Source organism: Gordonia sp. VNK21, assembly GCF_046098115.1.
In the GTDB taxonomy this organism is placed as follows: domain Bacteria; phylum Actinomycetota; class Actinomycetes; order Mycobacteriales; family Mycobacteriaceae; genus Gordonia.
Map to the genome: position 1 here is coordinate 53,521 of NZ_JBJURU010000011.1, position 93,005 is coordinate 146,525.

Sequence of the window (93,005 nt, forward strand, 5' to 3'; positions counted from 1 at the left end):
AGAAGCTCAGCATGCTAGACGGGCCTGTCAAGGTCCACTAGCCGGTGCAGCGGCGTGTGTGGCGCCAGGGCGACGGGCTCGACGACACCACGCTCGGCCTGTGGCCTGGCGACCCGCGCGGCAAGAAGCACTACAGGGCCCACCTGCCGGCGTAGGGCGGCCTGCACTACGGGATGTGGAAGCTGAGGACCCACTGGCGCCGGAGGCTACGCGTCGCGCGGCTCGAGTGGGCGTTGAGCCAGCGGCACGAGCGCGTCCACGTAAGGCGGGGCTAGCTGCCGCGCCCGGACCTCGTCGGAGTCGGGCCACTCTGCGGCGAGTGGCGCGTGCAGGCCTCCGACGCGCGGAAGATGCTGACCCGGTCGTGGCCGGCCCGGCCCCGGGGCGACTAGCTTGCGCCGAAGCCGACCTAGGAGCTCTTAGACGGCCTCCTCTGGCTAGGCCACGACACGACCCCGCTGCGGGCCTAGCCGTTGTAGTAGATGCCGCTCTTGCTAAAGCGCGGAGCCCGCCAGGAGCTGACCCTCTACCGCCGCTAGCCGGGCGCCCTCGACCTGCACCGCACCTACTAGAAGTAGGTGGCGAAGAAGGTCCTAGACTGCCACCGGCGGCCAGACCGGCCCGACGGCATGACACGGCAGCTCCGTCCAGTAGGTTCCGGCCAGCATCGCCTCGAGGGTCGCGCGGTGCATGATCATGTCGTCCGGGTCGTCGGGTTCGACGGCCTGCCCGAAGTGGATGGTACGGGTGGTGACCCGGTACATGACCACGGCGTGGATGAGCGCGGCGTAGAGGGTGTAGAAGTCCATGTGCTGCGGCCGGTAGCCGGTCCGCTCCGCATAGTGGTCGACGACGTCGGCGCGGCGCAGGAAGTACGGCAGCCCGGCCAGACCGGCGGCCACCGTCAGATCCTGGAAGAAGCGGTGGATGAAGATCATCCACGCCACGTCCAGCTCCCGCGGGCCGATCGCCGCCATCTCCCAGTCGAGGACCGCCCGAGGCGCGAAATCGTTCTCGCCGTAGATGATGTTGCCGATCCGGGCGTCGCCCCAGCACAGCACCGGATCGGTCTCCTCCGGCAGATTCTCGAGGATCCAGCCGAAGCCGCGTTCGATCAGCGGGGCCCCGGCCCGGCCGGTGCTGGCCCAGTCGTAGAAGGCGCGCAGCCTCCGGACGTGCGCGGTGAGCGGCGTCTCACCGGGCTGAGGCTGCTCCAGGCCCGCGCCGTCGATCGGGGCGGAATGCACCTGCGCGAGCACGGCGACCGAGTTGCGGGTGAGCTCGGCGCGCTGCGCATCGGAGGCCGCGGTCACCCAGGAGTCGAAGGTGTAGGGCATCACGTCCGGCGGGATGCGGCCGTCCACCCGGGACATCACGAAGAACGGCGCGCCCAGCGGTCCGGTGTCCGGCTCGCACCACAGCAGCTCGGGCAGCGGGACCGCGGTGTGTGCGGCGACGTGGCCGATCACCTGGAACTGTCCGGGCAGATCGTACGACTCGAAGACCGGATCGCTCTGCGCGGACGGTGCGATCCGCACGGCCAGGGCGTGCTCGCTGCCGTCCCAGCGGGCGTCGGCCAGCAGGGTCTCGGACGACATGCCGTTGGCCGACGGCACCTCGACCCGGGTGACGGCGGCGTCCGGGCCGGCCTTGCCGCGGATCCAGGTCTCCAGCCGGGTGCGGAGGAGTTCGGGGTCGCTGCGTGATTCCGCGGGCCGGGCGAGTTCGCCGCCTTCATCGGATGAGAGTTGGGTCACACGGCCATGGAAACACGGTGGACGGGCCGGTGGGGCGGTCCCGGCCGGAATCGCCGGTCTTCCACCGCTGACTTACTCCTGATAACTTATCGCCGATAACGGATGGATCGGAGGGCCTGACCATGCTCGAGCGACTGACCCGGCGGGTGATCGCCGCACCCCGGCTCGTGCTGACGCTGACCGTCGTGCTGCTGGCGCTGGCCGGGATCTACGGCATCGGCGCCGCCGAACGCATGCTCTCCGGCGGCTTCGAGGACCCCGGTTCCGAATCCACCCGCGCCGCCCGGGTCATCGACCAGACCTTCGGTCAGGGCGGACCGGAGGTGGTGATCAAACTCGACGCCCCGGCCGGAACCGACATCTCCACCGACCCGGCCGGCGCCGCCGTCGGCACCCGGATCACCGAGGAACTGGCCGCGCTGCCGTACGTGCAGCAGCCCATCCTGTCGATCTGGACCGCACCCGATCTGGCGGGCGAGCTGCTCAGCCGCGACAAGAGTTCCACCCAGATCGTCGCCGGCGTCTCCGGCGGCGACGAGTTCGCGCCCGGCCACGCCGAACACATCGCGTCGACGTTCACCGGCGAGCGTGACGGGATCAGCGTGCGGGTCGGCGGCCAGGCGCTGGTCTTCCAGCAGATCAACGACCAGACCTCCAGAGACCTCGCGGTGGCCGAGGCCATCGCCATCCCGATCAGCTTCCTGCTGCTGATCGTCGTCTTCGGCGGCGTCGTCGCTGCCGCCCTGCCGGTCCTGGTGGGCATCGTCGCGATCGTCGGCACCCTGGCGCTGCTGCGACTGATCACGCTGTTCGCCGACGTCTCGATCTTCGCCCTGAACCTGACCACCGCCATGGGTCTGGCCCTGGCCATCGACTACACGCTGCTCATCGTCACCCGCTACCGCGAGGAGGTGGCCGCCGGCCGCGACCGGCCCGAGGCGATCGTGCGGACGATCAACACCGCCGGCCGCACCGTCGTCTTCTCGGCGATCACGGTGGGCCTGGCGCTGGCCGCACTCGCCATCTTCCCGATGTACTTCCTGCGCTCGTTCGCCTACGCAGGCATCGGGGTGGTGATCGTGGCGGTGGCCGCGGCCGTGATCGTCACCCCGGCACTGCTGATGGTCCTCGGCGACCGGGTCGACGCACTCGACCTGCGCCGGCCCGTGCGCCGGCTGCTCCGGCGCGGCGAGCCGGTGGCCAAACCGATCGAGGAGACCGGCTGGTACCGGGTCGCGCAGTGGGTGCTGCGCCGGGCGGTGCCGGCGGGCCTGGCCGTCGTCGTGCTGCTGGTAGTGCTCGGCCTGCCGTTCGGCGGCATCAAGTTCGGCTTCCCCGACGACCGGGTGCTGCCGGCCTCGGCCAGCTCGCATGCCATCCAGCAGGAGATCCGCGCCGACTACGACCAGAGCAGCGCCGGCACAGTGCCGCTGGTGGTCGAAGGCGGCATCGCCGAGCAGCCGCTCGCCGACTACGCGGCCGCCCTCTCACAGGTGCCGGGCGTGACCATGGTGACCGGTCCGGTGGGCGGCTTCGCCGACGGCGCCCGGGTGGCGCCGGCCACCGACGGCACCAGCAAAGACGGGATCGCGCTGCTGAGCGTGCTCAGCGACACCGAACCGCTCAGCGATGCCGGTGAAGACCAGCTGCGCGCCCTGCGCGCCGTCCCGCAGCCGACCGATGCGAGGGTCAGCTTCAGCGGGCTGGCCGCGGCCAACGCCGACACCGTCGACTCGCTGTTCCACTATCTGCCGTGGGTGCTGCTGACGATCGCGGTGGCCACCTATCTGCTGCTGTTCCTGTTCACCGGCAGCGTCGTCCTGCCGTTCAAGGCGCTCGTGCTCAACGTGCTGTCGTTGACGGCCACCTTCGGCGCGATGGTCTGGATCTTCCAGGACGGACACCTCGACGGACTCGGCACCACCTCCACCGGCATGCTGGTGGCCACCATGCCGGTGCTGATGTTCTGCATCGCCTTCGGACTGTCCATGGACTACGAGGTCTTCCTGCTCGGCCGGATCCGGGAGGAATGGCTCGCCTCCGGGCGCACCCGGGCCGACAACGATCACGCGGTGGCCGTCGGCCTGGCCCGCACCGGCAGGGTGGTCACCGCAGCCGCGTTGCTGATGGCCATCGTCTTCGCCGGGATCGCCGCCTCCGAGGTGTCATTCATGCGAATGTTCGGTGTGGGACTGGCGCTGGCGGTGCTGATGGATGCCACCCTGATCCGGATGGTGCTGGTGCCGGCCTTCATGCGCCTGGCCGGCCGGTGGAACTGGTGGGCGCCTGGGCCGCTGCGCCGGCTGCACGACCGGATCGGGCTGACCGAGGAATGACGGAGGTGTGCGGTGCCGGGCAGTGACAGTCGCTGTTTCGTGCGGAAGCGTTCGCCGCGCGGATCCGGCGAGATCCTCGCCGACGAGATCCTGCAGGCGGCCACCGAGCTGCTGATCGAGCAGGGCAGCGAGGCCAGGGTCTCGATCCGGGCCGTCGCCGGCCGCGTCGGCGTCACGCCGCCGGCCATCTACCTGCACTTCGCCGACAAGGAAGCGCTGATCGAGGCGGTGTGCGGACGGTTCTTCGAGCAGTTCGACGCCGTAATGGTCGCGGCCGCCGAGGGGATCGACGACCTCGTCGAACGCGGTGTGGCGCAGGGGATGGCCTACGTGCAGTTCGCCATCGACAACCCGGTGGTCTTTCAGACCGCGTTCTCGCATCCGTCCGACAGACCCACCCAGACCGATCAGGTGCTGATGGCCTCGGCCTTCCAGCACCTCGGCGAGACGGTCCGCGAGGCGATGGCGGCCGGCCTGCTGCCGGCCGGCGACGTCACCTCGACCGTGCTGGGACTGTGGTCCGCCGCGCACGGCGTCGCCGACCTGATGACCGCCAGGCCGGGGCTGCCGTGGGGCGACGATCTGTCGATCGCCGAGAACGTTGTGCGGGCGGTGATCAGCGGCCTTAGTCAAGAAACGGTAAAGTCGGAACCACAACGGCCGCCCGTGCGTTGAGTACAGTGAGCTGTTCGCTACGAGAGACGTTCGGCACCACCCCTGTGAAGGAGCAAGAGAGTGCGCGAAAGCAGTAATCCGGTTATGCGCGGCGTGGTCCGCGATAACCAGCCGGCCCCCTACGCGGGCTTCGGCGCCGGTATGGCCGGCGCCGGCCAGATGGCCTCGACCTACGGCCAGCAGCAGGCCAACCCGTACACCGAGCCCGGCTACGTGCCCAGCACCACCAGCCGGCAGATCACCATCGACGACGTCGTCACCAAGACCGCGGCGACCCTCGGCGTGCTGATCGCCTTCGCGGTGGCGGCCTACGCCATCATCGCGACCGGCGGCGACACCGACGCCGAGCGGATGAAGCTGGCCGTGCCGCTGGTCGCCGTCGGCGGTATCGGCGGCTTCGTTCTGGTGATGATCGCCAGCTTCGGCCGCAAGCAGGACAACCCGGCGATCGTCCTCTCGTACGCCGCCTTCGAGGGCCTCTTCGTGGGCGCCATCTCGTTCCTGTTCGCCAACATGTCGGTGAGCACGGCGTCGGCGTCGTCGCTCATCGGGCAGGCGGTGCTCGGCACCATCGGCGTCTTCGTCGGCATGCTGGTCGTCTACAAGACCGGCGCCATCCGGGTCACCCCGCGATTCACCCGGGCTCTGACCGCCGCCATCATCGGCGTGCTGGTGCTGATGGTCGGCAACCTGATCATGGCCGCCTTCGGCGCCGTCTCCCCGCTGCGCGACGGCGGCACCATCGCGATCATCTTCTCGCTGGTGTGCATCGGCCTGGCCGCGTTCTCGTTCCTGGTGGACTTCGACGCCGCCGACCAGCTGATCCGCGCCGGCGCGCCGGCCAAGGCCGCGTGGGGCGTCGCCCTGGGCCTGACCGTCACCCTGGTCTGGCTGTACGTGGAGATCCTGCGGCTGCTCAGCTACCTGAACAGCGACTAGATCGCCCGCTGATCGTCGTACTGCCGCCTCCCCGGTCTGCCGGGGAGGCGGCAGTCGTCTGCGGGCGGTCAGGCGATCCGCTGGTTCAGTGCTGAGCACAGCTGCGCCACGCACCGCTCCGGATCGCCGGTCAGGTGATGCCAGGTGAACGGCAGCTCCAGCCAGCCGGCGGCGGCGAGAGCGGCGGCCTTGGCCGTATCGGCCTGGAAGCGCCGCGCATCCCGGTGATAGGCCCAGCCCTGGATCTCCACGGCCACCTTCAGCGCGGGCCAGGCGAAGTCGAGCGTCCAGTGGCCGAACGGATACTGCTGCACCCAGCCGTCGATCCGGTGCAGAGTCAGCAGGTCCACCCACCGGCGCTCGGCCTCGGATTGGCTGCCCACGGTGAGCACCCGGACCAGCTCGCGCGCCACCGCCAGACCGTGCTTGCCGGTGTTGCGGTCGAGTGATCGGCAGAGTGCTTCGACGCTCACCGCGCCGGTCTGCAGGCTGCGGTCGATCAGCGCCGCGCCGTCGTCGAGTTCGCCCGCGGCGGCGAGCACCGTCAGCGGCCGGCGCGTGACGGCCAGCCCGCCGAGCATTTCGACGTCCTCGTCGGGGAAGGTCCGGCGTCTCACCGAGACCGCGAGCGGCCCCTGTGCGCTGCCGCGGGTGCTGCGCGGCGCACTCAGGGTGACCCGCGGCGGGAGGTCGTCGAGCAGTCCGTGCCAGAAGGCGGCGGCGGTGCGATCGGCGACGCCGTGGTGGGCCGCGACGGCGGCGCGCAGCCGGGCCCGGTCGGTGAAGTGGTGTTGCGCCGACAGATAGACCCCGCGGGCCAGCCGTTGCCAGCGTCCGGTGGTGGCCAGCCGCCGCACCTGGCGTTCGCTCAGGCCCAGGGCGTAAGCCTGCTCGGTGGTGATGATGCCGTCATGGTCGGCCAGATGGGCCTCCACGGCGGGGACTCCGGTGGTGTTCATCTAGATTGGACGCGCCGAAGCGGCGTCCGGTTCCATCGCCAGCGGCGATGTCACAGAACTTGGGCGACTCAACCGACCTCAGAGGTCGGTTGAGTCGCCCAAGTTTGTGCAGATACGCAGAGGCCGGAGGATCAGCTCAGGCGTTCGAGCACCATCGCCATACCCTGGCCGCCGCCGACGCACATGGTCTCGATGCCGAAGGTCTTGTCGTGGGTCTGCAGGTTGTTCAGCAGGGTGGTGGTGATGCGGGCACCGGTCATGCCGAACGGGTGGCCCAGCGCGATGGCGCCGCCCGAGACGTTCAGCCGGTCGTGGTCCATGCCCAGGGCGTCGGCCGAACCGAGCACCTGCACGGCGAAGGCCTCGTTGATCTCGTAGAGGTCGATGTCCTTGATGGACATGCCCGCGATGCGCAGCACCTTGCGCACGGCCTCGATCGGGCCCAGGCCCATGATCTCCGGGCTCAGGCCGGTGGCCGCGGTCGCGACGACCCGGGCGAGCGGGGTCAGCCCCAGCTCCTTGGCCTTGGTGTCGCTCATGATCACCAGGGCGGCGGCGCCGTCGTTGAGCGGGCAGGCGTTGCCGGCGGTGATGGTGCCGTCCGGGCGGAAGACCGGGTTGAGCTGGCTGATCTTCTCGTAGGTGGTGCCGGCGCGCGGGCCGTCGTCGGTGGAGACCACGGTGCCGTCGGGGAGGGTGACCGGATCGATCTCGCGGGCGAAGAAGCCGTCGGCGATGGCCTGCTCGGCGCGGTTCTGGCTGCGCACGCCCCAGCGGTCCTGGTCCTCACGGGAGATGCCGGTGTAGCTGGCGACGTTCTCCGCGGTCTGGCCCATCGCGATGTAGACGTCCGGCAGCAGGCCGTCCTCGCGCGGGTCGTGCCACACGCCGGCACCGCCCTCGGCGGCCTTGGCGGTGCGGGCCTGGGCCTCGTCGAACTCCGGGTTGTACGAGTTCGGCAGGCCGTCGGCGGCGCCGGAGACACCGAACGAGGAGACGCTCTCCACGCCACCGGAGATAATCACGTCGGCCTCGCCCGCGCGGATGGCGTGCATGGCCATCCGGGTGGTCTGCAGCGACGACGAACAGTAGCGGTTCACGGTCACGCCGGGCACGTGGTCGAGGCCGAGCTCGACGGCGATCACGCGGCCGATGTTGAATCCGCCCTGGCCGGCCGGCTGGCCGATGCCCCAGTGGATGTCCTCGATGTCGGCGACGTCGAGCTGCGGCACCTTGGCGAGTGCGGCGGCCACCATCTGGCGGGAGAGTTCGTCGGGACGGATGTCCTTGAGGGATCCCTTACCGGCGCGGCCGATGGGGGAACGGGCATGGGCAACGATGACAGCTTCAGGCATGACTGACACGCTACTCGGGCGGTGTGAACTGCGGGGCCGATAGGGGTGGCTAGCGTCCGGTCGCCAGGGGGAGGAAGACCTCGTCGACGACCGTGACCAGGAACGCATCGCTTGCCGGACGCAGGGTCATCAGCAGTTCGTGTCGGTGAAGGGTGAACGGAAGGGTCCTGATCATCGGGCTGAGACGTGCCGGATCCAGCTCGCCGCGCGCCGCGGCCCGCTCGAGGATCGTGTCCATGGTGCGCCGGTTGCCGAGGATGAGCCGGCGGAGCTCCTCGGGCGACGATCCGGTCTCGGCGTAGTAGTCGCTGAGCGCCGTGCCGAGCACGATCACCACGTCGGCCCGGTGACGGTTCAGGTCGCGCAGTGCGGCGAGGACGTCCCCGCGCAGTGAGCCGGTGTCCGGTACCGCGGTGACGTGCTGGGCGCGATGGTGTTCGATGGCCGCGCGCAGAAGGTCGGCACGGGTGGGCCAGCGGCGGTAGAGCACCGGACGGCTGGTCTGGGCGCGTTCGGCGACGGCCTCGATGGTCAGACGCGCATATCCGCGTTCGGTCAGCACATCCCAGGCGGCGTCGAGGATGGCGGCTTCGAGTTCCGCGCCACGACGGCGAGTGGTCCGCGCCCCTTCGTCAAGATCCACTTGCGTATCTTAACTCCGGGTCCTACTCTTCGCATAGAGATACACAAGTGGATCTTATCCGGGAGGTGGGTGGATGCTGAGGGCGTCAGAGAAGGCCTCGCCGGAGGCGCGGCGGGTGGTCTGGGCGGTGATCGCCGGGCTGCTCGGGCCGTTGATGGACACCACCATGCTGAACATCGCCGTCGACGACCTCGGACGCGATCTTCAGGCCGGCGTCGGCGCCGTGCAATGGGTGGTCACGGCCTACCTGCTCGCGTTCTCGCTCACCGTCCCGATCTGCGGCTGGGCGGCGCGCCGATGGGGATCTCGGAGGGTGTGGCTGGCCGGGCTCGCGGTGTTCCTGCTCGGCTCGGTGCTGTGCGCCGCAGCGTGGAATGTGGGTTCGCTGATCGCCTTCCGCGCCGTGCAGGGCATCGGCGCGGGCCTGCTCTTCCCGCTGATGACCTCGATCCTGATCGCCGCCAGCCGCGGCCGGGCCGCCGGACAACTGGTGGCGATGGTGGCCACGCCCACCGCGCTGGCGCCGATCGTCGGCCCCATCGTGGGCGGACTGCTGCTGCACTGGCTCGACTGGCGCTGGCTCTTCCTGGTCAACATCCCGCTGGTGCTCGTCGCGATATGGCTGGCCCGGCGCATTCCCGACGATCGGGACACCGGTGACCGGGCCGGTGCCAGGCTCGACGTCGTCGGTCTGCTGCTCGCGGCTCCCGGACTGGCCGGGGTGCTGCTTGCGCTGACCTACGCCGAATACGGGCTGACCCGGCCGGCCTGCTACGTCCCGCTGATCGCCGGGCTGACACTGCTCGTCGCCTTCGCCGTTCGCGGGATGCGCGGACCGGGCACACGGGTCCTGGTGGACGTGCAGGTGCTGCGGCGCCGGACGGTGGCGGCGTCGTCGGCCGGCCTCTTCTTCTTCAGCGTGGGCACCTTCGCCGCGCTGCTGGTGCTGCCGCTGTACTTCCAGCAACTGCGCGGTCAATCGGTGCTCGCCGCCGCGCTGCTGCTGATCCCGCAGGGCATCGGAACGTTCGCGACCCGCGGGGCGGCCGGACGGCTGACGGATTCGATCGGGCCGCGGTGGGTCGCGGTCGCCGGTTTCGTGGCGGTGGCGCTCACTACCGTCCCGTTCGCGTTCGCCGGGCCGTCGACGAACCTCGTCTGGCTCTCGGTGATGCTGCTGTTGCGCGGCATGGGTCTGGGCATGCTGCTCTCGCCGCTGATGGCGGCCGGCTTCTACGACCTGCCGATGGATCAGCGGCACGACGTGAGCATCGTGACCCGGACCTTTCAGCAACTCGGCGGATCCTTCGGCACCGCGGTGATGGCGGCGGTGCTGGCATCGGCGGCCACCTCGGAGAGCGGATTCCACACGGCCTTCGCGCTGGCGGCCGTCCTGGCGGCGGTGGGTGCGCTGCTGGCCCTGCGGCTTCCGGCCCACGCCACCGCCTCCGGATAGACCCCGGCGAGCCGAGTTTTGTGCACGGCGGCCGATCGGCGGCTCCAGATTTCGGTGCACCGGGTGCGTCTGGGACGATGGAGGCATGCGCATCGCCAATCACATCGTCGATCTGGTGGGTGACACCCCGCTGGTCAAGTTGAACTCTGTGGTCAAGCCGGGCTCGGGTCTGGTCGCGGCCAAGATCGAGTACCTCAATCCCGGCGGCAGCTCCAAGGACCGGATCGCCACCCGCATGATCGATGCGGCCGAGGAGTCCGGCGAGCTCAAGCCCGGCGGCACCATCGTCGAGCCGACCTCCGGCAACACCGGCGTCGGGCTGGCCCTGGTGGCCCAGCAGCGCGGCTACAAGTGCATCTTCGTGTGCCCGGACAAGGTGGCCGAGGACAAGCGCAATGTGCTGCGCGCCTACGGCGCCGAGGTCGTGGTGTGTCCCACGTCGGTGCCGCCCGAGCACCCGGACAGCTACTACAGCGTCTCCGACCGGCTGGCCCGCGAGGTCCCCGGGGCGTGGAAGCCCAACCAGTACGCCAATCCGAACGGCCCGCGCAGCCACTACGAGACCACCGGTCCGGAGATCTGGCGCGACACCGAGGGGCGGGTGACGCACTTCGTGGCCGGCGTCGGCACAGGTGGCACCATCACCGGAACCGGGCGCTACCTCAAGGAGGCGTCCGAGGGCCGCGTCAAGGTGGTCGGCGTGGATCCGGAGGGCTCGGTGTACTCCGGCGGCTCCGGACGGCCGTATCTGGTCGAGGGCGTCGGCGAGGACTTCTGGCCGGACGCCTACGACCCGACCATCCCGGACGAGATCATCGCCGTCTCGGACGCCGACTCCTTCGAGATGACCCGGCGGCTGGCCCGCGAGGAGGGCCTGCTGGTCGGCGGCTCGTGCGGCATGGCCGTCGTCGCCGCGCTGGAGGTGGCCGAACGCGAAGGGCCCGACGCGGTGGTCGTGGTGCTGCTGCCCGACGGCGGCCGCGGCTACCTGTCGAAGATCTTCAACGACGACTGGATGAGCAGCTACGGGTTCCTGCGGACCCCGCTCGACCCCACGCGTGCCGAATCGCTGGTCGGCGACGTGCTGCGGGGCAAGGGCGGTTCGCTGCCCGATCTGGTGCACACCCACCCGCAGGAGACGATCCGCGACGCGATCGAGATCCTGCGCGAGTACGGGGTCTCCCAGATGCCGGTCGTCGGTGCCGAACCGCCGATCATGGCCGGCGAGATCGCCGGTGCGGTGACCGAGCGCGACCTGCTCAGCGCGGTCTTCGAGGGGCGGGCGAGCCTGGCCGATCCGGTGTCGGCGCATATGGGCCCGGCCTTCCCGCTGATCGGCTCGGGTGAGCCGGTCTCGGCCGCCATGGAAGCACTGAGCACCTCCGATGCGTTGATGGTGGTGGAGGACGGTAAGCCGATCGGCGTGATCACCCGCCACGACCTGCTGTCCTTCGCCAGCAGTCACCCGATCGTCACGCAGCAGCAGGAGAAGTAGACAGTGAGCAACGATTCAGGATTTTCCACCCAGGCGATCCACGCGGGTTGGGACCCGGACCCGCGAACCGGCGCGGTGAACGTGCCGATCTTCGCGAGCTCCACGTTCGCTCAGGACGGCGTCGGCGGCATGCGCGACGGCTTCGAGTACGCGCGGACCGGCAACCCGACCCGACGGGCGCTCGAGGCCAACATCGCGGCCATCGAGAGCGGCACCTACGGGCGCGGCTTCGCCTCCGGAATGGCGGCGACCGACGCGATGCTCCGGGCCGGACTGCGGCCCGGCGATCACCTGGTGATCCCGAACGACGCCTACGGCGGCACCTTCCGGCTGATCGACAAGGTCTTCTCGCAGTGGGGCATCGAGTACTCGGTGGCGCCGGTGATCGATCCGGAGGCGGTGGCCGCGGCGATGACCGACAAGACCAAGCTCGTGTGGGTGGAGACGCCCACCAACCCGCTGCTGAACATCGGCGACATCGCCGCGCTCGCCGACGTCGCGCATGCCGGTGGCGCGAAGCTGGTGGTGGACAACACCTTTGCCACCCCGTATCTGCAGCAGCCGCTCACGCTGGGGGCGGACGTGGTGCTGCATTCGACCACCAAGTACCTGGGCGGTCACTCCGACGTGGTCGGCGGTGCGATCGTCACCGACGACGAGCAGCTCGACGCCGACATCGCCTTCCTGCAGAACGGTGCGGGCGCGGTGCCGGGCCCGTTCGACGCCTACCTGACGCTGCGCGGCATCAAGACTCTGGCCGTGCGGATGGACCGGCACTGCGACAACGCGGAGAAGCTGGTCGAGTTCTTCGGCGCGCACAGCAAGATCGACACCGTCCTGTACCCGGGGCTGGCCGAGCATCCCGGCCATGACGCGGCCGCTACGCAGATGCGCCGCTACGGCGGCATGATCTCGGTGCGGCTGTCCGGCGGCAAGGAAGCGGCACTCGACTTCTGTGCTCGCACCAAGGTGTTCACGCTGGCCGAGTCGCTCGGCGGTATCGAGTCGCTGATCGAGCATCCGGGGGCCATGACGCACGCGTCGACGGCCGGCTCGCTGCTCGAGGTCCCGGACGATCTGGTGCGGCTGTCGGTGGGCATCGAGGACATCGACGATCTGATCGCCGACGTCGATCAGGCGTTGTCCTGAGCCGACCTCACCGCAGAGCCGAGAACCCCGGCGCCGCCGCAACTGCGGAAGGCGCCGGGGTTCTCGCGTAGTCGGTGCTCGCCCAGTCGGTTCTCGCCGAGTCGGTTCTCGCCCCGTCGGGTCTCAGCCGCGCCCGAAGGTGGCGAAATGCTTGATGGTGTCGGTGCGCACGGTGCCGAACGCCGCATTGGCGACCGGCGCGGACAGGAATCCGGGCAGGCGCGGGCCGGCGAAGTCCAATGCGAAGCGCCAAACCAGCCGGGATCCGTTGCTGCTGGGGGAGACCTCGGTGAACTCCCCGAAGCGCTGCAGGCCCGGCACATTCACCTCCACACCGTGGAAGGCGTGCTTGAAGGTCGATGCGGCCGGATCCTCGTCCCAGAGGAAGAACTTCTCCTGCAGCTTGAGAAAGCCCGGTGCAAGCACTGCCGTGCGGGTGGTGCCGGCGCCGTAGGGCTGGGGCGAGGTGTATTCGATCGAGCTGAGCGCACGGCACCAGTCGAGGGTGTTCTGCCGGGTGAATTCGGCCCAGGCGACCTCGGGCGCGACCGGGATGTCCACGTCGATGGTGTAGGAGAGGGGCGCCGAGTCGAAGAAGGACTCGTCGAAGGACTCGAGCTGATACGACATGGTGGCCGAGTGTAACCGGTGGTGACCTGGCCGACAATGCCGAATGTCGCCGGCGCACCGGGGTGGCCGGAAAGAAGTTTCGGAAAAGATGGAACCGAACCGGGCTCCGCTGCGTCTAATCTGCATAACGACGAAAAGCGCGATAGTCGGGGGAGGTCCGCTGATCGTCGTTGTGTTGGGGGGAGTTGTGGCGGAGCCCGGCTGCGGGGGAGTCGGGTTCCGCCACAACTGGATCCACGGCGCCGGCCGCCGGGGATGCAGGCAGGCCGGTGTCGCCGGCCGAGGACGAAGGGGAGCGGGCAATGGCGTGGTTGGTTTCCGACGAAGCCGTCTGGCAGTACCGCGCGCAGGTCGCGCGAGAAGCGGCCGACGAGTTGGGGGATTTGGGCGAGGCGCTAACCAAGGTTGTTCTGCGCAATACTTTTGGGTCCGGTTGTCTTGAAGGCGAAAGCCTCTACGGTCTGCTTCGGATGTGTCTTGAGCAGGCAGCAGTTGGCCTTTTAGTTGAGGCCAAGGACGTCCGCGGGCTTGCTAGGTCCTGTGAGGCCGCCGGCCAGCAGATCAGCCTTGCTGACGAATGTGGATGCGCGTCCGAATGAGGCGTATCGAGCGGCCTAGGCAATGCGGCTTGCTGTTGCTGTTGCTGGTGGTCATTGCGATGGCTGCCGCCGTTGCCTGTGGGTCAAAAGGGGGAATGGCAGTCAAGGCATCTGAGAACCCTGCTCAGTCGGTACCGAGTGCCGAGAACACTGAGATTCGCCAGGTGGATGACCTCGGCCGCCGGTTACCGTTTGAGACGCGTCATGCGCACCGCTGGAATCCTGCGAACAATGGCACCGTCTATGAGCCGTGCACAGCGTTGACGGTCCGAGAGCTTGAGAGTCTGGGAGTTGCGGCATCAACTGTTCGAGACGCCGCCGGTACGGACGGGCAGACTCTTCGTGGGTGTACATGGGACTACCGTGCGGGTTCGCTAGCAGACTGGAGAATTAGTCAGTTCGTCGGCAACTCGGCGAGCCTGAGCGCCGAGAAAGAGCGTGCGTCAACTGCCGTTGATATCTGGCTTCCAGATGTGCTGATAGGAGAACGGGCTGTCGGGGTGCACCACTTTTCAGACGGGTCCTCGTGTGACACCTACGTCCAGTCAGGGCGTGCGGCGGTGACGACGCTTGTCACTCATGTCTCGCTGCCGCACCCTCCGTCGGACGAGATCTGCGCTCGCGCAATCGCATTCACCCGCGCGACGATCGCTGAGATGCCTCGCTGATGCGCCGCTGCCATGACGGCGGCGGGGTCAATCGCTGTGGGAGGCAAGAAGATTCACAACACGGTGGGCAGACATTTTGATGTGCAACGGTCACATTGGATAGGTGCCTGCCAGAGAACGTGGATCCCTCGACTGGGAGAGCTACGCGTTCTCGTTCGGCCGCCGGCTGGTGATACTGCGCAAGGCGCGCGGCTTCTCGCAGGAGGAGCTGGCCCATCGCAGCGGTATGCACCGCAATGCGGTCTCGAACCTCGAGCGGGGCACCAGCAATCGGGATCCGTATCTGAGTGATCCGCAGCTCTCGACCGTCTACCGGCTGGCCCATGCCCTGAACATCCCGGCCGTCTACCTCATGCCCGATGCGAGCGTGGTGCCGCCGCACGAGTCCACCGAGAACGTCTCGACGCGGGCGATCTCCCGCGTCGAACACGATCTGCACCTGCTCCTCAACAAGGGCAAGCCGCCGGCGGACGACTGACCGCGACGACTGATCACGACGACTGATCACGACGACCGACCACCCGGATCCGGACGCCGGGCAGGACCGATGCCGAAGGCCGGACCGCCTCGTTGCGGTCCGGCCTTCGGTGTCCGGTCGTCGGCAGCGCCGGCGCCTCCCGGGCGATCAGCCCGGCGGCGTCGCTCAGGGCTGGTACGGCTCGGCACTCGCCAGGGTCACGGTGATCTCCGCGCCGCTGGGAACGGTGTAGGTCCGGCTCTCGCCGACCTTCGCGTCGATGATCGCGGCACCGAGCGGCGAGTTCGGCGAGTACACCTCGATATCGGCGGCGATGCTCTCCTCGCGGGTGGCGATCAGGAAGGTCTCGGTGTCCTTCTCGTCGGACCCGAAGTACACGGTCACCACCGAACCGGGCAGTGCCACACCCGACTGGGTGGGGGCCTCGCCGATCTTGGCGTTGCTCAGCAGATCCTGCAGCTGGCGGATCCGGGCCTCCTGCTGGCCCTGCTCCTCGCGGGCCGCGTGATAGCCGCCGTTCTCCTTCAGGTCGCCCTCTTCGCGACGCTCGTTGATCTCGGCAGCGATGACCTCACGGTTCGCGATCAGCGAATCAAGTTCCGACTTCAGACGCTGCGCCGACTCGGGGGTCAGCCACGTCACGTTGGCCTCGGTCATGGTGGGTCTCCTTTGCTGTCCGCCATTGGACTGCGCTCTAAATACAGCAACACGACCCCTTCCGGGGCCGTGCGCTGTCCAGGGTACCAGCCGATGTGGCTCACTGCACACGCGTGGTGTGCGGCCGGCGCCGTCGACCGACGTCGGCGACCTGGCGATTCATCGGCCGATCGGGGGAATATCAGGCCTGTGGCGCCGGGTTGCGTTGCAGCTCTTCGGCGTAGCTCGGCTCGGCGCGTTTGAGATACCTCACCACGGCATAGGTGCCGGGCATGACGATGATCTCCACGGCCGTCTTCCACACGAAGCCGGCGACCACATAACTGACGTAGGAACCGAAACTGGTCGCGCCGATGACCGGTGCGGCGATCGAGCAGAAGACCAGAGTGTCGAAGAACTCGCCGACCACGGTCGAGCCGATGAGTCGCGCCCACAGCCGGCGTTCGCCGGTGCGCGCCTTCATCTTGACCAGCACATAGGAGTTGAGGAATTCGCCCACCAGGTAGCCGGCCAGGCTGGCGGCGACGAGCTGCGGCACCGCACCGACCACGGATTCGAGGGCTTCCTGATTCTCGTAGTCGTCGAGTGGGGGCAGTTCGATGGTCGCGGTGAACGCGAGGGAGGCGAGCAGGAGGATGCCGAAGCCGGTGAGGATGGTCCTGCGCATCGCCTTGAAGCCGTAGACCTCGCTGATGACGTCGCCGATGACGTAGCTCAGCGGGAAGAGGAAGAATGCGCCGTCGGTCACCAGCCAGCCGCCGAAGAGGCCGACGCCTTTGGTGGCGGCGATATTGCTGATCAGCATGATGCCGACGAACAGCGACATCAGGACCGGATAGTAGGGGGTGGACACACGTGCAAAGACCGCTCGCGAGGTGCGCGCTTCAGGCGCTGCCGCGGCGGTCTGCCCAGACTTCATGGGTGGGTTACTCCTCGGGTTTCAGATACGGCGGAACATCGGTGGTGCACCCGAAGACCTCGCCGATGACGGCCCGTCGGGAGGTGTGAACGTAGCTGCGCATGCCGACCTGCTGCTGATCGCCGGCCGGCACCAGGACCTCACGGCGGCCCACCTCCGCCCCGTCCTGGGCGCGGGCGCGCACCACACAGGCCACCGGATTGCCCGGGGACTTGCGGTTGACGGTGTACTGCACGGCGACGGTGTCGGCGGCCAGGATCTCGTGGCCGGTGGCCTCGCCGGAGACGTCCGGGTCGCCGTAGTTGCGGAATCCGAGATAGGCGACGCCGATACCGGCCAGCACCACGGCGATCGACGCGACGATGAACCAGCGCCGCCGGCTCGACGGGGATCGCTCCACCGGATATGTGGCCCGCGGACCACTCTGTGGTTTGGGCTGGTCGGAGACCCCGTCTGAACTGCTCACGCGTCAATACCTACCATGAAGGGGAACAGCTAGCGAAGGTGAGGAAGCGTGAGCGTTAGCACGGAGCGTCTGCGGCTGATGGCGGTGCACGCCCATCCCGATGACGAGTCGAGTAAGGCTGCCGCGACCCTGGCCAAATACGCAGACCAGGGTCACGAAGTGCTGGTGGTCACCCTCACCGGTGGGGAGCGCGGCGACATCCTGAACCCGGCGATGGACCGGCCCGGGGTCAAGGAGAACCTGAGCGAGATCCGCAAGTCCGAGATGGCGGCGGCGGCCGCGGCGCTCGGCGTGCAGCAGACCTGGCTCGGCTATGTGGACTCGGGGCTGCCGGAGGGCGATCCGCTGCCGCCGCTGCCCGAGGGCTGCTTCGCGCTGGTGCCGCTCGAGGAGTCCACCGGCAAGCTCGTCGAGGTGGTCCGCGACTTCCGGCCGCACGTGATCATCACCTACGACGAGAACGGCGGTTACCCGCACCCCGATCACATCCGCTGCCACGAGGTCTCCGTCGCCGCCTTCGAGCAGGCCGGCGACCCGGACGCCTATCCGGAGGCGGGGGAGCCGTGGACGCCGCTGAAGCTGTACTACACGCACGGTTTCATCCGCGACCGCATCCATCGCTTCTCGGACGAGTTCGAGAAACACGGCCAGGAGAGCCCTTTTAAGGATTGGCTGGCAAAGTGGAAGCGTGAGCAAGGTGATCTCATGGCCCGTGTGACCACTCAGGTGGAGTGCGCCGAGTACTTCCCGCAGCGTGACGACGCGCTGCGCGCGCACGCGACCCAGATCGATCCGAACGGCTTCTTCTTCGCGGTTCCGCTGGAATGGCAGCAGCGGCTGTGGCCGACCGAGGAGTTCGAGCTGGCGCAGACCCGCGTGCAGACGGTGCTCCCCGAGAACGACCTCTTCGCCGGAATCGAGCAACCATGACCACCTCCCTTCTCGCCCTCGCCACCGACGCGGTCTATCTGGCCGCCGACGAGGACACCAAGGGCCCGGAGTTCGGCAAGGCCTCCCCGGTGGGGCTGCTGGTGATCGTCGTCCTGCTGGTGGCGGTCTTCCTGCTCATCCGGTCGATGAACCGGCAGTTGCGCAAGCTGCCCGACAGCTTCGACGCGGACCATCCGGAAGCCGATCAGGCTTTCGACGAGGGCACCGACACCGTCGACGGTGCCGCCGAGACCGGGACGGAGCCGGACACGGACTCCGACGAGGTGCAGCGGGGCGATCCGGCGCACACCAGCCGCTCCGAGCGCAGTGATGACTCCGGTGCCGCCGGCTGACGCCGGAACCCCCGGACACAATCGGCTCGGCGACGCGTCGAGCCCGTATCTCCGCCAGCACGCGGACAATCCCGTGCACTGGTTCCCCTGGTGCGACGAGGCCTTCGAGCAGGCCCGCACGCGGGATGTGCCGGTGCTGTTGTCGGTGGGCTACGCCGCCTGTCACTGGTGCCATGTGATGGCGCACGAGAGCTTCGAGAACGCGGCGATCGCCGAGCAGATGAACCGCGACTTCGTGTGCATCAAGGTCGACCGCGAGGAGCGGCCCGACATCGACGCGATCTACATGGCTGCGACGGTGGCCACCACCGGTCAGGGCGGCTGGCCGATGACCTGCTTCCTCACCCCGGAAGGCCGGCCGTTCTACTGCGGCACCTACTACCCGCCGGTCGGCAGGCCCGGCATGCCCGGCTTCCCCGACGTTCTGACCGCGATCAGCCGCACCTGGACCGACAAACGCGACGAGGTGCGCACCGCCGGGGAGCGGATCACCGAACACCTGCAGGCCGCCGGCACCGCGCTGCCGGCCGGTCCGGCGCTCGACGCGGCGGCCCTGTCCACGGCGATCGGGCAGGTGCTCGCCGACGAGGATCCGGTGCACGGCGGCTTCGGCGGCGCACCCAAGTTCCCGCCGTCGGCGCTGCTCGAGGCGCTGGTGCGGGCCGGGGAGTATCTCGGTGCCGACGGCGAGGCCGCGCTGGCCGCGGCGGTGCGGACGGCGCAGGTCATGGCGCGCGGCGGCCTCTACGACCAGCTGGACGGAGGCTTCGCCCGGTACACCGTCGACGGGGCGTGGGTGGTCCCGCACTTCGAGAAGATGCTCTACGACAACGCGCTGCTGCTGCGCGGTTACGCGCATCTGGCCCGGCGCACCGGCGATCCGCTGGCGCGGCGCATCGCCGGCGAGACCGTCGGCTTCCTCGACGAGCAGCTGTGGACCGGCACCGGCTTCGCGTCGTCGCTCGACGCGGACACCGACGGCGTCGAAGGGCTCACCTACGTGTGGACGCCCGCCCAGCTGCGCGAGGTTCTCGGCGACGACGACGGCGATTGGGCGGCCGGACTGTTCGCGGTCACCGACGCCGGCACCTTCGAGCACGGCACGTCGACGCTGCAACTGCCGGCCGATCCCGGCGACGCCGGACGGTTCGACTCGGTGCGCAGCCGGCTGCGTGCGGCCCGCGCGCAGCGCCCGCAGCCGGACCGCGACGACAAGGTCGTGGTGGTCTGGAATGCCCTGGCGATCACCGCGCTCGCCGAAGCCGGGGCCGGCCTCGGGGAGCCGTCGTGGATCGACCGCGCCGCGGACTGCGCCGAACAGCTCTGGTCGCGGCACCGCGTCGACGGCGTTCTGCGCCGGGTCTCGCTGGGCGGCCGGGCGGGTGCGCCGCTGGCCGCACTCGACGACCACGCGGCCTTCGTCACCGCGCTGCTGGCCCTGCACCAGGTGACCGGGCAGCGGAGCTGGCGCGACCGGGCCCTGGAACTGCTCGACACCGCGATCGCGGTCTTCGCCGACGATGCCGAACCCGGCGCCTGGTATGACGCTCCGCCCGGCGATCTGCTCACCCGGCCGCGCGACCCGGTGGACGGGGCCACCCCGTCGGGTGCCTCGCTGCTCGCCGAGGCACTGCTCACCGCCTCGCTGCTCGCCGACGACGAGGCGGCCCCGCGCTACCGGGAGCTGGCCGATCGGACACTGGCCCGCGCGGGTCTGATCGTGGCGCAGGCGCCGCGCTCGGCCGGGCACTGGATGGCTGTGGCGCTGACCGTTGTCGGCGGACCGCTGCAGGTGGCGGTCGCCGAGACCGGCGGCGGCGCAGGCGACCTCGCCGATGCCGCCCATCGGTTGGCCCCGGGCGGGGCGGTGGTGGTCAGCGGGGCACGGGATGCACTGCCGCTGCTCGACGGACGCGGCCCGGTCGACGGCGCCGACGCCGCCTACGTCTGCCGCGGGCAGGTGTGCGGGCTGCCGGTGACCGACGAGGACGGCCTCGCCGCACTGCTGCGCTGAGTGGTCTGGCTCACCTGCTGTGGCCGCACCCGGACCGTGGTGCTAATCTCGAACGCGTGAACATCGTCGCGCGCACCTATTGGCGCTTTATCGAGGCTCCGGGTGGGGCCGCGATGAAGCGCTAGATTCTGCGCGCACGCCACAACCCGGAGCCGAAGCAGTGACCTGTCTGGTCGCTGCCTTCGTCGTTTCCGGGCCCGGCGACAGCCGAATCGGGGGACGGCGGAACAGATTCCACACCCAAGCCGCACACCTGAAAGGCACACCAGCGTGACTCTCGCAGCCGAGACCGCAACCGAATCCACTTCCAACCGGCGGGTCACCTCCTTCTCCGAGATCCCCTCGCCGAACTCCCTGCACCGCGAACTGCCGCTCACCGAGCGCCGCGCCGCGGCCGTCGCCCGCGACCGCGAAGAGATCGCCGCCATCCTGGCCGGCCGCGACGACCGGCTGATCGTCGTCGTGGGCCCGTGCTCGGTGCACGACCCGGTGGCCGCCCTCGACTACGCGCGCCGGCTGGCGCCGCTGGCCCAGCAGTACGCGGACCGGCTCAAGATCGTCATGCGCGTCTACTTCGAGAAGCCGCGCACCACCATCGGCTGGAAGGGCCTGATCAACGATCCCGGCCTGGACGGCAGCTACGACGTCGAGCGCGGCCTGCGCACCGCCCGCGCCCTGCTGCTCGACGTGATCGATCTGGGGCTGCCGGTGGGCTGCGAGTTCCTCGAACCGACCAGCCCCCAGTACATCGCCGACGCCGTCGCCTGGGGTGCGATCGGCGCCCGCACCACCGAATCGCAGGTCCACCGGCAGTTGGCCTCGGGACTGTCGATGCCGGTCGGCTTCAAGAACGGCACCGACGGCAATGTGCAGGTGGCGGTCGACGGCGTGCACGCCGCCGCCGCCGGGCACACCTTCTTCGGCGTCGACGAGCACGGCCGCGGCGCGCTGGTGCACACCTCCGGCAACGAGGACTGCCATCTGATCCTGCGCGGCGGCACCGGTGGGCCGAACCACGACGAGGGCTCGGTGACCGCGGCGATCGACAAGCTCGCCGGCTCGGGGCTGTCGCCCAAGGTGATGGTCGACTGCTCGCACGCCAACTCCGGCAAGGACCACGAGCGCCAGGCACAGGTGGCCGGTGAGGTCGCCGACCTGATCGCCGCCGCCCGCACGCAGGGGCGGACTCCGATCAGCGGCGTCATGCTCGAGAGCTTCCTGGTGCCCGGTGCGCAGTCCATCGACACCGCCGCCCCCGGCGGCGGCGAGCTGGTCTACGGCCAGTCGGTGACCGACAAGTGCATGGGCTGGGAGGCCAGCGTCGACGTGCTCGCCACCCTGGCGCGCGCCGCGGGCTGACCCGTACCGACCGGTTCCGGCGCCGCACCGCGGCGCCGGAACCGGAGGCGTTCAGTGGGCCGGTCGGCGCCGCTGCCACAGACCGGCGGCCACGTCCACCGCCAGGAAGGCCAGCAGCGGCCAGCCCAGCAGCGGCACGAACCAGCCGACGGCCACCGCGACCGCGGCGATCACCGCGATCGCCGGCCACGGCAGCTCCCGAAGCGCACCACGGGCCGGGGCGCGGCCAGGCCGGTGGGTTCCCCGCCGCCGTCGCTGCCACCACATCCGGTAGCCGAACACGATCATCACCGTCAGGATCACGGCGACCAGCGCCAGGACGATCTGGTTGAGCAGACCGAACAGGATCCCCATGTGCAGGGCGATCCCCAGGTTCGCGGCGCGGGCCATCAGCGGCCAGTCCGCGAACCGGTTGACGTCGACGACGGTGCCCGTGCGCGGATCGACCGCCGCCGAATCCGGCGAGAACTGCCAGGCGTCGCGGACCTCGGTCACCGTGAACGCGGTCTGCGCATCTTCCGGGATGGAGATCTGCACGGCGGTACTGCGGCCCACCCCCGCCGAGCGGGCCAGGGCCAGTGCGGTGTCGGCGTAGCCGGCCTCGGCGGCGGCCGTCGCGGCGGCCGAGGCGTCCTGCGGCAGGCTCGCCCCACCGTGATCGCCGTGCCCCTCGTGGCCGCCGGCGGCGGCCGGTGCGCCGGCCAGGGAGGTGCTCACCGACGGCTGAGTCCAGCCCAGCGACTGCCTCAGCTCGGTGATGTTCGCACCGGCCAGCCGCGACCAGGTGAGTCCGGTGGCCGACAGGAACAGCAACACCACCACGATCCACATCCCCAGCACCGCGTGCCGGTTCAGGGTGCGCTCGCGCACCGACCGGCTGCGATCGATGATCAGCAGGTGCCCGGTGCCGGTGGCGCGGCGCCGCTTGCGCCGGCCGATCACCCACAGTGCCACCCCGGCCAGCGCGATCACCCACAGCCAGGACGCGGCGAACTCGCTGTAGAGCCTGCCGGTCTCGCCGAGCTGCAGATTGCGGTGCACTCCGTCGATCCAGGTGCGCACCGGCAGCGAACCGGAACTGCCGTAGGTGGGGAGTTCGCCCTGTACCTTCAGCGTCGCCGGGTCGACGAAGACCGCCAGGCTGGTCGAGTCCGGCAGGCCCGGGTCGGCGAACAGTACGCGGGTGGTGTCGCCCGGTGCCGGGGCCGGACGTACCGCGGTCACCGTCAGATCCGGACGGGCGGCGCGGGCGGCGTCGATCTGGGCGGCGATGGACTGCGCCGGACCAGTGCCCTCGGCGTGCAGCTGGGCGCGGTAGATCACCTTCTCGGCGGTCGGTGCGAGCGCATAGAGGCCACCGCTGATCGTGGCGATCAGCAGGAACGGGGCCACCAGGATCCCGGCGTAGAAGTGCAGTCGCCGCAGCAGCCGGGTGGTGCCGACGGAGACCGGTGGTCGGGGAGCGGGGCCGGCCGGCGCGGGACGCGCGGGATCGGCCGGTTGAACGGGTGTTGTGGACACGCGGGGGTGCCTTTCGTCTCAGCGAGGGGTCGCCGGGATCGCCGCAGCGGGATCCGGCGGCAGGGAACAGCCCGGCCCGTGGCGGCCGGTGGCCGGTGCGACTGGTCGGGTGATGAGGTGCTCAGACGAGATGCGGCGGACCGCGGGTGCCGACGGTGCCCAGGAAGAGCAGCGTCGACGGCGCCGCCGCCGGAACCCCGGTGACGGGGACGACGGGTCGCCGGTGCGGCCGCCCGGTGACGGTCAGGGCCACCACCCGGCGGGCCAATGCGGCCACGGCGCCGATCAGCAGTTCGGCGGCGGTGATCAGGGCCAGTGCCAGCAGGGTGCCGCCGGCGTGCATCACGGTCATCGGCCCGGTCACCAGCTGGTGGTGGGCGCCGGTCAGTGCGATCAGCAGCAGGTGGATGAGGAGCTGTCCGGCCAGCAGTGCGGGCAGCAGCCGCCACGGCGTGCGCCCGGCCGCCCGGCTCTGGCCTGCAGGGCGGCGGCCGGCGAGCAGTCCGAGCAGGGCCGCGGTCCCGGTCACCGCCAGCAGGGCGGGTGCGCCGGGGAGCTGCCCGTGCGCCTGCGCGTGGGCCGCGACAGCGGTCACGCCGCACACGCCGCCGGCTGCGGCGGCGCGCAGCCGGGGCAGTTCGACGGACAGCGACACGGATGAAGCCTATCCCGGAAAACTTTGGCGACTTGACCGACGCCAGGGGTCGGTCGAGTCGCCAAAGTTTTCGCGGATCAGTTCAGGACGAGCAGCCACACCGCGATGTAGTGCAGCATGGCCGCCAGCGCGGTGAGGGCGTGGAAGACCTCGTGGTGACCGAAGACCCCCGGCCAGGGGTCTGGCCAGCGCAGTGCGAACAGGACGGCGCCGAGGCTGTAGCAGACCCCGCCCACGGCGAGCAGCACGATCACCGCCACACCCTCGCTGTGCAGCAGCTGCGGCAGCACCGCCACCACAACCCAGCCCAGCGCGATGTACAGGACCACGCCCAGCCAGCGCGGCGACCCGGGCCAGATGATCTTGAGCGCCACTCCGCCCAGAGCGCCCGCCCACACCAGACCGAGAATCCACCAGCGGGTCGGCGAACTCAGGCCCATCACGCAGAACGGGGTGTAGGTGCCGGCGATGAACACGAAGATCATCGAATGGTCGGCGCGTTTCATCGCCACCCGCGCGGCCGGGCTCACCCAGTTGATCCGGTGATACACGGTGCTCGTGGTGAACAGTCCGGTGATGGTGACCACATAGACACACACCGCCACCACGGCGGCGGCCGGCTGCTTCATCGCGGTGCCGACGATCAGGATCACGCCGATGGAGAAGGCGATGAACGCCGAGTACTTGTGAATCACGCCGCGCAGGGTCGGTTTGCCGGTGTCCGGTTCGGCGACCGGCTCGGTGGGGATCAGCACGTCGGGCATGAACCTACGGTACCGTAACCTGGCGCTGGCACTCAGACTGTCAGCGTATTCTTTCGGTGTGAAACTCCTTCCTGATCGTCTCCGCAGCGGGATGTATCACGTCTACGAGAAGCGCCTCGTCCAGCTGATGGATACCGAGGCCGTGCCTCGGCATGTGGCGATCATCTGCGACGGCAACCGGCGCTGGGCCCGGGAGGCCGGCTTCGAGGACGTCAGTCACGGCCACCGGGCCGGCGCCCGACGCATCGCCGACATGGTCGGCTGGTGCTCGGAGCTGGGCATCGGGACCGTGACCGTCTATCTGCTGTCCACCGAGAACCTCGCCCGCGCCTCCGACGAGCTCGACGCGTTGATGGAGATCGTGCCGGACATCGTCGACGAGATCGCCGATGCGCCCGGCGACTGGCGGCTGCGCATCGTCGGCAACCTCAACGTCCTGCCCGGGCCGGTCGCCCAGCGCCTGCGGGAGGCGGCGGCGCGCACCGACGGACGGACCGGCATGAGCGTGAATGTGGCGGTGGGCTACGGAGGTCGCCAGGAGATCGTCGACGCGGTCCGCGACCTGCTGCGCGAGAAGATGTCGGCCGGGGCCGCGGGGGAGGAACTGATCGAGGCGGTGACCGTCGACGGGATCGACGCGAACCTGTACACCAAGGGCCAGCCCGATCCTGACCTGGTGATCCGGACATCGGGGGAGCAGCGGCTGTCGGGGTTCCTGCTGTGGCAGAGCGCCTATTCGGAGATCTGGTTCACCGACGCGTACTGGCCGGAGTTCCGGCGCGTCGACTTCCTGCGGGCGCTGCGCGACTTCGAGGCGCGGAACCGGCGCTACGGCAAATGAGTGCGACACCGGCGACCGCCGCACTGCAGGCGGCCGGTGTGCCGTTCGAGGTCCACCAGTACCGGCACGACCGGCGCAGCACCGATTACGGCGCCGAGGCGATCGCGCAGATGGGCACGGCCCTCGGCGTGGCGCCCGAGCAGATCTTCAAGACGCTCGTGCTCGACCTGGGCGAGCGCCGCCTGGGCGTGGCGGTGATCCCGGTGCCGGCCCGGCTCTCACTCAAGGCGGCGGCCAAGGCCCTGGGGGTGCGCCGGGCGGAGCTGGCCCAGCCCGCCGCCGTCACCCGCGCCACCGGCTACGTCCTGGGCGGGGTGTCGCCGGTGGGGCAGCGCACGGCTCTGCCGACGGTGCTCGACGATTCGTCGCGGCAGTACGAACTGATCTGGTGCAGCGCCGGCCGGCGCGGGATGGAGATCGGGCTCGCCCCGGACGATCTGGTCGCGGTGACCGGCGCGGCGATCGCCGCGATCACCGCCGACGGGTGAACACTCCGGCACGACTGAATGACAACCCCGTCCGGTGGCGGCTCCGGCCCGGTAGCGTTTCGGCACGAGGCGATACAGGAGGCCGACGTGGGCATGTTCGATTTCATCACCGGTTCCAAATCCGCACCGAAGGACGTGCCCCGGCAGCCGCGTGAGGTCCTGCGCGGGCAGCTGCTCGGACTCAACCGGCCGGGCCGGCCGTGGGGAGTGCGGGACGGCGCCCGGGACGGAGTGGACCTGATCGCCGAATGGAAGATCGTCGACGCCCAGTGGTACGAGATCTTCGCCAAGGCCGGCCTGCAGAGCGTCTTCCGGATCCTGATGAAGTTCGACGACGAGGCCGGCGAGATCCGCGCCGTGGACCAGGAGTGGACGGTGGCGTGGGAGGCCGGGGTGCCGCGGCTGTCGATGGCCGCGGAGGCCTTCCGCGGGCAGAAGAAGGAGATCAGCTTCGGTAAGGCGGTGGCCTTCCGCGAGGAGGATCTGCAGCTCGGCGTGGTCTACGAGTACAGCTTCAAGACCTCCGAGATCAAAGACCCGCTGCAGGAGACGGCGCTGGCCAACGGCTGGGGCTGGAAGGGTGTGGCCTTCGGCAAGCTCTGACGGCCGCCGTCACTCGTCGTCGGCCAGGTCGGTGCGGTTCAGCTTCCGGCGGGCCTGCAGGCGCAGCACCAGGATCACCGCGACGGCGCCGACCACGCCGCCGGTGATCGCCCCGTACAGGCTCGACGAGTCGTCGTCGGGGGAGAGGTCGTCGACGGCGGCCAGCGCCATCGACACGGCGCACGCGCCGAAGTAGAGGCCGCTCAACGCGGTGCGCAGGAAGGAACTGCCGCCGTAGGCGAGGGTGTTCACGTCCACGTCGCGCGACGAGCAGTAGCGCGCCCATTCGAGGGAGGGGACGGCGAACGCGACGAACAGCACGATCGTCACCCAGGCCGGGATGAACCAGGCGACGACGGCGCCGACGGTCCACAGCACGATCGTCGTGAGGATGAAGACGTAGGCGTAGGCCTCGAGCATCACCGAGCGTTCGCGTTCGTCGCCCCAGCTCTCTTCGGCGGGGCCCAGCAGCAGCGACGGCAGGGTGGTCCGGGTGCTCATGTCAGGACTCCTCGGGTAGGGGGAAGAGGGCTTCGACGGTGCTGTCGAGACTGCGGGCGATCCGCAGGGCCAGGTACACCGACGGCGAATAGTCGCCGCGCTCGAGCGAGACGATGGTCTGCCGGCTGACCCCCACCGCGGCGGCCAGGTCGGCCTGACGCAGGCCGGCGCGGGTGCGGGCGCTGCGCACGGGGGAGGCGTCGTCCGGCATGAGGGAAGTAAAGCCCACTTGTCACGGTGATGTCAAGGGTACTTGTCTTGCGGCCGTCGTCGGTGAGCCCTGCTCTAGCCTGAAGGTGACGAATCCCCGTCGAGGTGAGGAGTTCCGATGCGAGTGGTGGTACTGGGAGCCAGCGGGCAGATGGGGCGCGAGCTCGTCGCGGCGCTCGCCGGTCGCGGGGTGGACGTGGTGGCCGCCCACCGGTCCGCGGGTGTCGATGCGGTCACCGGGCACGGTCTGGACGAGGCCGTCGCGGGGGCCGACGTGGTGGTGGACTGTCTGAACGTGGCCACGCAGAGCGGCAAGAAGGCGATCGGCTTCTTCGGCGGCTGCGCCCGCACGGTTTCCGCGGCCGTCGAGAAGGCCGGGGTGCCGCGCCTGGTGTGCCTGTCGATCATCAACGCCGCCGATCCGGAGGTGAACGCGAAGTTCGGCTACTACCAGGGCAAAGCGGAGCAGGAACGGGTGTACCGCGAGCTGATCGGCGACCGGCTGACGGTGGTGCGCTCAAGCCAGTGGTACGAGCTCGCCGGCCAGCTGATGCAGCAGCTGCGGCTCGGTCCGGTCGCGCTGGCGCCGCACATGCTGTCCCAGCCGTGTGCCGCGGCGGATGCGGCGCAGGTCCTCGCCGACGCCGTGCTCACGCCGTCCGGCGACGTCGAGGTGGCCGGGCCGCAGCAGCTCGACCTGTGCGACCTGGCCAAGCAGATCGCCGCCCGGGACGGCGCACCCCGCAGGGTCTTCGGGATCCGGGTCGGCGGTGCGGCGATCCGCGGCGGGGGACTGCTGCCGCGCGGGGATGTGATCACCACGTCGACCACCGCGCAGGAGTGGCTGGCCGCCCGATAGCGGCCGTGCGGCCCGGACCGCGAGCGGTGGCTCAGAGCTTGCGCAGCCGCACCTTGTTGATGGAGTGGTCGCGGTCCTTGCGCAGCACCAGGGTGGCGCGCGGCCGGGTCGGCAGAATGTTCTCGATCAGGTTGGGCCGGTTGATCGAGGTCCAGATGTCCCGGGCGGCGATCATCGCCTGCTCGTCGCTCAACGTCGAATAGAAGTGGAAGTGCGACTTGGGATCTGCGAACGATCCGGACCGCATCTGCAGGAAGCGCGAGATGTACCAGTGCTCGATGTCCGAGGTCTTCGCGTCGACGTAGATCGAGAAGTCGAACAGATCCGAGACGGTCAGCGCCTTACCGGTCTGCAGCACGTTGAGACCTTCGACGATCAGGATGTCCGGCTGAGTCACCGTGTGGAACTCGCCGGGCACGATGTCGTACAGCACATGCGAATACACCGGCGCCTGCACCGACTCGCGGCCCGACTTGACCTCGGTGACGAAACGCAGCAGCGCGCGCTGGTCGTACGACTCCGGGAAACCCTTGCGGTGCATGATCCCGCGCCGCTCCAGCTCGGCGGTCGGCAGCAGGAAACCGTCGGTGGTGATCAGGTCCACCTTGGGATGCGATTCCCACCGGGTCAGCAGCGTCGCCAGAAGCCGGGCGGTGGTGGACTTGCCGACGGCCACGCTGCCGGCCACGCCGATCACGAACGGCACCTGGCGGTTGCGCTGCCGCTCGCCGAGGAAGGTGGAGGTGGCCGCGAACAGCCGCTGGCGGGCCTCGACCTGCAGGTGGATCAGTCGCGAGAGCGGCAGATACACCTCGGCCACCTCGGCGAGGTCCACCTGCTCGCCCAGGCCGACGAGCTGAGACAGTTCGCTCTCGTTGAGCACCATCGGCATCGACTGACGCAGTTCGCGCCACTGACGCCGGTCCAACTCGAGGTAGAGGCCCGGGTCGCGATCGCTGGCATGGCGCGGCATGTGGGTAGGCTACCGTCCCCCGTTCCGGCCGGTAGCGTGGGTCGACATGAACAGTGCTGCGCCGGCCGACGTCGTCTCCGACTATCTGCGCCTCGGGCTGGCCTTCGACCGGATCGAAGAGGGGTTCGTCGACGCCTACACCGGTGACCCCGCACTCAAAGCCGAGGTGGACAACGCGCCCGCGCCGTCGCCGGGTGAGCTCGCGGCACGCGCCCGGGAACTGCTGGCCCGGCTGCCGGACGGGCTGCCGGCCGAACGGGCCGAGTTCATCGCCTCGCATGTGCGGGCGCTCGAGTGCTCGGCGCGCAAGTTCGCCGGCGAGCAGATCGGCTTCGTCGACGAGGTGAAGGCGTACTTCGACGTCGACATCGCCCCGCTCGACGAGGACGTCTACGCGCAGGCGCACACCGAGATCGCTGCGGCGCTCGGCGTGCCGGGGGCCACCGGGGAGCGGCTGGCGCAGGCCTACGCCGAGCACCGTCGCAGCGAGGAGATCCCGCCGGACCTGGTGCGTCCGCTGGTCGCCGAGTTCGCCGGCGCGTTGCGCGAACGGGTGCGGGCGGAGTTCCCGCTCCCGGAGACCGAGCTCGTCGACTTCGAGGTGGTCGGGGACAAGCCGTGGTCGGGCTTCAACTACTACCTGGGCGGCTACCGGTCGCGGGTGGCCATCAACACCGATCTGCCGCAGTATCTGTCCGGACTGCCGGGACTGATCGCCCACGAGGCCTATCCCGGGCACCACACCGAGCACTGCCGCAAGGAACAGATCCTGGTCGGCGGCGGGCAGGCCGAGCAGACCATCTTCCTGGTGAACACCCCGCAGTGCCTGATGGCCGAGGGGCTGGCCGACCACGCGCTCGCCGCAGCGCTCGGCACCGCCTGGCAGCCGTGGGCCGCGGAGATCTACGCCGACTTCGGGCTGCGGCTGGACGTGGAGAAGTCCGCCGCCCTGTCCCGGGCCACCGCCGGACTGCTGCACGTGCGCCAGGATGCGGCGCTGGCCCTGCACGACGGGCACCGCTCGGCCGACGAGGTGGCCGCGTTCCTGCAGCGCTGGCTGCTGGCCGCACCGGACAGGGCCCGGCAGATGCTGCGCTTCCTCACCTCGCCACTGTGGCGCGCCTACATCTCCACCTATGTGGAGGGGTATGCGCTGCTCGGGGACTGGCTCGACGCGGCCGCACCGCTGGAGGCGGCGCCGTCGACGGCCCGGCTGGCGCGCTTCCGCCGTCTGCTCGACGAACCGCTCACCCCGGCTCGCCTGCGGATGGAACTCTCTGCCTAGACTTGGAAGCCATGAGCCTGTTTTCTCAGTCCCTGGCCGAACTCGATCCCGATCTCGCGGCCGCCATGAATGGTGAGCTCGCACGTCAGCGGGACACGCTCGAGATGATCGCGTCCGAGAACTTCGTGCCGCGCGCGGTGCTGCAGGCGCAGGGCAGCGTGCTGACCAACAAGTACGCCGAGGGCTACCCGGGCCGTCGCTACTACGGCGGCTGCGAATACGTCGACGTGGTCGAGGACATCGCCCGCGACCGCGCCAAGGAGCTCTTCGGGGCCGAGTTCGCCAATGTGCAGCCGCATTCGGGTGCGCAGGCCAACGCCGCGGTGCTGATGTCGCTGATGGAGCCGGGGCAGACGCTGCTCGGTCTGGACCTGGCGCACGGCGGTCACCTCACCCACGGCATGCGGCTGAACTTCTCGGGCAAGCTCTACGAGAACGCCTTCTACGGGGTCAGCAAGGAAGACTTCCGCGTCGACATGGACGAGGTGCGCAAGATCGCCCTCGACACCAAGCCCGCGGTGATCGTCGCCGGCTGGTCCGCCTACCCGCGCACCCTCGACTTCGCGGCCTTCCGGGAGATCGCCGACGAGGTGGGCGCCAAGCTCTGGGTGGACATGGCGCACTTCGCCGGTCTGGTGGCCGCCGGTCTGCACCCGAGCCCGGTGCCGCACGCCGACGTCGTCTCGACCACCGTGCACAAGACCCTCGGCGGGCCGCGCTCGGGCCTGATCCTGGCGAAGAAGGAGTGGGCCAAGAAGCTCAACTCGTCGGTCTTCCCCGGTCAGCAGGGCGGGCCGCTGATGCATGTGATCGCCGCCAAGGCGGCCGCACTGAAGATCGCCGCCAGCGAGGAATTCGCCGAGCGTCAGCGCCGCACCCTCTCCGGCGCGAAGATCCTGGCCGAGCGGCTGTCCAGTTCCGACGTGGCCGAGGCCGGCGTCTCCGTCCTCACCGGCGGCACCGATGTGCACCTGGTGCTGGTGGATCTGCGCAACTCCGACCTCGACGGGCAGCAGGCCGAGGATCTGCTGCACGAGGTGGGCATCACCGTCAACCGCAATGCGGTGCCCTTCGACCCGCGGCCGCCGATGGTCACCTCGGGTCTGCGCATCGGCACCCCGGCGCTGGCCACCCGCGGCTTCGGCGACGCCGAGTTCACCGAGGTCGCCGACATCATCGGCAGTGCCCTGGCGGCCGGCAAGAGCGCCGACGTGACCGCGCTGCGCGCCCGGGTCTCCCGCCTCGCGCTCGACACCCCGCTGTACGAGGGGCTCGAGCAGTGGGGGCTGATGAGCGGCTCCTGACCGCTCCGCACTCTGCGCGCGCTGCGCCGCCGGATCGCCGAGGGCATGCCTTAGGTCCGGCGGCGCAGTGTCGTCTAGGCTGGTGACCGTGGCAGTTTTGGATACAGACGAGTTGATCATCGCCCTCGAGAAGGCGCTTCCGGAGATCTCCGAGGAGCACCACGCGGGTGCGCAGAGCTGGGACCCGCACGCCTGGGTGCCCTGGGACAAGGGTCACAACTTCGCCTTCCTCGGCGGGGACGACTGGGATCCGGCAGAGGCGGCCCTCAACGAGACCGCCGAGGCCGCGTTCCTGGCGCTGCTGCTGACCAAGGACAATCTGCCCTCGTTCCACCGGATCCTGGCGCTGCACTTCCCGGTCTTCTCCGACTGGCGTGAACTGGTCGGTGTGTGGACCGCCGAGGACAACCGTCATGCGATCGTGCTGCGCGACTACCTGGTGGTCACCCGCTGCATCGATCCGGTCGCCGCCGAGAACCGCCGCCGCGACCACGTCGTGGCCGGCTGGAAGCAGAACGAGGAGGCCACCGCAGCGATCGGCCCGCTCGACGCGCTCGCTCTGCTGGCGGTGCACGAGAACCAGTGCGTGCAGTTCATCGGCCGGCTCAAGGAGTACGTGGACGACCCGGACCTGATCACGATCCTGGACAAGATCGCCACCGACGACAACGTGCAGGCCTCGACCTTCCAGGCCTTCCTGATGGCCGGCATGGTCGCCGACCAGGAGGCCACCGTGCTGGCCGTCGACAAGGCGCTGCGGGAGATCGAGCACATCGGCGACGACGTGGCCGACTTCGACGCGCAGCGCGAATTCCTCTCCGACTTCGAGGACGTCTCCACCGACGCCGCGATCGCCGCGAAGCTGGCCGACGAGCTCAAGCTCCAGAGCGTGCACGAGCTCAGCGAGACCGCCGAGGCCGCCCGCCAGCGCATTCTGGCGATGGCCGCCGGCAAGGCCTGAGCCGTTCGCCGCAGACTGTCGGAGACCGCTCGGGGCCATTCTCTTACCGGAAGGACAGGTGGGATTATCGAGTTCGGCGGTAACGGCATATCTGCGAGCTATTCGCATGCGGTAGTCCGATCTTCCAACTACTTTCATCGAGTTCGCATGCGCCGAGGTTGTGCACGCTGGTTGCGTAGGATCCTGATTGTGGCTTAGTGTATGCGGGTATATTCATCAATAGTAGTTAGGGTGATCTGAGCCTAACGGGGGCATAATGGTACCGGTTTGGATCTTTTTTTCCGTCGTATCGATATTTGTACTATGGGCTACCGCGAAGGCTAGAGTGCAGCAGCTCATTGCTGTTCGAAACATTTGTTTCACCCTCGGGATGGTTGGTTTCCTTGGGGCTATTATTCTCCCTCGTTTCGGAGGTGAATCACCGGTTGGCTGGGTTGTGTGGGTACTTCTGTATGGCTTGACTCTTGGGGTATTGGCGCAAATCTACATTGATATGACCCCGAGAGTAACTGATGGAATATGGGGGAGTGGGAGACGGCTGCGAGTTCCGGGAAATGGGATGGCGCTTTCAGATCGTGTGATCGGCGTGGGTGTCGTTCTTATCATGATGCTTGCATTTGGCATTGTGTTTATTCTTATTATGGGAATGCCGCTCGTTGGTCTCTGGTCGCTGCGTCCTTTTCTAGATGATCTAGGCTCTATCCCTAATGCTCCTGAGGATGTGTCCAGTGTTGATGCGTCCGCGTTATCGAGCGCCATGAAGTTCTATGCACTAGGAACATCTGTGGCTATGGCAATCCCTGCGGTAGTGACCTTCTTCTGTGTGGCATTAATTCATCTTTTTGTGCTGCACGATGTCGGCAAAGTGAGGTCGTCTATCGCCGATATCATGGCGATTAGAAACTCGGGATACAGCATGATAATTCCGGTACTGTTGGTCTCTGTCATTGCGTTTGCGGTAGTGAAGTATGGGTCACCAACTGGTGTCGAAACTGGACATAATGAAATTGGCGGTGATCAAACCGGATCCAATTTTGAGATCGCATTTGATGACTGGCAGTTGGTTACTATTATTGCGATCGGAATGGTTTTCTCCTTCACTTTTACGCGAATGGCGGTGAGGGTTCTTGGCGAGGCGTTTGAGGGTTACTATCCGGTTGCTATTCTCGTGATTGCGCTCTTTGAGGCGGGATCTCTTTGGCTGATTATGTCGATTGATTCGGTCGGGTGGATGATGGATTCGCTTGAGATTCGGGGGCGTCGTCTAATTCTGGATATTATTGGGTTTAATGAGCTCGTTCCGAATGTACTGGTCCTATCGGCGGTAATATTTGTTTCTTTGGCGGCGTTGATTGAAATGCGAACATTTGTCTCCATTCGAGGTGAGGGAGCCGATTCATGAATGCTGCCGATTGAAGTACCGGAGACTCATTGCTCGCGTTCTTGGTCGTACACCCACGACACGCGACTGACATCCGACGTTCACCGACACGCCGCCGCGCCAGCGGCGGCCGCCGTCGAACCGGGCGTAGCTTGAGCGGTGACGGGCCGTGGGGAAGCGGTTCGTCCGGGAGGTTCGATTCGTGAACGATCACGTCACGGGAGGACCGGCCCCGGTCCTCGTTCGTCTCGGCTGACGCCGGGTGAGAACGCGAACCGACCGGTCACTCGACACAACCGAATCCGCACGGGTGCCGTGCGGGATCAAGGGAGTCAGCCGTGACCGCACGCACCTACGTCCTCGACACCTCCGTTCTGCTGTCCGACCCGTGGGCGGTGACCCGTTTCGCCGAGCACCACGTGGTTCTGCCCCTGGTGGTGATCAGCGAACTCGAGGGCAAACGCCACCACAGTGAGCTGGGCTGGTTCGCACGCACCGCGCTGCGACTGCTCGACGATCTGCGGATCGAGAACGGCCGGCTCGATCAGCCGCTGCCGATCGGCGATGACGGCGGCACTTTGCAGGTCGAGCTCAACCACATCGACCCGTCGGTGCTGCCCAGCGGCTTCCGCGACGACTCCAACGACTCCCGGATCCTGGCCTGCGCACTGAATCTGCGGGCCGAGGGACACGATGTGACGCTGGTGTCCAAGGACACCCCGCTGCGCGTCAAGGCCGGGGCGGTGGGCCTGGACGCCGACGAGTACCACGCCCAGGACGTGGTGGTCTCCGGCTGGACCGGGATGGACGAGCTCGACGTGGCCGACGCCGACATCGATCGCCTCTTCGCCGAGGGCGTGATCGACGTCGACGACGCCCGCGAGCTGCCCTGCCACACCGGAGTCCGGCTGATCGGGGCCACCGGCAGCGCCCTGGGCCGGGTCACCGACACCAAGCAGGTGCAGCTGGTGCGCGGCGACCGTGAGGCCTTCGGGCTGCACGGCCGCTCCGCCGAACAGCGGGTGGCGCTGGATCTGCTACTCGACGAGTCCGTCGGCATCGTCTCGCTCGGCGGCAAGGCCGGAACCGGCAAGTCGGCGCTCGCGTTGTGCGCCGGACTCGAGGCGGTCCTCGAGCGGCGGACGCAGCGGAAGGTGGTCGTCTTCCGTCCGCTGTACGCGGTCGGCGGGCAGCAGCTCGGCTACCTGCCGGGCAGCGAATCGGAGAAGATGGGGCCGTGGGCCCAGGCCGTCTTCGACACCCTCGAAGGGCTGGTCTCCACCGAGGTGATCGACGAGGTCCTCGACCGCGGCATGCTCGAGGTGCTCCCGCTCACCCACATCCGCGGCCGCTCCCTGCACGATTCCTTCGTGATCGTCGACGAGGCGCAGTCCCTCGAGCGCAATGTGCTGCTGACCGTGCTGTCCCGGCTCGGCGCCGGCTCACGGGTGGTGCTCACCCACGATGTGGCCCAGCGCGACAATCTGCGCGTCGGCCGGCACGACGGGGTCGCGGCGGTGATCGAGAAGCTCAAGGGGCACCCGCTGTTCGCGCACATCACCCTCACCCGCAGCGAGCGCTCGCCGATCGCGGCACTGGTGACCGACATGCTCGAGGAGTTCACGCCCGGTTTGTGACCGGCGTCGAAGCAGTCGTGTGCCCCGGCGGGCTCCGCCGGGGCACACGCATGACGGCGGGGAGCCGAGGGGCCGGCTCAGGCGCGGCGCAGGATGGAGACCGCCCAGTCCGAGTCGGCGCTGCGCGGCCGCAGATCCCAGGTGCCCAGTCGCAGGTCCAGGGTGAGACCGGCCTGTTCGGCGGCCGCGTCGAAGGTCTCCAGACTCAAGTGCCGGTTGGTGTGGAAGCCGACCACCAGCCGGCCGTCGTCGGCCAGGTGGCCGGCGAGCCGGGAGAGCACCGTCGCCTCGGTGCCGGGCGCGATGAAGACCATCACATTGCCGGCGCACACGATCACGTCGAAGGGCTCGTCGATGCCGCGGGCCGGCAGATCCAGTTCGGCGAGGTCGCCGACCAGCCAGGTGGGGCCGGGATGGTCGGCACGGGCGGCCTCGATCAGTTCCGGGTCCACGTCCACACCGACCACCCGGTGCCCGGCCTCGTGCAGGAAGGCTCCCACCCGGCCGGGGCCGCAGCCGGCGTCGAGGATGTGTGCCCCGCGCGGTGACATCGCGTCGATCATCCGGGCTTCGCCGGCCAGGTCGGCGCCTTCGGCCGCCATCTGCCGGAAGCGTTCGATGTACCACTGGCTGTGGCCGGGTTTGGTGTCGGTGATCCAGCGCGGTGCGGGGGTGCTCATGTCTCCAGTGTCCACCAGTCGCGGACGGTACCTCAGATCGACCACTGATCGGCCGGCTGCCACGAGGGGGTGCGCTTCTCCAGGAACGCACTGATGCCCTCCTGGGCGTCGCGGGTGACCGCATTGGCGCTCATGGTCTCGGTCATCTGCGCGTAGGCGTCCTCCTCGCTCAGATCGATCTGCTGATAGAAGGCGCGCTTGCCGATCGCGAGGGTCTCGCCGCTGGATCCGGCCACGGCGCCGGCGAGCTCGGTCACCGTCTGCTCGAGGCGCTCGGCGGGTACGGCGGCGTTGAGCAGGCCCCAGTCGACGGCGGTGGCCGCGTCGATCATCTGCCCGGTGAGCAGCATCTGCATGGCGCGTTTGCGGCCGACGGCCCGGCTGAGCGCCACCATCGGCGTGGAGCAGAACAGGCCGATCTTGACCCCGGGGGTGCTGAACCTGGCGGTGTCGGAGGCCACTGCCAGGTCACAGGTGGCCACCAGCTGGCACCCGGCCGCCAGTGCCATGCCCTGTACCTGGGCGATCACCGGCTGGTGCACGCGGTGGATGGTCTCCATCAGTTCGGTGCAGGCGGAGAAGATCGCGCGTTCCTCCGCCTCGGTGCGGTCGACGATCTCGGCGAGGTCGTGGCCGGCGGAGAACGCGGGGCCGTGCGCGGCGATCACGATCACACGGATGTCACGATCGGCGTCCAGTGAGCGCAAGTGGGCGGTGGCCGCCTCCATGGTGGCCTTCGACAGCGGATTGCGGCGCTGTGGGTCGCTCAGGACGAGGTATCCGACCTGGTCACGGCGGTCGATCCGGATTGCGGCGGGGGAGGTGCTCATGGCGGCGAGGGTAGTCGCGAGCGGGTTGTCGGGAGGTTGCATTCGAGTGAAGGCGACCGGACCGGACTGGCGAAGCGGGAAATCCGCTGGCACACTGAGGTGGTGCTTAAGTTACTGATGAGGCGAATGTGGCAAGTGGGACTGATGGTGATGGCTTCGGCCGTCGCCCTGGTCGTCGGCGCCGGGCAAGCCGTCGCCGCACCGGGAACAACGACGACGCCGGCGAATCCCGGCGCGAATCTCGACGTCCAGTCGATGATCCAGAATCTGCTCACGAACTTCTCCATCCCCGGGCTTCCGCAGGAAGCGCAGCCGGACGCGGTGGGCGAGACCAGCCAGATGATCGTGGTCACGGTCCCCGAGGCGACGTCGACCACCGGCACCCTGACCGCCTTCGAGAAGGGCACCGACGGCCAGTGGAAGCCGGTCATCGGACCGACCAAGGCGTACGTGGGTGAGAAGGGCATCGGCAAGGCGCAGGACAACGTCTACCGCACCCCGGAGGGCACCTTCCGGCTCGACCAGGCCTTCGGCCGGCAGGACGATCCGGGCACCAAGATGCCGTACAAGAAGGTCGACACCCAGGACTGGTGGGACTCGAACACCAAGTCGCCCACCTACAACACGATGGTGCGCCAGCCCAACAGCCCCGGTGGCGACAGTGAGAACCTGTACAACTCCGGCGAGGTCTACGACTACGCGGTGAACATCGCCCACAACCCGACCCGGACCCCGGGCAATGCGTCGGCGATCTTCCTGCACGTGACCGACGGCAAGCCCACCATGGGCTGCGTGGCCGTCGACCGCGCGAAGATGGTCGAGATCCTCAAGTGGCTCGACCCGGCCAAGAATCCGAAGATCAGCATCGGCGTCAACGTCGACTCGCCGGCCGACATCAAGGACGCGCCGTCGACCGTCGACCCGAGTGGACAGCCGCTCGGCGACGACGCGCTCAGCGGAATCCTGAATCAGTTCACCGCGCTGATCCCGAATCTCCTGCAGTCGGTCACCGGGTCCTGATCCGACACCACCGACGAATCCCAGACCGGGGCCGTATGCACAGAGTGCGTGCGGCCCCGGTTCGCGTCAGCCGCGCAGCAGGGTGAAGCCGGTGGCCCGCTCGGCGGGGAAGTCCTCGACCGGGCCGGTGGACGCGGCCACCTGGATGCGCGCCTGATCGATCACCGGGGTCTGCGGATCGAGCACCCCGAGATACTTCTTGTGCTCGGCCAGCGACTCGACGGCCTTCTCGGTGAAGCCCTCGACGTCGACGGCGTGCGTGGAGCCGGGGCCGTTGGCGAACAGCAGCCGCGGCGGCGACGCGAGCTCGTCCCAGGCCTGCAGCACCGCGGCCGAGAACTCCATGTGGTCGCGCTGGTTGGGCCGTCCCGGCATCCACTCCGCGCCGCCGAACAGGGTGAGCACGATGTCCGGGTTCACCCGGGCGATGGTCTCGGCGATCTTCGCGCGCAACTCCGGAGTGTTGAACAGTTCGCTGTCCGGGAAGCCCCAGAACTCCACCTCGTCGACGCCGACGACGGCGGCCGAGGCCCGCTGCTCGTCCTCACGCAGCGGACCGCACTCCTCGGGCGCCAGTCCCTCGATGCCGGCCTCACCGCTGGTGGCCAGTGCGTAGGTGACGATCCGGCCCTCGGACGTCCACCGGGCGACGGCTGCGGCCATGCCGTACTCGGGGTCGTCCGGATGTGCCACCAGAACCAGCGCACTGTTCCAGTCGGTGGGGAAGGTCGTGACAGTCATGGGCCCCACGCTACCCAACAGGCGTTGGTGTGGACCGTTCACAGGCCGGTTCCCCTGCGGATACGTCTCCGACCGGCTCAGCGCTCGCGGTCGAGGTTGGCCATCTTCAGCACGTCGAGGCGGCGGTCGAGCTCCTCCTCGGAGAGCTTGTCGCCGATCAGGCCGCGGTCGATCACCGTCTGGCGGATGGTCTTGCCCTCCTTGAGGGCCTGCTTGGCCACCGCGGCGGCCTCCTCGTAGCCGATGGCGCTGTTGAGCGGAGTCACGATCGACGGGCTCGACTCGGCCAGGGTGCGCAGTCGTTCCTCATGCGCTTCCAGGCCGCTGATGCAGCGGTCGGCGAACAGCCGGGACACGTTGGCCAGCAGCTTCACCGACTCGAGGACGTTGCGGGCCATCATCGGGATGTAGACGTTCAGCTCGAAGGCGCCGTTTCCGCCGCCCCAGGTGACGGCGGCGTCGTTGCCGATCACCTGCGCGGCCACCTGGGTCACGGCCTCCGGAAGCACCGGATTGACCTTGCCCGGCATGATCGAGCTGCCCGGCTGCAGGTCGGGCAGGGCGATCTCGGCCAGACCGGTCAGCGGACCCGAGCCCATCCAGCGGATGTCGTTGGCGACCTTGGTCAGCGACACGGCGACCGTCTTGAGCTGGCCGGACAGTTCCACCAGTCCGTCGCGGGCGGCCTGCGCCTCGAAGTTGTCCCGGGCCAGCGAGAGGGCGTCCACCCCGGTCAGCCTGACCAGTTCGGCGGTCACCCTGGTGCCGAAGCCGTCGGGGGCGTTCAGTCCGGTGCCCACCGCGGTGCCGCCGATCGGCAGCTCACCCACGCGCGGCAGGGTCGACTCGATGCGCTCGATGCCGGCCTGTACCTGGCGCGCGTAGCCGCCGAACTCCTGGCCGAGGGTCACCGGCACGGCGTCCATCAGGTGCGTGCGGCCGGACTTGACCACCTCGCGCCACTGCTCGGACTTGGCGACGAGGGCCCCCTGCAGGTGCGCGAGCGCCGGGATCAGGTCCGCCGCGGCGGCCTCGGTGGCGGCCACGTGGGTGGCGGTGGGGAAGGTGTCGTTGGAGCTCTGCGACATGTTGACGTCGTCGTTGGGGTGCACGTCCACGCCGTTGGCCTTGGCGATCGAGGCGATCACCTCGTTGGCGTTCATGTTGGAGCTGGTGCCCGAGCCGGTCTGGAAGACGTCGATGGGGAACTGGTCGTCATGCTTGCCGTCGGCGATCTCGGTGGCAGCGGCGATGATGGCGTCGGCCTTGCCGGCCTCGAGCAGACCGAGGTCCTTGTTCACCTGCGCGCAGGCCGCCTTGAGCAGGCCCATCGCCCGGATCTGGGTGCGTTCGAGCGGGCGGAAGGAGATCGGGAAGTTCTCCACGGCGCGCTGGGTCTGGGCGCGCCACAGGGCGTCGACGGGCACCTTGACCTCGCCCATGGTGTCGTGCTCGATGCGGTACTGCTGCTCGGTCATGCTGCTCCTCTGGACTCACCAGGCTAGTAAGGGTCTCCTTACCAACGTTACCCGTCACGGGCTCGGGTGTTCGGTGGGGTCGGCCACACCGACCAAACTCGCCGAAGAACGGCGTGCCGAAAAACTTGGGCGACTTGACCGACCTCCACGGTCGGTCAAGTCGCCCAAGTTCTGCGAGTTTCGGCCCTGACGGCGAGTACGGCCGGTTCAGCGCTCCCGGGAGCGGACCCGGACGCCGCTGATGGGCACGTTCACCGCGCCCGACGGGTCGGTGAAGAAGTCGTTGCCCTTGTCGTCGACGACGATGAACGCCGGGAAGTTCTCCACGTCGATCTTCCAGACCGCCTCCATGCCGAGTTCGGGGTACTCGATGACCTCCTGGCTCTTGATGCAGTCCAGTGCCAGCCGGGCGGCCGGTCCGCCGATCGAGCCGAGGTAGAAGCCGCCGTGGCTCGCGCAGGCGTTGGTGACCTGCTTGGAGCGGTTGCCCTTGGCCAGCATGACCATCGAGCCGCCGGCGGCCTGGAACTGCTCCACATAGCTGTCCATCCGGCCGGCGGTGGTGGGGCCGAACGAACCGGAGGCCATGCCCTCGGGAGTCTTGGCCGGACCGGCGTAGTACACCGGATGGTTCTTCAGGTACTCCGGCATGGGCTCGCCCGCATCGAGGCGCTCCTTGATCTTGGCGTGCGCGATGTCGCGGGCGACCACCAGCGGACCGGTGAGCGAGAGCCGGGTCTTGACCGGGTACTTGGACAGTTCCGCGCGGATCTCGTCCATCGGCCGGTTCAGATCGATCTCCACGACCTGGCCGCCCTCGATGTCCTCGGCCACACCGGCATCGGGCATGTACTGGGCCGGATCGGTTTCCAGCTGCTCGAGGAAGACGCCGTCGGCGGTGATCTTGCCCAGCGCCTGGCGGTCGGCCGAACAGGACACGGCGATCGCCACCGGCAGCGAGGCGCCGTGGCGCGGCAGCCGGATGGCGCGCACGTCATGGCAGAAGTACTTGCCGCCGAACTGCGCGCCGATCCCGAACGACTGGGTGAGCTTGAAGATCTCCTCCTCGAGCTCCGGATCGCGGAAGCCGTGACCGGTCATGTCGCCCTCGGTGGGCAGGGTGTCGAGGTAGTGCGCGGAGGCGTACTTAGCGGTCTTGAGCGCGAACTCGGCCGAGGTGCCGCCGATCACCACCGCCAGGTGGTACGGCGGACAGGCCGCGGTGCCCAGCGAGCGGATCTTCTCGTCCAGGAACTCGAGCAGCTTCTTCGGGCTCAGGATGGCCTTGGTCTCCTGGAACAGGAACGACTTGTTGGCCGAGCCGCCGCCCTTGGCCATGAACAGGAACTTGTACTCCGGTCCCTTCGGGCCCTGCTCGGTGGCGTAGATCTCCACCTGGGCCGGCAGGTTGGTGCCGGTGTTGCGCTCCTCGTAGACGGTGATCGGCGCGTTCTGCGAGTACCGCAGGTTCAGCTTCGTGTACGCGTCGTACACCCCGCGCGAGATCCACTCGCCGTCCTCGACACCGGTCAGCACGCCCTCGGACTTCTTGCCCATCACGATGGCGGTACCGGTGTCCTGGCACATCGGGAGCACCCCGCCGGCCGAGATGTTGACGTTCTTGAGCAGATCCAGCGCCACGAAGCGATCGTTGCCGGAGGCCTCCGGGTCGTCGATGATCTTCCGGAGCTGGCGCAGATGGGCCGGCCGCAGATAGTGCGAGATGTCGTGCATGGCCTCGGCGGTCAGCCGCTGCAGCGCTTCCGGCGCCACCTCGAGGAAGGTGCGCCCGCCGGCCTCGAAGGTCGACACGCCTTCGGTGGTGATGAGCCGGTACGGGGTGTCGTCCTCGCCGATGGGCAGCAGGTCGGAATACAGGAACTCGGGGGCTGGCTTACTCACGGAGTTCAATGCTACTGCGCACCGCTGCTGACCTGCGTCTTAGTGCATCCTAACCGGTTCTGGCGGACGGGCGGCGATGCGTGTGCCCGGTAGCGGCGGCCGCCATCGGTTAGGTTGACCGCTGTGAGCGGAATCAACGACGCGGCGTCGACGGTGCAGCACGCCGGGGAACTGGTGGGGGTGGTGGCCTTCGCGCTCTCCGGAGCCCTGGCCGCCGAGCGCCACCGGATGGACATCGTCGGCGTGCTGCTGGTCGCGGTGGCCACCGCTCTGGGAGGCGGCATCCTCCGCGATGTGCTGATCGGCAACACCCCGCCCAATGCGCTGACCGACATGAGCTATCTGCTGGCCGCGGTGCTGGCCGGCGCCGTCGTCTGCGTGTGGCGGCCGCCGGCCAACCGCTACACCCGGTGGCCGCTGGACATCACCGACGCGGTGGGGCTGGGACTGTTCGCGGTCACCGGCACGGTGATCGCCCACCAGTGGGGGCTGTCGGCGCCGGGGTCGGCGCTGCTGGGCGTGATGACCTGTATCGGCGGCGGCGTGATCCGCGACCTGCTGTGCGGCGAGGTCCCGTCGGTGCTCCGGCCGCACGAATACCTGTATGCGATCCCGGCGCTGGCCTGTGCCGCCACCGTCGCAGTGCTGCTGCGGTACACGAACTATCAGGCGTGGATGGGGCTGGCGTGCGCGGCCATCGCGATCGCCCTCCGGCTCGCCTCGCTCAAGTTCGGCTGGCACGGTCCGCGCCCCTGGTACCACCGCCGGGCAGGGCGCGACGGCGGACCAGAGGTGTCCTGACCTCCTCAGATGTCGAGGCGGGCGTACTCGCGCAGCTTGCTGGTCTGGTGCACGGCCTCGATGCGCCGGATGGTGCCCGACTTGGACCGCATCACCAGCGACCGGGTGGTGGCGCCGGTGGGCCGGTAGGTGACCCCGCGCAGCATGTCGCCGTTGGTCACCCCGGTGGCGCAGAAGAAGGAGTTGTCGCCCGAGACCAGGATGTCGTTGGTGAGCACGCGGTCCAGGTCGTGGCCGGCGTCGATGGCCTTCTGCCGCTCGGCGTCGTCCTTGGGCCACAGCTTGCCCTGGATCTCGCCGCCCATGCACTTCATGGCGACAGCGGTGATGATGCCCTCCGGGGTGCCGCCGACGCCCATCAGCATGTCCACCGAGCTGCCCTCGTCGGCCGCGGCGACCGCGCCGGCGACGTCGCCGTCGGAGATCAGCCGGATCTTGGCGCCGGCCGCGCGGATCTGCGCGATCAGGTCGGCGTGCCGCGGGCGGTCGAGCACCACCACGGTCATGTCGGGTACGTCGATGCCCTTGGCGGCGGCCACCGAGTTGATGTTCCACTCCACCGACTTGTTGATGTCGATGGCGCCCTTGGCGGCGGCGCCCACGGCGATCTTCTCCATGTAGAAGACGGCCGACGGGTCGAACATGGTGCCGCGCTCGGAGACGGCGATGACCGCGATCGAGTTGGGGCGGCCCTCGGCCATCAGGGTGGTGCCGTCGATCGGGTCGACGGCCACATCCACCTCGGGACCTGCGCCGTTGCCCACTTCTTCGCCGTTGTAGAGCATCGGGGCTTCGTCCTTCTCGCCCTCGCCGATCACCACGGTGCCGCGCATCGACACCGTCGACAGCAGCTCGCGCATGGCGTCGACGGCGGCGCCGTCGCCGCTGTTCTTGTCGCCGCGGCCCACCCAGCGGCCTGCGGCCAGGGCCGCCGCCTCGGTGACCCGGACCAATTCCATGGCGAGGTTGCGATCCGGTGCTTGCTTGGTCATGTGGTGCTCATCTCCTTGGACGCGCCAGTGCGGGAAGTCTCCTCGATTCTTTCATGAGCACTGACAACGCCGGTCAAAGGCCCATGAACCGGCGTGGGATACTGGACGCCATGGCCGACGCGAAACCCCGCATCCTGCAGGACAGCAAAGACATGGTGTGGTCGCTGATCCCGCTGCTGCTGATCGCATTGGCGATCGCCGGGATCGCCGGCAGTTGCAGTTTCGGCTTCGGGAAGGACGCGGCCGAGCAGAAGATCCCGGACTTCGATTCGGCGGCCGCGTTCCGGGCCGACGCCGCGACGCTGCCCTTCCCGATCCGCGAGCCCGCACTGCCCGACGACTGGAAGTCCAACTCCGGCTCCACCCAGCCGGTGGGCGATTCGATGGCCAGCAACGTGGGCTGGATCGTGCCCTCGGGGGCCTACATCCAGCTCACCCAGTCCGGTGCCGGCGAGGAGTCGCTGGTGGCCAAGCTGGCCGGCGACGGCGCCCTCGGCGACGGGGTGAAGCAGATCGGCGGGAGTCAGTGGGTGGTCTATCGCAACGGCGAGAACCACAAGAAGGCGTGGATCGCCGATCTCGGCGAGGTGCGTATCGGCGTGATGAGCCGCGGCAGCGATTCGGACATGCAGACCCTGGCCGAGGCGGTGCTCAAGGCCGCCCCGCTCGACGTGCCGCGGGTGCAGGTGGTGCAGCCGGGCGACGTCCAGCCGCGATAGAGCTACTCGTCGTCGGCCTCGTCGTCGGCGTTGAGGACGGCCTCGATCCGTTCCCGCGCGCCCTGCAGGTGGGCGGTGCAGCGTTCGGCGAGCGCCTCGCCGCGCTCCCACAGGGCCAGCGACTCGTCGAGCCCCAGTCCGCCGTGCTCGAGGGTGGCGACGACCTCGGCGAGCTCGTCGCGGGCCTGTTCGTAGTCGAGCTGATCCACCGGCAGCGGCTCGCTCATCGGTTTCCTCCCTTGGCTGTGGTCTTCTCCGGGACCGTCTCGTCGACGGTGGCGTGGACGGCGCCGTCGCTCACCCGGACCCGGATCGCGGCGCCGGGCGGCAGTTCGGCCAGCGTGCCGGCGACGACGGGCCGGTCGCCGTCGAGCCGCTGCACCACCGCGTAGCCGCGGGCCAGGGTCTGTGCCGGACCGAGGGTGGCGAGCCGGGCGGTGAGCTGCTCGTTGCGGTGTTCGGCCACGGTCACCTGGTGCCGGATGCTGCGCCGGAGGTCGGTGCGGGCCCGGTCCACCAGGCGCACGTGCTCGTCGACGAGCCGGAAGGGGTGCGCCAGCACGGGGCGGGCGCGCAGACCGTCGACGATCCGTTCCTCGCGGTGCACCCAGTTGCGCAGGGCGTGGGCGCTGCGGCGGCGCAGGCCGGCGATCGCGTCGAGTTCGGCGATCACATCGGGCACCACCTTCTTGGCGGCGTCGGTGGGGGTGGCGGCACGGACGTCGGCCACCAGATCCAGCAGCGGACTGTCCGGTTCGTGCCCGATGGCGCTGACCACGGGGGTCCGGCAGGCGGCGACGGCCCGCAACAGGGTCTCGTCGGAGAAGGGCAGCAGATCCTCCACACTGCCGCCGCCGCGCGCGATGATGATCACCTGCACGTGCGGGTCGTCGTCGAGTTCGGTGAGCCGTTCGAGGATCGACGGGACGGCCGACGGGCCCTGCACCACCGAGTCGCGCACCGCGAAGCGCACCGCAGGCCAGCGGTCGGCGGCCACGGCGAGCACGTCGCGCTGGGCGGCGCTGGCCCGGCCGCTGATCAGGCCGATGGTGTGCGGCAGGAAGGGGAGCGGCTGCTTGCGGCGGGCGTCGAAGAGGCCCTCGGCGGCGAGCAGGGCGCGGATGCGTTCGATCCGGGCCAGCAGCTCGCCGATCCCGACCGGCCGGATGTCGGTGATGCGCAGCGACAGGGTGCCGCGGCCGGTGTAGAAGCTGGGGCGGCCGTAGACGACCACCCGGGTGCCTTCGGTGAGCGGCACGGGAGAACGGTTGAGCAGACCGGGATCGCAGGTCAGCGAGAGAGAGACGTCGGCGGCCGGGTCGCGCAGGGTCAGGAAGGCGGTACGGGTGCCGGGGCGGCGGCTGACCTGGGTGAGCTGGCCCTCCACCCACACCTGCCCGAGGCGGTGAATCCACTCGGCCAGCTTGAAGCTGAGCGTGCGCACCGGCCACGGAGCCTCCGCCGAATTGGGCAGCTGCTCGGCACTCACCGCGACGGCCTGTCCGTCCGGGTCACCGGCACCGCGGTGTCACTGGGCCGCGCCCGACTTCTTCTCGTCCGCCTTCTTCTCCGAACTGGCGATCCGGTTGTCGAGCATGGTGACGAACGGGGCGCGATTGCGGGCGGCCCGCTCGTAATCGGCCAGGTCCTGCAGTTCGTCGCTGCTGAGCCCGCGCAGCTTGGTGCGCAGCTGGGCCAGGGTGAGCTGGTCGTAGTCGAGGAGCTCGGCGATCTCCGGGGCGTCGACGGAGCCGCTGCGAGCGGCCGGCGCGGCGGGCGCGCCCGGTGCCAGGTCCTCCGGGGTGGAGCTGTAGAGCGCGAACCGGCCGGAACCCGCCGACGGCGCCCCGGGGGCGTCGGCGGCGGCAGCCTCGGAGGCTGCGGCCGCGTCGGTTTTCGGGGCGGCGGGCTTCGGGGCAGCAGGCTTCTTCTTGGCTGCGGCGGGCTTCTTCTTCGCCGGTGCCGGTGTCTTCTTCGCAGCCGGCTTCGCAGGTGCGGTGGTCTTCTCCGGCGCGGTGCTCGTGGCCGACTGGGTGCTCTTGGCGGGCTCGCCGGCCTTCGCAGGCTCGACGACCTGCGACTTCACCTCGGTCAGCGCGGCCGGCTCAGAGAGGGGCGCGGGGGCGTCGTCCTCGTCGAAGTGGGCCCACGCGGGCTGTTCCTCGGACTTGTCGCACATCGGCGCAAAGAACTCGTCGCCCTTGATGGCCATCTCGGCGATGTTCTGCTGCAGCCGCATGCCGGCGGCCAGTCCGCGGCTGATCGCGGTCATCGGGAAGGTGATGACCTTGGTGGGCAGTCTGCGCGTCTCTTCGAGGGTCGTCACCAGCACTCCAGCGGCAACGCGGGCGGGATAGGGAGGACGTCTCATGCCATTACTGTGCCATAGCCGTACCCTGGGTGTTATGGCCGATAGCAAGCGTGTCCTCCTGGCATCCCCCCGCGGGTACTGCGCAGGCGTCGACCGGGCGGTGGAAACAGTCGAACGTGCACTCGACAAGCACGGTGCCCCGGTTTACGTCCGCAAAGAGATCGTGCACAACCGGCACGTCGTCGACACCCTCGCCGAGCGCGGGGCTATCTTCGTCTCCGAGACCGACGAGGTGCCCGAGGGCGCCATCGTGGTCTTCTCCGCGCACGGGGTGTCCCCGGAGGTTCACCGCACCGCCGAGGAACGCCGGCTCAAGACCATCGACGCCACCTGCCCGCTGGTCACCAAGGTGCACCAGGAGGCCAAGCGCTTCGCCCGCGACGACTACGACATCCTGCTGATCGGCCACGAGGGCCACGAGGAGGTCGAGGGCACCGCCGGCGAGGCGCCCGAACACATCCAGCTCGTCGACGGCCCCGACCACGTGGACGACGTGCAGGTGCGCGACGAGTCCAAGGTGATCTGGCTCAGCCAGACGACGCTGTCGGTGGACGAGACGATGGAGACGGTCAAGCGGCTCCGGGAGAAGTTCCCGCTGCTCAACGATCCGCCGTCGGACGACATCTGCTACGCCACCCAGAACCGTCAGGGTGCGGTCAAGGCGATGGCGGCGCAGTGCGAACTGGTGATCGTGGTCGGTTCCAAGAACTCGTCCAACTCGGTCCGGCTGGTGGAGGTGGCGCTGCAGAACGGCGCCGACTCCTCGTACCTGGTGGACTACGCCAAGGAGATCGACCTGGCCTGGCTCGACGGGGTCAGCACCGTCGGGGTCACCTCGGGTGCCTCGGTCCCGGAGATCCTGGTGCAGGGCGTGGTGGATCTGCTCGCCGAGCACGGCTTCACCGACGTGGACACGGTGACCACAGCCGAGGAGACGCTCACCTTCGCGCTCCCGCGCGAGCTGCGGCCCGCACGCACCACCCGCTGACCCCAGCCGCGGTCAGCGCGCCTGCCCGCGGCGCCGGGTGAGCGCCCACACCGCCAGCAGCAGCGCTGCGCAGATCCCGCCGACCCCGGCCAGCGCACCGGCCACCGCGGGCGGATCGGCCGGCGGCGACGGCGCGACGACGCTCCTGCCCGCCGCCGGGTCCGGCAGGGCGGCGGCCGGCGGCAGCACGGCGGTGAGGGCGGCGACCGGATCGACGACGCCGAATCCCACCGCCGCATCGCGGTCCGGCCCGCCGCGGCTGGTGCGCACGATCCGTTCGATCACCTCGCCGGCGGACAGCTCCGGGAAGCGGGCGCGCACCAGCGCCGCCACCCCGGCCGCATAGGCCGCCGCATAGCTGGTGCCGGCCAGCGGCCGACGGCCCGGCTGCCCGTCACCGTCACCGTCGCCGGTCAGGGCGTCGACCAGTCCGGATCGGCTCACGCTGACGATCTCGGTGCCCGGTGCGGCCACGCTCAGCCACGGCCCGCGGAGGCTGAACTCGGCCGGCTCGCCGGTGCGCGCGTCCACGGCGCCGACCGTCAGGATGTCGCGGCCGAAGCGGGCCGGGGTCGCCACTGTCGCGACCTGCTCCCACTCCCGCTCCGGCGAAGAGGCGGCGGCCGGATTCTGCTCGCGGCAGCCGGAGGCGTCGGAGAGGTTTCCGGCCGCGGCCACCACCACCGCGTCGCGGCGCCGCGCATCGGCCAGCGCGCTGCTGACGGCGGCATCGTCGATCGCGGAACCGGCGGGGGCGCAGGCGGTTTCGGCGATCGTGATCACCGAGGCGCCGAGGTCCAGGGCGCGCACGATTGCTTTGGCCAGGGTGGGCAGCGGCCCGTAACCGGCGCCGACGACGGGCGCCTCCCGGTCCCCGGATCGGGCGTCCTTGACCCGGTAGGCGCCGGAGGACTGACGGATGGTCAGCACCGCGGCCTCCGGTGCCACCCCGGCGAAGCCGTCGCTGCCGGAGGGCCGGGCGGCGACGATTCCGGCCACCAGCGTGCCGTGCAGATCGCAGTCCGTTCGTCCGTCGCCGGCCGACACGTAATCGCCGCCCGGAATCAGCCGCGGCAGACGGGGATTCGGCTGCACCCCGGTATCGATCACCGCCACCGTCACTCCGGCGCCTCGGCTGAACTGCCAGGCACGCGGTATCTCGAGCAGCAGGTGGCCGGCCGGCAGGGCGCCCGGATCGGCCGGCGGACCGGCCGAACGTGCGCACCGGGTGGCCACCTCGGTCGGCTCGGCCGGACCGATCGGGGCCGCACTCACCGCCCGGCCGGCGATCACCGCGGCCGGCGGAACCGCGCACACCGCACCAGGGTGGACCCCGCCCAGCGCCGCCGCTAGCAGGGCGGCGAGCACCCGGCGCAGCGCCGTGGCCGGCGCCATCACAGACCGCGCACGGTGCGGTAGACGCCGAGCAGCCACAGCAGCAGAGGCGCCACCGCGACCAGGACGGCGTAGCCGCCGAGCTCGGCGATCCGGCGCTGCAACGGTGAGAAGGCGTGGTCGCCGGCGGTGGTGCCGACGGCGAAGGCGGCCACCGCGAGCACCCCGGCCGCCGCGGCCAGCACGATCGGTGACGAGGTTCCGGCGGCCGTGAACAGGGCCGCGGCGCAGCCGGCACCGATGAGCGCGGCGGACTGGCTGCGGTCGGCATGGCTGTGCGCCCGGACCAGCAGCGACACCGCCACTGCGGCAGCGAAGATCCGCTGATCCCAGCCGCTCGGCGGGCGGCTCGCCGCCCCGGACGCGACCAGCAGGGCGGTTGCGGCGGTGACCGCCGAGGCCACGACGATGCCGGTCAGATAGCCCGCCGCCAGCCGGGCCCGCGAGCGAAGCACGTCCAGATCCACCAGCGCCACCGCGGCGATGGCGGCGACCCGGTCGTCGTTCTGCGGCACCGCATCGAGTCCGTCCACGGCCACGGTGACAGCGCCCGGACCGTCCGGCGGTGCGGCCGTGGAGGTGGCCGGCACCGGCGGGAGCGGCAGCCGGGCTGCGGCCACCGCCAGCCGGCCGGCGAGCAGCACGACGGTGAGCGCCGCAGCCGCGGTGATCGCCGCCGCCGGCACCGGTGCTGCGGTGAGGAGCATTCCGGCCCCGGCTGTCGCGGCCAGCGCCCCGGCCGTGACGATCGCGGCGTGCAGGGCGTGCGCGACTCCCGTGCAGCGGTGGGTGATCACCGCCGCGGTGAGGGCGCAGCCGCCCGCGCACAACAGCCGGGCCGCGGGTGAATCCTGCACCGGCGCCGCCGATCCGGCCAGTGCGGCCGCCATGGCCGCACATCCGGCGAGGACCGCGACCGAGCCGTTCTCGGCGCCGGTCCGGGAGCCGACCGCCGCAGCGCCGGCCAGGACGACGGCCACAGCGGCGCCGAGAACGGCCGTCGTCGCCGGAACACCGGCGGAGGCTGCGGCCACCGCGGCGACCAGTGCCGCGCCCACGGTCACGGCGTAGCCGGTCGAGCGCGCCGCCCGCTGCGACCACGACGGGGCATCGGCCTCGGTCTGCGCGGCCAGACCGTCCACCACGTCGTCGACGATCGCCCCCGGTGCGGTCGGCAGATTCTCCCGGAGCACGAGCACCTCGCCGTCACACACCTGCGCGGCGGCCAGCGTGGACTCCGGCGGCAGCGGGGCACCGCCGATCCGGGCCAGGGTCCACTCCCGGTACTGGTCGGGCGGAGGCGGCGGGATCCGCAAGTGCCCCAGCACATCCGGCAGCATCACGGCCAGCGGCAGCTGCGCGGGCAGTGCGATGTCGAGTTGACGGGACCCGCCGAGCACGGACAGCCGGACCAGCTCCGGCTCGGGTGTGATCCCGGGCCCATTGCCCTCGCCGGTACAGACAGCAGTCATAGCGCGAACCTTCCCCCCACGGTGCGGTGCTGAGCGTCGACATAACCATCCGGACGGGGCGGTCGAGGACCGAATCAGAGTTATCCACAGATGTCCGGACCGAGGGTGCGAACCGGCCGGAACGTCCGATCCCGGTGATACAACCGTGGCGGGAGACGATCGGGGGACCGTCTCCGGCAGATCATCGACGGGGGACACGATGACGTCGACGGTGGATTTCGTCCGGCGGGCCCGGCTGCCTCAACCGCTGCCTCCGGGTGGCGAACTGGTGCTGAGCCCGCCACCGGAGATTCCGCGGGCGGTACCGCAGAACCTGCTGGTCCGGCTGCTGCCGGTGGTCATGATGGTCGCGGTGATCGGGATGATCTCGCTGATGTTCGTCACCGGCGGGCGCGGTGCACTGGCCAATCCGCTGTATCTGATGTTCCCGCTGATGATGGTGATGTCGATGGTCGGCATGCTGGCCTCCGGCGGACGCGGCGGGCCGGGACGGGCGGCCGAACTCAACGAGGACCGCAAGGACTATCTGCGCTATCTCGGCCGGATCCGGGGCGAGGTGGCCGCGACGGTGGCGACTCAGCGTGCTCACGCCCAATGGAGCCATCCGTCGCCGGCCGCCCTGGCGGAACTGCTGGGCGGGCCGCGGATGTGGGAACGCCGCCCGTCCGATGCCGACTTCGGGCAGGTGCGGCTCGGTCTGGGCACGCACCGGCTGGGCAGCACCCTCGTGCCTCCCGAGGTGGGGCCCGCAGAAGACCTCGAGCCGGTCGCGGCGGGTGCCCTGCGCCGGTTCGTGCACGCCTTCGCCACCGTCGCCGACCTGCCCACCGCGGTGGCGGTGCGCAGCTTCCCGGCGATCGGGATCGGCGGCCCGCCCGATGCGGTGCGCGCACTGGCCCGCGCGGTCGTCGGCCAGCTGTGCACCTTTCACGGACCCGACCATCTGCGGGTGGTGATCGTCTCCGACGATCCGCTCGCCGACACCTGGGACTGGGCCAAATGGCTGCCGCACCTGGCGCATCCCGAGCACCGCGACCGGCTCGGCCCGGCCCGGATGAGCTATCCGTCGCTGGCGCTGGCCGAGTCGGAACTGGCCGACGAGCTCGCCCAGCGCGGCCGGTTCGTCCGGTCTGCGCCGCCGGAACCGGGGCGGCCGCACCTGCTGGTGATCCTCGACGGCGGACCGGTCACCGGGGAGGAGGAGCTGGCCTGCGGCGCCGGACGCGACGGGGTGACCGTCCTCGACCTGGCGCCCGACGCCGATTCGCTGGCCCGCCGCCGCGGACTGCTGCTCTCGCTCGACGGGCCGCGGCTGGCCGCGCACACCGTGGCCGGTGTGGAGCGCTTCGCGACCGCGGACGCGCTGAGCTCGGCACAGGCCGAGGCCCTCGCCCGCGGCATGGCCCGCTACCGGCTGTCCGGCGGTCTGCTGCCCGCCGGACTCGAGCTGGCCGACGACGCCGCCGATCCGGGACTCCTCGCTCTGCTGGGCATCCCCGGTGCCGAGCACATCGATCCGCTGCGGCGCTGGACCGGCCGGCGCGGGCCCGACCGGCTGCGCGTGCCGATCGGCTTCACCGACGACGGCACTCCGGTGGATCTGGACCTCAAGGAGAGCAGCCAGGGCGGCATGGGACCGCACGGGCTGTGCATCGGCGCCACCGGCAGCGGTAATAAGCAAATCGGATAGTGACTGCGATTATTGCTACGCTAGCCGCATGGCGTCTACCAGCATGAACGGCACCGCTGCGATCTACACTCGCATCTCACTCGACAAGTCTGGTGAGGGGGTCGGCGTCGAGCGCCAGGAGGAGGCGTGCCGTAGCCTCGCCGAGTTGCACGGCTACACCGTCGTCGGCGACGCGGCTGGCGAGGTCTTCTGCGACAACTCGCTGTCGGCGTACAAAGGTGTCGAACGGCCGCGCTTCAAGGCACTGTGCGCCCTCATCGAGTCGGGCGAGATCGACCGCGTGTACGTGTACAGCACGGACCGACTCGCACGCCGCACCCGCGATCTGCTGGACCTCATGGATCTGATGCGCCCCCGCGGCGTGACCGTCCACGCCGTCACCGGCGAGGGGATCGACCCGGCGTCCGCGAACGGCGCCCTCATCACGACGATCCTCGGTGCCGTCGCGGAGCAGGAGTCCGCGCACAAAGCGGAGAGGATTCGCGCCGCCTACGAGCAGCGGGCGCATTCCGGCAAGCCGAAGACCGGCGGCCGGCGACTGTTCGGCTACGAGACCGACGGCGCGACCATCCGCGAGGACGAGGCGGCATTATTGCGGAAGGCCGCTCAGCAGGTCATCGACGGTGTCAGCCTTCGCTCTATCGCCGCGGACTGGAACGCCGCCGGCTTCACCTCAACCCGGGGCAATCGCGTCGACACGGTCATGGTGAGGTCGCTGCTCAAGAACCCATACATCGCGGGGTTGAGCACATGGAACCCCACCGACAGCGACGGCCGTCGTCTGCTCCGCAACCGTCAGGTGGTCGGGGAGGGGAGTTGGCCGGCCATCATCGAGCCAGCCATGTGGGAGCGTGTCCAGGCCGTCCTGTCCGATCCGGCTCGCGTCAGCAACAAGGTCGGGAACACCCCACAGCGGCTCCTCTCCGGCCTGCTGCTGTGCCAGTGCGGCAATCCGATGTACAGGAGGACGAGACCGCTCAAGAGTGGTGAGGGACGCTACTCCTACTACTCCTGCAAGCGTCCCGTCCCCGGCACGCACGTCCATATCGGGTCCGACGACGCCGACGCGGCGGTCGAGGCCCTGGTGATCGCCCGTTTGAAGCGGACCGACATCGCCGCGTCGCTGGCCGCTGCCGCCTCGACCGACCACGGCTCGGCTGAGCTGGCTGCGCTGACCCGCGAGCGCGTCGACCTCCTGGCCCGGCGCGACGCGCTGGAAGACGCCGTCGCCGAGGGCACCGTCGCTGTTGCGTCGTTCGGACGCGCCATAGAGCGCGTCGAGCAACGACTGGCCGAGATCGACGAGAAGGTCTCCGCCTTGTCCGCGTCGTCGGACTCGCCGCCGCTGGCTGAGATCGCCGCTGCCGCGAGCGTCGAGAAATGGTGGGACGCCGCGGATCTCCTGCGTCGGAGAGCGGTCGTCGATCACCTGGTCACGATCACGGTCGGACCTGGGAAGGCCGGGGCGAAGAAGTTTGATCCGCAACGACTCCACGTCAAGTGGAAGGGCGTGGCCTAGTCAATTGGACGTGCAAGTAAAGCCGAGCCATATAAAAGGGGGACCCTGTGACCATCACCTACGCCATTCCCGACCTCCACGGGTGCCTACCCGAGCTGCGCGAGGCCTTGACCAAGGTCGATCTGTCCGACTCGACCGCCAGCCTCATCTTCCTCGGCGACTACGTCGACCGCGGTCCCGACAGCCTCGGCGTCCTCACTGCTGTGAAGGACTTCTGCGGCGCCCACCCCACCCAGGTGGTCGCGCTCGCCGGCAACCACGAGCGCTGGCTCCTCGACTGGATCGACGGCGACGACGACTCGACGTGGCTGCTCGCCGACACGGGCCTGGTCACCATCAAGTCGTTCCTGCCGACAGAGGTCATCGAGCAGGCCGTCGCCGAGCTGGCGGGCGGGTCCATCGACACCGTCAACGCCACTCTCAAGCGCGAGGTCGTCGCCCGTCATGGCGAATTGATCGAGTGGCTGCGGGAGCGACCGCTGCACTACGAGACCGAGACTCACCTCTACGTGCACGCCGGCGTCGACGAGGAGGCCGGACCGATGTGGAAGGCGATGACGCCTGACGAGACGTTCACCGAAAAGTTCCCGCCGTCGCTCGGCCCCACCTCGGTCGGCAAGATCGTCGTCGCGGGACACGTCGGCGTCGGTCCGCTGCACGCGAAGGAGGGCCGGATGCGCTGCTGGGAGCCCTATATCGATGCTGGTCACGTGTACCTCGACGGCCGTGTGGAGGACACCGGGGTGCTCAATGTCATGCGCTACGACAGCGTGAGTCGGACAACGTCCTTCCTTTGATTCACGGCACAAGCACCCGCCGGCCGGTGGCTGGCTGGTGCTTGTTCTCTCGATTCGCTGTGCGCCGTCCTCTGCCCGCGATCTACTGGTAGGCGTGGACGACGAGCAGATGACCGAGGCCGAGATCGACGAGCTGTTCGAGCGGACGCAGTCGATCGGCAACGCGCTACACGCCCTCGCGCAGGCTGAGCTGGCCGTCGCCGCCGTCGACGAGCTTCCGGCCGAACATCGGGCTCGAATGGACCGAGTCTTCGCCGCAGTTCTTGACGAGGTCGAGCGTCCGCGAGACTGATGGCTCGACCCGTTCAGGCAGTCAGTCCAGCCTGGATCGTCGTGTACTTGTTTCCGTGCTTGGCGAACAGGGCGGCAATCGAGTCCTTGTCGGCGCTGCATGAGTAGACGGCTTGGCGGACCTTGGAATCCTTGAGGTCCAAGCCGATCAAGTCCTCGCCGGACTCCACGCCGACCGCGATCACCCGGTCGAACCTGTCGCCGTAGTTGTCCGCGTACTCCGCAAGAGCGGCCAGTTTCGGATGGGCATCGCCCAGGTGCGAGCCGTGCGGGTCGATGATCGACGGCTTCAGCTGGCCGTCGACCTCGTGAACGAACACGAAGTCGGGCTGGACAGAACGCCACGTGCCACCGGACTCATGGACCACTCGCAGCGAGTGCTTGGACGCGCCCGACGGATTCCGGTACCAGCCGACGAGCTTCCCGTTCTCTAACTCGTGCGCGATGGTCGCCCGCTCCCACCGGTTCTTGGTCATCTTCAGATCCAGCGGGTAGCCGCCGTCGACGGTAGACAGGACGTGCTTGACCACTGTCGGCAGCTTGTTCCCGTCTGGGTCCTCTGTGCCGACCCGCTCGTCGTCCTTGACCTCGATGGACACCGGCTCGGGCTCGCGCGCCATGTCCTCGATAGCGTCGTAGACCGGTTGGCGCGAATCCGGCAGGGCCTTGATGCCCGCCGCGTTTGTCGTGAGCCACAGCCGGGTCAGCGAGTCCGCGGCGTCCTCGACGGGTGCCTTGACCGGCTCCTCGATGAACGCCAGCGCCGCCACCTGCGCCCGCACCGCGGTAATGTCCTCGCTGCCCGGCTCGCCAGCCTCGTAGGCCGCGCGGATCGCAGCTTCCATGTTGCGTTGCAGGTACCTGTTCACCACCGACGTCGTCAGCATCCGCCGCAGATGGCGGAGCGCATCGTCGACGGTCGTCGCGTCTGCCGCGCGCGAGTCTGCAGCGTCGTCGCTGGCATCGTCCTGGCCGTGCTCAGCGGTGATCCGCCGGATGTCGGCGGTCATGATCTCGTGGGCCTGCTCGTTGATCTGGCCGCGGTTGTCCGCGATGATGCCGTCCAGCACGGCGAACATAGCCGCGTGGGCGGCCTTGTCCGCACCGGGCACCAGCTCGTCGCGCGCCAGCTCGACAGCGGCCTTGAGCATCCGCTTGATCGGCTTGGGCGCGGCAGCCGGCTTCGCATGCGAGGGCAGCGACTCGATCAGCTCCACCACCGTCGTCGGTACATTCGGGTTGCGTACCAGGGACGCCGGCCCGAACAGCACATTCGGCACCCTTGCTCCGCCGTCGCCCGCGCGCGGCTCTCGCATGCCCATGATCTCCTCGGCCACGACCTTGGCGGTGCCGCGGTCGAAGTACGGCAGGTAGCACGAGGCCGAGTTGAGCCGCTCGACGCTGGTGGACTGCGCCAGCGGCGTGCGCACCATACGGCCGAGCAGCTGCGTGACGTAGGTGTCGTCGACGGCCGGGCGCAGCGACACCAGCACCTCGGCGCGCGGGCAGTCCCAACCGGTGCTGACCGCGTCCTTGGCCACCAGCACGCGGATCTGGTGGTCGTCCTCGATGTCCTGGGGCGCGACCTTGAGGATCTCGTACGCCCCGACCTCGATCGTCGAGCGGTCGCCGAGCACGTGCGCCACGCAGTCAGCAGGCATGTCCGGCCAATTCTTGCGCACCGTCTCCAGCATGAGGTGGATCAGTGCGTCCTCGTCTTGACGGCCCTTCTCCGAATCCTTCTGTCCCGCAGCCTTGTTCGGGATCTGGATCACCAGCAGCGGCAGCACCGTATCGATGCCCTGTTCAGCACAGTAGTGCGCCCACAGCTCGCTGACCGCGACGAAGTCGAGCGTGGCCTCGCGGACCATCGTGGTGGAGAAGTCGCCGTCCTCGTCCGGGATGTCGAGAGTCAGCGTGTTCTTCAGCAGGCCCGACTCCTGGACCCGCTTTGGGTCTATCTCGACGTTGGGCTCCTTGGAGAAACCCGTCGCATGCTTCATCGCCTCGTCGAAGCGCTTGACCGTCGCAGAGATGCCCCACACCACCGGCATCGGCGGGTTCGCGCCGTTGCCGTTGATGATCTTCTGCACGATCGTCTGTTCGTCGCCTGACGGCGCCTTCATACCTTCGTGCGCCTCGTCGAGGACCATGTAGAGCGTCTTGTCCTCGTCGCCGATCGTGTTGTCCAGGATCTCCCAGAACGTGAACCGCCGGGTGTCGGTGTGCTTGACGAAGTCAGCCTTCTTGCCGAGCTTGCTCGGGTTGATGAAGTAGACCTTGCCGGTCTCCAGTGAATCCTCGGCGTAGTGTTTGTCCAGCAGCACCAGATCGCCGGTCGGGATGGCGTCGGCACACTCGATGAACCGCCCCTTCGTCTGCTCGTTGAGCGCAGGGTCCTTGGATACCCACAGCACCACCGCGCTCGGATCGGCCGCGAAGTCGAACTCGTCGCTGCCGTGCAGCAGTGCCTCGATCACCGTCGCGGCGATGACAGTCTTGCCCGAGCCGGTCGTGGAGCTGAGCGCGAACGCGGTTCGCTTACCGCGCTCGTGCCAGTCGTGGCCAGCGAACCGCAGCGTCTTGAGGATCTGCTCGACCGCGTCGCTCTGGTAGTCCTTCAGCGTGAACCGCACGGCTCAGACCCTCCCGTTGTTGATCTCGAAGGTGCGCAGGTACGACTCGTAGAGCCGCACCGACTCCACGCCGTCAGGCAGTTGGCCGGCGATCGCCTGGAACTGCGTCGTGTCGTCGGTGACGATGTAGGCGATCCGCAGGCCCTCGGCGTGGGCCACCTCCTGCAGAAACGGCCTGGCTGCGTCGACGCTGAACAGCACCGCGTAGTAGTCGGCGACGTCGAAGGTGTCGCTGCGCTCCCCAATGATCCGCCCTTGCGCTCCCGCGCGCAGCCACAGCAGCGGCGCGATCCGCTCAAAGGCCATATCCAGCTCGACCAGCGCCGGGTTCTCGTAGGTCAGCCTGAAGAACTCGACGTTCGACTCCGTCTCGTGGGCCGCATTGGTCACGCGCGGCACCGTGACTGCCTCGCACACCCCGGACTCCTCCCACTCGTGATCTCCGGGACGCAGACCCTTCCGTCGCAGGCCGGGCGCAGCCTGTTTGCTGACCTCGTTGTTCGTGACAAGGATCGACCGCCGCTGTCCGCCGTCGGCGGCGTTCATCGCCATCACCGCGTGCGTCGTCGTGCCCGAGCCGCCGAAGAAGTCGAGGACCACCGCATCGGGGGAGTTGTTCGCCCACCGGATGAGCTGGCAGATCAACCGCATTGGCTTCTTCCCGTTGGCGAAGATCACGCCGCCTTCTGACGAGACGTGCGCCATATCCGAGTAGAAACCACGCCACAGGTCGCCCCTGATCACTGTGCGCCCGAATCGGGATTCGTAGTCGTCGGACTCCCGATAGTTGCGATCGAGCGTGTAGATCTGCCAGACCTTCCCCTTCGAGGACCTGGTCAGCCGATATGAGCGACCTTCAGTGTGGTGATCCACCCAGCTTCCGACGGGCACATCGACGTCTTTGGCCGAAACAGGTGGGGTATCGGTGCGCCCGATCCGGTCGAGGTTGGAATAGATGAACTCGCGTGCGGCATCGGAAACTGCTATCAGTACGTCCATCTTCGCCGCCCCGAGGAACTGTCCCTCCTTCTTACCGCTCGCGTGGACCAGCTCGAACCGCTCGATGTCGGCTCGCACGGCCGGTTCCCGGTCGAGCCTGTCGTAGAGCGATTCAGTCGTCCCTCCCTCGTTCAGCCACAACGGGTAGTTCGTGTCCCACTTGTCGATTCCGTCGTAGAGCGGGGTGTGCCTGAGTTGAGTGTCGAACGCGGGGGACTTCCGGTAGATCAGGACGTACTCGACGTTCTTGACGATCGTTCCCTGCTGCGCATTCGTCGTTTTGGGCCCCGACGTCGTCGACATCTCAACCGCGATCTGCGCCACGTGATTCTGCGCGCCGAACACCTGCTCCATCAGCAGCCTGAGCCGGTGCTGCTCATCGTCACCGATCGACACCATGATCGCCCCGGTCGGCTTCAGCAGCTCGCGGGCGATCCGCAGCCGGCGCTCCATGAAGGCCAGCCATTTCGAGTGCCGGTAGCTGTCGTCGCTGTCGACGAAGCTGTCGTTGTAGAGCCAAGACGTCTTACCGCCCGTGTTATACGGCGGGTCGATGTAGATTAGGTCGATGCCTTCACGATTGGTGAATCGCAACGCTTCGAGGGCGTGGAAGTTCTCACCGTTGATGACCGTGTGGAATGGCTCGTTCACTTCCGAATCGACCACCTCAGTCGAAACCAGACCTGGGAAGATTGGATCACAGAAGTCAGCGACGAAGACCAAGCCCTCGATCGGCCGTGACGCCGTCTCCTTCGTCCGTGGGTCCACGAGGTCAGCGACTCGGGCCGTTCTCGGCCCGGACACCTTCGTGACGATCCAGGTGGCCTCCGACTCGGCTTTGGCCTGCCCGCGCTCGGGCAGGAACCGCACCTTGTCGCCGACCGAGATCGGTCGCCCCACCAGCGCCACCGACTCAGGAGTGTGCCGCTCGAAGTTCAGGCCGAACTGGCGGCGCGATTGCAGCGCGTCGACGTGTCGGCGCAGCGCCTTAGCCGTCGCCGGATCGGTGCTCGCCACTCGGTCGAGGAGTGCCTGAAGTTCGTTGCTCACAGAGGGCAACACTACTGTGACGCCTGCGGCGACCTGCGGAGGATGAGCGTTCCGAGGTCGCCTCGGCGTTCACGGCATCACGCGACACACCCGCTCGCGGCTCAGCTTCGGTCACATGCTCGCGGACTACGATGACTCCTACCAGGATGATCGCCCCGCTCTCCGCCGACGCCGGGTGCGACGGCCCGAGAGTGAGAGCACCACCGATGTCGACCGGAACCGACGCGGGCCTGTTGGACAGGCCCAAAGCCCAGTCTGTCTACAAGCACGGAATCATCGAGCACTACGTCATTCGATACGCCGCGATGACCGCAAGCAAGCTCGACCCCAAGCGCTGCGTGCTGTTCGACGGATTCGCCGGGCGGGGCCGGTTCGAGACCGGCGAGCCCGGCTCAGCCGAGCACATGATGATCGCCGCTCAGACGATCAAGGCATCAACCCAGGTCGATCTGCTCCTCGTTGAGAAGGACCATGATTCGTACCTTGCGCTGAACGCCGTCGCCGACGAGTACCGCGAACGCGGGCTGCGGATCGACAGCTATGAGGACGACTGCGCGAGCCGCCTCGGCGACATGCTCTCGCTCGCCAAGGGCGCGAGCCTGTTCGTCCTGCTCGATCCGTGTGGTGCTGTGCTTCCGATGGACTCGATCAGGGGTGTGCTCAACCAGCGCGGGAAATGGCCGCGGACCGAAGTGCTTCTCAACTTCAACGCCGGGCTCATCCGCCGCTCGGGCGGCCAGTTGAAGAAGGGACAGATAGACCTCGGCGGAGTCGCGAAGGCCGACACCGTCTGCGGAGGCGAGTGGTGGCGCGACGTCGCGCTCGCGGCACACGAGAAGGCCGGCGAGGAGAACTGGGAGTCGGCGGCCGAGGCTGTCGCCCTTGAATACGCACGCCGTCTCACGGCGGGGACCAAGTACGGTGCGGTAGTTGCACCCGTTCGCCGGCAGGTCCACAAGCAGCCCATCTACTACCTAATATTCCTTACGCAGGATCCACACGGCTTCTGGGTCTTCGGGGCCGCGGCATCGAAAGCCCGCGAGAAGTGGATCGACTTCCTCGGTCCCGACCCGGAGGAGGGACAGGGCACCCTGTGGGACACAGTGAAGGACCAACTAGATCGGGAAAACGCCAAGGCCGTCGGACGCATTACCGAGAACCTTCGCGCATTAACGGCGGACGGCCAGCCAAAGCGCGTTGTTCAGCACTACGCGGAGATATTCGGCGACGTGTACGGCGAGGCAAAGGAGACGGCGTTCTCGGCTTCGCTGCGCGCCTTGGTCAAATCCAAGGAGGTCGAGTACGTGAGGAAGGGGAGTAGTCCTCACCAGCACGTCATCAAGAAATGGGGTGCGCAGCCCTAGGCCGTTTTCCTCGCCAACTCGGGCATGTCGTCCCATGTCCGGCCGCCCAGTTCGCGGCCGTTGGCCTTGGGAGTGCGCCCGCCCCACTGCTTGAAGAAGAACGCTACGTCTGCCTCGACGCACTGGTCGCGGATCTCCTCGACCCATACCGGGTCCATCGGCCGCGCCCTCGGACCGGACTCGCCGCCGGCGATCACCCAGTCGATGCCAGCAAGGTCCAGATTGGGCAGCGCGGTGAGCAGCGGCTCGCAGGAGAGAAACCTTGTCCTAGCGGGCACCGAGCGCAGGTGGTCGATCCGGTCGACCACGTCGGCTGACTCCACCGAGACACCCATCCAGAGGTTATCCGGCCAGTCGAGCCCGGCTGCGATCCGTTCCAGCCGGTGCGCGCGCTTGGTGAGTACCTGGTAGGTGTGCTGCGGCGTCGCCCGGATCACGTCGAAGACATCCTCAATGAAGCTCAGCGGCACCTTCGCGTGGAACAGGTCGCTCATCGAGTTCACGAACACGACCTTCGGCGAGCGCCAGCGCAGCGGCTGCTCCAAAGCTCGCGGGTGGGTGGTGACGCCGAAGCCCGGCCCGGAGGTTCGCGGGTCGCCGTCGTTCTGGTACTTCTCGGCGCCCATCGCCTTGAGTCGCTTGGCCAAAGCCAGCGCGTAGCAGTTGTCGCATCCTGAGGCGACCCTGTCGCACCCGGTCACAGGGTTCCAGGTGACCTCGGTCCACTCGATCGCGCTGTTGGTAGCCACCGCCACACCTTTCACATCCGTAACAAGGAGTGTCTACGGTATCGCCCCTGCGTGCAAGCCTGGCGCGGGTGTTTCCGTTAGTCCGCTGGCTCTGCCGCTGCGGACGCGGCCTTCGTCCGGAGAACATCGATGTAGTCGGCCCTCAGTCCCTGCCTGCGGACGCGCGGGCGCTTGCCCGCGTTGATGTCGTCGACGTACTTCGCCAGCCGGGCCGGATTGTCGCCGGACCATCCGTGGGCGAGCGCCCAGCCCTCCATGGCTGGTCCATCCATCGGGATTCCGGAGTCGCGCAGGAGCAGCAGCATGCTCACGACGTCATCCTTCTCGTAACCCGCTGCGATCGTGTTGTTGTGGTTGATCGTCAGCGTGAGACTCTTGAGAGCCTCGACGACGACCGGGTCAAGCGGCTCGGTCAGCGTGTCCCACGCCGACCCGTCGCCGAGAATCTCCGGACGCACCGCGGTCACCCAGGGCCGGATCTCGTCCTCGTTCCACGAGATGACGCACAGTGCCGTGATTCCCTGACCGTGGCGCAGCAGTTCCCCGATGCCGTCCATACGGGGCCACGCCATGAGTACTGGTCCACGCCCCGCCGGCATGCTGAAGCCACGGCCAGTGATGTGCTCGACGTCCCGGTAGCGGTTCACGAACTGCTCTAGCTTCGCGTTGCCCCGAAGGTTTGACTTGAGGGGCGTCCAGACCGAGATCACTTGGCCGTTCTCCACTTTGCTTGCGCACCAGGTGATCGCGGCGTCGATGCCTTGGTCGTCAGAGCTGGCTACCGCGCGTGGGTAGTCGATGTTTCGATCAAACACGTCGTCCTCCTGTGGTTGCCTGTCCCGACCGTAATCACGACGTCCGACATTCGGCAGAAGTCAACTGCCGACATCTGAGGGTCGCCCTCTGGCGTGCTTCGCACCTCGTAGTGGTCATACCGTGGGCGGTTCGCCGGGCTGCTCGATGCCCGACAATGTCCACCACGCCTGTTGATGGTCGGCCTCGTCTTTGGGAATCCGGTCGACCTTGTACAACAGGAAATAGCGATGCCCTGCCGGCCGCATCACGGTGGCGAACGGCTCCTCCTGACCTGCCTCTACAGCCTTTCTGAGTTCGTCGCCATCGACCAGCTTCGCGCAGCTCGTCGTCGCGCGCACGTCCGCGATCGGCAGGAGACGATCGCCCAGCGCCAGTGCGAAGTCGCTCATGGGGACGTTGACCGGTCGCCCGTTGATGAGCAGCTCGTTCAGCTCTGCAATATCGATCCGCGCCGGGATGACTTCCGCGTTGAGGTTGGCAGCTCCGGGAGACTCGATTAGATACCCCTCCAAGACAGCACGGGCGACCCGCAGATCGATCCGCTCGCGTGCCGTGATCTCGGGAGGCATCTTGAACCTCTGATTGAGGTCCTCTTGGATCACCTGGAGGTCGTAGGCGGCCGACGCCAGGTCCGCCAGCCCGTTGTCGATCTCGTAGTCGCTGGTGAACGTGAAAGCGTGCCGCCCTTTGATGCTCACCTCGCAGCGATGCGCGCGATCGCTCAGAGCCGAGAGGAAGTTGATGCACCGCGAAGTCTCGTCTGGGTATAGATCTGCGAGTCGATAGCTCAGTTGCATCGGCCCTCCGGGCTCGCACGAGGTGATCGCTCCGACGTCGTTGACCGTGATAGCGAAGTCGACCTCTATCTCGATGCGTTCGAGAACCCGGAAAGCCATCGATCCACCGTCCGGACCGTTCGCCGCATGTTCGAGCACCGCGTCCTGGCTAGCGACTACCGCGCCCAACGAGTCGACGAACCTGAACTCGGCCTCGCAGGGCTCGGTCCGCGAGTGAGCCTCGATGACGACCTCCGCGTCGGCAACTTCGGTATTGAACAGAGGGTGGCTACTCCGAACCGCGACACGGGTCACCGCACGCGCCGGCACTCGGACCCGGCCCCGCGCACCGAACCCGAGCGACCGCATGAACGACGCTAGGTCGGCGTCATCAGCGTCAGACTTGAAGCCCAGCTCGACGGTCACAGGATCATCTGAGGCTGCTCCAGGATGCTTAGGTCGCAGGCCGTAGCCGATCGTGTTCTCCGTGACCGCCATGTCGACACCCCAATAGAGGCTGAGCGAGTTAGTGAGGTCCCGCAGATTCGACAGCCGATTGTTGAGGTCGTCCACGCCTCCCAGGATGGGAGCGGTTTCAAGTCGGTACTTCTCCACGAGGTCTTCGAGCTGGTCGCGCACGAGGTACCGGTAGACGTCCGGCATGCCAGCGATCATCGAGTCGAGATCGTCGGAGTCCCAGATCGTGATCCGCGGCCCGTCATCATCGGCCAGCCCGACGATGAACTTGCGCTCGCCGGGCGTCAGCGTCTTGGGAACCACGAGGATCCACTCGTATGGTGGAGGGGCAAGCTTCAGTGCGGATTGAAACGACTTCCTGATCTGCTTCTGCCGGGTCGACTTGCGATCTCCGCTGAAGCCATCGGCGAAGAACTTGATCTGGTAGACCCGCCGTCGATCGCCCTGGTCGACGGCAAGGACGTCGACCCCACCGTCGCCGCCGCGGCCGTCAGGGGAGTGGACGTGACCGATTCCCGCCCACCGGCGCTTGACCATTACTTGGACGATTCGTGAGAAGCCGTCCTCACCCAAGCCGACCCAGTCGACAGTACCTGTCGTCATCCGAACCCCTTCAGTCTCCGAACCCCTGAGGTCCCACATGGATGCTCACCTGTTCAACGATACGAGTGCCCTCCGACAACGACATCCTGGCCACGGCGCCATTCCGCACATTCCGCTGTCCGCAAGCCGGTCGGTCAGCGAGACACTCTCCGAGCGGCCGGCCGATGGCAGGCTGCCCAGGTCGCACAGTCTCGTAAGACCCGTCCGTTGATGGTCGCAATGAGGGTACCTCTAACGTACGATTGGGTCATGAAGATCGGCTATGCGCGCTGCTCCACCGACGAGCAGGACCTCACCGCCCAGATCGACGCCCTCACCAAGCTCGGCGTCGACGAGGCGCACCTCTACACCGACCCCGGCTACACCGGCACCAACCGCGACCGCCCCGGTCTGCGTGAGGCGTTGGCCGCGGCCAGCCGCCCCGGCGACGAGCTGGTGGTCACCAAGCTCGACCGCCTCGCCCGCAGCGTGCCCGACGCCCGCGACATCGTGAAGGGTCTGACCGAGAAGGGCGTGAAGCTCCGCATCGGCGAGAGCCTGCACGACCCCGACGACCCGACCGGCAGGCTGCTGTTCAACGCGCTGGCGATGGTCGCCGAGTTCGAGGCCGACCTGATCCGCGCCCGCACCCGCGAGGGCATGGCGGTGGCGAAGGCGAAGGGGCGACTGCAGGGCAAGAAGCCGAAGCTCCCGCCGAACCAGGAGCGCCGTCTCGTCGAGCTGTTCCACTCCGGCGAGCACACTGTCGGCGAGCTGGCCGAGGACTTCGGAGTCAGCCGGGCGACGGTTTACCGCGCGGTCGAGCGGGCCGGGGCATCCCGGTGATCGCCACCCTCTCTGTCGACCGGCTCCTAGCCGCTGCCGCGCGTGTCGGCGTCGACCTGGCCAAAACTGCGACCGACGGCAACCTTTACCTCTGGCACACCCCCGAGCAGGAAGTCGTCTATATCGGCAAGAGCGCCTCCGACAAACGGGTCGCCGACGAGCGCTCTTGGCGCGAACTGGACCCGTCGAGCCAGATCCTCTCGGGCATCGTGACGCTGCTCCGCGTCAACCGCGCCGAGTTGATGCCGCTGCTCTACGACCCCGACGGCTTCGACGCCTCCCGGTGGCGGGCGCTGATCGCCGCGCACCAGTGGGAAGGCTCGGCCATCGACGCGCTGCAGCGCGACCTGGCCAGCCGAGCGCTCACAGCCGTCGAGGTCGAGAAGCTGCTGATCCGCATCGGCGTCCGCTACGGCACGCCGCTGGGCAACGCCTGGGACGCCTCACAGTGGGAAGGGCCGATCGGCAAGACTCCCGACACTCTCGCTGCGATCGCGGTGCTCGCCGATCAAGGCTTCAATCCCTGAGCAGCCTAGCCCCTTCATCGGATTTCCCACTAATGCGACCACGAGCTTCCGCTACATCTACACGCGCCGCCACGGCTGCTCGGCGAGAGTATCGATGACCGCGCGCGGATCGCTGAATAGACGCGCAAGACCGATGAGCTTGGCGGGAAACGTGCTCGGGGCGGCGGCGAACCCTGCTTCGTCAAACTCGACGCACAATCGAGTCCGTCGGAGCGGTGGCAGCCGGTCGGCTGCCTCGTCTTGGAGCACCCCGGCTTCGGCCGCGAGAGGTGTCACCTGTTTGCGGTGGCGACGCAGCAGCCGTTCGAGTGGATCGTCGTCGTCCTCCGGCGGCTCCTCCACGGCGTGTTTCCCCGCTTCGGCAAGGAGACGCGCTGTGGCTACGCGCAGCTCAGAGTCGTCAGTGGTGACGACCAAGGGGATTGGTACCGACTGGACCCGCCAGACCGCATCGATCTCAATGGCTAGCGACACGTTAGACGGGTCCTCGTGGACGTTAACGTACCGGAACACGTTGACATCAGGGGCGCACTTCGCGCTTAGTTCTACGTCGCCCATGAGGCTGGGAAGCTCTGCGTGTATTCCCGGCTCGATGACGCAATCGGACCGGAGCTGAACTCGGTGGAGGTAGAACTGGCTTCCCGCGTCGCTCTGGTTGTCCATCCTGCGGAGCATGTTCTCGATGGCGGCCTCGTAGGTGCCGACGTGGAGCGCTTTGGCCTTCTGGCCTGCCACCCAGCGCTCAACCGTCCCAGGAGACAGCCCGCTCTCCTCCATCCGCTCTTTGGTGACGTCGGTCAGCTGCGCGGCGGGGTCGAAGTCCCGGTCTGGCCAGACGGCGTGCGTCGACGAGTGGTACCAGTACAGGCTACGGACCGTGCTGTCGTCGTAAACAGGGTCCTGTGGACGGACCCAGAAGTTCGGGCGGTGCTCACTGGTGCAGTCGGTCCCGCACTCCGGACAGGGCTCGTCGCCCGTGTCGAAGCGGTCGAGCCACTCGGCGCTGACCTCCCACTCATGAGAGCAGGTTCCGCAACGCATGTAGCGGAGGCGTTCGAAATTGACCGTCCGTTCGATCATCAGGGCAGTATTCCACGCGGGCCGTCAGCCTCCGCAATACTGACTCAACTGGCGGCGCAGCCGCCACGGAAGCCTTCTCGACACAGATCCACGAGGAGGTTCCACCATGCCCGCTCCACACGCGTCCCCAGTAACCACCACCGCTACCCGGTCCGGTGCCCGCGTCGTCGTCACTCGCACCGATGAGGTACGCGACGGCGTCGAGCCGATCGTCGCCGTAATGGTCGACGACGGCCAGATCATGGCCTTCACCCCGACGACCGCCGCCCACCTTTCCGGGATGCTCGCCCGCGCCGCGACGGACACGATCACGGTGCAGATCCTGGTCACGAACACGTACCCGGATGCGACCTTCACGCACATCCTCGACGTGACCGTTCCCGCCCACCGCGATGACGAAGAGCGCTTCGACTGGATGTTCGACCACTTGTGGGAGTACGTCGGCGAGGGACCTGAATACGCCAACACCCCCGCTGCATACGAAGTCGAGATCATCTCTGCGCCAAGCCCGTTCGAGCACTTGATCGGCCTGAAAGTCGACAGCTACGGATAGAGCGACGGCGAAGCCGTCGACGGCCGCTCCCTCGAATGATCACACCGAGGGAGGGGATCACCCATGACCGTGACCATCTGCGATCCGTGGGTCGAGCGCATGATAGCCGCCGGCCGGCTGGCTCCCGGCGCCCGCGGTCTCAGCCGCGCCGAGGCCGCTGACCAGTACAACGCCGCCAACGCGCTTACTCCCGACGATCACGACTACCTGTACTCGCCCGGTCAGGCGCAGGAGACCGCCCGCGACGCCCTGTCGATGGTCGGCATCGCGCTGCCTGCCGGCGCTCGCGTCGTCCTGACTGACCTCGTGGCTGGCCACTGCGGCCGCGCTTACCGGGCCAACGTCGGCCAGATCGAGGCCGCGGTCGAAGAACACCGTCTGACCACCGGCGAGACCATCAGCGCCGACGCCCTGATCGCGGCCCTGCCGTGGGACTGAGAGGAATCGCCATGACCATCGTCACCGCCACCACCAACACCCCCAGGGTCTGGGCGGGTTGTGAAAGCTGTTACGCCGCAGGCCGTCTCGTCGGCGTGTGGATCGACGCTGTCGATGCGGCGGACCTCACCGCAGCACAGATCCACGCCGGCTCCGGCGTGGACTGGAGCACCGAAGGCTGCGAGGAGTTCGTCTGCATGGACAACGACGGCCTGCCGGTGTCCGGCGAGCCTTCGTTGGCCGAGGCGGCCCGCTGGGGCGAGATCTACGAAGAGGTCGGCGACATCCAGTGGCCTGCGCTGTGCGCCTGGGTCCGCTCCGGCAGCTACATCGCCGTGAGAAGCACCGACTACCCGTCCGTCTCCGACTTCGAGGAGGCGTACGCCGGTTGCTGGGACAGCTTCCGCGAGTATGCCGAATCGCTGGCCGACGACATCGGTCTGCTCGTCGGCATGCCCGATTATCTCCAGGGCTACTTCGACTGGGAGTCGTGGACCCGCGACCTGGCCTTCGACCATGTCATCGAGCCCGACGGTCACGGCGGCAAATTCATCTTCAGGAGCCTGTGATGACCAACCTGACACCGCTCGACCTGGCCCTCGACCTCCTGCCCGAGGCGTGGCACGACGACATCGCCAACGACGCCGAATCCGAGGGCTACCGGGTCGGCTACACCGCCGCGGCCGGCGGACTGCGCACTGCGACGATCCGCCGGGTGCAGCGGATCGTCGCCGAGCGCGAGGGCGACGCGGATTGGGAGTCGATGGGTCACGGCCGGCAGCTCGACGAGGTGTTCCCGGACTACAACGGCATCGGAAGCTGGGATCTACTCGACGAGTTGGGGATCACCACGGTCTACGTCCCGACTGCCGACTGATTCCACGGGGACTGGCCGCTGCGCGAGTCGGCCTCCGTGGTCATCCGTCCATATGACGCGGGGCTTTGCAGAATCCTGTGATCTGCATCTCGATATTGACGCGACCTGCTACCCTCTTAATATGAATAGATAGGCCTCCGCGGGAGCGGTCTGTGCAGTTCAGGTGCCTATCTTCTGCCACAAACGCCTGATACCAATGAATGCGTCGCCCACGACGGGCGGCGCATTTTTCTTTGCTGTGTCCGAGTTCGCTTGCGACCAAAGGCGGATCATCGGCCAAGAGGGCAGGTAGCGTTAGCGCTACCTGTCGAGCTGGACGCAGATCTGAGGAGGGGAGCTGACATGCAGTACATGACAAGATGGGGCCGTGCCCATCGCCGACGACCGACTCACACCGCAGCAGCGGCGAGAGCGTGACGTGCGTCGGCAGGCACTTGCGGCGGTCCTGAAGGCCGCTCGCACAGAGCGTGGTTGGACCCAGGCACAGTTCGCCGAGCGCGCAGGTCTGTCCCGTCACGCCATCCTGCGTCTGGAAGCGGGTACCGCGACGATCTCCGTCGACGCGCTCTTCCAGATCGCTGCCGCCCTCGGAACCACGCCGAGCGCCCTGCTCAGCGCGGTCGAGGCCGATCCGGCGGCCGCCGAGACGCTCAAGCCGTAACCCGGCTCAGCACAGCTCACCCCCACAACGCCGACACCCTCGACGTCCGTCTTCGCCGTGCCTGGCAGATGTGAACGCACCACCTGAAACCACCACCTGAAACCACCACCTGAAACCACCACCGGGGAACCACCACCATGAAGAGCAAGATCATCACCACTCTGATCGCCGCGTTCGTCGCCGTCGCCGCTCTGGCCGGCAGCACCGCGATCGCGCCCGAGGCCTCTGCCCGCGTCGCGTCGGGCACCTACTCGTACACGATCACCACATTCGGCGTTCAGTCGAAGAATCACGCCGTCATCCGCGGGAACGTTGTCTCAGTCCGCCCGCCCGCCGGTGGCGTCCAGCGGTACCGGCTTCATCAGACCAAGTCCGGCGCGTACTACGACGTCATGGGCACGCGCTATGTGCTGCGAAAGCAGCGCGGCGGCGTCTACTCGGGTCCGACTCACTGGGGTCCTGCCGTCATCGGGCACTCGACACTCGTTCCGCGCCGCTGACCACACCCGCCGATCTTGAAGGAGCTTCCCGTGTCTGACCTCGACCTCTACCTCATTCACAACCTCGACCGGAGCGCGCCCAGCCAGGCGCTCGCCGCGCAGTTGACCGCGCAGCTCAACGGTGCCACCGATCCAGTTCAGCGCCAGCGACTCGACACCGCACGCGCGATCCTCGGAGACCCGCAGCGTCGGCAGGTCTACGACGCCCAGCTCAGCGACCCTGCCGCACCGCCTATCACCGAGCAGACCCTCGCGGCCCTAGCTGGCAGCCCCGCGCCTGTGGTGCAGGCCAAGCCTGCTCCGTTCGCGCGGCCGCGTGTCCTGGCTGCACTCGCAGCCTTCCTCGGAGTGCTCCTAATCGTCGTGATCTCTGCCGTCGCGTGCAGTGGGAGCGACGATGACAGCGACAGCAGTCGCAACGCTACGCCCGGCACGACATCCACCCTGACGACGGAGCAGAAGAAGGCTGCGGTGGTCTACAACGCCGAGTATCGGTACGAGGACGCATCATTCGTCCCGAGCGCTGCGATGCGGATCGACGAGGTGCTCGATCTGGAAACGACCGCTCGTAAGCTCGGGTTCGACGGCGCCGATTTCGGGTTGCGAGACAGCAGCCACATCAGTCTCAACCGCGTCACCGAGAGTGGCAACATCGAGTTGGCCTGGTGTGATCCGAGCTTCGCTGGCGCGAAGAACATACGATGCTTCGTCGTCACCATCACCCCGGAACTCAAGGTGCTGAACGACACCTCGTTCCCCGAGGCCGAATTGAGCGCGCACAAGTCCAAGGGGAACACTGTCAGCGATAAGTATGCGTACGTTCGAGTTACCAGCGGAGACCGGTTGCCTACCAAGGCCATCACGGTCAAGGGCGGCTACACGAAAGCCGAAGCCCTGTCGCTCGTGGCCGGTGCGAGCGACGACGTCGCATACTTCGTAGTGCCAGGCGCATTGAAGGTGTACAAGGCGACAGTGGTCTGGGCCGACTGACCCGCCCCCACGCACAGCACAGAACCCCCTCACCCGAATCGGGTGAGGGGGTTCTTCTTTATGCGGTCGGACGACTACTCGGCCGAGCCGTAGACCTCGTCACCGCAGGTCACGAGCTTCACGACGGGACCTCCACCGGCGACGTCGTAGCTGCCGTCACCGGCCTGGGTCAGAGTCACCCGCTGGCCGAGGACGGTGGCGGTGCCGCCGGTGGCGGTCGGCGTCAACCGGTGCGAGCGCCCCAGCACGCTAATGCTGTTGCCCTCGACGCTCACCGGCAGCGCGATGTATCCGGTGATCGCGTCGGCGTGCTTGATCGCGGTGTTGCCCCAGTAGCAGCCGTCGGCAACGCCTGCTGCGGTGTCGGCGCTGGCCGTGCCGACACCGACGATGCCGGCGGCGATCGCGGCGGCGCCCAGAGCAGCGGCAGTGAGGGCGAGGGTGTTCTTCATGGTGATGACCTCCTGGTCGAGTGATGTGCGTATGTGTGATTGCGAGTTCGTGGCTGTCGACGCTGTGAAGGGAGCAGTTCTGGGCCTCACCTGCCCTTCTCGGTGGTCGTGGTCGCCGTGGTCGTTTCCTCGGCGTCGCCCGCCTCGGACTCCTGCGCCGGGGCGTACTCGAGGACGGAGCGAGCGAGCTGATCGCCCATGACCAACCAGACGACCTCAGCGATCGCACCGTCAGGTTTGAGCGAATCCACGACGACCTGGCCGTCGCGCATGCCGCGGGCCGCCTCGGGGACGTCGTCGCCGGTGACCGCGTACACACCGCCCTTGACCGTCTTGCAGGCCGTCGCGGCGTCGACGTCCTCGCCAGTGCCCTGCTCCTCGCCCAGGACGCGTGCGCCCCTGTCGTCAGTGGAGGCGCTGACCTTCCACCAGCCGGCCTTCTTGCGACCTGTGCGCTCGTCCTTCGTCGCCTCCTCCTGGACGTAAACGCCGAGGTCGCCGGTCGACTGCTGGAGGATCGTCACGCGATCGGCTGCACGGTCTCCCAAGCCCTCCACCCGCTCGGCGTAGCCGGGCGGCAGCGCGGTGACGCTGGTGACCTTGAGCTGCATCTTCGGCTTGTCGCCGCCACCCTTGCCATACGAAGCCGCCGCGACCTGACGGCCGTCGCAGGCGTCGATGTCGGCGCGGGCCTCGTCCTTGAGCTCCTCGGTCTTCTTGGTCGCGGCGGCCTTGACCTGCTCGACGCTGTCCTGGTTGCCCAGCTGCGACAGTGCGTACGCCGCACCGCCGCCGAGCAGGAGCACCGCCGCGGCCACGCCGGCCAGCAGCGCCTTCGGCACCTTGGCGGCGGGCCCGGCAGCGGCAGTGGGTGCGCTCACGGGCTCGCTGGTCGGAACCACCGGCTCAGCTGCCGCGGGGGTGTCCTCGACGACCTCCTCGAACTCCTCGTCGACGAACTCGACGTCGTCGCCCAGCTCGCTCGGATCGATCGGGTCGCCGTTCTCGTCGACGTATTCGTACTGATCAGACATCGTTGGTGCTCTCCTTCTTGACGACGCGACGGACAACGACGCGCTTGGGGGTCGGGGCGGGCTCGGCCGCCGGTGCGGGTGCCGGTTGCGGAGTGACGGGTGCCGCTGGGGCCGGCGTTGTGGCCGGTGGCGTGGTCACGACGCCCTTGCGGCGCATGCCGGCGATCATGTTCGGCAGCAAGCTCGGGAAGACCACGATGGCTCCGACCATCGCGGCCGTTCCGCCCGCGATGTACACATTTTGAAATGCGCCGAGAGCGGCCGCGATGCCCGCTCGCATCACCAGGAAGGCCACGGCGTAACCCGCCGCGATCGCCGCCATGGCCGGCATCGAGGTGCCAGCGAGCCACTGCCTGTACTCCGCGCCGATCTGCGCGATGGTGGACTTCGTGGTCTTGAACCCGTCGCCACCGTTTCCGCTGGGCAGGGCCACCAGACCACGCGAGTACATGAGCTTGATCATCATGACGATCATCATCGTGAGACCCGATGCCGCCATCTCGGCGTTCGGCCCCTGGGCGACCTTCCACGCGATGACTCCCGCGCCGCCGAACAGCAGGATGGTCGAGACGATCCTGAGGATTTCGCCCGTGCCCGTCTGGACGTGGACGTTGACGTTCGGTGTGCTCACCGCTCTTCTCCTTCGTTGATGTTGTGGTCGGCCGTCACTCGCTGTGCGGCCGCAGCGGCGGCGACTGCCGCCCTCTCGGTCTTGATCTCGGCCAGGGCCCTGCCGATCGGTCCCGCATGCCGGTCGAGTGCGGCCCTGACCACCGTCAGAACCAAGAACCCGGCCACGGTGGCGACCACCAGCGCGGTCCACAGGAGGACCTCGCCGCGGCCGTCAGGAGTCCAGGCGAGCACCGCGATGACGGCTGCTGTCCCCAGTGCCGCCGTGCCGGCCGTCCGGCAGGCCCGCTGAGCTGCGTAGATGGTCACAGGTAGTCCCTCTCGTCGTCGTAGTGGTCGTAGTCGTTGAAGTCGTCGTCGGGCAGATCTGGCGGGGGCGGCAGTTCGTCCGGGTCCAACTCGCCCATGTCGACCGGCTCCTGCTCCTGCGGTTGCGCCAGGCGCACCCGCCGAACGACCCGCTTCACTTGCGGCTTCTGCTCGGCGTCGACAGCCTCGACCTGCGCGTCCTTCTCGGCGATCGAGAGCGCCACCTTTTCCTCGTCCGGGGTGACCCGGAAACTGCCGTCGGCGTTCTTTTCCGGCTTGCTCACCGCGTTCTTCGGCACTCCGGCCCAGCCCCACGCCCAGATCAGATACGCGGTCACTGCGGGGAACAGGACGATCTGCCAGACGAGCCAATCGAGCTTCGAGTACACGACCTGCACGATGGGCAGATGCGGCAGCAGATGGACCTGCGCGCCCACCGGCAGGACGCCGAGAGGGATCAGCACCAGCAGCACCGCGGTGATCGCGACGCCTGGCCACGCCGGCAGCCTGCCGACCCGCGGCGCCGCGAAGTGCTCCAGGGCCTTGTAGACGCCCCATCCGAGCAGCACCGCCGGTCCGACCAGAACGAGTCCGGCGCACGCGCCCAGGCCCACGAACAGGCCGCGGGCGAGGCTCTCGGTGTCGTCGTCCTTGCTGGTCAGACGCCGCCACAGCGACGGCGTGACCTCGTCGTGCAGGGCGCTCCCGGCCACGCCCGTGCCCGCCCGCTGACCGCGGCGGGCCTTGCGTGCCAGCACCTCGGCGCGGCGGCGTCGGCTGGTCCCCGGGCGCGAGTGCGCCAGCAAGTGCGCCGATCGCTCCCGCTCCCAGAGATACGTGGTGGTGGACATGGTCAGTTGCTCTCCCCGGCGAGGCAGTCGTCGAGAGCGGAGACGCTGCCCAGTGGCAGGCACTGCTCGATCTGCTGGCGCTGCTCCTTCGCCACCTGACCGGTGCCGAGGCTGCCGCCCGCGAGCCAGCCGGCGACGAAGATGGCCGACGCGCCCAAGAAGGACGCCAGGCCCTTGACTCCGATGCGGCCCATACGAGCCTCCTTACGTCCGTTCGATACCCCCATCGGGTAGCGATCCTTGTGGCCGTTACCATACCCCGGTAGGGTATGCCAAACAAGGCCTGACCTGCAGGAACGGAAGGAAAGTTACATGTCTGCGAAACTCGATACCCGGCAGTTGGTGCCCCTGACCAGCGAGGAACTCGACGCTCTGCGGGAGGCTGCGAAAGTTGCAGAAATTACTCCCGGGCTGTACTCGCGCGCCCTCCTGGGGCACGCCATGGCTCTCGCCGCAGCCGGTGATCCGGCGATCGACGACGCCGTCGCCGCCGAGAAGGACGCTGCCGGTGCCCGGATCACCGCCGGCGCCCGCGCCGCCGTCGCCCAGCGGTGGAACCGATGAGCGCGCCGGTGCGCAAGGTCGTGCGCCGCGTGGTCAAGAAGGAGAGTGGAGCCGCGCCGCGACCGGCCGCCACCGACACCCCCTATGCCGGCGTCATCGACCTCGCCCCGGGAGGCATCGTCACCGACCGCGACAACCGCGGCTTGGGTGACGGCGATGTCGCGAGAGTCGGACCCCACCTGATGATCGCCGGCGGAACCGGCGAGGGTAAGAGCCGGCGCGTCCTGATTCCCAACATCCTCCGCTGGGGCCGTCGACCGGTCATCTCGCTCTCCTCCAAGGGTGACGTCGCCGAAGTCACGATCGGCAAGCGCCGCCAGTACGGCGAGGTCTACCTGTTGGACCTGTCTGGGGAGGTGCGTGAGAGCGAACTGCAGGGCGTCGACGTTACGCGCGTGAAGGTCGATCCGTGCGCCCTGATCAGCACCGACGACGAGGCCTTGAAGATGGCCGACCTGCTGCAGGAGATCTCATCCCCAGGCGAGGGCGATGCCAAGTTCTGGAAGAACCTCAGTCGGCGCAGGTTGGCGTGCTTCCTGCGCGCCGGCGGGTGGTACCCGCATCCGAGCACCGGAGAGCCCACCTGGGGCGGAGGCGTCGCCTGGGCCGTCGACGCCTGCGAGGACACCGGCGGTGAGAGCGTGCCTTCGCTCGACGACGAGAACGTCGACGTGAGCTCGCCGAACTGGGATTCCGCCTACCTGCGGGTCCTGCTCCAGGGCAGCAAGCACGCGAAGTCTTTGCTCAGCGCCAAGTCGATGGACCCCAAGCAGCGGGACTCGATCGGCATGAACTCGCAGGACGCGCTTAACCAGTGGGCTATGAGCAACGTCGCCGGGGCTGCCAGCGACAAGGCGTTCCGCCCCGACATGCTCACCGGCGGCGCCACTCTGTACATCGTCGCGCCGATGGAAGGCGCCGCCTCGGCGGTGGCGTCCCTGCTGGTCAAGGTCGTGGATTACTGGCGCCTGCGAGTCGGTGACCTTCCGCCGATCCTCTTCGTCCTCGACGAGTTCACCAACGGCACCAAACTGCCTGCTCAGCGAGTCATCGGCTGGGTGGGTGAGGGCCGGGGCCTCGGCATCCGGCTGGTACTGGCTCTGCAGGACTCCTCGCAGCTCGAAGAACTGTGGGGACAGGCCGCGGCCAAGGTCATGCGCAAGATCGTGCCAGCGTTCCTGGTCATGCCGGGCGCGGACGAGGACGAGGCGCTGGGCGCGGCGGCACGCATGATGCCCGTCGAAGAACGCGTGACCGCGAACGTCGGCGCGGACGGGCGGGTTTCCCAGGGCCGGGAACGGATGGAGGCCGACGCCGCCTCGCTGGCCCCTGTCGAGAAGGGCGAGGCCCGGCTGCTGATCCGTGGGCGAGCCGGCGTGAAGGTGTCGCTGCCCGACGTGGCGCAGACCGACTTGCTCGACTGACCGACCAGCGCCTACGAGCGCGGCAGAAAGCCCCCGGTGCGTTGCACCGGGGGCTTCTTCGTGCCGATCACTGGGCTTAGAGCGCCATGCCGGCCGCTCGCACCTGCTGGCGCCCGTCGAGCGCCTTCTGGACCCGCTGCAGGTCCTTGCCGCCCTGCGCGACGCGCTCGCGCGCCTCTTGCGGGCTGAGCCGCGAACCGGCCGGCGGGCGGCCGTTCTGCTCGGCGGCCTTCTTGTCCTGCTCGCCGCGGTCCTCGCCCGCCGCCTGCTCGCGCAGGCGGCCCTCGTGCTTGCGCACCGCGTTGCGCTGGGTCTTGGCCTTGCGCGCCTCGGCCGAGGTCGCCGCCGCCTTGCCGTGGCGCTTCTCCACCTCGGCATCGCCGCCGGCGGCCAGATCCCGGCGGATCTCGGCGACCTTGTCGGTATCGAGTCCCTTGCCCTGGCCCGGCGCCGAGGCCTGGGCCTCGTCCATCGCCCGCCGTCGGCGCTGCACGCCGTCGGCTGCTTGTTCTCGCTGCTCTCGCGCCCGCTGCTCGGGCGTCAACTGCTCTGCCATCGTTCACTCCTGTCTGTGCTGTCTGATCAGTCGTTCCATCGGGTGTGGCCGTACACTCCGTCTTCATTGCAGGCGTCCACCAGCTCGGCGTAGTGCGTGCGGCAGGCGTACCGCTGTGCCCAGAACGGCACGCTGCCCACCCGTTGGTACCAGTGCAGCGTGGCCTCCGCGCGGTTCGCGCACCGGTCGCACTGGTGCGTGTTCCGCGACGCGTCGAGCCGCTCGCCGAGCGCGGGCGCCGGGACCATGCCCGGCATGTCCATCGTCATCTCATTCACCTCCCCATGCCGTCGTTGCTCTGCGACCGCGAACGCTCCGCCGAAGCGTTGGCCTTGGCCAGGTCCTTCTGCCCTCCGCGCGCAATGCCGCGGACCTTCTCGGCCCGCATGCCGACCGTCTCGGTCGGCATGGGGCCCTTCTTGCCCGCCCTGCGCTGGTCCCACAGAGCGGCGGCCTGCCGATCAATCACCGCGCTGGCCGGCTCGATGACTGCCTTGCCCGTCGTCGGGTCCGTCCGATAGGCGCCCTTCTCGATCGCCACGACGCGGACGCGCTCAGCCGCGTCGTGGCGAATGGCCTGCATCTCCTGGACGGCGACCTTCGGGTCATACTCCGGCAGCTCGGCCAGACGCTTCTCGGCTTCCTCGCGGGCGACCCGGGCGGCCCGCTCGTCGCGGCGCGCTTGCTCTGCGGCCTCCTGGGCCTCCTCGCGGATCTTTGCCGACTCGGCCTCTCCGGCGGCCCGGCCCTCGGCACGCGCTGTCGCTCGCAGAGAGGGGGCCTCGACCTCCTCGAACTCGACGGCCGCTCGCATGGTGCCGCGGGCGAGTCCCTTCTCGTATCCCTCGCTCTCGGCCTTCTTACGCAACTGCTCCACCTCGGCTCGCCGAGCGGCGAGGTCCTTCTCAACCTCGCGTTCGTGCGCCTGGACTTCACTAACGACGTCGCCAAACACATCGATTTCCAGCGCTTGGGCCTTTTCGTGCAGCGCCTGGCGCTCCTCGACGAGTCCCGCGGCGACCAGTCCCAGGTCGGCCTCTGCCTCCTCGACGATCGCCGCCTGCGCGGCCGTCTCGGTCCGCAGATCCTGGACCTCCTGGTAGTCGGGGAGTACCAAGCGCCGGTCATGCCGCACCGCGTCGCGCTCAGCCTCGATGTCGAAGCCGGCGTCGATCATGTGCGACTTCAACTCGCAGTGGTATCGCTCCATCTTCCGCCGGGCGCCCTCGCCGACCATGATCGGCGAGCCGTCGGCCGCAACCATCGGGTTGCCCGTCTTGCTGACCTTTTGCACCTTGCGATCGCTACGGTGTCGGCCGAACGCACGGGAGAATCCGTTGCGCAGTGCATCGGGCTCCTTGCCCCGCGGATCCTTCTCGTAGGTGTCCACGAGGAGCTGCACATGCGGCCTCGACTCATCAAGATTGATCGACCCACCGTGGATCGCGTCATGACCACCGGGCAAGATGTTCGTCGCCTGAAAATCGATGAACTCAGAGAAATACCGCCGCATTTCCGCTTCATCCTTCGCGCGATAACGCGGCAGAGTTACGAGCGGACGTCCGTCTTTGCCGTCCTTCGGCAACCCCGTTGTTGTGTCGAGAGGGTGGTAGGTGGTCCCGTCCGGCTCGCACATGCTCATCGGCAGGTGCCCGACGACCGTCACCGCATGGCGCTCGCCGTCTTTGATCTCGCGGGTCACCCGAGCGCGCCGCGCGGTCCCGTATGCCAGCACCTCGTCGATCGATGCGGCGTCGCGGTAGCCGCCCTCGCCGTCGTTGACGAAGTCGATGTTTCGGTGCGTCATTGCGGTGTTGATCGCCGGATTCTGCGCCGCGTAGTACGCGACTGCACCATTGCCGGCCGTCTTACGCATCGACTCTTCCAACGTGTGCTTGCGCCGCTGCACGTCCGCTTCGGGTGCGACCGACTGCATCTCACGCACGTCGAGGCTCGCCCGACTCGCGGTGTCTGTTGCCATTGTCCTTTCCGATGATCCGTCGTCCAGCGCGGCGGGGCCCTCGCTTCGCTCCCGCCACACCGGCCGACGGATCACACAGTGTCGGAACGAGGTCGGAACGTGGAGCGTAGCGGGGCCCTGCCACCCACTACGCTCCATTCTATACCCCAGGGGGGTATGCAACTATTGTTTCCGACCTCGTTCCGAGACTGTGTCCTAGGCCCCATAGGACAGTTCACTCGCTGCGCTCGTCCGGCTGCGCCGGCTGTCCTGTCTACTGCCCTGCGGGCAGGTCTGGATTGGGGCCCCTGCGGGGCTGACCCGGGCGTGGGCGCCCCGTAAGGCCGCCTCGACGACCCGGCCCTATTCGGGCCGGCCCGCCGTCGGCTCCAGCCAGGGACCGCCGAGGCGGCGACGGTCCGTCACGACCGCCGAGGCGGCCTCTGGCGCCGGGTCGGCGCGTCCCCGGCCCTGCGGGCCGGGGAGGGCACTGCACAGGCCCAGTGCTCGCTCGCTCGCACCGGGCCCATGCCGCACCCAGGAAGAGCCCGCGCCGGAAGTCTGCGCGGGAGTCGGCCTCGTGGGTGCAGCCGCACCGGGTCGACTCGGTGACGCCGGCGGCTGGGGCCGCGGCGAAGTCCTGACGAGGGGTCGACGCGGAGTCCCGTGATTAGCCGGACCCAAGGCTGGCTGGACGGTGGCAGAGGTTCGGGCCCAGTCGGTCACGGTCGACGCGGTGAGGAGAGCGGCTTGGCGCGGTTGGGACTAATCCGACATCTGAGTAATGCGCAGACAAACGCAGAGGGCGGCTCGGGCGGGGTCTATAACAAACATCGGAGCCTTCCTGTCGGGCCACGCGGGGAAATTCCCAGGTCGGCGCTTATGGTCCTGAGACGACGAGACACCCGCCACCACGAAAGGTGACGGGTGTCCGTGCGGGGTGTGCTCCTAATCGCTCACAGCGACCAATGCGGGCCGCTGGTTCTCGACACTCTCAGCAGCCTTGATCCAGCCGCCAATCGTCGATTTCGCCCGACCGACCTCGTCGGCGATCTTCTGCCGTGACAGGCCGGCCGCATCGAGCGCCAGGACGTGGGCGAGATCGTCGGCGTCCGCGGTGACCGACGTGGTCGCCAACACCCGCTCGGCCACCGCCGACCAGTCGGTCGAGGCGTCGGTCGCCAAGCCCCCAGGTCGGTCGACCGGCGACTCGCCCAGCCGATCGGGCCTCTCGGCCACCGGCCTGTCGGGCCGACCGACCGAGTCGTTCGGCTGATCGATCGAGCGAGCGGCCTGATCAGGGGTGGTCGGGCGTTCGGTCGGTCGATGGACGGGCACCTCGATCGAGGTCATCTCGCCCTGCTCGGTCAGCTCCGCCGGACGCAAGTTAGGCACCGGGTCGAGTTCGTCAGCTCGGCCGACCGACTCGACCGACGGCAGTCGGTCGGCTCGCACTCGCTCGCTCGCCGTCAGCACGAGCGTGGTGCAGACGACGATCGCGACGTCGAGCATGACCGGGACGAGCCAGGCCAACTCGGTCCGAACCTTCGCCATCTCCGCGACCGCGTGAAGTGCGTCGAACGAGAGCGCGAACGCGGCCGCCGCGATGACCCCCGCGCCGACGAGGCCCACCCAGCGGGCCCGGCCGGCTGGCAGCCGCGTGGTCGCCGCAGCGACCACCTCGGTCACCAGGAGCAAGGCGACTGGCGGGATCATGTGCGCCGCAGCCGCCCAGCCCGGAGGCAGGGAACCGTCGACTGGTGAGGGTGCCGCTCGGTAGGCGTAGACGGCATTACCGACGACGGACAAGACCGAGAAGAAGGCCAGGGCCGCCGCATAGAGGCCACGGCCGTAGGTCTCGGTCGGAGTGGTCATTGACTAGCCTCCTGCCGCTTGCGCCACGCCTCGTAGGCGCGGTAATCGGTCGCCGGCGGCATCGGGAGTCCGATGACGTGTGCCGCGTGCTCGGCGAAGGCCCTCGGATTACGCGGGCGAAGGTCGCGCAGGGCCTCCAGTGCGACCCCGCCGAGCCACTGGAGGCCGGGCTCGCCGTTGTGGCCGAGCAGCACGAGGTACTCCGCGACCGCCGCCAACAGCGCATCAAGAGTCGCCACAGCGTCGATCTCGGCTTCGCTGCGGTACCCGGACAGGTCGCGGGGAGGTCGGGCCCGCCAGCCGTCGATCCATGCGACCCACTGTGCAGGAGTGCGAACGCGAGTGGTCATGCCGCCACCTCCTTCTTGATCAACTTGATGCGCTCCGGCCGGAACCCCGACCAGTGTTCGTCGCCGACCACCACGACCGGCGCCTGCTGGTAGCCCAGCGACCTGATGTAGTCACGGGCCTCGTCGTCCTGGCTGATGTCGACGACGGTGTAGTTCAGGTTGGACTTGTCGAGGGCGCGCTTCGTGGCCAGGCACGGGCCGCAACCGGGCTGCGTGTAGACGGTGATCACGCTGCACCTCCGAGCCGCGCATCGAGGGGGACACCGGGCAACTGGCGCGTCAATCGACCCATCAGGGCATCCGCCCATGCCGCCTGGCGTGAGGTCATGCCGCGCCGCCGGTTGAACATCGACATCAAGAACTCGAACTCGCGGCTATCGATCAAGCCTCGATCGTGCAGCATCGACAATCGGCGCCGGGAGAGGTCGGCGAGCCCGAGCACACCGCAGGCCGCGATCGTGCGCTTGAGTCCCGCGAGGTCGGCGAACGCGGTCGCCGCCGACGACATCGTCGGGTCGTCGAAATGCGCGATGCAGTCGCTCCCGACGGGGTGCAGTGAGGAGCCAGTCCTGTCGTCCACGATGGTGTACAGGTAGCGCAGGCCGGTCTGCCCACACACGCAGACGCCGCGGGCGTCCTCGTCCTCGTCCATGCCGATCACGCGCCACGACAGCCGGGCGGCGTCCCACGCGAGCCCGCTCGCCGCTTCGACGGCGCGAACCAGGGGAATGCGAATCCTGCACCCCGTCGCGGTGTCGGTCATGATCTCGGGGGCATCGGTGTTGGTGTCAAAGTTGTTCATCTCTCGGTCCTCCGTAGGTAGGTAGGTGAATTGGTTCGTTCGTCCGTTCCATTCGGCGTCATCCAGCAGCAGCGCCACCCCCTGGCGGGCCGTGCCAAGCGCACTCGGAGTCACCGCATCGAGCCAGTTCGCGGTGGGCGCGGGCCACCTCGGGCCAACCGGGTTTCTCGCCGCGATAGCAGTCAGCCCAGTCCAGGCCGGGATCTCCCGCCTCGGCCAGAACAGGAATGTCGTTGACGACGAACTGCAGCGCGCCGAGGATCTGGTCCCGCGCCTCGTCGACGCGGCCGGCCGGGACGCTGAAGACCAGTTCGTCGTGGACGACGGCGCGCAGCCGGGGGACCAGCCACTCCGGCAGGCGCAGGAGGCCCTCCATCATCAGGTCCCGCGCGGTGCCCTGGCCGAGGAACGCCGGAGCCTGGGTGTACTCCATGCCCGGCTTCACACGCACCCGACGTCCGAAAGCGGTCACGAGCACCTGGCCATGAGCTTCCTCGCGCACGGCGGTCTTCCACGCGGCGAGCTTCGGGAACTTAATCTCCAGCACCGCGAGCTGGCGTTCAGCTTCATCGATGTCGATGCCTGCGTATCGCGCCAGCCCGGAGGGCCCCATGCCGTAGTTTGTGGCATGGCTGATCGCCTTCGCGTCTCCTCGGCGCGGATGGTGCCCTGTCGTCCGGTCCCACCCGTCCTCGCCGAAGACAGCTGCGGCCATCTCGTCATGCAAGTCCTTGCCGGGCGCGAACAGCGCGGCATAGGCGGGATCGCCACAGTGCAGTGCGACTGCGCGACCGTCGATCGCTGACAGGTCCACCGGCAGCAGCACATTATCTTCGTCGGGCAGCAGGAGAGCCCGCTCGACGATGTTCGCCCGATCCCTCTTTCCCATCACCGTGAGACCGGGCCTGGTCACGGAGATCCGTCCGGTGGCCTGGCGGGCGTCGATCTCCGGGTGCACCCGACCGTCCGGCCCGACGTGGTCGAGGACCGTCTGCGCTGTCGTCCGTTCACCGTTGAGCGCCCGCAGCGTTCGGCACAGTTCGACCAGACCAGGATTCCCAGCGTGCGCGGCCTCCAGTTCGTCCAGTGCGTCCTTGCCAGTAGCCAGAGCGCCCTTGGCGGTACGCGGCGGCTCGACACCGACGTCGGCGAAAGCCTTCTCCAGCGCCTCGATCCCGACTCTGGTGCGCTGAGGGGCCTTGCCCGTCAGCGGCAGACCGTACCGGCAGTGCAGTTCGCTCTTGCGCGCATCCACGCGAGATGCCTGTTCCACCACCATCCGCTCGGCGAGCTCGAAGTCGACTCGAAAGCCGTTCCGCGAGATCGCGTTCAGACGGTGGAGGACGTGGTGCTCCCGCCGTACGTAGTCATCGACGACGAGGTTTTGGGCGAGCAGGCGCACCAGTTCCACGTCCTGAGTCAGGTATCGGATGTACCCGGGGTGATCGACCGGGATACGGTCGTAACCGTCCTCCACGTCACCGCGGCCGTACTCGCGTGCGAGAGCCTTGAGCACCGAACCGCCGTCATCGACAACCTTGCCGTCGCCCAAGACCCGTCGTGACAGCGCATCGAGACCGTACCGACGCTCATCGACCTTGCCGCTCAGCGACGGATCGTTCTGACGAGCGACCACCAGCGTGTCGACGACCCTGCCCTCAGCCACCATGCCGTCCAGGTCGAGGCCGTGATAGGCGGCCAGGGCCGGAAGATCGAAGGCCAAGATGTTGTGCCCCACAGCAATCGTGTCCGGCTCGCGCAGCAAACCGACGAGTTCGTCCACGTCGGTGGTGATGACCACTGGACCCGCGTCCACCGCGTAGCCGACTAGCCAGACGCGAAACCGGTCCGCGCCGTGCCACAGGCGGGACGCCGACGACGTTTCCAGATCCAGGTACACCATGCGCATCACAGGTCCACCTCGCCCAGCTCAGCGATCGTCATTCCGGTGATCGGCGGCATCGCCCGGGGAGCGTCGTGACGGAAGCCCTTGCGATCGGTGTAGCCGATGGTCTCGCCGGCTTCCGCCCCTGCGGCCGGCCGCGGGCCGGGGGCCGGGGGGACGGAGACAGCGGGGGAACTCGACGCCGGGGCGGACGTCGGTGCAGGACCCAGCTCGTCGATGACGAAGGCCTTGCCGCCACCGTGCATCTTTCCGTCGGCACGGACCCGCAGGTTGCCGTACCAACTCCGGTGCGCGCCATAGTATTTCGAGAGCTTCTGCGCGGTGAGGTCATCCCACTCCCAGCCGTACGGCGGCATCGCCACCTCGCCATCGATACGGGCCCTCATCAGCACGTCCCGGGCGGCGAACCGGGTACCCGGCGGGAACCCGTCGGCAAGCCATTCCAGGTGCATCCGGTTATCCACGGCCTCCGAATCCGACGCCTCGCGCACCGCCATGACGTTGCCAAGGAAGTCCTTGAATCCGGCGAGGTGCATGATCCCGCCGACGATCCGCTGCCACTCGGTGAACGACGCGAACCCGAAGCTGCGCGGCGCCTCCGGCTGCCCACGGTCGTACCAGGCACAGATCAGGGTCAGCAGCGCGCCCAGGTACTCGCGGCGGTGCGCAGGCACGTGGTTGTCCAGGTTGTACCGGAAGTTGCTGCGATTCTTCAGATCCGGCCGGTCCGAGTCGAGCTGGATCGGCACCACACGCCGCGCCATGTCCGCAGGAATCTGCACGTTGTTGCCGAGGGCCCACCAGACAGCACCGTTCGGGAGCGAGAGGGACTGCGACTTGCCGAGTTCACGGCTCCGGTAGGTGCGGGCCGTCAGGGCGGCCCGCAGAGCGCCGGAATCGAGCTTGCACCGCCCGGATTCGGCGTCCTGGACCTCGTCGAGAGCGATGAGCTGCTCACCGGCCAGCAGGTCTGCCGTGATCCGCTTGTCGACCTCCGCATTGGAATCAGGGATCGGCATCATTGGCGCGTTTTCGCCGGTCAGGAGCAGCATGTTCGTCTCGACCAGAATATTCTTGCCCGCACCGGGCTCCAGGCCGTCCGTCACGAACAGTGGCGACGGTCCGGTGGCTGCGCGCACGGGACCCGTCATCAGGGCGGCGATCGCGTTGGTTTGGTCCGCAACGGTCTTGAAGACCCAACCGTCGTAGCCACCCTCGCCGTCCATCGCGAAGAGATCGAGCAACAGAGCGCGAGCGGCAACGATGTCACCGTCGGTCGGGTGCTCCGGCACCTCCATGCCGACGATGTCATCCGACAAATCGACGATGACCCCGGTGGCCTCGTCGTAGCCGTTGGTGGTCGCGATCGTGCCGTCGGGCCGCACGATCGGCGACCGCGAAATGCCGGCCAGCGGCGGAAACTCGTCGGGGTGATCGGCGACCAAACCCAGCAGCACCCCCGGGACGGGGACGTTTACCGGCCGGAGGCCACCGTCCCCATCGGGGACCATTCGGTACGGCGCCGCGACGTCGAGGATCTCGCGCTGCAGACCGTCCGACTCCAGGTCACCGGCGCGTAGCGCGTCGGTGTCGTCACGCAAGACGCGAACGATCTGGCGGTCGCGGCGGAAGAGCCGCGTGCCGCCCGACTCGCGGGCCAGCACGTCGACGAGGTCGAGCGACAGTTGACGCGGGTCTCCGCTGGTGTCGAAACCGGGACGCCCGTCGGACTGAGCGGCACGCTTCACCGAATCCTTCTTGGCGACAGCGGACCTCAACCGGGCCAACTCCCGCTTGTTCAAGTCGGCCGGCTTGGGCTTGGCCGACTTCACCCACGACTCCATCAACCCGGTTCGTCGGCACTCCGGGACGCGGGCGAGCAGGTCGTCGACGCCGTCCTTGCCCGCACCCGGCAGCCTGGCGAAGCGCACCGAGGCCGCGCCGTACCCTGCACAAGCCTCTCCCAGTGCCACCGCGCCGTCAAAGACTCTCGGATTCGTCTTCGCGTCGGAATCGGGGATGACGACGACATCCTGGCCGGCGACCACCGCCAGGCGCGGCGTAGGCGTCCCGGGACCACCGTGCTCATCAGCGACACGCCAACCCCAGATGCCGGAGATCCGGTAGATCGTCCAGTCGGCAGGAGCCCAGACTGCAGCGGAGAGGGCCTGCTTCGTCCCCTCCACGATGAGGATCACCTCGGGGCTCGCGACCTCGCGCACCACCGTCAGCTTCGGCGGATTGTGGTCGCGGGACGGTGAGATGTACTTGCGGTCGCCGATCTTGGTGGCCGGCTTGACTTGCCAGGTCGGGGAGCGGTCGACAGCCTCCGCACCGGTGAACACCAGCGCGGGCAGGACGACGTCGTCACCGTGCCGGTCGACGAGGTACCGAGCTTGCTCGGGCAGGTCGTCGACGACGTAGGCGGTGTATACGCCGCCAGACAGAGCGAAGGACTCGGGGATCGCCGAGGCAGCCAGCTCTGCGGCATGTTCGGACGAAAGGGTGGCGGAAACGGACTTGGGTCCGTTACTATCGGCACCAGGAGCCGCGTCCCCAGCAGTTTCCTCATGAACCCCGCCCTGGCCGGCGGGGTTTTCTTGTGCGCTCATGCAGCCGCACCCCCTGCCAAGATGCGGGCGACCTCCGCGGCCTGTGCAGGGGCGAGTGCCGGCGCTTCGGCGGCGACCCTCTCGGCCCACTCACGCAGGTCGGGCGCGAGCCCGGACGACGCGGGGGTGGCCGGACGACGGCGTCGCTCCAGCCAATCGGCGAAATCCTCGGGAGTGACGCGATACTCGCCGCCAACCATCGTCGCCCGCAGCAGGTCGGCGCGGATAGCCCGCACCATCGTGGCCTTGCAGGGGACGTCGTCGAGCGCGGCGTAATAGGAGAGAGGGCGCCCCGCGGATGCGGTGGCGGACAGAGCAGACGCCAAGACGGCGTCGGGAACGGGTGCGACGGGCACCGGGACCTCCAAAGACAGAGGCATCACGCAGATGCGACCTATCTCTGTTCGGCACCCAATCGGACCGATCTGCGGTCCCGCCTACTCAGAATGAGAGTCCGCCGCGGTCGCTCTAAACCGCTGTCGCTTCTCTCGCCCTCGGCTAGCCGCCGTGGCAGGGGCCTTGCTCTGCACCGGAGTTATCAGCGCTACCGGCACTCGGCGCGGGGTGGGCAGTCCCCTTGGCGTAGTTACCCCTTGCGGGGCGGGACTCCTTGGGGAAGCCCCGAATCAGATTCCACGGGAAGCGTCCCGCTCTTGGCCGGAGGCGACCCCCTCCGGGTCCAGACTCGGCGCTGGATTGCCTCGGCGACCCGCGCTGTCGGATCGCCAGATACTACGCTAACAGGTGTCGACATCTGTTGCAACCCAGTACTGTTCGTGACAGGCCGCCACTTATCCCGCCGGATTCGAGCCACGAGCGGTGAGATGGTGAGCGTGCGGTGAGTAACGCTCATCGCATGCTCACCAAGACCCGAAGACGCACCTTCGCAGTTCACAGCGTTGCGAAAGCCGGTTCGGGCGGTGGTGGTGAGATGGTGAGCATGGTTGGGCGCTCCTGCCTGACGCAGCGTGTGTGCGCGTCATTCTTCTTCGTGGCGCATGTGGCACGGCAGGAAATGACGCGCACACACCAACTCTCCCTCTGGAACTGAAAACAAGCTCACCATCTCACCGAAGTGATAATCCTACCTGGTCAGGTGTGGTTTCTTCTGGTGAGATACCCTGTTTTGCATGCTCACCGATAGCTCACCATCTCACCGGTAGCTCACCATCTCACTGAATGTCCCGACTCCAACGGCGTCGAAAGCACCCGACTCGCTTCGGCGGTTGCGTTCCGCTGTCCCGAGCCAGATTCTGTCGACGCCGTGTGATGAGTCGCAGCGTCTATGGGCCGTTCTGGGAATCTTCACCCGTCGCTCGTACGGCTCCTGCGAGAGTCCGTTACCTGCGTAAACGCCTTGCGTTTGTCGCGTGTCGGCGTCCCCTATGGTCGCAGTCACTATCAACGCTATGTTAAGAGCGAGTTCCTGCGCACTCTGGTGCTGGCGCTGGTCACCACCCACGCCCCGGACGAACTCAACCTGGTGCTCGTCGACTTCAAGGGCGGGGCCACCTTCGGCGAACTCGGCCGGGTGCGGCACGTGGCCGCCCTGATCACCAACCTGGAACAGGAACTGTCCATGGTCGACCGGATGGCCGACGCACTCTCCGGCGAACTGCACCGCCGTCAGGAACTGCTGCGGGCGGCGGGCAACTTCGCCAACGTCTCCGACTATGAGCGCGCCCGCGAAGCCGGGGCGCCGCTGCCGCCGCTGCCGGCCCTGTTCATCGTGGTCGACGAGTTCTCCGAACTGCTGGCGCAGAAACCGGAGTTCGCCGAACTCTTCGTCGCCATCGGCCGGCTGGGCCGATCCCTGCACATCCATCTGCTGTTGGCCTCGCAACGACTCGAGGAGGGGAGGCTGCGCGGCCTGGACTCGCATCTGTCCTACCGGATCGGGCTGAAGACGTTCTCGGCCAACGAATCCCGCACCGTCCTGGGGGTGCCGGACGCCTACCACCTGCCCAGTACGCCCGGGGCGGCCTATCTCAAATGCGATTCCGGGCCGCCGCGCCGGTTCCGGACCTGCTTCGTCTCCGGGCCGTACCTGCCCGACGCCGCACCGGCGGCGGCCGCGGCGGCCGCGGCCGGCTACACCGGTCTGCTGCACTTCTCCGCGCTGCCGGTGCCCGTTCCCGACGATCGGCCGGAACCGGCTGCGGGACCCGGCCCCGCACCCTCGGTGCCCACCCTGCTCGAGACGGTGGTCGCGCGGGTGGCAGGGTGCGGCAGCGCGCCGCACCCGGTGTGGCTGCCGCCGCTGGAGCCGGCCATCACCCTGGACGCGGTGCTGCCTGCCGACGCCGGTGAACGCGGCGACCTGCGCCTGCCCGTCGGGGTGGTGGACCGGCCCTACGATCAGCGCCGAGACACGCTGTGGCTGGACCTGGCCGGCGCTGCCGGGCACGCCGCGGTCGTCGGCGGACCGCAGTCGGGCAAGTCGACGGCGCTGCGCACGCTGATCTGCGCGGCCGCGGTCACCCACAGTCCGGAGCAGGCCGCCTTCTACTGCCTGGACTTCGGCGGCGGCACGCTCGGCGCACTGGCCGGACTCCCGCACGTGGCCGGTGTGGCGGGCAAGGGGCGGCCGGAGGCGGTGCGCCGCACCGTCGCCGAGGTGACCACCGTGCTCGCACACCGCGAGCAGTACTTCGCGCTGGCCGGTCTGGAATCGATCCGCCAGTACCGGGCCGAGCGCAGCGCCGGCCGGCACCCGGACCAGTCCCTCGGCGACGTCTTCCTGGTGATCGACGGCCTGGCGACGCTGCGCGCCGACTTCGAGGAGCTCGAGGAACGGGTGCACGCCATCGCGGCGACCGGAATCGCCTACGGCGTGCACGTAGTGATCACCGCCAACCGCTGGGCCGAGATCCGGCCGATGCTCAAAGACCTGATCGGCACCCGGCTCGAACTCCGGCTCGGCGACGCCCTCGATTCGGAGATGGGCCGCAAAGCCGCCGCAACGGTTCCGGCCGACCGGCCCGGGCGCGGCCTGACCGCCGAGCAGCGTCATCTGCTCGTCGCTCTGCCGCGGACCGACGGCATCGCCGATCCGGAGACGTCTCCGGCGGGCACCGCCGCCGTCGTCGAGGCGTGCGCCCGCCGCTACCGCGACCGGGAGGTGCCGCCGGTGCGGCTGCTCGACGCCCAGGTGACCGCCGAGCAGCTCGACACTCTGGTCTCCGCGCTGCCGGAGCCGCCTGCGGCGCACCGGATCCCGATCGGCGTGCGGGAATCCGACCTGTCCGTGCTGGAGATGGACTTCACCGCCGAACCGCACCTGCTGATCTTCGGGGACTCCGCCTCCGGAAAGACGCAGACACTGCGCAGCCTGATCACCGGGCTGATCGACGGCAGCGACCCGGCGCAGACCGCGGTGGTGCTGGTGGACTACCGGCGGACGCTCCTCGGCGTGGTGCCCGACGAGTACCTCGCCGGGTACACGAGCGCCTCACACACCACCGCGCCGATGGCGGCCCAGCTGGCGCAGTACTTCACCGATCGGCTCCCCGGTGAGGAGGTCACCGCCGAACAGCTCGCCGCCCGGTCCTGGTGGACCGGTCCCACCGTCTTCCTGGTGATCGACGACTACGACCTGGTGGTGACCAGCCAGGGCAATCCGCTGGCGCCGCTGGTCGAGCTGCTCGGCCACGCCCGGGACGTGGGTCTGCGGGTGATCCTCTCCCGCCGCTCGGGCGGTGCCGGCCGGGCGCTCTACGATCCGGTGATCGCCCGGCTGCGGGATCTGTCCTGCGACGTGCTGCTGCACTCGGGCGATCCCGACGAGGGCTACATCGTCGGCCGCCACCGGCTGCAGCCGCTGCCCGCGGGCCGGGCCGCGTACATCTCGCGCAGCCGGGGTACCGAGCTGGTGCAGGTGGTCCGACGATGACGGCCGTGGTGGACCTGCGCTACGCGGCCGCCCTGGCCGGCATCGACCGCCCGGACGCGCACGAGCGGCTGTGCGGTGCACTCACCGCCCGGCCGCTGCCGCCCGGCCCGCTGATCGTGGGCCTGCCGAGCACCTGGGGCGGTCCGCGGACCGCGCGACTGGTCGCCGCCCTCGCCGCCTGCGGAGCCGCCGCCACCCCGGTGCCGCGGGCGGTGCTGATCGCGGCCTCTCACACCGACGCCGCCGTGCAGTGCTGCGCGGTGGTCGAGACCGTCCTGCTCCCGGCGGCGGGCGATCGGTGGAGCGTGCAACTGGTCCGGCGCCGCGCCGACGGCTGGACCGTCGCCGACTGCGCCGTGGTGGCCGCCGGTGACGCGACCGGGATGCGCGCCGTGCTCGACGGCGCCGACCTGGTGATCGTCGCCGGTCCGGACATCGCCGCCGAGAACCTGCCGGCCGCGGTGCGTGCGGCGGCCGGAACGGTGCGCGTGGCCGCCGAGGAACCGGCTCTGACCGTCGCCCACGGCGCCCGGTGCCGCCCGCGCCTGCCGCCGGCACCCGGTCCGGCCCCGCCGCCGCATCGCCGCGGCACCGGCACCGCAGTGCGGCTCGCCACCGCGGCGGCGGCACTGACCGTGATCGTGACCGGCGTGGGACTGCTCGCCGGCCGGGACGGTCCGCCGGCCCCGGACTGGACGGTCACCGCGGTCGGTCCCGCACGCTTCGAGGTTCCCGGTCACTGGCGGCGAACGGAACTGCCGGCCGGCGGGCACTCCGGGGAAGCGGGGGAGTCCGGGGACGGCGGGGGCAGGCGCACGGTCTTCGCCGACCGCGACGACGGCCGGCGCATCGTCGCAGTGGTCACCCGGCTGCGCCGCGGCTCGGACCGCGGCAGCGTCGCCGATTCGCTCGCGCAGCGCATCGGGCAGCGCGGCGACGACGTGGTGGTCGAGTTCGCCGCCGCAGGCAACTATGCGGGGAGGGAGGTGATCAGCTACCGGGAGGCCCCGGTGTCCGGGCCGGCGGTGCGCTGGTACGTGATCGTCGACGCCGACGTGCAGGTCTCGCTGGGCTGCCAGGACGGCACCGGGGAGGCGGGCATCGACCCGCCCTGCCGCCGGGCCGTCGGATCGGTGCGGGTGGCGCCGGCCTGAGGCCGCCGCGGGTGGACTACAGGGTCGCGGAGATCTCCACGGTCACCTCGTCGGCCACCTTCAAGGCGCCCATCATCTGCGAATACGGTTTGATCCCGAACTCGGACTGGATCACCGCCGATTCGCAGCGGAAGGCGTCGCCGTCGGCGGTCACCGTCAGCGGATGACTGCGGGTGACCCCGTGCACGGTCAACTCGCCGGAGACCGTGTAGCGGTCGCCGTCGCGCTCGACTCCGCTCGAGACATAGGTGATCTGCGGATACTTCCCGGCGTCGAAGGCCTTGAGGGCGTTCTTACGGGCCAGCGCCTTCTCGGCGCCGCCCATCGGGGTGAGGCCGCCCTCGCCCGCGATCACGTCGAGCGAGTCCACGTCGACGGTCAGCGTGACGGCGCTCGGGTGGCCGTCGTCGACGGTGACCTGCGCCTGCCAGGAGGTCACGGCGATGGTCAGCCGGTGACCGGTGCGTGCGGCCTTGCCGGTCACGCCGGTGCGGATGAGCAGTTCGCCGGAGCCTGCGGTGACGGTCTGCGTGTCGGTCATAGCCGCCAGCCTACGGTGTGAGCGCGTCTGCGCCGGGCCGTTTTGACCTGCGCCGATCGACGCGCGTACGCTTGACCGCTGGTGCTTGGCATCGTCGTGCCCGCTTCGGCGGCGTCGGCGATCACCACAGCCCCGGGTCCCCACCGGTCGCCGGGAGCAGCTGTGCCGAGCATTGGACCGGCAATCACGACGAACAGTGAGGACTACTGTGCCTACCTACACCCCGAAGGCCGGTGATGTCACCCGTACGTGGCACATCATCGATGCCACCGACGTGGTGCTCGGCCGCCTCGCCGTGCAGAGCGCCAACCTGCTCCGCGGCAAGCACAAGCCGACCTTCGCCCCGCATGTGGACGGCGGCGACTACGTCATCATCATCAACGCTGAGAAGGTCGCCGTCAGCGGCAACAAGCTGACCGACAAGAAGCTGTACCGCCACTCGGGTCACCCGGGCGGCCTGAAGTCCCGCTCCGTGGGCGAGCTGCTGGAGACCAAGCCCGAGCGCGTCGTCGAGTCGGCCGTCAAGGGCATGCTGCCCAAGAACAAGCTCGGCAACCAGATCGCCTCGAAGCTGAAGGTGTACGCCGGCCCGAATCATCCGCACGCGGCCCAGAAGCCCGTCCCCTTCGAGATCAAGCAGGTGGCCCAGTGACCAACGAGAACGTG

93 protein-coding genes and 1 pseudogene are annotated in these 93,005 nt (G+C 68.6%); 46 read left to right on the forward strand and 48 right to left on the reverse strand.

Translation table 11 applies throughout. The features are described 5' to 3' along the window. Positions 1–593: 593 nt before the first annotated feature. A complete protein-coding gene (locus tag ACJMNC_RS13190) occupies positions 594–1,757 on the reverse strand; it encodes a phosphotransferase family protein (protein ID WP_408948414.1) in 1,164 nt (387 codons plus the stop codon). 122 nt (positions 1,758–1,879) lie between these two features. On the opposite strand from ACJMNC_RS13190, the gene ACJMNC_RS13195 reads away from it, so the two are divergent. Genes ACJMNC_RS13195 through ACJMNC_RS13205 form a run of 3 tightly spaced genes read left to right on the forward strand, consistent with a single transcriptional unit; the run spans position 1,880 to position 5,707 of the window. Then, on the forward strand, positions 1,880–4,093 hold the full coding sequence (locus ACJMNC_RS13195; RefSeq protein WP_408948415.1) for an MMPL family transporter: 2,214 nt from the start codon (positions 1,880–1,882) through the stop codon (positions 4,091–4,093). Positions 4,094–4,132: 39 nt separating this feature from the next. After that, positions 4,133–4,768 (forward strand): TetR/AcrR family transcriptional regulator, encoded by a 636-nt coding sequence (locus ACJMNC_RS13200; RefSeq protein ID WP_408948416.1) that lies wholly within the window; start codon positions 4,133–4,135, stop codon positions 4,766–4,768. 60 nt (positions 4,769–4,828) lie between these two features. Beyond that, positions 4,829–5,707, forward strand: a complete 879-nt coding sequence (locus ACJMNC_RS13205) for a Bax inhibitor-1/YccA family protein (protein WP_408948417.1) — start codon at positions 4,829–4,831, stop codon at positions 5,705–5,707. A gap of 68 nt (positions 5,708–5,775) precedes the next feature. Here ACJMNC_RS13205 and ACJMNC_RS13210 read toward each other — a convergent pair whose 3' ends face one another. The 3 genes from ACJMNC_RS13210 to ACJMNC_RS13220 form a co-directional block, all read right to left on the reverse strand. Continuing rightward, positions 5,776–6,666 (reverse strand): type IV toxin-antitoxin system AbiEi family antitoxin domain-containing protein, encoded by an 891-nt coding sequence (locus ACJMNC_RS13210; RefSeq protein ID WP_408948418.1) that lies wholly within the window; start codon positions 6,664–6,666, stop codon positions 5,776–5,778. Between the two features lie 131 nt (positions 6,667–6,797). Continuing rightward, positions 6,798–8,021 (reverse strand): acetyl-CoA C-acetyltransferase, encoded by a 1,224-nt coding sequence (locus tag ACJMNC_RS13215; protein ID WP_408948419.1) that lies wholly within the window; start codon positions 8,019–8,021, stop codon positions 6,798–6,800. A 49-nt stretch (positions 8,022–8,070) separates the two neighbouring features. Then, complete coding sequence (locus tag ACJMNC_RS13220; protein WP_408948420.1) at positions 8,071–8,664, reverse strand: TetR/AcrR family transcriptional regulator; 594 nt, start codon at positions 8,662–8,664, stop codon at positions 8,071–8,073. Positions 8,665–8,737: 73 nt separating this feature from the next. On the opposite strand from ACJMNC_RS13220, the gene ACJMNC_RS13225 reads away from it, so the two are divergent. From ACJMNC_RS13225 to ACJMNC_RS13235, 3 genes are all read left to right on the forward strand, one after another. Continuing rightward, positions 8,738–10,120 carry a DHA2 family efflux MFS transporter permease subunit gene (locus ACJMNC_RS13225; RefSeq protein ID WP_408948421.1) on the forward strand — a complete coding sequence of 461 codons (1,383 nt, stop codon included), beginning with the start codon at positions 8,738–8,740 and terminating at the stop codon, positions 10,118–10,120. 85 nt (positions 10,121–10,205) lie between these two features. Continuing rightward, the gene (locus ACJMNC_RS13230; protein WP_408948422.1) at positions 10,206–11,615 is read left to right on the forward strand and encodes a cystathionine beta-synthase; all 1,410 of its coding nucleotides are present in this window, start codon (positions 10,206–10,208) and stop codon (positions 11,613–11,615) included. A gap of 3 nt (positions 11,616–11,618) precedes the next feature. Continuing rightward, entirely contained in the window at positions 11,619–12,764 is a 1,146-nt protein-coding gene (locus ACJMNC_RS13235; protein ID WP_408948423.1) for a cystathionine gamma-synthase, read from the forward strand. Positions 12,765–12,887: 123 nt separating this feature from the next. Here ACJMNC_RS13235 and ACJMNC_RS13240 read toward each other — a convergent pair whose 3' ends face one another. Beyond that, positions 12,888–13,394: an SRPBCC family protein gene (locus ACJMNC_RS13240; RefSeq protein WP_408948424.1), complete on the reverse strand. Its 507-nt coding sequence runs from the start codon at positions 13,392–13,394 to the stop codon at positions 12,888–12,890. A 269-nt stretch (positions 13,395–13,663) separates the two neighbouring features. On the opposite strand from ACJMNC_RS13240, the gene ACJMNC_RS13245 reads away from it, so the two are divergent. The 3 genes from ACJMNC_RS13245 to ACJMNC_RS13255 all read left to right on the forward strand — a co-directional run bounded on the left by ACJMNC_RS13245 (position 13,664) and on the right by ACJMNC_RS13255 (position 15,139). Beyond that, positions 13,664–13,993, forward strand: coding sequence for a hypothetical protein (locus ACJMNC_RS13245; protein ID WP_408948425.1), 330 nt, complete (start codon positions 13,664–13,666; stop codon positions 13,991–13,993). A gap of 59 nt (positions 13,994–14,052) precedes the next feature. After that, the gene (locus ACJMNC_RS13250; RefSeq protein WP_408948556.1) at positions 14,053–14,661 is read left to right on the forward strand and encodes a DUF3558 family protein; all 609 of its coding nucleotides are present in this window, start codon (positions 14,053–14,055) and stop codon (positions 14,659–14,661) included. A gap of 103 nt (positions 14,662–14,764) precedes the next feature. Continuing rightward, positions 14,765–15,139, forward strand: a complete 375-nt coding sequence (locus ACJMNC_RS13255) for a helix-turn-helix domain-containing protein (RefSeq protein WP_408948426.1) — start codon at positions 14,765–14,767, stop codon at positions 15,137–15,139. Between the two features lie 165 nt (positions 15,140–15,304). On the opposite strand, the gene greA is transcribed toward ACJMNC_RS13255, so the two are convergent. The 3 genes from greA to ACJMNC_RS13270 all read right to left on the reverse strand — a co-directional run bounded on the left by greA (position 15,305) and on the right by ACJMNC_RS13270 (position 17,181). After that, a complete protein-coding gene (gene greA, locus ACJMNC_RS13260; RefSeq protein ID WP_408948427.1) occupies positions 15,305–15,796 on the reverse strand; it encodes a transcription elongation factor GreA in 492 nt (163 codons plus the stop codon). A gap of 181 nt (positions 15,797–15,977) precedes the next feature. Next, complete coding sequence (locus ACJMNC_RS13265; RefSeq protein WP_408948428.1) at positions 15,978–16,715, reverse strand: queuosine precursor transporter; 738 nt, start codon at positions 16,713–16,715, stop codon at positions 15,978–15,980. Positions 16,716–16,722: 7 nt separating this feature from the next. After that, positions 16,723–17,181, reverse strand: a complete 459-nt coding sequence (locus tag ACJMNC_RS13270) for a DUF4307 domain-containing protein (protein ID WP_408948429.1) — start codon at positions 17,179–17,181, stop codon at positions 16,723–16,725. Between the two features lie 78 nt (positions 17,182–17,259). Here ACJMNC_RS13270 and mca point away from each other — a divergent pair, with 78 nt between their 5' ends. The 4 genes from mca to ACJMNC_RS13290 all read left to right on the forward strand — a co-directional run bounded on the left by mca (position 17,260) and on the right by ACJMNC_RS13290 (position 21,837). Further along, complete coding sequence (gene mca, locus ACJMNC_RS13275) at positions 17,260–18,111, forward strand: mycothiol conjugate amidase Mca (protein WP_408948557.1); 852 nt, start codon at positions 17,260–17,262, stop codon at positions 18,109–18,111. Beyond that, complete coding sequence (locus ACJMNC_RS13280) at positions 18,108–18,464, forward strand: hypothetical protein (RefSeq protein WP_408948430.1); 357 nt, start codon at positions 18,108–18,110, stop codon at positions 18,462–18,464. Before mca ends, ACJMNC_RS13280 begins: the two co-directional genes overlap by 4 nt. Continuing rightward, the gene (locus ACJMNC_RS13285; protein WP_408948431.1) at positions 18,442–20,478 is read left to right on the forward strand and encodes a thioredoxin domain-containing protein; all 2,037 of its coding nucleotides are present in this window, start codon (positions 18,442–18,444) and stop codon (positions 20,476–20,478) included. The genes ACJMNC_RS13280 and ACJMNC_RS13285 overlap by 23 nt, the downstream gene beginning before the upstream one ends. A 270-nt stretch (positions 20,479–20,748) precedes the next feature. Then, on the forward strand, positions 20,749–21,837 hold the full coding sequence (locus ACJMNC_RS13290) for a 3-deoxy-7-phosphoheptulonate synthase (protein ID WP_408948432.1): 1,089 nt from the start codon (positions 20,749–20,751) through the stop codon (positions 21,835–21,837). Positions 21,838–21,888: 51 nt separating this feature from the next. Here the strand turns inward: ACJMNC_RS13290 and ACJMNC_RS13295 are convergent, their stop codons facing one another. From ACJMNC_RS13295 to trhA, 3 genes are all read right to left on the reverse strand, one after another. Further along, complete coding sequence (locus ACJMNC_RS13295; RefSeq protein WP_408948433.1) at positions 21,889–23,358, reverse strand: PepSY-associated TM helix domain-containing protein; 1,470 nt, start codon at positions 23,356–23,358, stop codon at positions 21,889–21,891. A gap of 121 nt (positions 23,359–23,479) precedes the next feature. Continuing rightward, positions 23,480–24,013, reverse strand: a complete 534-nt coding sequence (locus ACJMNC_RS13300) for a hypothetical protein (RefSeq protein WP_408948434.1) — start codon at positions 24,011–24,013, stop codon at positions 23,480–23,482. Between the two features lie 77 nt (positions 24,014–24,090). Then, complete coding sequence (gene trhA / locus ACJMNC_RS13305) at positions 24,091–24,777, reverse strand: PAQR family membrane homeostasis protein TrhA (RefSeq protein ID WP_408948435.1); 687 nt, start codon at positions 24,775–24,777, stop codon at positions 24,091–24,093. A 58-nt stretch (positions 24,778–24,835) separates the two neighbouring features. On the opposite strand from trhA, the gene ACJMNC_RS13310 reads away from it, so the two are divergent. The 3 genes from ACJMNC_RS13310 (at position 24,836) to ACJMNC_RS13320 (ending at position 26,709) form a co-directional block, all read left to right on the forward strand. Continuing rightward, positions 24,836–25,618, forward strand: a complete 783-nt coding sequence (locus ACJMNC_RS13310) for an isoprenyl transferase (protein WP_408948436.1) — start codon at positions 24,836–24,838, stop codon at positions 25,616–25,618. Further along, positions 25,615–26,106 (forward strand): Cys-tRNA(Pro) deacylase, encoded by a 492-nt coding sequence (ybaK, locus tag ACJMNC_RS13315; RefSeq protein ID WP_408948437.1) that lies wholly within the window; start codon positions 25,615–25,617, stop codon positions 26,104–26,106. The genes ACJMNC_RS13310 and ybaK overlap by 4 nt, the downstream gene beginning before the upstream one ends. A gap of 93 nt (positions 26,107–26,199) precedes the next feature. Further along, positions 26,200–26,709, forward strand: a complete 510-nt coding sequence (locus ACJMNC_RS13320; protein WP_408948558.1) for a hypothetical protein — start codon at positions 26,200–26,202, stop codon at positions 26,707–26,709. Positions 26,710–26,718: 9 nt separating this feature from the next. Here ACJMNC_RS13320 and ACJMNC_RS13325 read toward each other — a convergent pair whose 3' ends face one another. Next, entirely contained in the window at positions 26,719–27,210 is a 492-nt protein-coding gene (locus tag ACJMNC_RS13325; RefSeq protein WP_408948438.1) for a hypothetical protein, read from the reverse strand. Position 27,211: 1 nt separating this feature from the next. After that, a complete protein-coding gene (locus ACJMNC_RS13330) occupies positions 27,212–27,421 on the reverse strand; it encodes a helix-turn-helix transcriptional regulator (RefSeq protein ID WP_408948439.1) in 210 nt (69 codons plus the stop codon). A 117-nt stretch (positions 27,422–27,538) separates the two neighbouring features. On the opposite strand from ACJMNC_RS13330, the gene ACJMNC_RS13335 reads away from it, so the two are divergent. Beyond that, positions 27,539–28,279 (forward strand): SDR family oxidoreductase, encoded by a 741-nt coding sequence (locus ACJMNC_RS13335; RefSeq protein WP_408948440.1) that lies wholly within the window; start codon positions 27,539–27,541, stop codon positions 28,277–28,279. Between the two features lie 31 nt (positions 28,280–28,310). Here ACJMNC_RS13335 and coaA read toward each other — a convergent pair whose 3' ends face one another. After that, the gene (gene coaA, locus ACJMNC_RS13340) at positions 28,311–29,252 is read right to left on the reverse strand and encodes a type I pantothenate kinase (RefSeq protein ID WP_408948441.1); all 942 of its coding nucleotides are present in this window, start codon (positions 29,250–29,252) and stop codon (positions 28,311–28,313) included. Positions 29,253–29,298: 46 nt separating this feature from the next. Between coaA and ACJMNC_RS13345 the strand changes: the two genes are divergently transcribed. The 5 genes from ACJMNC_RS13345 (at position 29,299) to ACJMNC_RS13365 (ending at position 35,820) form a co-directional block, all read left to right on the forward strand. Beyond that, the gene (locus ACJMNC_RS13345) at positions 29,299–30,537 is read left to right on the forward strand and encodes a DUF885 domain-containing protein (protein WP_408948442.1); all 1,239 of its coding nucleotides are present in this window, start codon (positions 29,299–29,301) and stop codon (positions 30,535–30,537) included. A gap of 11 nt (positions 30,538–30,548) precedes the next feature. Further along, positions 30,549–31,841, forward strand: a complete 1,293-nt coding sequence (gene glyA / locus ACJMNC_RS13350) for a serine hydroxymethyltransferase (RefSeq protein ID WP_408948443.1) — start codon at positions 30,549–30,551, stop codon at positions 31,839–31,841. Positions 31,842–31,929: 88 nt separating this feature from the next. After that, entirely contained in the window at positions 31,930–32,802 is an 873-nt protein-coding gene (locus tag ACJMNC_RS13355) for an acyl-ACP desaturase (RefSeq protein WP_408948444.1), read from the forward strand. 325 nt (positions 32,803–33,127) lie between these two features. Next, positions 33,128–34,204: a hypothetical protein gene (locus ACJMNC_RS13360; RefSeq protein WP_408948445.1), complete on the forward strand. Its 1,077-nt coding sequence runs from the start codon at positions 33,128–33,130 to the stop codon at positions 34,202–34,204. A 317-nt stretch (positions 34,205–34,521) separates the two neighbouring features. Next, positions 34,522–35,820 carry a PhoH family protein gene (locus ACJMNC_RS13365; protein ID WP_408948446.1) on the forward strand — a complete coding sequence of 433 codons (1,299 nt, stop codon included), beginning with the start codon at positions 34,522–34,524 and terminating at the stop codon, positions 35,818–35,820. A gap of 77 nt (positions 35,821–35,897) precedes the next feature. Here the strand turns inward: ACJMNC_RS13365 and ACJMNC_RS13370 are convergent, their stop codons facing one another. Both ACJMNC_RS13370 and ACJMNC_RS13375 read right to left on the reverse strand, forming a co-directional pair. Beyond that, positions 35,898–36,500: a class I SAM-dependent methyltransferase gene (locus ACJMNC_RS13370; protein ID WP_408948447.1), complete on the reverse strand. Its 603-nt coding sequence runs from the start codon at positions 36,498–36,500 to the stop codon at positions 35,898–35,900. A gap of 32 nt (positions 36,501–36,532) precedes the next feature. Beyond that, complete coding sequence (locus ACJMNC_RS13375) at positions 36,533–37,330, reverse strand: enoyl-CoA hydratase (protein WP_408948448.1); 798 nt, start codon at positions 37,328–37,330, stop codon at positions 36,533–36,535. Positions 37,331–37,456: 126 nt separating this feature from the next. Between ACJMNC_RS13375 and ACJMNC_RS13380 the strand changes: the two genes are divergently transcribed. Next, positions 37,457–38,350 carry a L,D-transpeptidase gene (locus ACJMNC_RS13380; protein WP_408948449.1) on the forward strand — a complete coding sequence of 298 codons (894 nt, stop codon included), beginning with the start codon at positions 37,457–37,459 and terminating at the stop codon, positions 38,348–38,350. 66 nt (positions 38,351–38,416) lie between these two features. Here ACJMNC_RS13380 and ACJMNC_RS13385 read toward each other — a convergent pair whose 3' ends face one another. From ACJMNC_RS13385 to ACJMNC_RS13395, 3 genes are all read right to left on the reverse strand, one after another. Next, the gene (locus tag ACJMNC_RS13385; protein WP_408948450.1) at positions 38,417–39,091 is read right to left on the reverse strand and encodes a PIG-L deacetylase family protein; all 675 of its coding nucleotides are present in this window, start codon (positions 39,089–39,091) and stop codon (positions 38,417–38,419) included. A 77-nt stretch (positions 39,092–39,168) separates the two neighbouring features. Then, complete coding sequence (locus tag ACJMNC_RS13390; RefSeq protein WP_408948451.1) at positions 39,169–40,569, reverse strand: class II fumarate hydratase; 1,401 nt, start codon at positions 40,567–40,569, stop codon at positions 39,169–39,171. 207 nt (positions 40,570–40,776) lie between these two features. After that, complete coding sequence (locus ACJMNC_RS13395) at positions 40,777–42,471, reverse strand: fumarate hydratase (protein WP_408948452.1); 1,695 nt, start codon at positions 42,469–42,471, stop codon at positions 40,777–40,779. A gap of 123 nt (positions 42,472–42,594) precedes the next feature. Here ACJMNC_RS13395 and ACJMNC_RS13400 point away from each other — a divergent pair, with 123 nt between their 5' ends. After that, positions 42,595–43,272, forward strand: a complete 678-nt coding sequence (locus ACJMNC_RS13400) for a trimeric intracellular cation channel family protein (RefSeq protein WP_408948453.1) — start codon at positions 42,595–42,597, stop codon at positions 43,270–43,272. A gap of 5 nt (positions 43,273–43,277) precedes the next feature. On the opposite strand, the gene glpX is transcribed toward ACJMNC_RS13400, so the two are convergent. Continuing rightward, positions 43,278–44,264 (reverse strand): class II fructose-bisphosphatase, encoded by a 987-nt coding sequence (glpX, locus tag ACJMNC_RS13405; protein WP_408948454.1) that lies wholly within the window; start codon positions 44,262–44,264, stop codon positions 43,278–43,280. Positions 44,265–44,374: 110 nt separating this feature from the next. On the opposite strand from glpX, the gene ACJMNC_RS13410 reads away from it, so the two are divergent. Further along, positions 44,375–44,983 (forward strand): DUF4245 domain-containing protein, encoded by a 609-nt coding sequence (locus ACJMNC_RS13410; protein ID WP_408948455.1) that lies wholly within the window; start codon positions 44,375–44,377, stop codon positions 44,981–44,983. A 2-nt stretch (positions 44,984–44,985) separates the two neighbouring features. Here the strand turns inward: ACJMNC_RS13410 and ACJMNC_RS13415 are convergent, their stop codons facing one another. The 3 genes from ACJMNC_RS13415 to ACJMNC_RS13425 are packed head-to-tail and all read right to left on the reverse strand — an operon-like array spanning position 44,986 to position 47,309. Further along, complete coding sequence (locus ACJMNC_RS13415) at positions 44,986–45,210, reverse strand: exodeoxyribonuclease VII small subunit (protein WP_408948456.1); 225 nt, start codon at positions 45,208–45,210, stop codon at positions 44,986–44,988. After that, on the reverse strand, positions 45,207–46,472 hold the full coding sequence (gene xseA, locus ACJMNC_RS13420; protein ID WP_408948457.1) for an exodeoxyribonuclease VII large subunit: 1,266 nt from the start codon (positions 46,470–46,472) through the stop codon (positions 45,207–45,209). Before xseA ends, ACJMNC_RS13415 begins: the two co-directional genes overlap by 4 nt. A gap of 39 nt (positions 46,473–46,511) precedes the next feature. After that, the gene (locus tag ACJMNC_RS13425) at positions 46,512–47,309 is read right to left on the reverse strand and encodes a lipid droplet-associated protein (protein ID WP_408948458.1); all 798 of its coding nucleotides are present in this window, start codon (positions 47,307–47,309) and stop codon (positions 46,512–46,514) included. A 79-nt stretch (positions 47,310–47,388) separates the two neighbouring features. Here ACJMNC_RS13425 and ACJMNC_RS13430 point away from each other — a divergent pair, with 79 nt between their 5' ends. Beyond that, positions 47,389–48,342 (forward strand): 4-hydroxy-3-methylbut-2-enyl diphosphate reductase, encoded by a 954-nt coding sequence (locus ACJMNC_RS13430; RefSeq protein WP_408948459.1) that lies wholly within the window; start codon positions 47,389–47,391, stop codon positions 48,340–48,342. 12 nt (positions 48,343–48,354) lie between these two features. Here ACJMNC_RS13430 and mycP read toward each other — a convergent pair whose 3' ends face one another. After that, positions 48,355–49,737: a type VII secretion-associated serine protease mycosin gene (gene mycP / locus ACJMNC_RS13435; protein WP_408948460.1), complete on the reverse strand. Its 1,383-nt coding sequence runs from the start codon at positions 49,735–49,737 to the stop codon at positions 48,355–48,357. Next, positions 49,737–51,209, reverse strand: a complete 1,473-nt coding sequence (gene eccD, locus ACJMNC_RS13440) for a type VII secretion integral membrane protein EccD (RefSeq protein WP_408948461.1) — start codon at positions 51,207–51,209, stop codon at positions 49,737–49,739. The genes mycP and eccD overlap by 1 nt, the downstream gene beginning before the upstream one ends. A gap of 199 nt (positions 51,210–51,408) precedes the next feature. On the opposite strand from eccD, the gene ACJMNC_RS13445 reads away from it, so the two are divergent. From ACJMNC_RS13445 to ACJMNC_RS13460, 4 genes are all read left to right on the forward strand, one after another. Beyond that, positions 51,409–52,899 carry a hypothetical protein gene (locus ACJMNC_RS13445; protein ID WP_408948462.1) on the forward strand — a complete coding sequence of 497 codons (1,491 nt, stop codon included), beginning with the start codon at positions 51,409–51,411 and terminating at the stop codon, positions 52,897–52,899. A 28-nt stretch (positions 52,900–52,927) separates the two neighbouring features. Next, positions 52,928–54,418: a recombinase family protein gene (locus ACJMNC_RS13450; protein ID WP_408948463.1), complete on the forward strand. Its 1,491-nt coding sequence runs from the start codon at positions 52,928–52,930 to the stop codon at positions 54,416–54,418. Between the two features lie 47 nt (positions 54,419–54,465). Continuing rightward, positions 54,466–55,215 (forward strand): metallophosphoesterase, encoded by a 750-nt coding sequence (locus tag ACJMNC_RS13455; protein ID WP_408948464.1) that lies wholly within the window; start codon positions 54,466–54,468, stop codon positions 55,213–55,215. A 94-nt stretch (positions 55,216–55,309) separates the two neighbouring features. After that, positions 55,310–55,507 carry a hypothetical protein gene (locus tag ACJMNC_RS13460; protein WP_408948465.1) on the forward strand — a complete coding sequence of 66 codons (198 nt, stop codon included), beginning with the start codon at positions 55,310–55,312 and terminating at the stop codon, positions 55,505–55,507. Positions 55,508–55,520: 13 nt separating this feature from the next. On the opposite strand, the gene ACJMNC_RS13465 is transcribed toward ACJMNC_RS13460, so the two are convergent. Together ACJMNC_RS13465 and ACJMNC_RS13470 are read right to left on the reverse strand one after the other, a co-directional pair. Next, a complete protein-coding gene (locus ACJMNC_RS13465; RefSeq protein WP_408948466.1) occupies positions 55,521–58,142 on the reverse strand; it encodes a DEAD/DEAH box helicase in 2,622 nt (873 codons plus the stop codon). A 3-nt stretch (positions 58,143–58,145) separates the two neighbouring features. Then, complete coding sequence (locus tag ACJMNC_RS13470) at positions 58,146–60,191, reverse strand: site-specific DNA-methyltransferase (protein WP_408948467.1); 2,046 nt, start codon at positions 60,189–60,191, stop codon at positions 58,146–58,148. A gap of 146 nt (positions 60,192–60,337) precedes the next feature. On the opposite strand from ACJMNC_RS13470, the gene tcmP reads away from it, so the two are divergent. Continuing rightward, on the forward strand, positions 60,338–61,555 hold the full coding sequence (gene tcmP, locus ACJMNC_RS13475) for a three-Cys-motif partner protein TcmP (protein WP_408948468.1): 1,218 nt from the start codon (positions 60,338–60,340) through the stop codon (positions 61,553–61,555). Here the strand turns inward: tcmP and ACJMNC_RS13480 are convergent. From ACJMNC_RS13480 to ACJMNC_RS13490, 3 genes are all read right to left on the reverse strand, one after another. Next, positions 61,552–62,304, reverse strand: a complete 753-nt coding sequence (locus ACJMNC_RS13480) for a DUF5131 family protein (RefSeq protein ID WP_408948469.1) — start codon at positions 62,302–62,304, stop codon at positions 61,552–61,554. The genes tcmP and ACJMNC_RS13480 overlap by 4 nt on opposite strands. A 77-nt stretch (positions 62,305–62,381) precedes the next feature. Continuing rightward, the gene (locus tag ACJMNC_RS13485; RefSeq protein ID WP_408948470.1) at positions 62,382–63,119 is read right to left on the reverse strand and encodes a hypothetical protein; all 738 of its coding nucleotides are present in this window, start codon (positions 63,117–63,119) and stop codon (positions 62,382–62,384) included. Positions 63,120–63,233: 114 nt separating this feature from the next. Next, positions 63,234–64,976, reverse strand: coding sequence for a hypothetical protein (locus ACJMNC_RS13490; protein WP_408948471.1), 1,743 nt, complete (start codon positions 64,974–64,976; stop codon positions 63,234–63,236). A 249-nt stretch (positions 64,977–65,225) separates the two neighbouring features. Here ACJMNC_RS13490 and ACJMNC_RS13495 point away from each other — a divergent pair, with 249 nt between their 5' ends. Further along, entirely contained in the window at positions 65,226–65,801 is a 576-nt protein-coding gene (locus ACJMNC_RS13495; RefSeq protein WP_408948472.1) for a recombinase family protein, read from the forward strand. Next, positions 65,798–66,328: a hypothetical protein gene (locus ACJMNC_RS13500; protein ID WP_408948473.1), complete on the forward strand. Its 531-nt coding sequence runs from the start codon at positions 65,798–65,800 to the stop codon at positions 66,326–66,328. Before ACJMNC_RS13495 ends, ACJMNC_RS13500 begins: the two co-directional genes overlap by 4 nt. A gap of 57 nt (positions 66,329–66,385) precedes the next feature. Here ACJMNC_RS13500 and ACJMNC_RS13505 read toward each other — a convergent pair whose 3' ends face one another. Further along, positions 66,386–67,408: a hypothetical protein gene (locus tag ACJMNC_RS13505; protein WP_408948474.1), complete on the reverse strand. Its 1,023-nt coding sequence runs from the start codon at positions 67,406–67,408 to the stop codon at positions 66,386–66,388. 106 nt (positions 67,409–67,514) lie between these two features. Here ACJMNC_RS13505 and ACJMNC_RS13510 point away from each other — a divergent pair, with 106 nt between their 5' ends. From ACJMNC_RS13510 to ACJMNC_RS13540, 7 genes are all read left to right on the forward strand, one after another. After that, positions 67,515–67,961: a hypothetical protein gene (locus ACJMNC_RS13510; protein WP_408948475.1), complete on the forward strand. Its 447-nt coding sequence runs from the start codon at positions 67,515–67,517 to the stop codon at positions 67,959–67,961. 63 nt (positions 67,962–68,024) lie between these two features. Next, positions 68,025–68,399, forward strand: coding sequence for a hypothetical protein (locus ACJMNC_RS13515; RefSeq protein ID WP_408948476.1), 375 nt, complete (start codon positions 68,025–68,027; stop codon positions 68,397–68,399). Between the two features lie 11 nt (positions 68,400–68,410). After that, positions 68,411–68,968: an antirestriction protein ArdA gene (locus tag ACJMNC_RS13520; RefSeq protein ID WP_408948477.1), complete on the forward strand. Its 558-nt coding sequence runs from the start codon at positions 68,411–68,413 to the stop codon at positions 68,966–68,968. Continuing rightward, entirely contained in the window at positions 68,968–69,276 is a 309-nt protein-coding gene (locus tag ACJMNC_RS13525) for a hypothetical protein (RefSeq protein ID WP_408948478.1), read from the forward strand. The genes ACJMNC_RS13520 and ACJMNC_RS13525 overlap by 1 nt, the downstream gene beginning before the upstream one ends. Positions 69,277–69,643: 367 nt before the next feature. Beyond that, on the forward strand, positions 69,644–69,937 hold the full coding sequence (locus ACJMNC_RS13530) for a helix-turn-helix domain-containing protein (protein ID WP_408948479.1): 294 nt from the start codon (positions 69,644–69,646) through the stop codon (positions 69,935–69,937). A 137-nt stretch (positions 69,938–70,074) separates the two neighbouring features. Further along, entirely contained in the window at positions 70,075–70,437 is a 363-nt protein-coding gene (locus tag ACJMNC_RS13535) for a hypothetical protein (RefSeq protein WP_408948480.1), read from the forward strand. Between the two features lie 30 nt (positions 70,438–70,467). Then, a complete protein-coding gene (locus tag ACJMNC_RS13540) occupies positions 70,468–71,427 on the forward strand; it encodes a hypothetical protein (RefSeq protein ID WP_408948481.1) in 960 nt (319 codons plus the stop codon). A gap of 74 nt (positions 71,428–71,501) precedes the next feature. Here ACJMNC_RS13540 and ACJMNC_RS13545 read toward each other — a convergent pair whose 3' ends face one another. The 6 genes from ACJMNC_RS13545 to ACJMNC_RS13570 form a co-directional block, all read right to left on the reverse strand. Next, complete coding sequence (locus tag ACJMNC_RS13545; RefSeq protein ID WP_408948482.1) at positions 71,502–71,879, reverse strand: hypothetical protein; 378 nt, start codon at positions 71,877–71,879, stop codon at positions 71,502–71,504. Positions 71,880–71,965: 86 nt separating this feature from the next. After that, complete coding sequence (locus ACJMNC_RS13550; protein WP_408948483.1) at positions 71,966–72,913, reverse strand: hypothetical protein; 948 nt, start codon at positions 72,911–72,913, stop codon at positions 71,966–71,968. Further along, positions 72,906–73,544, reverse strand: coding sequence for a hypothetical protein (locus ACJMNC_RS13555; protein ID WP_408948484.1), 639 nt, complete (start codon positions 73,542–73,544; stop codon positions 72,906–72,908). The genes ACJMNC_RS13550 and ACJMNC_RS13555 overlap by 8 nt, the downstream gene beginning before the upstream one ends. Next, positions 73,541–73,852 carry a hypothetical protein gene (locus tag ACJMNC_RS13560; protein WP_408948485.1) on the reverse strand — a complete coding sequence of 104 codons (312 nt, stop codon included), beginning with the start codon at positions 73,850–73,852 and terminating at the stop codon, positions 73,541–73,543. Before ACJMNC_RS13560 ends, ACJMNC_RS13555 begins: the two co-directional genes overlap by 4 nt. Continuing rightward, positions 73,849–74,703 carry a hypothetical protein gene (locus tag ACJMNC_RS13565; RefSeq protein WP_408948486.1) on the reverse strand — a complete coding sequence of 285 codons (855 nt, stop codon included), beginning with the start codon at positions 74,701–74,703 and terminating at the stop codon, positions 73,849–73,851. Before ACJMNC_RS13565 ends, ACJMNC_RS13560 begins: the two co-directional genes overlap by 4 nt. 2 nt (positions 74,704–74,705) lie before the next feature. After that, positions 74,706–74,897 carry a hypothetical protein gene (locus ACJMNC_RS13570; protein ID WP_408948487.1) on the reverse strand — a complete coding sequence of 64 codons (192 nt, stop codon included), beginning with the start codon at positions 74,895–74,897 and terminating at the stop codon, positions 74,706–74,708. 118 nt (positions 74,898–75,015) lie between these two features. On the opposite strand from ACJMNC_RS13570, the gene ACJMNC_RS13575 reads away from it, so the two are divergent. Together ACJMNC_RS13575 and ACJMNC_RS13580 are read left to right on the forward strand one after the other, a co-directional pair. After that, positions 75,016–75,267 (forward strand): hypothetical protein, encoded by a 252-nt coding sequence (locus ACJMNC_RS13575; protein ID WP_408948488.1) that lies wholly within the window; start codon positions 75,016–75,018, stop codon positions 75,265–75,267. Next, positions 75,264–76,691 (forward strand): type IV secretory system conjugative DNA transfer family protein, encoded by a 1,428-nt coding sequence (locus ACJMNC_RS13580; RefSeq protein WP_408948489.1) that lies wholly within the window; start codon positions 75,264–75,266, stop codon positions 76,689–76,691. Before ACJMNC_RS13575 ends, ACJMNC_RS13580 begins: the two co-directional genes overlap by 4 nt. Positions 76,692–76,767: 76 nt before the next feature. Here the strand turns inward: ACJMNC_RS13580 and ACJMNC_RS13585 are convergent, their stop codons facing one another. The 10 genes from ACJMNC_RS13585 to ACJMNC_RS13630 all read right to left on the reverse strand — a co-directional run bounded on the left by ACJMNC_RS13585 (position 76,768) and on the right by ACJMNC_RS13630 (position 87,108). Then, positions 76,768–77,247, reverse strand: coding sequence for a hypothetical protein (locus ACJMNC_RS13585; protein WP_408948490.1), 480 nt, complete (start codon positions 77,245–77,247; stop codon positions 76,768–76,770). A 26-nt stretch (positions 77,248–77,273) separates the two neighbouring features. Further along, complete coding sequence (locus tag ACJMNC_RS13590; RefSeq protein ID WP_408948491.1) at positions 77,274–77,516, reverse strand: hypothetical protein; 243 nt, start codon at positions 77,514–77,516, stop codon at positions 77,274–77,276. Between the two features lie 5 nt (positions 77,517–77,521). Next, positions 77,522–79,228 carry a hypothetical protein gene (locus ACJMNC_RS13595; protein ID WP_408948492.1) on the reverse strand — a complete coding sequence of 569 codons (1,707 nt, stop codon included), beginning with the start codon at positions 79,226–79,228 and terminating at the stop codon, positions 77,522–77,524. Between the two features lie 927 nt (positions 79,229–80,155). Beyond that, positions 80,156–81,082, reverse strand: a complete 927-nt coding sequence (locus ACJMNC_RS13600) for a DUF2637 domain-containing protein (RefSeq protein ID WP_408948493.1) — start codon at positions 81,080–81,082, stop codon at positions 80,156–80,158. Then, positions 81,079–81,432, reverse strand: coding sequence for a hypothetical protein (locus tag ACJMNC_RS13605; RefSeq protein ID WP_408948494.1), 354 nt, complete (start codon positions 81,430–81,432; stop codon positions 81,079–81,081). The genes ACJMNC_RS13600 and ACJMNC_RS13605 overlap by 4 nt, the downstream gene beginning before the upstream one ends. Beyond that, positions 81,429–81,662 carry a glutaredoxin family protein gene (locus ACJMNC_RS13610; RefSeq protein WP_408948495.1) on the reverse strand — a complete coding sequence of 78 codons (234 nt, stop codon included), beginning with the start codon at positions 81,660–81,662 and terminating at the stop codon, positions 81,429–81,431. The genes ACJMNC_RS13605 and ACJMNC_RS13610 overlap by 4 nt, the downstream gene beginning before the upstream one ends. After that, on the reverse strand, positions 81,659–82,312 hold the full coding sequence (locus ACJMNC_RS13615) for a hypothetical protein (RefSeq protein ID WP_408948496.1): 654 nt from the start codon (positions 82,310–82,312) through the stop codon (positions 81,659–81,661). Before ACJMNC_RS13615 ends, ACJMNC_RS13610 begins: the two co-directional genes overlap by 4 nt. Beyond that, complete coding sequence (locus ACJMNC_RS13620; RefSeq protein WP_408948497.1) at positions 82,293–84,143, reverse strand: DNA polymerase; 1,851 nt, start codon at positions 84,141–84,143, stop codon at positions 82,293–82,295. The genes ACJMNC_RS13615 and ACJMNC_RS13620 overlap by 20 nt, the downstream gene beginning before the upstream one ends. Further along, positions 84,143–86,752 (reverse strand): hypothetical protein, encoded by a 2,610-nt coding sequence (locus ACJMNC_RS13625; RefSeq protein ID WP_408948498.1) that lies wholly within the window; start codon positions 86,750–86,752, stop codon positions 84,143–84,145. Before ACJMNC_RS13625 ends, ACJMNC_RS13620 begins: the two co-directional genes overlap by 1 nt. Further along, positions 86,749–87,108, reverse strand: coding sequence for a helix-turn-helix domain-containing protein (locus ACJMNC_RS13630; RefSeq protein ID WP_408948499.1), 360 nt, complete (start codon positions 87,106–87,108; stop codon positions 86,749–86,751). Before ACJMNC_RS13630 ends, ACJMNC_RS13625 begins: the two co-directional genes overlap by 4 nt. Positions 87,109–87,608: 500 nt before the next feature. Between ACJMNC_RS13630 and ACJMNC_RS13635 the strand changes: the two genes are divergently transcribed. The 3 genes and pseudogenes from ACJMNC_RS13635 to ACJMNC_RS13645 all read left to right on the forward strand — a co-directional run bounded on the left by ACJMNC_RS13635 (position 87,609) and on the right by ACJMNC_RS13645 (position 91,798). Next, the gene (locus ACJMNC_RS13635) at positions 87,609–87,803 is read left to right on the forward strand and encodes a hypothetical protein (RefSeq protein ID WP_408948500.1); all 195 of its coding nucleotides are present in this window, start codon (positions 87,609–87,611) and stop codon (positions 87,801–87,803) included. A 363-nt stretch (positions 87,804–88,166) separates the two neighbouring features. After that, positions 88,167–90,644, forward strand: a pseudogene (eccCb, locus tag ACJMNC_RS13640) (type VII secretion protein EccCb); the annotation flags it as partial. Further along, positions 90,641–91,798 carry a type VII secretion-associated protein gene (locus tag ACJMNC_RS13645; RefSeq protein WP_408948501.1) on the forward strand — a complete coding sequence of 386 codons (1,158 nt, stop codon included), beginning with the start codon at positions 90,641–90,643 and terminating at the stop codon, positions 91,796–91,798. The pseudogene eccCb and the gene ACJMNC_RS13645, both read left to right, overlap by 4 nt. 16 nt (positions 91,799–91,814) lie before the next feature. Here ACJMNC_RS13645 and ACJMNC_RS13650 read toward each other — a convergent pair whose 3' ends face one another. Continuing rightward, positions 91,815–92,339: a YceI family protein gene (locus ACJMNC_RS13650; RefSeq protein WP_408948502.1), complete on the reverse strand. Its 525-nt coding sequence runs from the start codon at positions 92,337–92,339 to the stop codon at positions 91,815–91,817. A gap of 208 nt (positions 92,340–92,547) precedes the next feature. Between ACJMNC_RS13650 and rplM the strand changes: the two genes are divergently transcribed. Then, entirely contained in the window at positions 92,548–92,991 is a 444-nt protein-coding gene (gene rplM / locus ACJMNC_RS13655) for a 50S ribosomal protein L13 (protein ID WP_408948503.1), read from the forward strand. The last annotated feature ends 14 nt before the right edge of the window (positions 92,992–93,005 follow it).

Excerpts from the sequence above, each read along its gene's own strand:
- ACJMNC_RS13195 (WP_408948415.1), top strand. The coding sequence starts at position 1,880 with ATGCTCGAGCGACTGACCCGGCGGGTGATCGCCGCACCCCGGCTCGTG.
- ACJMNC_RS13210 (WP_408948418.1), bottom strand. The coding sequence starts at position 6,666 with ATGAACACCACCGGAGTCCCCGCCGTGGAGGCCCATCTGGCCGACCAT.
- ACJMNC_RS13215 (WP_408948419.1), bottom strand. The coding sequence starts at position 8,021 with ATGCCTGAAGCTGTCATCGTTGCCCATGCCCGTTCCCCCATCGGCCGC.
- ACJMNC_RS13225 (WP_408948421.1), top strand. The coding sequence starts at position 8,738 with ATGCTGAGGGCGTCAGAGAAGGCCTCGCCGGAGGCGCGGCGGGTGGTC.
- ACJMNC_RS13230 (WP_408948422.1), top strand. The coding sequence starts at position 10,206 with ATGCGCATCGCCAATCACATCGTCGATCTGGTGGGTGACACCCCGCTG.
- ACJMNC_RS13240 (WP_408948424.1), bottom strand. The coding sequence starts at position 13,394 with ATGTCGTATCAGCTCGAGTCCTTCGACGAGTCCTTCTTCGACTCGGCG.
- ACJMNC_RS13250 (WP_408948556.1), top strand. The coding sequence starts at position 14,053 with ATGGCTGCCGCCGTTGCCTGTGGGTCAAAAGGGGGAATGGCAGTCAAG.
- greA (WP_408948427.1), bottom strand. The coding sequence starts at position 15,796 with ATGACCGAGGCCAACGTGACGTGGCTGACCCCCGAGTCGGCGCAGCGT.
- ACJMNC_RS13265 (WP_408948428.1), bottom strand. The coding sequence starts at position 16,715 with ATGAAGTCTGGGCAGACCGCCGCGGCAGCGCCTGAAGCGCGCACCTCG.
- mca (WP_408948557.1), top strand. The coding sequence starts at position 17,260 with ATGGCGGTGCACGCCCATCCCGATGACGAGTCGAGTAAGGCTGCCGCG.
- ACJMNC_RS13280 (WP_408948430.1), top strand. The coding sequence starts at position 18,108 with ATGACCACCTCCCTTCTCGCCCTCGCCACCGACGCGGTCTATCTGGCC.
- ACJMNC_RS13285 (WP_408948431.1), top strand. The coding sequence starts at position 18,442 with ATGACTCCGGTGCCGCCGGCTGACGCCGGAACCCCCGGACACAATCGG.
- trhA (WP_408948435.1), bottom strand. The coding sequence starts at position 24,777 with ATGCCCGACGTGCTGATCCCCACCGAGCCGGTCGCCGAACCGGACACC.
- ybaK (WP_408948437.1), top strand. The coding sequence starts at position 25,615 with ATGAGTGCGACACCGGCGACCGCCGCACTGCAGGCGGCCGGTGTGCCG.
- ACJMNC_RS13320 (WP_408948558.1), top strand. The coding sequence starts at position 26,200 with ATGTTCGATTTCATCACCGGTTCCAAATCCGCACCGAAGGACGTGCCC.
- ACJMNC_RS13325 (WP_408948438.1), bottom strand. The coding sequence starts at position 27,210 with ATGAGCACCCGGACCACCCTGCCGTCGCTGCTGCTGGGCCCCGCCGAA.
- ACJMNC_RS13330 (WP_408948439.1), bottom strand. The coding sequence starts at position 27,421 with ATGCCGGACGACGCCTCCCCCGTGCGCAGCGCCCGCACCCGCGCCGGC.
- ACJMNC_RS13335 (WP_408948440.1), top strand. The coding sequence starts at position 27,539 with ATGCGAGTGGTGGTACTGGGAGCCAGCGGGCAGATGGGGCGCGAGCTC.
- coaA (WP_408948441.1), bottom strand. The coding sequence starts at position 29,252 with ATGCCGCGCCATGCCAGCGATCGCGACCCGGGCCTCTACCTCGAGTTG.
- ACJMNC_RS13345 (WP_408948442.1), top strand. The coding sequence starts at position 29,299 with ATGAACAGTGCTGCGCCGGCCGACGTCGTCTCCGACTATCTGCGCCTC.
- glyA (WP_408948443.1), top strand. The coding sequence starts at position 30,549 with ATGAGCCTGTTTTCTCAGTCCCTGGCCGAACTCGATCCCGATCTCGCG.
- ACJMNC_RS13370 (WP_408948447.1), bottom strand. The coding sequence starts at position 36,500 with ATGAGCACCCCCGCACCGCGCTGGATCACCGACACCAAACCCGGCCAC.
- ACJMNC_RS13375 (WP_408948448.1), bottom strand. The coding sequence starts at position 37,330 with ATGAGCACCTCCCCCGCCGCAATCCGGATCGACCGCCGTGACCAGGTC.
- ACJMNC_RS13380 (WP_408948449.1), top strand. The coding sequence starts at position 37,457 with ATGTGGCAAGTGGGACTGATGGTGATGGCTTCGGCCGTCGCCCTGGTC.
- ACJMNC_RS13385 (WP_408948450.1), bottom strand. The coding sequence starts at position 39,091 with ATGACTGTCACGACCTTCCCCACCGACTGGAACAGTGCGCTGGTTCTG.
- ACJMNC_RS13390 (WP_408948451.1), bottom strand. The coding sequence starts at position 40,569 with ATGACCGAGCAGCAGTACCGCATCGAGCACGACACCATGGGCGAGGTC.
- glpX (WP_408948454.1), bottom strand. The coding sequence starts at position 44,264 with ATGACCAAGCAAGCACCGGATCGCAACCTCGCCATGGAATTGGTCCGG.
- ACJMNC_RS13410 (WP_408948455.1), top strand. The coding sequence starts at position 44,375 with ATGGCCGACGCGAAACCCCGCATCCTGCAGGACAGCAAAGACATGGTG.
- ACJMNC_RS13415 (WP_408948456.1), bottom strand. The coding sequence starts at position 45,210 with ATGAGCGAGCCGCTGCCGGTGGATCAGCTCGACTACGAACAGGCCCGC.
- ACJMNC_RS13430 (WP_408948459.1), top strand. The coding sequence starts at position 47,389 with ATGGCCGATAGCAAGCGTGTCCTCCTGGCATCCCCCCGCGGGTACTGC.
- mycP (WP_408948460.1), bottom strand. The coding sequence starts at position 49,737 with ATGGCGCCGGCCACGGCGCTGCGCCGGGTGCTCGCCGCCCTGCTAGCG.
- eccD (WP_408948461.1), bottom strand. The coding sequence starts at position 51,209 with ATGACTGCTGTCTGTACCGGCGAGGGCAATGGGCCCGGGATCACACCC.
- ACJMNC_RS13445 (WP_408948462.1), top strand. The coding sequence starts at position 51,409 with ATGACGTCGACGGTGGATTTCGTCCGGCGGGCCCGGCTGCCTCAACCG.
- ACJMNC_RS13450 (WP_408948463.1), top strand. The coding sequence starts at position 52,928 with ATGGCGTCTACCAGCATGAACGGCACCGCTGCGATCTACACTCGCATC.
- tcmP (WP_408948468.1), top strand. The coding sequence starts at position 60,338 with ATGATCGCCCCGCTCTCCGCCGACGCCGGGTGCGACGGCCCGAGAGTG.
- ACJMNC_RS13490 (WP_408948471.1), bottom strand. The coding sequence starts at position 64,976 with ATGACGACAGGTACTGTCGACTGGGTCGGCTTGGGTGAGGACGGCTTC.
- ACJMNC_RS13495 (WP_408948472.1), top strand. The coding sequence starts at position 65,226 with ATGAAGATCGGCTATGCGCGCTGCTCCACCGACGAGCAGGACCTCACC.
- ACJMNC_RS13505 (WP_408948474.1), bottom strand. The coding sequence starts at position 67,408 with ATGATCGAACGGACGGTCAATTTCGAACGCCTCCGCTACATGCGTTGC.
- ACJMNC_RS13510 (WP_408948475.1), top strand. The coding sequence starts at position 67,515 with ATGCCCGCTCCACACGCGTCCCCAGTAACCACCACCGCTACCCGGTCC.
- ACJMNC_RS13515 (WP_408948476.1), top strand. The coding sequence starts at position 68,025 with ATGACCGTGACCATCTGCGATCCGTGGGTCGAGCGCATGATAGCCGCC.
- ACJMNC_RS13520 (WP_408948477.1), top strand. The coding sequence starts at position 68,411 with ATGACCATCGTCACCGCCACCACCAACACCCCCAGGGTCTGGGCGGGT.
- ACJMNC_RS13525 (WP_408948478.1), top strand. The coding sequence starts at position 68,968 with ATGACCAACCTGACACCGCTCGACCTGGCCCTCGACCTCCTGCCCGAG.
- ACJMNC_RS13535 (WP_408948480.1), top strand. The coding sequence starts at position 70,075 with ATGAAGAGCAAGATCATCACCACTCTGATCGCCGCGTTCGTCGCCGTC.
- ACJMNC_RS13545 (WP_408948482.1), bottom strand. The coding sequence starts at position 71,879 with ATGAAGAACACCCTCGCCCTCACTGCCGCTGCTCTGGGCGCCGCCGCG.
- ACJMNC_RS13550 (WP_408948483.1), bottom strand. The coding sequence starts at position 72,913 with ATGTCTGATCAGTACGAATACGTCGACGAGAACGGCGACCCGATCGAT.
- ACJMNC_RS13565 (WP_408948486.1), bottom strand. The coding sequence starts at position 74,703 with ATGTCCACCACCACGTATCTCTGGGAGCGGGAGCGATCGGCGCACTTG.
- ACJMNC_RS13570 (WP_408948487.1), bottom strand. The coding sequence starts at position 74,897 with ATGGGCCGCATCGGAGTCAAGGGCCTGGCGTCCTTCTTGGGCGCGTCG.
- ACJMNC_RS13575 (WP_408948488.1), top strand. The coding sequence starts at position 75,016 with ATGTCTGCGAAACTCGATACCCGGCAGTTGGTGCCCCTGACCAGCGAG.
- ACJMNC_RS13580 (WP_408948489.1), top strand. The coding sequence starts at position 75,264 with ATGAGCGCGCCGGTGCGCAAGGTCGTGCGCCGCGTGGTCAAGAAGGAG.
- ACJMNC_RS13585 (WP_408948490.1), bottom strand. The coding sequence starts at position 77,247 with ATGGCAGAGCAGTTGACGCCCGAGCAGCGGGCGCGAGAGCAGCGAGAA.
- ACJMNC_RS13590 (WP_408948491.1), bottom strand. The coding sequence starts at position 77,516 with ATGACGATGGACATGCCGGGCATGGTCCCGGCGCCCGCGCTCGGCGAG.
- ACJMNC_RS13595 (WP_408948492.1), bottom strand. The coding sequence starts at position 79,228 with ATGGCAACAGACACCGCGAGTCGGGCGAGCCTCGACGTGCGTGAGATG.
- ACJMNC_RS13600 (WP_408948493.1), bottom strand. The coding sequence starts at position 81,082 with ATGACCACTCCGACCGAGACCTACGGCCGTGGCCTCTATGCGGCGGCC.
- ACJMNC_RS13605 (WP_408948494.1), bottom strand. The coding sequence starts at position 81,432 with ATGACCACTCGCGTTCGCACTCCTGCACAGTGGGTCGCATGGATCGAC.
- ACJMNC_RS13620 (WP_408948497.1), bottom strand. The coding sequence starts at position 84,143 with ATGCGCATGGTGTACCTGGATCTGGAAACGTCGTCGGCGTCCCGCCTG.
- ACJMNC_RS13625 (WP_408948498.1), bottom strand. The coding sequence starts at position 86,752 with ATGAGCGCACAAGAAAACCCCGCCGGCCAGGGCGGGGTTCATGAGGAA.
- ACJMNC_RS13635 (WP_408948500.1), top strand. The coding sequence starts at position 87,609 with ATGCTCACCAAGACCCGAAGACGCACCTTCGCAGTTCACAGCGTTGCG.
- ACJMNC_RS13645 (WP_408948501.1), top strand. The coding sequence starts at position 90,641 with ATGACGGCCGTGGTGGACCTGCGCTACGCGGCCGCCCTGGCCGGCATC.
- ACJMNC_RS13650 (WP_408948502.1), bottom strand. The coding sequence starts at position 92,339 with ATGACCGACACGCAGACCGTCACCGCAGGCTCCGGCGAACTGCTCATC.